This is a genomic window from Pelomonas sp. Root405 (assembly GCF_001425165.1).
Taxonomy (GTDB): Bacteria; Pseudomonadota; Gammaproteobacteria; order Burkholderiales; family Burkholderiaceae_C; genus Pelomonas.
In genome coordinates this window covers 166795-273658 of record NZ_LMDU01000012.1, presented here as the reverse complement: position 1 = coordinate 273658, position 106864 = coordinate 166795, and the positions used below count along the sequence as shown (strand labels likewise).

Genomic DNA, 106864 nt, shown 5'->3' with positions numbered 1-106864 from the left:
GGGGTCGCTGTCGAACTGGATAGTCACGCTCGGTTCGGCGAACTGCACGGTCGCGACGTGCATCAGGTCGCCCCAGAACATCATCTTCTGGCCCTTGCTTTCGGCGACGTAATTGCTGTGGCCGGGCGTATGGCCGTAGGCCGGGAAGGCCTTCACGCCGGGCACGATCTCGACGCCGGAGGTAGCGCCCTCGAAGGGCTTGAAGCGGCCCGCGTCCGCAAAGCCCTTGACCAGCGCCGCGATGGCCTTGGGCCCGTCACCCTTGGCGACCTGGTCGGCAGCCAGCCAGTGGTCGCTGTCGCGCTTGTCGATGCGCAGCGTGGCGTTCGGAAACACCGTGGCCGAGGCGCCGCCGATGTGGTCGCCGTGCATGTGGGTGATGACGATCTCGTCGACCTGCTCGGGCGTGTAGCCCGAGGCCTTGAGGCTGGCCAGCAGGCGGCCCAGCGTGGGGCCGAACATGCTGGCCGCGCCGGCGTCCACCAGCACCAGCTTCGCGCCAGTGTTGATGAGATAGGCGTTCACCGAGGTCTCCAGCGGCACGCCGAGGTAGGCGTGCTGCAGGGCCTTGAGCGTGTTGGGGACGGGCTGCTGCAGCAGCTTGTCGACGGGCAGGTCGAGGGTGCCGTCGTTCAGCGCCGTGACCTCGAAGTCACCCAGCTGCAGCCGGTACCAGCCGGGCGCCTGGCCCTTGAGCTGCGGGCCGGCGGCAAGGGCGGTCGTGGCGCTGAAGGCGAGGGCGAGGGCGGTGGGAAGCAGGCGCTTGAGCATCGTGGGTCTCCGGGGTTGGAAGAGAAGCGGCGCGCAGGATAGCGGCGGCCCGGCCGTCTTGCAGCCCCAGGGGTGTTGTCTGGCGTTGCCTCGCGTGGTCCGGCGCTGTCTGCTCGCTGGACAGCCCGGCCACAGGCCAATGCTCGGAATCCGGACAGTTCTGCCGTGCGGACCACTTAAATCGCGGGTTAGCTCGCAAGGGTTTTTCCGTAAACGCCCCGCTTTGGCGCGGGCATGGCTTTTGCGCTTTGTGACGGGTTCCGCAAAAAACTATCCAGGAGACAAGCCATGCCCCGACGCCATCCGGCGCCCGTCCGTCTGACGCGCCTGCAGTTCGCCATCCTTGCCGCCGTCGCCGGCGGTTGCGCGACGCTCGGCCTGCCCGCGGCCGCCCAGTCCACCCCCGCCACCGACGCGGCCGTGACGACGCTGGACGTCGTCAAGGTGACGGCGCGCAAGCGCGAGGAGTCGCTGCAGGACGTGCCCGTGGCCGTCACGGCGCTGACCGCCGAGCAGCTCGACAAGCTGGCCATCAAGGACCTGGGCGACCTGCAGGGCCAGGTGCCCAACCTGACCATCTATGCCGCACGCGGCAGCAACACGACGATCACGACCTTCATCCGCGGCGTCGGCCAGGCCGACCCGCTGTGGGGTGTGGACCCCGGCGTGGGCATCTATTTCGACGACGTCTACATCGCCCGCCCGCAGGGTGCGCTGCTGGACGTGTACGACGTGCAGCGCGTGGAGATCCTGCGCGGCCCGCAGGGCACGCTCTACGGCAAGAACACGGTGGGCGGCGCGGTGAAGTACGTCTCCAAGCCGCTGCCGCAGCAAACCGAAGGTTCGGTGACGCTGGCCATCGGCAACTACGGCCAGGTGACGGCCAAGGGCGGCGTGGGCACGGCCGTCAACGACGGGCAGCTGCGCTTTCGCGTGGCCGGCGCCAGCTTGACCCGCGACGGCTTCGGCAAGAACCTGACCGACGGCAGCGACGTCAGCAACCAGGCCACCACCAGCGGCCGCGTCTCAGTGGGCTGGTTCCCCTCCGGCTCCAGCTTCAACGCGCAGGTGTCGGTGGACCGCACGGTGGACAACTCCAACATGCGCGGCTTCCAGCGCCTGAACGTCAACCCGTCGGACCCCGCCAAGACGCCGCCCACCACCGGCCGCTACGACATTGCGTCGGGCATGCCCAACAAGAGCAAGACCAGCAGCGAGGGCGAGTCGCTGACGCTGAATTGGGGCTTGAGCAACGACTGGAGCCTGAAGTACATCCTGGCGCACCGCGCGTCGGACACCGACACGTCCATCGACTTCGACGGCCTGCCCAACAAGATTGCCGACGTGCGCGCCGAGTACCACGACAGCTCGACCAGCCACGAGCTGCAGGCGATCTACGAAGGTCAGAACCACTCCGGCGTCATCGGCGTGTACTGGTTCGACGGCCGCGCCGGCGGCACCGTGCGCAACAACTTCTTCAACCTGAGCTTCGGCACCACCAACGGCATCGTCTACACCGAGGGCAAGGCGATCTTCGGCGACTGGAGCTGGCGCCTGACGCCGCAGTTCAGCGTCAGCACCGGCCTGCGCTACACGGATGAGAGCAAGCGCGCCGTGGTGCTGAACCAGGCCTTCGCGAACGAGCAGTTCAGCGGCACGCCCATCGCCGTGCCGGCCAACTTCGACAACAGCCGCTCGGTGACCAACACCTCGCCGCGCGTGTCGCTCGAATACAAGGTCAGCAACGCGGTCAAGCTCTACACGACGGCCTCGCGCGGCTTCAAGAGTGGCGGCTACAACATTCGCGCCAACACGCTGGCCTTCCCGGGCTCGTCCAAGCCCTTCGAGGACGAGGTGCTGGACTCGCTGGAGCTGGGCGCCAAGATGGTGCTGGACGGCGGCCGCCTGGAGCTGAACACCGCCCTCTTCCACAACAAGTACAAGAACGTGCAGTTGTCGGTGTTCACAAGCTACACCCAGGCCAACGGCCAGCCGGGCTTCTTCGGCGACTTCACCAACGCCGGCAAAGCCACGGTGCAGGGCGCCGAGGTCGAGTTCGCGTACACGCCCAGCAGCGCCTGGCGCATCAGCGGCCACCTGGCCGCATTGGACGCCAAGTACGACGAGTACATCGACCGCGGCGTCAACGTGGCCGACCAGAAGAAGTTCACCAACACGCCCAAGTTCGCGGCCGGCCTGAACATCGAGCACAACGCCAAGCTGGCGGTCGGCACGCTGCGCTCGCGCCTGGGCCTGACCCACCGCAGCAAGGTCTACCCGACCACCGACCTGGCAGAGACGCTTGCACAGGACGGCTATGCGCTTGTGAACGCCGGCCTGATCTGGGAGAAGGACGCCAATCTGAGCTTCTTCCTGCAGGGCAGCAACCTGACCGACAAGGCCTACAAGACCGACGGCTACAACATCGCCGGCCTGGGCGTGTTGAACGCGTTCTACGGCGCGCCGCGAACGGTCAGCATCGGCGGGACGTACAAGTTCTAAGCGTGAGACTGAGCGGGCTCGGCTCGACCGACGGGGCAGGGCCGGCGCGGTACATTGCGCCGGTCATGCCCCTGTCCAAGTTCCAGACACCCGAGCCGCCCGCACAGCAGGGCATCCCGCAGGACGTCGACGGCCTGCTGCGCCTGGCCGCGCAGTCGATGTTCGACGTGCTGGCCCGGTCGACCGAAGGGATGATGGTGGTGGACCGCAACCACCGCGTGGTGTGGATCAGCGACGGCTACAAACGCTTCCTGCCGGCTCTCGGCTTTGACGACGAGCACCAGTTCGTCGGCAAGCGGGTCGAGGACGTCGTGCCCAACACGCAGATGCTGCAGGTGCTGGCGACGGGCAAGCCGGTGCTGGTCGACCTGCTGACCAACAAGGCGGGCACCTTCCTCGTCAGTCGGCTGCCGCTGCGCAACGACGCAGGCGAGGTCATCGGCGCGCTCGGGCTTGTGCTGCTCGACCACCCCGAGACGACCATGCAGCCGCTGATTCAGAAGTTCGCGCGGTTGCAGCAGGAACTGGAGGACACGCGGCGCCAGCTTGCCGCGCAGCGCCGGCCCAAGTACACGATTGCCAGCTTCATCGGTGCCAGCCCTGCGGCGCTGGAGGTCAAGCGCCAAGCTCGCCGCGTCGCGCAGACCGATTCCACCGTGCTGCTGCTCGGCGAGACCGGTACCGGCAAGGAACTGATGGCGCACGCCATCCACGCTGCCTCGCGTCGAACCCACCGACCGCTGGTCAGCGTCAACATCGCCGCCGTGCCCGAGACGCTGCTGGAAGCCGAGTTCTTCGGCGTCGCGCCGGGCGCCTACACGGGTGCGGACCGCAAGGGTCGCGACGGCAAATTCAAGCTCGCCGATGGCGGCACGCTGTTCCTGGACGAGATCGGCGACATGCCGCTGGCGCTGCAATCGAAGCTGCTGCGCGTGCTGCAGGAGCAGGAGGTCGAGCCGCTGGGCAGCAACACCGTGCTGCGCGTGGATGTGCGCGTCATTGCCGCCACCAGCCGTGACCTTGCCGCGATGGTCGCCGCAGGACAGTTCCGCGCTGACCTGTACTACCGCCTCAACGTGCTGCCCATCCGCGTGCCCGCCTTGCGCGAGCGCCTGGACGACATCGAGGCGCTGGCCGAGGCCCTCGGCGAGGACATCGCCCGCCGCAGCGGCATGCCGCAAAAGCTGCTCAGCCCCGACGCCATCGAATGGCTGATGCTGCAGGCCTGGCCCGGCAACATCCGCGAGCTGCGCAACACGCTGGAGCAGGTCAGTCTGATGAGCGACGACATGCAGCTGACGGCGGCGCACTTCCAGGGCGGTTCGGCCTTGCCGGCGATGCCTGCTGAGGCCATGCCGACAGCAGCACCGCAGCCTCCCACGCCCGCCATCACGGCGGCGCAAGCCGTCGCGCCGCTGCCCGAGCTGATCGAGGCGCTGGAGCGGGACGCCATCGCACGCGCGCTGCAAGCCACCGGCGGCAACCGCATGGCGGCGGCACGTCTGCTGCAGATTTCGCGGGCGTCGTTGTACGAGCGGCTGGCACGTTGGCCCGATCTGGAAGTCCAGGTTTCAGGCGGCGCCTGAATTTCGGACACTCACGTCGTCCCTAACGGCCAAAAACCTCGGGACAACCCGCAAGAAAACCGGCTCAGGCGCCCCTTCCCCGCCGGGCACGGCCCTTGCAAAAAGGGAAGTTGAACGTCTGCCGACAGAGCAGACCCAGACGAACTTTGGAGACAAGACCATGCGCCACCTCACGCGCCGCTTTGCCCTCGCCGCCGCGGCCACCTTCGCGGCTGGCGCCCCCGGCCTCACCCTGGCCCAAGGCAAGGACATCCGCATCGCCCACGTCTACAGCAAGACCGGCCCGCTGGAGGCCTACGGCAAGCAGACGCAGATCGGCTTCATGATGGGCCTGGACTACGCCACCGGCGGCACGATGACCGTCGCGGGCAAGAAGCTGGTCGTCATCGAGAAGGACGACCAGGGCAAGCCCGACGTGGGCAAGAGCCTGCTGGCCGCGGCCTATGGCGACGACAAGGCGGACATCGCCGTCGGGCCGTCGTCCAGCGGCGTGGCGCTGGCCATGTTGCCCGTCGCCGAGGAGTACAAGAAGATCCTGTTGGTGGAGCCCGCCGTGGCCGACTCCATCACCGGCGAGCGGTGGAACAAGTACATCTTCCGTACCGGCCGCAACTCGTCGCAGGACGCGCTGGCCAACGCCGTGGCTTCCGATATCGCCGGCCTGAACATCGGCGTGCTGGCACAGGACTACGCCTTCGGCCGCGACGCAGTAAAGGCCTACAAGGAAGCGCTGAAGAAGGCCAAGATCGTCCACGAGGAATACCTGCCCACCGCGACGACCGACTTCACCGCCGGCATCCAGCGCCTGGTGGATGCGCTGAAGGACAAGCCCGGTCCCAAGGTGATTGCCGTCGTGTGGGCCGGCGGCACGCCACCCTTCGGCGCCCTGGCCGCGCTGGACCTGCAAAAGCGCTACGGCATCGGCGTGGGCTCGGGAGGAAACATCCTGCCGGCCATGGCCGCGTACAAGCAGTTTCCCGGCATGGAAGGCGCGACGTACTACTACTTCGGCATCCCGAAGAACCCGGTCAACGAGTGGCTGGTGTCCAACCACTACAAACAGTACAAGCAACCGCCCGACTTCTTCACTGCCGGCGGCATGAGCGCGGCGATCGCCGTTGTCGAGGCGCTGAAGAAGACGGCCGGCGACACGACGACGAACAAGCTCATCAAGGCCATGGAAGGCATGAGCTTCGAGACGCCCAAGGGCAAGATGACCTTCCGCGCTGAAGACCACCAGGCGATGCAGTCCATGTATCACTTCAAGATCAAGGTGGACCCGGCCTTCCCTTGGGGTGTGCCGGAGCTGGTGCGGGAGATCAAGCCGGAAGAGATGAACGTGCCGATCCGCAACAAGCGTTGAACTTGAGCGGCACATGCTCGAAACCAGGAACCTGACGATCCGTTTCGGCGGCCATGTGGCCGTCGATACGGTGTCGTGCGCCTTCCAGCCCGGCACGCTGACGGCCATCGTCGGTCCCAACGGCGCGGGCAAGACGACCTACTTCAACCTGATCTCGGGCCAGCTGCCAGCGAGCAACGGCGAGGTGTGGCTGGACGGTGAGAACCTGACCAAGCTGCCTGCACCGGTGCGCACGCGACGCGGGTTGGGCCGGGCCTTCCAGCTGACACAGCTGTTCGCGCACCTGACGGTGCTGGAGAACGTTCGGCTGGCCGTGCAGGCGCGGCGCGGCTTTGGCCTGCGCATGCTGTCGGTGTGGCTGTCGCACAAGGAACTCATCGGCGAGGCACGCGCCATCCTCGACCGCGTGCGGCTAGGCTCGCGCGCCGACGACCTCGCCGCCAGCCTGCCGCATGGCGACCAGCGCAAGCTCGAAGTGGCCATGCTGATCGCGCTCGATCCGAAGGTCTATCTGTTCGACGAACCGACGGCCGGCATGAGCGTGGATGAGGTGCCCGTGGTGCTCGACCTGATCCGAGCACTGAAGGCTGAGAAGAAGCACACGTTGCTGCTGGTGGAGCACAAGATGGACGTCGTGCGCGAGTTGGCGGACCGCATCATTGTTTTGCACCAGGGCAAGCTGGTGGCCGACGGCGACCCGGCGACGGTGATCGCGTCACCCATCGTGCAAGAGGCGTACCTGGGAGTGGCTGCGGCATGAACTTGCTCGAACTGCGCGGTGTTCATACGCATGTCGGGGCGTATCACATCCTGCATGGCGTGGACCTTGAGGTGCCGTCGGGGCAGGTGACCATGCTGCTGGGCCGCAATGGCGCGGGCAAGACGAGCACGCTGCGCACGTTGATGGGGTTGTGGACGGCGAGTTCTGGAACGGTGACGTTCAAGGGTGAGGACATCACCAAGCTGGCAACGCCCGACATCGCGTCGCGCGGCATTGCCTACGTGCCGGAGACGATGGGCATCTTCGGCGAGCTGAGCGTGGCGGAGAACCTGCTGCTGGCGGCCCGCTCGGCCAAGCGGTTAGCGGATCTGGATGCGGCGCGGCTCGATTGGTTGTTCGGGTTGTTCCCGGCGTTGAAGACGTTCTGGACTCACCCGGCGGGCAAGCTGTCGGGCGGGCAGAAGCAGATGCTGGCGATTGCGCGTGCGATGGTGGAGCCGCGGGAGCTGCTGGTCATTGACGAACCGAGCAAGGGGCTGGCGCCGGCGATTGTTCAGAACTTGATCACGGCGTTGCGGGAGCTGAAGAAGACGTCGCAGACGACGGTGTTGCTGGTGGAGCAGAACTTTCGGGTGGCTGCTGAGCTGGGCGATTCAGTCGCGGTGATGGATGACGGGCGGGTTGTGCATCGGGGCTCGATGTCTGAGTTGATTGCGGATGCGGGGCTGCAGCAGCGGTTGTTGGGGTTGTCGCTGGGGGCGCATCAATGAGCGCTCCACGTTTTTGGGATGGCCGGGTAACTTTCTTCTGCGGGGCCAGAAGAAAGTCACCAAAGAAGAGGCCCTGAACCGCACACCAGCACCACATGCACGAGCTGCGCCGTGCAACGGCCGGTCGGTGAGTGGACAGACGCGAGCCGCTGCGCTCTCGCTGCTGTCCTTGTCACCAGCAGCGCTGATCGCACCACCTGCCCGCTTAACGCGCGGCTGCACGCCGGGCTCACGAGGAATACCGAATGCAGCGTCGCTCGGGCGACGCGATGGCTCGTTTCTCCTCGTAGGTCGGGGTGAGCGCAGCCAACCCCAACACTCCCCGAACCGCCCAGCGTTGGGATTAGCACCCCAACCTACGCGTCGCCCCAGCGACGCCGCGTTTGCATTCCCTGGTGAGCCCGGCATGCAGCCGGCGTTAACGGGCGTGAAGGGGCGAGCCATGGCACTCGTCATAGGGACAGCAGCGAGAGCGCAGCGGGTCGCGTCTAGGCGCCATGCAGGCGAGAGTTTTCGCGCGCCACTCGTGGCGCCGCGGTGCTCGTGTGCGGTTCAGGGCCTCTTCTTTGGTGACTTTCTTCTGGCCCCGCAGAAGAAAGTTACCCCGCCGCCGGGCGGGACTCCCGGCAATGCAGCGAGCCGTGACGCTCTCCGCAAGAGCACCCCACAAGCATGAAGCTCGACCCAAGACCCCTCGCGCTCCTCGCAGCCATCATGCTGCTCGCGCTGCCCCTCACCGGCAGCCCCAGCACCTGGCTCAACCTCACCCTGGCCGGCATCGCCATGGGCCTGATCATCTTCGTCATCGCCTCCGGCCTGACGCTGGTCTTCGGCCTGATGGACGTCCTCAATTTCGGCCACGGCGTCTTCATCGCGCTGGGCGCTTTCATGGCCACCACCGTGCTCGCCGCGATGGCGCCGTGGGCCAGCAGTCCTGACGTGCTATCCAACCTGACAGCACTCGCCGCCGCCTGCCTCGCCGGCATGGCGATCGCCGCCGCCGTTGGCGTCGTGTTCGAGCGCGTGCTCGTCCGCCCCGTCTACGGCCAGCATCTCAAGCAGATCCTCATCACCATGGGCGGCATGATCATTGGCGAGGAGCTGATCAAGGCCAGCTGGGGACCGCAGCTCATCCCGCTGCCAATGCCCGAGACGCTGCGCGGCATCTTCCTGTTCGGCGACGTCGCGGTTGAGAAGTTCCGCGTGCTATCGATGGTCGTCGGCCTGGTCGTGCTCGTCGGCCTGCTGCTCGTGCTGAACCGCACCAAGATCGGCCTGCTGATACGCGCCGGCGTGCAGGACCGCGAGATGGTCGAGGCGCTGGGCTACCGCGTGCGGCGCCTCTTCGTCGGCGTCTTCGTGGCCGGCGCTGCGCTCGCCGGCCTCGGCGGCGTGCTGTGGGGTCTCGTCCAGCAGGGGGTCACGCCGCAGATCGGCGCGCAGGTCAACCTGCTGCTCTTCATCGTCATCATCATCGGCGGCCTCGGCTCGACGGTGGGTTGCCTCGTCGGCGCGCTGCTCGTCGGCCTGGTGGCCAACTACGTCGGCTTCATCGCGCCCAAAGCCGCGCTGTTCTCCAACATCGGGCTGATGGTGGCCATCCTGCTGTGGCGCCCGCAGGGCCTCTACCCGGTGGGCGCCAAATGATCCGCGCACTGCTCTCCCACGACCTGCCACGCAGCCGCCTCCTGGCCGCGCTGCTGATCGCCTGCTTCGTCGGCCTGCTCGGCGCGCCTTTCATCTTCCCGGGCACACAGGCGCTCAACGTTGCCGCCAAGATCCTCGTCTTCATACTGCTCGTGGCCAGCTACGACCTGCTGCTGGGTTACACCGGCATCGTCAGCTTCGCGCACACGATGTTCGTTGGCATCGGCGCCTATGGCATCGCCATTGCGTCGGCGCGTCTCGGGCCGGACTGGACCTCGCTCGGCATGGGCTTCATCGCCGCCCTTGCGCTCAGCGCCGTGCTGGCACTTGCCATGGGCCTGGCCAGCCTGCGCGTGAAGGCCATCTTCTTCGCGATGATCACGCTCGCTGTCGCCTCGGCCTTCATGACACTGGCCTCCCAACTGAGCGAGTTCACCGGCGGCGAGGACGGCCTGAACTTCCAGCTGCCCGACGTGCTGCGGCCATCGACTGAGTTCATGGAGGAGCCGTTCCTCGGCGTCATGCTGGACGGCCGGCTGCTGACCTACTACCTGCTCTTCGTCGCCGTCGCGGCCCTCATCGTGCTGCTGCTGCGCATCGTCAACTCACCGTTCGGCCGCGTGCTGCAGGCAATTCGAGAGAACGAGTTCCGCGCCGAAGCCATCGGCTATCGCATCGTCGTCTATCGCACCGGCGCCAACGTCATCGCGGCCCTGCTGGCCTGCTGCGGCGGCGCGCTGCTGGCGCTGTGGCTGCGCTACACCGGCCCCGAGACGGCCATGAGCATGGAGATCATGCTGGACCTGCTGCTCATCGTCGTCATCGGCGGCATGGGCACGGTCTACGGTGCGGTCATCGGCAGCGTGCTCTTTATCGTCGCGCAGAACTATCTGCAGGCGTTGTTGAAGGGCGCCGGCTCGCTGGTCGACGGCGTGCCGGTGTTGAGCACGCTGGTGTCGCCCGACCGCTGGCTGCTGTGGCTGGGCCTGCTATTCGTGTTGGCGGTCTACCACTTCCCCGGCGGCATCGTCGGGCGGCTGCGGCTGGCGGCGTGGGCGCGCGGGAGAGCCAAGCCATGAGATCGCTCTACATCAACTGCCTGGGTCGCGAAATCCACGTCACCGCCTGGGGCGACGAGGCGTCGCCGGCTGTCATCGCCTGGCACGGCCTGGCTCGCAGCGGGCGCGATTTCGACGACTTCGCGGCCGCGCTGAGCACCCGGTGGCACGTCATTTGCCCGGACACGCCGGGTCGCGGCCTGTCGCAGTGGGCGACGGACCCGGCGCGCGAATACTGCCTGGACTTCTACGTGGACATCGCCGAGGCGCTGCTGGATGGACTCGGCCTGCAGAAGGTGCATTGGGTCGGCACGTCCATGGGCGGCGCCATCGGCACGCTGGGGGCCGCGACCAAGCTTCGCGGCCGCATCAAGCGCCTGGTGCTCAACGACAACGGCCCGGAGCTGGCTACGCCGGCGATGGCCCGCATCAAGGCCTATGCCGGCCAGCCGCCCAGCTTCGTGACCGTGACCGAGCTGGAGGCCTACTTCCGCGAGATCTATGCGAGCTTCGGTCACCTGAGTGACACGCAGTGGCGACACCTGACCGAGACCTCGCTGCGCCGCCTGCCCGATGGCCATGTGACGCCCCATTACGACCCGGCGCTGGTGCAGCAGTTCGAGCATCACCCGCACGACTACGAGCTGTGGGCCGCATGGGACCAGCTTGACCTGCCAGTGCTGTGCCTGCGCGGCGAGGACTCGACACTGCTGACCGCTGAGACGGCGCAGGCCATGCGGGAGCGCGGCCCGCGCGCGGCGGTGGCGCTGATCCCCGGCTGCGGCCACGCGCCGGCGCTGAACACGCCCGAGCAGATTGGCCTCATCGAACGCTTCCTTTCAGCGGGCCAGACCCCGTGAATGCCCGTAAGCCGACGCGATGCATGAAGGCCTAGAGTCGCGCAGCCAACAGCCAAGTCCATGAGCGAATTCATCCTCGAGACGCACGACCTGACGAAGGAGTTCAAAGGCTTCACCGCCGTAGACTCGGTGAACCTGCAGGTTCAGCGCGGACACATCCACGCGCTCCTCGGGCCCAACGGTGCCGGCAAGACGACCTGCTTCAACCTGCTGACCAAGTTCCTGGTGCCGACGCGTGGGCGCATCGTCCTTGCAGGCACCGACATCACTGGTGAGACCTCGGCGCAAATCGCGCGGCGTGGCGTGATCCGGTCGTTTCAGATCTCGGCGGTGTTTCCGCACCTGACCGTGTTGGAGAACGTGCGCATCGGGCTGCAGCGGTTCACGGGCACGAGCTTCCACTTCTGGAAGGGGCTCACGGGGCTGAAGACGCTGGACGCGAAGGTGTTGTCGCTGCTGGAGCTGGTCGACCTGCGGGACATGGCCTCGTTGAAAGCGGCGGACCTTCCCTATGGCCGCAAGCGCGCTCTGGAAATCGCCACGACCATGGCGATGGAGCCGCAGCTGATGCTGCTTGACGAGCCGACGCAGGGCATGGGGCATGAAGACGTGGACCGGGTCACTGCCTTGATCAAGCGCGTGGCCGAAGGGCGGACGGTGCTGATGGTGGAGCACAACATGAAGGTCGTCGCGAGCATCGCGGATCGGATCACGGTGTTGGCGCGGGGTGCGGTGCTGGCTGAGGGTGATTACGCGACGGTGTCGAAGCATCCGGCGGTGTTGGAGGCTTATATGGGCACCGAGGCGAGTGAGTTGGTGGGGGCGCATTGATGGTGCTGCTGCTCGGTGCTCTGGCTTGGCGCCACGTTGCCGGGAGTCCCGCCCGGCGGCGGGGTAACTTTCTTCTGCGGGGCCAGAAGAAAGTCACCAAAGAAGAGGCCCTTAACCGCACACCAGCACCACATGCACGAGCTGCGCCGTGCGACAGGCGAACGGCGAGTGGGCAGACGCGAACCGCTGCGCTCTCGCTGCTGTCCCTGTCACCAGCATCACTCACCGCACCACCTACCCGCTTAACGTCGGCTGCACGCCGGACTCACCAGGAATACCAAGACGGCGGCGCTCGGGCGCCGCGTTCAGCCGCACCGACTCCGTCGACGCGTCGCCCCAGCGAAGCCGCGTTCGCATTCCCTGGTGAGCCCGGCGTGCAGCCGGCGTTAACGGGCGTGAAGGTTCGATCCTTGGCTCTCGTCATAGGGACAGCAGCGAGAGCGCAGCGGTTCGCGTCTGCCCGAAACGCCAGCGGCTGTTTTCGCGCGCCGCTGATGGCGGCGCCGCACTCGTGTGCGGTTCAGGGCCTCTTCTTTGGTGACTTTCTTCTGGCCCCGCAGAAGAAAGTTACCCGGCTGCCGGGACGGACTCCCGGCAATGCAACGATGACACGCTCTCTTCGCCGAGCAAGCTGACCAAAGCCATGGCCACTCCAGCCCTCGAAATCCAGAACCTCCACGCCTGGTACGGCGAAAGCCACATCCTCCACGGCATCAACTTGTCCGTGCAGCCCGGCCAGGTCGTCACCCTGCTCGGCCGCAACGGCGCCGGCCGCACCACCACGCTGCGCGCCATCCTCGGCCTGACCGGCGCACGCAAGGGAAGCATCAAGGTCCACGGTGAAGAGACCATCCACCTCGCCACCCACCGCATCGCCCAGCTCGGCCTCGGCTACTGCCCTGAAGAGCGCGGCATCTTTGCCAGCCTCACCGCCGAAGAGAACCTGCGCCTGCCGCCACCGCTCAAATCCAAACGTGGCAAGGTGATGAGCGAGGCAGACATCTACGCCATGTTCCCCAACCTTGCCGAGCGCAAGAACAGCCCCGGCACGCGCCTCTCGGGCGGCGAACAGCAGATGCTGGCCGTCGCGCGCATCCTGCGCACCGGCGCCGACATCCTGCTGCTGGACGAGATCAGCGAAGGCCTCGCCCCCGTCATCGTCCAAGCCCTGGCGCGCATGATCCGCACGCTCAAGAGCCAGGGCTTCACCATCGTCATGGTGGAGCAGAACTTCCGTTTCGCCGCACCGCTGGCCGACCACTTCATCGTCATCGAGCACGGCGAAGTCGTGCTGTCCTTCCCCGCAGCCGAACTCCAGGCCCACCAGGCCCGGATGGACGAGCTGCTCAGCGTCTAACCCAACAACCCACTGGAGACAACACCATGAAGAAGACACTCATCGCCGCCACCCTCGCATGCTGCGGCCTGACCGCGCAGGCCCAGATTTCGGGTGACGTCATCCGCATCGGCATCATCACGGACATGTCCGGCCTGTACGCCGACATCGACGGCCAGGGCGGCGTGGAGGCCATCAAGATGGCCATCGCCGACATGAAGGGCATGGCCGCGGGCAAGAAGGTCGAGCTGATCTTTGCCGACCATCAGAACAAGGCCGACGTCGCCGCCAGCAAGGCGCGCGAGTGGATGGACACGCAGGGTCTGGACCTGCTGATCGGCGGCACCAACTCCGGCGCCAACCTGGCCATGGCCAAGATTGCGGCCGAGAAGAAGCGCCTCTTCATCTCCATCGGTGCTGCCTCGGCCCGCCTGACCAACGAAGACTGCACGCCCTACACCGTGCACTACGCCTACGACACCGTCGCGCTGGCCAACGGCACCGGCAACGCGGTCGTCAAGAGCGGCGGCAAGAACTGGTATTTCCTGACCGCCGACTACGCCTTCGGCGCCAGTCTGCAGGCCGACACGACGGCCGTTGTGCAGAAGGCCGGCGGCAAGGTCGTGGGCAGCGTCAAGCACCCGCTGTCGGCCAGCGACTTCTCCAGCTTCCTTCTGCAAGCGCAGGGGTCGGGCGCGCAGATCCTGGGCCTGGCCAACGCCGGTGGCGACACGATCAACTCGATCAAGGCCGCCAACGAGTTCGGCGTCACCAAGACGATGAAGCTGGCCGGCCTGCTGATGTTCATCAACGACGTGCATTCGCTGGGCCTGAAGGCCACCGAGGGCATGTACCTGACCGATGGCTGGTACTGGAACCAGAGCCCCGAGTCGCGCGCCTGGAGCCGCAACTTCTTCGCCAAGATGAAGCGCATGCCCTCCATGCTGCAGGCGGCGGACTACTCGGCCGTGACCCACTACCTGAAGGCCGTCGACGCGACCAAGACCGACGACGCCGACAAGGTCATGACCAAGATGAAGGCCACCAAGGTCAATGACTTCTTCGCCAAGAACGGCGAGATCGGCCCCGACGGCCGCATGCGCTACGACATGTACCTGATGCAGGTGAAGAAGCAATCCGAGTCCAAGGAGCCGTGGGACTACTACAACGTGGTGCAGACCATCCCCGCGAACGACGCGTACACCAAGCTGGCTGACAGCAAGTGCCCGCTGGTCAAGAAGTGATGGGCTGACCGGCATGGGGAAATGCAACCACAGAGGCACTGAGAACAGCCTTTGACTCCTTTGCATTTCCTCCGTGTCTCTGTGCCTCTGTGGCTGCCTTTGAACCTGACGCCCCATGACTGAGTTGTTTGGTATTCCACTGCCCGCGCTGCTCGGCCAGCTGCTGCTCGGCCTGGTGAACGGCTCGTTCTACGCGATGCTCTCGCTGGGCCTGGCGGTCATCTTCGGCATGCTCAACATCATCAACTTCGCCCACGGGGCGCTGTACATGATGGGCGCCTTTTTGGCGTGGATGGGCATGGACCTGCTGGGGCTGAACTACTGGGTCATGCTGGGCCTGGCGCCCCTCCTCGTCGGGCTGCTGGGTATCGTCATCGAACGCACGATGTTGCAGTGGCTCTACAAGCTCGACCATCTCTACGGCCTGCTGCTGACCTTCGGCCTCACGCTTGTCATCGAGGGCGTGTTCCGCAGCTTCTACGGCGTCTCGGGCCAGCCCTACTCGGTGCCCGAGCAGCTGCAGGGCGCCACCAACCTCGGCTTCATGATCCTGCCGAACTACCGGGCCTGGGTGGTCGTCGCGTCCATCACCGTCTGCCTGGCCGTGTGGGCGCTGATCGAGAAGACCTCGCTCGGTGCCAAGCTGCGTGCCGGCACCGAGAACCCCAAGCTCGTGCAGGCCTTCGGCATCAATGTGCCGCTGATGGTCACGCTGACCTATGCCGCCGGCGTGGCGCTGGCGGCGTTTGCCGGCGTGTTGGCAGCGCCCATCCTTCAGGTGTCGGCGCTGATGGGCAGCAACCTCATCATCGTGGTGTTTGCCGTGGTCGTCATCGGCGGCATGGGCTCCATCCTCGGCTCCATCGTCACGGGCCTGGGCCTGGGCGTCGTCGAAGGGCTGACCAAGGTCTTCTACCCCGAGGCGTCCAACACCGTCGTCTTCGTCGTCATGGCCATCGTGTTGCTCGTCCGCCCCGCCGGGCTCTTCGGCAAAGAGAAGTGATGAACAAGAAACTGCTCGGCTATGTCGCCTTGTTCGTCGGCATCGCGCTGCTGCCGGCGCTGGGCGTCTATCCCATCTTCGTGATGAAGGTGCTGTGCTACGCGCTGTTCGCCTGCGCCTTCAACCTGCTGGTGGGTTTCACCGGCCTGCTGTCCTTCGGCCATGCGGCCTTTCTCGGTACCGCTGCCTACGTGACCGGGCACGCGCTCAAGGTCTGGGCCCTGCCAGCGCCGCTGGGCCTGGCGGTGGGCGCCGGTGCGGCGGCGGCGGTGGGCCTGGTGTTCGGCCTGCTGGCCATCCGGCGCTCGGGTATCTATTTCTCGATGATCACGCTGGCGCTGTCGCAGATGCTGTATTTCGTCTTCCTGCAGGCGCCCTTCACCGGCGGCGAGGACGGCCTGCAGTCGGTGCCGCGTGGCAGCTTCTTCGGTCTGGATCTGGCCAACGACCTGACGCTGTTCTACGTCGTGCTGGGGATCTTCATCGCCGCCTTCTGGCTGATCTACCGCATCGTCCATTCGCCCTTCGGCCAGGTGCTGACGTCCATCCGCGAGAACGAGGCGCGCGCCACGTCCCTGGGCTACGACACCGCCCACTTCAAGCTGCTGGCCTTCGTGCTGTCCGCCGGCCTGGCTGGCCTGGCGGGTGCGACCAAAACGCTGGTGCTGGGCTTTGCCACGCTGACCGATGCGATCTGGACCACCTCCGGCCTGGTCATCCTGATGACGCTTGTGGGCGGCATGGGCACGCTGGTCGGCCCGATGGTCGGCGCGCTCGTCATCATTGCGCTGGAGAACAAGATCGGCGACTTCGGCAAGCTGCTGGCTGACACCACCGGCGTGGCCTGGTTCAACGGCCTGGGTGAATCGGTCAGCCTCGTCACCGGGCTGATCTTCATCGTCTGCGTGCTGGCCTTCAGGCGCGGGCTGGTGGGTGAGGCAATGGCGCTGCTGGAGAAGCGGCGGGCTGCTAACTGACCGCTTCTAGGGGATGCGAGGCGTTGCCCGAATGAGCGGCGCCCCGTAAAAACGGGGCCCCCGTTCTTGGAGGTTGCCGCCATGCGCCCATCCCTGTCTGCCGCTCTCGCGCTCGCACTGACCACCGCTTTGGCGGCGCCTGCAGCGCACGCCACCACTTGGGACGCTGCCGCGCTCGCGGCGATTCCGACCTCCACGGTGGGCGCTGCGCACTACTTTTCCGACGACGGCAGCGAACTCATTCTGAGCGTCATCCAGGATCGCACCGGCGACGGCAGCATGGGAAGCTCCAGCGCCCCCGGCCATCAAGGCTTGTGGCTGGGCCAGGACGGGCTGAGCTCGCGGTACTTGGTGCTGTTCAACCTGCCGATCACGCGGCTGAGCATGAGCTTCGTGGGGCTGACTGCGGCGGGCGGCCAAGCCGAGCGCCTCACGGCCTTCGACGTCATCGCCCCACCGCCGTTCACGATCAGTTTCGACAGTCCCGACGGCAGCGCCAGCTATGCCGGTGGCGATGTACTGGCTCTGGGCGCAGACGGCAAGGGCCGACTGGATTTCGTGCCGGCGACGCCAGTCACACTCAGTGGCATCGCCTTCACGCATGACCAGCCGGCCGCGCTCGGCGGCTTCGTTATCACCCGCGTGGAGGTTTCCCCGGTGCCCGAGCCCGCCGGCGCAGCCGCATGGTTGTGCGGGATCGCTTCCCTTGGCGCCAGCAGCCGATGGCGCCGTCGCTCCGTCGCGCGTTAGGCCCCGACGCGGGGCTGAGGCGACGGTGCCGCGGGCAAAGCGACCGGCTTCTTCCTGAAAACCAGCACATTGCCGGCCATCACCAGCACCAGCCCGGCCAGGGCCGGTGCCGTCCACTGGTAGCCCTCCACCCAGGCCGACACGTTCAGCGCGACGACCGGGAACAGCACCGTGCTGTAGGCAGCGCGCTCCGGGCCCAGCCGACCGACCAGCGTCAGATAGGCCGTGAAGCCGATGACCGAGCCCGGAATCGCCAGGTACAGCAGCGCCCAGACATAGCGCTCGCTGCTGTCGAACGTGAACGGTAAGCCGGCCACGAGCGCATAGCCCAGCAAGATGGCCGTGCCGACGGCCATGCCCCACGCATTCGTCTGCACCGGCTTGAGCCCCTGGCCCTGCAATGCGGCCGACAGCAGGTTGCCGGTCGAGAAGCACAGCGTGCCGGCCAGCGCCCAGGCCAGGCCGGTCAGCGTCGCCGCGCTCGCTTGCTGGCCGGCGATCTCGGGCCAGAACAGCAGCGTGAGTCCCGCCAAGCCGAGTGCGCCTCCGCCCAGCACTTGCGGCGCAATCGACCGGCCGTGCACCACACGCGCCAGCAGCGCATTCCACAGCGCCGAGCTGGAGAACACGACGGCCACCAGGCCGCTGGCCAGCGTCTGGCTGGCGTTCAGGAAGCAGACGAAATTCAGGCAGAACAGGCACAGGCCCTGGGCCAGCACCCAGGTGAGCGCTCGCCCACGTGGCACGACGAGCTGGCGCCGCCAGGCCAGCCAGGCGAACAGCACCAGCGCCGCCAGGCCAAAGCGGTAGGCGATGGACAGCGAAATAGGCACGGGGCCCAGCTGCCATTTCAAGGCGATCCACGTCGTGCCCCAGATCAGCACGACGAGTCCGTACAGCAATGCATTCATGCCGCCAGCATCGCGCGCCGGGGCGCCGCGCGATTGCAGATTCCTGCGCATCGTCTCCCCGGCCATCTGCTGGGAAAGGCCTGCGGCACTAGCATCGGGTCATGGCCTTCCTGACCGCCGGCGCAACCGACCAGCAACCCGTCTTCGAAGTGCTGGCCCGTTCCCGCGCGCGCCGCGAGCGTGAGCTGGCGCTGACCGACGGCCTGCGCCTAGTCCAGTGGCACAACGACGGCGGCCGCATGGACTACCAGCGGCCGGGCCACCACACGCTGTCGGTCTACCTGCAGGGCGGCCACGCTACCCACCTCATCGAGACGCCGCGCGAGACGGGCTCGCCCGGCTGCCACTGCATCCTGCCGGCCGAGCACGAATCGCGCTGGAACGTCGCCGGGCCGCTGCGCTTCGTGCACCTCTACCTGTCGGCCGACGCCTGGGCAGACCGCGTGGTGCGCCTGCTGGACGCCGAGCCGCGCGCCATCACGCTGGAGCAGCGCATCTTCGGCGCGGACGCGACGCTGGCCGCCTGGGGCCAGCGGGTCGCCACACTGGACTGGCGGGACCCGGCGGAGCGCCTGCGCATCGACGCTCTCAGCCAGGGCGCGCTGGACCATCTCGTGCTGCACGCCGCCCAGCCCCGGCAACGCCAGCGCGCCGAACGTTTGGCCGGCGGCCTGTCCGGACCGGCCCGGCGGCAAGTGCTGGGCTTCGTCGACGCCCACCTCGACAGCGCCGAGCTCAGCCTGCCGCGCCTGGCCGCGCAGGCCCACCTGTCCGAGTTCCACTTCGCGCGCATGTTCCGCGCTTCCATGGGCTGCAGCGTGCACGACTGGGTCGCCCGCCGGCGCCTGGACCGTGCTCGCGCGCTGCTGCGCGAAACGGCGTCGCCGCTGGCCGACATCGCCGCCGCCTGCGGCTATGCCGGCGCCAGCCATCTCAGCCAGCGCTTCAAGGCGGGCACCGGGACGACGCCCGGTCAGTACCGGCGCACATTGGCCGGCTGAGGCTGCTGCCAGTACGTCGTCAGCATTCACTGGTGAGTTAGGGGGCGCGCCAAACGCCACCGTGGCCCACTATCCAGGCCATGCTCAAGTCGGCCCGCGCCCTCTTCACCGCCACGCTCATCGTGTCGGTGCTGGGCTTCGCGCTGACGCTGTGCATCCCCGACGAAGGCGAGCCAGCCGACAGCCCGCTGGCGACCGCCCGCCTGATGCTGCCACCTCAGCGCTGAGGCACAGCCGCCCCCGGCGTGACAAACGACGCCCCCGGGGCCGGCCGCCGATGGGCCTGTTCGCGAACAAGACACTCGCCGGCGCGATGATGTGCGACCTGATCTAGCACTTTCGCCCCGACGATGAACGAGCTGTTGACCTGGACCCTGGCCGCCGCGGCGGCCGCCGTCGTGCTGCTGTTGCTGTGGCTGGGCTGGCGCCGCCAGCAGAGTTCGCGCGCCAATGCAGAGCGCCGCGAGGCTGAGCGGCTGATGCTGGAGCGTGCCGAGCACATCGCTCGCGCCTCCCGGACCGCAGAGACCCCCGCGCAGCAGGCCGACGCCCAGGCGCTGCGCGAGGTCGAAGCGGGCATGGCGCAGCGCCTGGCCCAACAGCGCGGCGAGGAAGAGCGCATCGAGGCCGACCGCGCACGCGCCGACCGCGAGGACGCGGCCCGCATCGAGGCCCAGGCCCTCGCGGCCCGCGAAGCCGCCGCCGCGGCCGAAGCGCAGCGGCAGGAGGAATTGCGCGTCGAGGCGCAGCGGCTGGACGTCGAACGCCTGGCCCGCGAAGCCGAGGAAGACGCGGCGCGCGAGGCGGCCGCCGCTGCCGAGGTGCAGCGCCTGGCCGAAGCGCGGGCCGAGGCCGAACGGCTTGAAACCGAACGACTTGCCCAGGAGCAGGCCGCACGCGAAGCTGAGGCCCACGCCGCCGCTGAAGCGCGGCGCGTGGCCGAGGAGCAAGCGGAAGCCCAACGGCAGCAAGCCGAGCGAGAAACCGCCGAGCGCTTGGCGCGAGAACAAGCGGCCCGCGAAGCCGCGCAAGCCGCCGAAGCCGCACGGCTGGTGGCCCAGCGACAAGCCGAAGAGGCTGCCCGCCTCGAAGCGGAACGCGCTGCCGCGGAAGCTGCTGCAGCGGCCGCCGCTGCAGCCGCAACCCGCGAGCTGCGCGCCGACGAGACCCTGGTGCTGGTGGCCGACGACTCCAAGATCGTGCGCGTCAAGATCAGCCGCCTGCTGGCCGGCCAGGGCTACCGCGTCGCGCTGGCCGAGAGCGGTGAGCAGGCGCTAGAACTGATGGCCGCCGAGCGCCCGCACCTGCTGATCACCGACGTCGAAATGCCCGGCATCGACGGCTTCGAGCTGACCCGCCAGGTACGCGCCGCGGCCGCGACGGCTGAACTGCCCGTCGTCATGATCACGTCCTCCGACGACAAGCAGGCCGAGGCCGAAGCGGCCGGTGTGACCCAGCTGCTCGGCAAGCCCTATTCGGAAGAAGCGCTGATCGCCGCGATCGAGAAGGCAAGGCTCGCCGTGCGCTTGCCGGCCTAGGGTTTCGCGGCGCGCTGCACGTCGCGCGCCCAACGCGGCGCCCATTTCAGCAGCGGCTCGATGGCCACCAGCAACGCGCGCCCCTGGGCGCTGAGCCCATAGCCGCTGCCCGCGTCATGCTCGACCAGCAGCGCCTCGCGCAGCTCGGCCAACCGCTGGTTCAGCACCGAGGCCGACACATCGCCGCAGGCCGCCTGCAACGCGCGGAAATTGAGGCGCACGGCCCCACCGCGCAGCTCCCACAGGATGCGCAGTGTCCAGCGGCGGTTGAACAGCTCCAGCGCGGCGTTGACCGCGTCCTTGCCTGAAGGCGGCTCGGTGGCCGCCGCCAGCTGCGCCAGGCGTTTGGTTGTCATGCTTTGATTTTAGAAGCAGATCCAGCTAGAGTCCGCTCACCGCGACGCTTCTGATTCCGAAGCATGAACACAACCTCTCCTCGCATCGCCCCTCGGACCCTGCCACTGCCGCCCGATCTGGCGGAGCGCATGGCCCGGCTGGTGCCGGCTGGCATGGCGCCGCCGCAGATCTTCCTGACCGTCGCCCGCCACGGCGAGTTGTTCAAGGAGATGGTGGACAGCGGCCTGCTCGGCCCCACCGGCCTGGCGGACCGCAGGCGCTTGGCGCCCCCGCTGCGCGAGGCCGTCATCCTGCGCACCTGTGCCGCGGCCCGTTGCGACTACGAATTCAACCTGCATGAGCAGACGATCTCGCGGCGCATGGGTTTGAGCGACGCGCAGATCACCGACCTGCGCGAGGCCGCGCCCGACACGACGCTGTGGTCCCGCGAGCTGCTGGCCGTGCTGCGCCTCGTCGACGGCCTAGTCCAACGCCTGGATGTCGACGACGCCACCTGGGCGGAGCTGCGCCGCCACTTCGACGAGGCCGCGCTGATCGAGATCACCCAGCTCGTCGGCCACTACACCGGCGTGGCCATGCTGGCGGCGCTGGTCAAGCCGGCTTTTGATTGCTACCGCTAGCGGCTATCGTCGGGCCGCAGGGACAACTTCGATGCGGGACATGGAATTTCAACGATTCACCGCGCCCGACGCGGCAGCACTCGATGTCAACATTGGCGAGCACCGAGTCAAACTGGCGCAGGCGCTGCAAGCAGGCGACGATCTCGACGTCATTGATGGCACCGCCGACCTGGCCGGCCTGTTGACGACGGCTCGCCGCGAGCCTGAGGCGCTGGCACTGCTGCAAAGCCAGCTCGACGGCGCCGAGCGTTTCCCGGCCTCCGAGATCTCCGGCTGGTTCTGGAACACCTATGCCACGGCGCTGCAGTACAACGGTCTGCGCGCCGAGGCCGAGCACGTCTTCGCGAAAGCGCTGGCGCTGGCCCGCGCCGGCGGCTGGGTCCGCCTGCAATCTTTCGTGCTGCAGCACTGGGGCCGCAGCCTGGTCGAGCAAGGCGAACTCAATGAGGCGCAGTCCAAGTTCGAGGAGGCACTCGCGATTCGCCGCCAGCTGAACGACCCACGCACCGCGTCCACCGAGCAGGCCCTGGCCGGCCTGGCCGAACTGCGGGAGCAGACATGAGCGCCGCCGAGAACGCCGCTCGCTTGCTGCATGGCAGCTGCCACTGCGGCGCCGTGCGCCTCACGCTGCCTTTTTCACCCGAGAAGGCGACGAAGTGCAACTGCTCGCTGTGCCGCCGCCTGGGCGGCCTGTGGGCCTATTACGAGTTCGGCACGGTCACGGTGGAAGGTCACCCCGAGCACACCGCGGAGTACATCTGGGGTGACAAGACGCTTCGCAATGTCCGCTGCGTCCATTGCGGCTGCGTCACCCATTGGGAGCCGCTGGCGCCCGAGGCGGGCGCGCGGCACGGCGTGAACCTGAACAACTTCGACCCGCAGCTGCAGGCATCCGTCCAGGTGCGGCGCTTCGACGGCGCCGACAGCTGGACCTTTCTGGACTGACGGACGGCTCAGCGGGGCGAAGTCCTTCTGCCACGCAGCCCAGCCAGCGCCGCGAGTGCGATGCCACCCAGCGCCAGCGTGCCCGGCTCCGGCACCGTGAAGGTGCCCTCGATGCGAAAAGCACGATCACGGGCCACGCTCTGGCCGCTGACAACGGCCATGCCGGCGCCCAGCGTCTGCTGGTAGGAAGCGTCGTCCCCGCCCGTCGCGCCGAGGATGGCGAAGGCAGGGTTGAAGTCGTCCGCAATCGCCGTCACGCTGATCCAGTACTCCGTGCCTGCCGCGAGGTTGAACACCGCCGGCAGATCGAGCACGTAGTCGTAGAGGCTGACGTTGTAGCTGCCGCCCGCGTTGAGCACGCCTGTGCCGGCGAAGGTGGCGCCCACGCTGGCGGGCGCGATGTTTTGCGACCAGAGCACGGCACCCGGCGCGCCGCCGCCGCTGGCATGGAAAGCGATTTCCCAGGTGTCGACCAGCGGCGCAGGTGCCGGCGCCGGCGTTGTGTTGCCGAACCACAGACCGCGCCAACTGACTCGCTCGACCGACGCGCCGCTGGCCGAGGTGAAGTTATCGAAGGTGCGAAAGCCGCCGCCCGAGACGGTGCCGTAGTCAGACGTGCGCGGTGACGCACCGATCGCGCTCGTGCCGTAGATCAGGGCCGCACTGGCCGACGGGGTCCAGGCGCCGAGGGCTGCGAGAGCCAGGGCAGCGGCTGAGATGGCGAACTTGTTCATCGCATCCATCCTCCGGTTGAGGCAAGCGCCGCGAGTCTAGGTTTGCGCGCCGCAGCGATGCAGCCCTCAAGCGTGGGGGTGTCGGCCGCCGCTCAGCGCTTCACCGCCGCCAGCAGCTTCGCGATGAATTCGTTCAACGCCGGCCCGTTGTCGATCCAGCGCACCACCGCCACGACATCGTTCTCCCAGTCGATGTAGATGATGTTCTGGCCATTGCCGCGGAAAGTCACGCTGCTCTCGGGTGCCGCCGGCAGCGCCTTGCGGCCGGTGTTCAGGAACCAGTTCGCGTAGCCGTACTCGGCATTGGCGGGTCCGGGCGCGCGGGCCTTGGCGAGCCAGTCCCGCGACACGATCTGGCGGCCGTCCCATTCACCCTGGCGCAGGTGCAGGTAGCCGAAGCGCGCCAGGTCCCAGGCGTCGATGAACATGCCGCCACCCCAGTGACCGCCGCCCGACACCGACTGCATGCGCTGCCCGTCCAGCTCCACCCAGCTGTTGTCATAGCCATGCCAGCGCCAGCGGCTGGACGCGCCGATGGGGTCCATCACCTGCTCGCGCAGCACCTCGGGCAGAGGCCGGCGCCAGACCTGCAACGCGGCCAGCGCCAGCACGTTGATGCGCACGTCGTTGTACTTGTAGTGAGAGCCCGGCACATGCAGCGCGCGATTGGGCCAGTCCGCGGGCGCCTTGCCGACAGGGCGGTCGGCCCAGTCGGGCTTGCCCCACAGCGTGCCTTGCCAATCACTCGTCTGGCGCAGCAGGTGCTCCCAGCTGATGGGCGCGTTATGCGGCGTGGTGAACAGGTCGACGCCGGGCGGCATCGCGTCGGCCACGCGCTCGTCGGTGCTCTTGATCAGCCCCTGCTGCCAGGCCAGGCCGACCACCGTGGACAGAAAGGTCTTGGTGATGCTGTGCGACATGTCCACGCGCCGCGTGTCGCCCCATTCGGCCACCACCTTGCTGCGGCGGATGACGATGCCGTTGATGGCGCCGCGCTCACGCGTGGGACCGATCTGCCCGCCGAAATAGGGCTCGGCCTTGCCAAAGGTCTGCGCCAGCGCCAGCGCCTGGTCGCGCGGCGCGGGGTTCTCATGCGCCTGCGCGTAGGCCACGGCCTCGGCCAGCTTGGCGCCGTCCAGGCCTGCGGCGGCCGGCTCGGCGCGCTGCCAGTCGCCACGGGGCGGGAAGTAGGCCGGTTCGGCGGCGGCCAGCGTCGAGGCGAGGGCGGTGAGGAGGAAGAGGCGGCGGGGGAGGGTCATCGAGGCATTGTGGCTAGTGGCGGTTGCACCGCGAACTTGTGCAGCCTGCTCGACGGCGTAAGCAGTCAGGACGACGGACCGTTCTGCGAGAGCGGACATACTTGCTTTGCCTTCAACTTCCGCTGAGTCAATGACGGCGTGGTGTCATGCAATCGTCGCTACGTGCCGTCGTCCTAGTCCTTGGCGTTTTGTTGATGCTGGCAGCGCTTGTGGCTTTTGGGCGCGTCGGGTTTGCCGGGTCCAGAGCCGGCGGTCCAGTGATCTTGGCCATCCTTGGCGGGTCGATACTTGCTGTCGGGTTAGCCATGCCGAAACGCGGGTTGTGGCGCCGCACTGGCGCCGAAGGCCAGGCCCCTTCAGAGAGCGATGATTTGCATCGCGCGTCGTTTCTGCAGGACGAGCGGTGCACATCGTCATCCGCCCCCGACCCAGACTGATCGACAACCGCAACCTGCATGAAGCTCCTCGTCACAGTCCACCTCGATGGCGCGCACGCCAATGTCGCAGCCGTAGCCTTCGACGCCTGGTATGCCGCGGAACCAACGAAGACGTATGTCTCGCGCATCGCCCATGTCGAGAAGCCGGTACGCGGCGAACTCGACCTGCGGGAGTTGCCGTGCGTGATGCAGTTGCTGCGCGAGCACGGCCTGGCGCCTGAACTCATCCTGTTTGAAGGCTTCGTCCATCTGGATGCCAACGAAACACCGGGGCTCGGCCAGCACCTGTTTCATGCGCTGGGCAGCACCGTGCCTGTCGTCGGCGTTTCCAAGAAAAGCCTGCCCGGCCTGTCGGCGCAGGTCGAGGTCATGCGCGAAGAAGAAGCGCCGCCGCTGTGGGTGACCTGCGCGGGCATCGACATCGGTGCCGCCAAGGCGCGACTGCGCGCGATGCATGGAAGGAAGCGCGTGCCCACGCTGATGAAGCTGGCGGCTCGCCTGGCAAAGAATACGGATTGATCGTGCGTCGGTAACAGCGACAGCGCTGCGCGTCATGACCCACCGCAAAGCACAAGCCGCTTGACCTTGCCATCATGGCAAGCTTGACGATGCCGGCATGAACACCATCACCGCCCCCGCTTCCGCCCCTGCTTCCGCGCTGAGCGACGTGACGCTGCAGGTCAGTGGCATGACCTGCGCCTCCTGCGTGCGCCGTGTCGAGAAGGCCTTGCAGGCCGTGCCCGGCGTGCAGGCTGCCAGCGTCAACCTGGCGACCGAGAAGGCCTCGGTGAAGACGCTGCCCAATGTGCAGGTGGCCACGCTGACGGCCGCGCTGGACAAAGCTGGCTATCCGGCCACACCTGTTGAGAGCGCCGCGCCCCCGGCACCAGCGGGCACCACGGGCCTGCCCGCCTGGTCGCCCGTGGCGGCCGGCACGGCGCTGACGCTGCCCCTCGTGCTGCCCATGCTGCTCGGCGTGTTCGGCAGCGCCTGGATGCTGCCGGGCTGGCTGCAGCTGCTGCTGGCCACCCCTGTGCAGTTCATCCTCGGCGCGCGCTTTTACCGCGCCGGCTGGGCTGCGCTGCGTGCCGGCAGCGGCAATATGGATCTGCTGGTGGCGCTGGGCACGTCGGCCGCCTATGGTCTGTCGGTCTATCTGCTGCTGCGCCACCCCGGCCACGAGCATCTCTACTTCGAGGCCTCGGCGGCGGTTATCACACTGGTGTTGTTAGGCAAGTGGCTGGAGCAGCGCGCCAAGCGCCAGACGACCGATGCCATCCGCGCGCTGAACGCCTTGCGGCCGACGACGGCGCGGGTGCTGCGTGCCATCGACGGCACCCCGGTGGAGGTCGACGTACCGGTGGCCGACGTGCGCGTGGGCGATGTCGTTGCCGTGCGCCCGGGCGACCGCATCCCCGTGGACGGCGAAATCGCCAGCGGCCGCAGCCACGTCGACGAGTCCCTCATCACGGGCGAGAGCCTGCCGGTGGCCAAGTCGCCCGGCGAGCGCGTGACCGGCGGGTCGATCAATGCCGAGGGCGCGCTGACCGTGCGCACGCTGGCCGTCGGCGCCGAGACGACGCTGGCGCGCGTGATCCGCATGGTGGAGTCGGCCCAGGCGGCCAAGGCGCCCATCCACCGTGTCGTCGACCGCGTCAGCGCCGTCTTCGTGCCGGTGGTGCTGGCCATCGCAGCCCTGACCTTTGGCGGCTGGTGGCTGCATGACGGCGACATGGAGGGGGCGCTGATCAATGCGGTGGCGGTGCTCGTCATCGCCTGCCCCTGCGCTTTGGGCCTGGCCACGCCGACGACGCTGATGGCCGGCACCGGCGTCGCGGCGCGCCAGGGAATTCTGATCAAGGACGCCGAGGCGCTGGAGCTGGCGCATGCGGTGTCGGTGGTCGCCTTCGACAAGACCGGCACGCTGACCGTGGGCCAGCCGAGCATCGTCGCCGTCGTGCCGGCCGAGGGGCAAAACCGCGCCGAGCTGCTGCAGCTGGCTGCCGCGCTGCAGCGCAGCAGCAGCCACCCGCTGGCCACGGCGGTGCTGGCCCAGGCCGAGCAGGAAGGCTTGGCCGCGCTGCCCGTGGACGAGGCGCGTGCGCTGCCGGGCCGCGGCGTGCAGGGCCGCGTGCAGGGCCGCACGCTGGCACTGGGCAGTGCCCGGATGGCGCAGGAGCTGGGCGTGCAAGAAGAGGAGGGAGGCGCGCTGGCCGGCGAGGCGGCGCGGCTGGAAGCCGAGGGCCACACGGTGTCGCGGCTGGTGGGCGACGGCCGGCTGCTGGGCCTGCTGGCCTTTGGCGACCGCATCAAGGACACGGCCGCGCAAGCCGTCGCGGGGCTGCACGCGCGCGGCATCCGCACGGTCATGTTGACGGGCGACAGCCGCGGCGCCGCGGCCGGCGTCGCCCGGTCGCTTGGCATCAGCGAGGTCCACGCCGAGGTGCTGCCGGGCGACAAGGCCGCCACGGTGCAGCAGCTGCGCGAAGGTGGCGCGGTCGTCGCCTTTGTCGGCGACGGCATCAACGATGGGCCGGCGCTGGCGGCCGCGTCGGTGGGCTTTGCGATGGCCGGCGGCGCCGACGTGGCCACCGAGGCGGCCGGCGTCACGCTGATGCGCGGCGACCTGCGCCTGGTGGCCGACGCGCTGGACGTGTCGCGCCGCACCTACGCCAAGATCCGCCAGGGCCTGTTCTGGGCCTTTGCCTACAACGTCGTCGGCATCCCGTTGGCGGCGGCGGGCCTGCTCAACCCAGTCATCGCCGGTGCCGCGATGGCCTTCAGCAGCGTCAGCGTCGTCGCCAATGCGCTGACGCTCAAGCGCTGGCGCGGCAGCGCAACGGAGACCCGACCATGAACATCGGTGCAGCAGCCCAGGCGGCCGGCGTGTCGGCCAAGATGATCCGTCACTACGAGAGCTTGGGACTGCTTGCGGCACCCGCGCGCACCGATGCGGGCTACCGCGTTTACGGCCCGCGCGAGGTCCACCAGCTGCGCTTCATCCGGCATTCACGCGACCTCGGCTTCTCGCTCGAACAGATCCGCGCGCTGCTCAGCCTGTGGCAAGACCGTGCCCGGCCCAGCCGCGAGGTGCGCGCGCTGGCCGCCACGCACCTGGCCGAGCTGGAGGCCAAGCTCGCCGAGCTGCAGGCGATGAAGGCGACGCTGGAGCAACTGGTGCACAGCTGCCACGGCGACGAGCGGCCCGACTGCCCCATCCTCGACTCGCTCGGGACCCAGCCGCCGCAGTAACAAAGCGCTGACACATCCGCGCTATCGTTGCCCGTCCTCATCAGCCCAGCGAGCCCACGATGCGCCTTGTCCTCATAGCCACCCTGGCCCTGCTCACTGCCAGCGCCGCCCAGGCCACCTCGTTCGCCTCCTCGGCCGCAGGCGCTGGTTCGGCGTCATCGGGCAGCGTGTCCGACTCCTTCAAGGCCTCGTCGGGCAGCAGCACCGGCGGCGACAAGCGCGCCGAGGGCCGCTACCGCGTCACCGAGGTGGCCCAGGCCGACGCCGGCAAGCTGCGACTGACACTGGCGCGGGACGGTGCAGCGCAACCCAACGACACCGTCGAGCTGACCCTGCCCCAGCAGGCGCTGGCCGCGCGCGCCGTCAACGTCGGCGACGCGGTGCAGGCCACGCCGCAGCCCTATGGCGTCGCGTTCGCGCATGCCGACACCGGCCAGGCTTTCTTCCTGGTGCTGGAAGACGCCTGGCATCGAGAGCTGGCCGCGCGCGTCGTCAAGCCTTGAGACGGTCGGTAGCGGCCCTGCTGCTGGCCGCCGCCGCCGGGGCGCAGGCCGGCTCGCTGCCGCAAGGCTGCGACCGCCCCGTCAGCATCACCGCCACGCAGCAGGACCGCCTGCTGCGCTTTGCGGCCGTCATCCGCGAGGCGCTGGCCGCCTCCGGCGCGCAGGCCGCGCTGATTGCCCGCTCAGGCACCGACCTGTCCCGCTTCGGCCTGCGCTACTCCCACTCTGCCGTGGCGTTGGCCGACGGGTTGGGCACGCCCTGGGCCGTGCGCCAGCTCTACTACGCCTGCGCCGAGGGCCAGGCGCGGCTGTTCGACCAGGGCCTGGCCGGCTTCGTGACCGGCAGCGACGACGCCGAAATCGGCTATGTCAGCCTGCTGCTGCTGCCCCCCGAGGCCGCCGGCCCGCTGGCCGCCGCTGCGCTGGACAAGAGCGTCGCGTTGGGCCTGCTGAACGCACGCTACAGCGCCAACGCCTACCCGTTCAGCACGCGGTACCAGAACTGCAACCAGTGGGTGGCCGAGCTGATCGCCGCGTCCGCCACCGGACTGGCCGCGCGCGCAGACACACAGGCCTGGCTTCAGCGCGAGGGCTACGCGCCCGTGCCCGTGCAGGCCTCGCCATGGCTGATGCTGGCCGGCCGCTTCGTGCCCTGGCTGCATTTCGACGACCACCCGCCGGAGCAGCTCGGCGCCGGCGCCGTGCAGACCAGCCTGCCGGCCAGCGTCGAGACTTTCGCGCTGCAGCGCTGGCCGACGGCCCGGCGCCTGGAGTTCTGCCACGGGCCGCAAGGCGTGGTGCAGCGCGAGGGCGGCGCACCGCTGGCCGCTGGCTGCCAGCCGCAACCCGGCGACCGGATAACCTCGCTCGACTGATCCAGCCGGAGGCGCAGAACGCCCCTCGTAGTCGCCGCCGCTCGACAGAAGTGCGGATGTCAGCCGGGCCGCCACTGCGCACAGTCCGCCCCCACAAGATGACTTTGTTGATTTGGGGGCTGATATGGAAGAACTGCTGGACCGGGTCGATGACACGATGCCGGAAATCACCATTGCCGCGAGCGATGGCGCCGAGCTTCAGGGCTCGTCGTTCGACTACCTGACAAGACCTGGCACCGACCTCGCCGCCAAGGCCCAGGCCTTCCACGCCTGGGCACAGACGCGGGTGTCGCACGGCGTCTTTCCCTATGCCAAGCGCCTGGGTGGCCGGCCGGGCGCAACGGCCGAGCTGATGCTGCTGGACGGCCAGCGCCATGCGGGGCTGAACTTCTCATCGCAGGAATACCTGTCGCTGGCCCGCCATCCCAAGGTCTGCGCGGCGGCCCAGGCAGCGATGGAGCGCTACGGCGTGCACAGCGCCGGCTCCACGGCGCTGGCCGGCAATGTCGAGGAGGCCACGGCGCTGGAGGCCGAGCTGGGCGAGCTGCTGCGCATGCCCGAGGTGCTGCTGTTCCCGACCGGCTGGGCGGCGGGCTTCGGCGCCATCAAGGGCCTGGTGCGCGAGACCGACCACATCATCATCGACCAGCTGGCCCACAACTGCCTGCACGAGGGCGCCCGCGCGGCCACGCCCAACATCCACCTGCACCGCCACCTGGACGTCGACCATGCCGAGCGCCTGCTCAGGCGCGTTCGCCAGCGCGACCCGCACAACGGCATCCTCGTCGTCACCGAGGGCTGCTTCTCGATGGACGCCGACGCGCCCGACATCGCCCGCCTGCAGGCCGTGGCGCGCGAGCACGGCGCGCTGCTGATGGTGGACGTGGCCCATGACCTCGGCAGCCTGGGGCCGGGCGGCGGCGGCCAGCTGGAGCTGCAGGGCCTGCTGGGCCAGGTGGACCTGGTGATGGGCTCGTTCTCCAAGACCTTCGCATCCAACGGCGGCTTCGTCGCCAGCCACGACCGCGCCATCAAGGAATACCTGCGCTTCTATGCGGCGCCCAACACCTTCTCGAATGCGCTGTCGCCGGTCCAGGTGGCCATCATCCGGGCCTGCCTGGCCATCGTGCGCTCGGCCGAGGGCGTCGACCGCCGCGGCCGCCTGATGCGCGCCATCCTCGCGCTGCGCGGCGCGTTGACCGAGCAGGGCATCAGCGTTCTGGGACAGCCCTCACCCATCGTGCCGGTCATGCTCGGGCCCGACGCACTGGCCCGCGTGGCCAGCCGCGAGATGAGTCAGGCCGGCCTGCTGGCCAACCTGGTGGAGTACCCGGCCGTGTCTATGAACAGCGCGCGGCTGCGCATGCAGGTGATGGCCGACCACACGCCGGCGCTGTGCCAGACGGCGGCGCGCATCGTGGCCGATGCGCTGCAACGTGCACGAGACCTGACGGGCGGCGTGCACTGACCCTAGTCGCGGGCGGGGATCTTGAGGCCGCGCTGGACCGCCGGCCGCGCCAGGAAGGCCTGGAGCACGCGGTCGACTTCCGCGAAGTCGCCATAACCGACCAACTCCCCGGCGCCATAGAAGCCGACCAGGTTGTTGACCCAAGGCCAGGTCGCGATGTCGGCGATGCTGTACTCGTCGCCCATGATCCAGGCCTTACCCTTCAGGTGGCCATCCAGCACGCCGAGCAGGCGACGCGCCTCTGCCGCGTAGCGGTCGCGCGGCCGCTTGTCTTCATAGTCCTTGCCGGCAAACTTGTGGAAGAAGCCGAGCTGGCCAAACATCGGCCCGACGCCGCCCATCTGGAACATCAGCCACTGGATGGTCTCGTAGCGGCGAGCGCCGTCCGGGGGCAGCAGCCGGCCGGTCTTGTCGGCAAGGTAGATCAGGATGGCGCCGCTCTCGAACAGCGGCAGCGGCACGCCGCCCGGGCCGCGCGGGTCGATGATGGCGGGGATCTTGTTGTTCGGATTCAGCGACATGAACTCAGGTGTGAGCTGGTCGTTGGTGTCGAACTTGACGAGGTGGGGCTCGTACTCCAGGCCCAGTTCCTCCAGCGCAATGGCCACCTTGACGCCGTTGGGCGTGGGCAGCGAGTAGAGCTGCAGACGCTCGGGGTGGGTCGCGGGCCATTTCTTCGTGATGGGAAAGTCGTCGAGGGCTGACATGGTGGCGCAGGTGAACACAAGGTTGGGCGACTTTAGGGGCGCCCTGCATGGCCGTGCGCCAGCCAGGGAATAACTACTGCCGCGTCGCCCGCAGGCGCCGGACGCCGATGACCAGCAGCGCCAGCGCGCCGGCCGCGATGCAGCCCCAGTGCAGCGCCGACAGCGACACGATGCGGTACAGGCCGTTTGCCGCCGACAAGGGCTGCAGTGGCTGGATGTCGGCATGCATCACGCTGTCCAGCAGCACATGTGTCCACGCACCCAGCGTCGCGCCGATGACGACCTGCCGCAGCCCGAGCCCGCCGCTGAACCGCCCGCGCATCAGCCGCAGCCAGGCCCGGAACAGCGCTGCTATGCCCAGCGCCACCAGGCTTGCACCGACATAGGTGTGAAAGAAGGCATGCACCGGCTGGCGCCCATGCACGAGGTTGTAGAGCGACTCGACATCGATCAGCCCATTGGCCGCGCAGAAAGCCAGGAAGCTGACATGGCGCGGCGCCAGCGCATGCAGCGCGGCGCCGGGACCGAAGTGGAAGGGCGTGATGGGCATGCTGGCGACTATGCCAACACCCCGGCGCCCCGCGCCGCGTGAAAATGCCCGCATGACGACCGCCGCTCCCGCTGCCGCGCCGCCCTCGCGGCTTGCGCTCTATCTGCAGCTGATCCGCTGGGACCGCCCCGCCGGCTGGCTGCTGCTGCTGTGGCCGACGCTGTCGGCGCTGTGGATCGCGGCGGACGGCTGGCCGGGCTGGCATCTGCTGGCCGTCTTCACGCTGGGCACCGTGCTGATGCGCTCGGCCGGCTGCTGCGTCAACGATGTGGCCGACCGCGATTTCGACCGCCATGTGGCGCGCACCGCCCAGCGGCCGGTGACGACCGGCGCGGTGTCGGTGAAGGAGGCGCTGATCCTTGGCGCGGCCTTGTCCCTGTTGTCTTTCGCCCTGGTGCTGACCACCAACCCGCCGGCCATTCTGCTGAGCTTCGCGGCCCTGGCGGTGGCCATCGCCTACCCCTTCGCCAAGCGCGTGCTGGCCATGCCGCAGGCCGTCCTGGGCGTGGCTTTCTCGTTCGGCATCCCGATGGCGTTTGCGGCGGCGCTGGGCGGCATTGAGTGGAACCTGCGCGCCGTGCCGCTGTCGGCCTGGGCGCTGCTGGTGGCCAACCTGTTCTGGGTGCTGGCCTATGACACCGAATACGCTATGGTCGACCGCGACGATGACCTGAAGATCGGCGTGCGCTCCTCGGCCATCGCCTTGGGCCGCTGGGACGTGCCGGCCATCATGATCTTCTACACGGCCTATCTGGCCATGTGGGCCGGGCTGGGCCTTCGCCTGGGCCTCGGGCGCTGGTTCCTGCTCGGCATCGCGGTGGCCGCGGCTCAGGCGGCCTGGCATTACCGGCTCATCCACCGGCGCAGCCGGGCGGGCTGCTTCACAGCCTTTCGTGCCAACCATTGGCTGGGCTTTGCGGTGTTCGCCGGCACGGTCGTTGACCTGGCCTTGCGCTGACGTCGATCAGGCAGCGGGCCATGTAACGGCGCCACCGAGCGCAGCACGGGCCGCAAGCTGAGCTAAATTGCGCCCGCAGCGGCATCAGACCGCCTTGCGCTTGATCAGGGAGTTTTGTCATGTCTTTTTCAACCCGCCGCGCGGCCACGCTGGCCGTGCTGCTGCCGCTGCTCTTGTCGCTGCCCTTGGCCGGCTGCGGCGGTGGTGGCGGCCCGGCCGGCACGCCGCTGCTGGGCGGCTCGTCGCCCAACCCCGGCGGCGCCACCCCGCCGCCGGTCGTCGGCCCGTCGGCCGACCCAGCCGGCCCGTCCGCCAGCTTTGCCCAGCAATGCGCAGCCGGCAATACGCTGGCCGCGGCCAGCCAGCGCAACTCGACGCTGGAGACCGAAAAGAAGTGGTTGCGTGCCTATGTCGACGAGGCCTATCTGTGGCGCGACGAAGTGCCGCGCGTGGACCCGGCCCGCGCCGACTTCAGCGGCAGCGACAGCTATGCCGCGATGGACGCCTATTTCGAAGCGCTGAAGTCGCCGCAGACCACCGACTCCGGCGCACGCCGCGACCGCTTCAGCTTCACCTACCCGACCGATGAGTGGAAGGCGCTCAGCGAGAGCGGCGTCGAGGCCGGCTACGGCATCGAGTGGAAGCTGGGCAATGCGACCCCGCCGCGCCGCATCCGCGTGGCCTATGTGGAGCCCGGCAGCCCGGCCGCCTCTGCCGGGTTGATGCGCGGTGACGAGCTGGTCAGCGTGGACGGCACCAGCGCCGATGTCGGCGACAACGCCGGCGTCGACCGGCTGTATGACGGTCTGTACCCCGGCTCAGCCGGCAGCCAGCACGCCTTCGTCTTCCAGCGCGGCGGCAGCACGCTGACGCGCAGCCTGAGCAGCGCCAGCATCACCAAGAACCCGGTGCCGCAGGCACGCGTGCTGACGCTGCCGAGCGGTGCCCGCGCCGGTTACCTTGTCTTCAACGACCATGTGCTGACGGCCGAGGCTCAGTTGATTGCCGCCGTCAGCGACTTCCGCGCACGCGGCGTGAGCGAGCTGGTGCTGGACCTGCGCTACAACGGCGGCGGCTATCTGTTCCTCGCCAGCGAACTGGCGACGATGATCGCCGGCACCACACGCACGGCCGGTCAGGCCTTCGAGACGCTGAAGTTCAGCGCCCGGCGCAGCGCCGAGAACGAGGTGACTCCCTTCTACGCCGAGTCGTGCATCGCCGTGGGCGGCCGCTGCAGCAGCGTGCAGCCGCTGCCGACGCTCAACCTGAGCCGCGTCTATGTGCTGGCCCAGTCGGGCACCTGCTCGGCCAGCGAGGCCGTCATCAACGGCCTGCGCGGCGTCAACGTCGACGTGGTACTGATCGGCGGCAAGACCTGCGGCAAGCCCTATGGCTTCACGGCCAAGGACAACTGCGGCATCAGCTACTTCCCCATCGAGTTCGCCGGCGTCAACGCCAAGGGCTTCGGCGAGTACTCCGATGGCTTCGAGCCCGGCAGCGGGCCGACGCAGCGCTTCGTGGCGGGCTGCAAGGTCGAGGACGACCTCGGCCGCGCCCTGGGCGACACGCAGGAAGGCATGCTGGCCGCGGCGCTGAACCACGCCGCCACGGGCCAGTGCCCCGCGCAGCCGAGCGCGCTGGCGACGGCGCGCGCACAGAGCGCGGTCGACGCGGCGCCGCTGGCGCTGCAGCGCCACCCGGCGCGCAGCAACCGCCTGCTGTTGCCGCGTTAGGCGGCCTGCGGGAAACGGGCTCGGATCGCGTCCATCCAGCCGAGCAGTGCCAGCGTCTCGGCGTGCGGCATGCGCGGGCTCTCGACAAGGCCCGCGCGGATGCAGGCCTGCGCCTCGGCGATCTCGCCTTCGAAGCCGTTGATGACATAGGGCGCGGCCATGCGTTCGGCCGGCTCCTTGCGCGTGACCAGCTCGACGGCCTCCGAGCCCCAGAAGTCCATTGGAAAACGCAGGCTGGCCTTGGAACCCAGTGCCTCGAAGGCATTCACCGAGGCCGCATCGAAACCGCAGCGGAACTGCGACGTGACGCCGCCAGGGAAGTGCAGCGTCACGTTGACTGCTGCATCCACGCCGGTCGGTGCCATCTTGGCCTGCACATCCATCGCGATGGGCTCGGGGCAGACGCCGTCGTTCATCTGCTGCAGCACCCAGCGCGTCACGGCGAGGTTGTAGATGCCGATGTCCCACAACGAGCCGCCGGCCAGCGCCGGGTTCCACTGGCGGTGCAGCGGGTCGAACACCGAGGCGAAGCAGAAGGTCGAGTTCATCGCACGCAGCTCGCCGATCGCGCCGTCGCGCAGCATGCGGCCGGCCAGGTCGTAGGCGGGCAGGAAGCGCGTCCACAGCGCTTCCATCAAGAAGACGCCCTTCTCGCGCGCCAGGTCCACCAGCACCTGGCCTTCGGCGCGCGTCGTCACCAGCGGCTTCTCACACAGCACCGGCTTGCCGGCCTCCAGCGCGGCGCGGATGTATTCGCCGTGGTTGGAGTGCGGCGTGGCGATGTAGACGGCGTCAATGGACGCGTCGCCGAGCAGGTCTGCGAGCGTTGTCGTCACGCGCGCCGTTGCGCCGTCGCGCTGCCACTGCGCCGCATAGGCCTCGCCCTTGGCGGCGTCGCGCGCGAACACCGCTGCCAGGCGCGCGCCAGGCACGGCCGGCAGGGCGCCGGCAAAGCGGTTGGCGATGCCGCCCGGGCCGATGACGCCCCAGTTGAAGATGGTTTCAGTGGTCATGGCTGCTTAAAGCTTTCACGAGATCGGACTGGGTAAGGATGCCGACGAGCCGGGCTTGCTCGCCGACGATGGGAATGTGGTGGTGGCCGGTGGTGGAAAACAGCGGCACCAGCTCGGCAATCGGTCGGTCGGCGCTGGCCACGCGCACCTGGCGGCTCATGATCTGGCCGACGACTTCGGGCTTGGTCGAGTGCGTCGAAGGCGATGGCCTCAGCAGGGTTTGCAGCCGTCCGGCCAAGCCCTCGCGCTGCTCCGCTTCCGCTGCCCGCATGAAGTCAGCGCGCGTGACGATGCCGACGATGCGCTGCACGCGATCCACCACCGGCAGGGCCTTGATGCGGTGCTGCTGCAGCAGCGCCCAGGCCTCGGCCAGTGGCGTGCCGAACTCGACGGTGATGACGGGGCTGGACATGATGTCCGCGCAGCGCAACCCGCCCAGGCGGTTGCGATAGCTCAGCAGTTCGGCCTCGTGCAGCAGGTCGGCGAGGTCGTCGCGCGGCACGTCCAGCACCTGGTTGTAGCGGGCCAGCACGGCGTCCAGCTCGGCCTCGCCGAAGCGCGGTGGCGCCACGGTGGCCCCGGCGCTGGGCGCTGGCGCCGACACATGCTGGGCATGCGGGTAGCGGCGGCCCGTCAGGCTGTTGTAGACCATGCCGGCCAGCACCAGCAGCAGGGAGTTCAGCGCCACCGGCACAAAGGCGAAATGCCAGTCGGTCGTTGCCGTCATCACCATCAGCAGCGCCGCCGCGCCGCCGGGTGGGTGCAGGCAGCGCAGCAGAAACATCAGGCCGATGGCCAGGCCGACGGCGGCGGCCGCGATCACCAGCGGTGGCAGCGGCAGCCAGTTCAGGCAGGCGATGCCGACCAGGGCCGACACGGTGTTGCCGCCGACGACGGCCCAGGGCTGGGCCAACGGGCTGGACGGGAGGCCGAACACGAGCACGGCGCTGGCGCCCAGCGGCGCCACGAGCCAGGGCAGGCCGGGCGCCATGGCGCCCTGGCTGAGCGCACCGGCCAGCAGGATGCCCAGGCCCGCGCCAAACAGCACGCGCAGGCGCTCACGTGCGTTGACCGCCTGCGGCGCGGGCCGCAGCGCATTCAGCAGCGCGAGAAACCGGTCGGGCAAAGAGGCAGAGGACATGGACGGCAGCAGGCCAGAAAGCCGAGCCGCCGATTGTGTGCGCTACCAGCGCCCACGCCGGTTCAAACCGGTTTCATGCGGCGCACGCGCCGGTCGCGATGACCGACGCGATATGACCCGATCAGCCCTTGCCGAGCAGGCCGCTCATCTGCACCTTGAGCACCTGGGCCTGGGCGCGGCGCTCCTTGGTCGCGGCGCGCTGGTAGGCGGCCTCGGCCTTCTCGCGCAGCAGGACCGCGCGTTGCAACGCCTCGGTGTAGCGCTCGACCGTGTAGGTGTTCTCTGTGCCGATGTAGACGCTGCGCGCCAGCGGTGTCTCGCCGAAGCGAGGCAGGGTTACCGCGAAGCTGCAATCACGGACACGACTGCCGGCCCGCTGACGAACTATGGGGCCGGAGATGCCCGAGGGCAGGTCGCTCTGCTTCTTGCGGCTCGGCGTGCGGCGCAGGCGCGAAGGCGCGGGCATCGTCGCGATGCGTTTGAGCAGCTCTTTGGTCGCCATTGCCAGCGCACGCCTGGCGCCGCTGCCGTCCTGGCTGTGGTCGGAATACAGCTTGGTGCCGCCGTAGCGCAGCTGCCAGCCATGGGTCGACAAATGGTCGATTCTTTGTATGCATTGCGGCACGACAAAGCGCTCGCCGCTGAAGATCACCACATCACGTGTGTTCATTTCGCCCCCAGTGATTCAGCCCACCTTGCGTCATTGCCGGCGGGTCTACTAACGCCCCTCTGGTACTGACTGAGTTTATGGGGGCTTATGGGCGAGCCGCTAATTTATGACGCCGTGAAAACAGTTTCATTGAAAACCGGTCAGCTCCGGGACAGGTAGCGACCCCGCCGATCAAGGGTTCACCCGGGTTTCTTGCCGGCCAGGGCGGGTGCGAACAGCTCCATCACGCGCAATTGCGCGCCGCCGCGGCTGAACACCGAATGCCGCGACCACAGCATCTGCGGCGACGCTGCCGCGCCGGTGGCTGCCAGCCATTGGCGTTCGGCATGCCGGCGCGTGTGGCCGTGGCGCGAGAGTCGGCGCGGCTGCAGCTCGCTGCGGCTGATGGCCGGGTCGTCATAAAGCAGATGTGCCAGGGGCTTGGTGCCCAGGCCCTTGAGCGCCCGCCACGGCCCAGTGGTGGCGCGCTGATGCACGGCGGAACGTGCCCAGACCAGCGGCTCACCGTCCACGCGCAGGATGACCTCGCGCACCACCGTCAGGCCGCGCGGCGGCAGGCCGAGTGCCGCACGCTCCAGCGCCCGGAACGGCGCCACGCCCTGGCGCAGCACCTGCACCTCGAAGCGCTCGCCCAGGCGGGCCAGGCGGCGGCTCAGCGAGCCCGGTGCGCGCAGCCAGTCGCGCAGGCTGTCACGGGTGGCGATGCCCACGTTCAGCCGAACTCTTTGCCCAGTTCGGCGGCGCGCTGCTGCGCTGCTAGCACGGCACGGCGGATGGCGGCATCGACCGCATCCGCCTGCATCGAGGTGATGGCGGCATGCGTCGTGCCGCCCTTGCTGGTCACGCGCTCGCGCAAGGTGGTGGGCGACTCGTCCGACGCCAGGCCCAGCGCCGCCGCGCCGCCGCAGGTGGCCAGCGCCAGGCGCCGGCCCTGCTCGGCCGTCAGGCCCATGTCGACGGCCGCGGCCATCATGGCCTCGACGAAGAAGAAGAAATAGGCCGGCCCCGAACCCGACAGCGCCGTCACGGCGTCAAGGTCGTCCTCGGCATCGACCCACAGCGTCTGGCCGGTCGGCGCCAGCAGGCGCTCGACGCGCGTGCGCTCGTCGGCCGACACGGCGGGCCGCCCATACAGGCCGGCAATGCCCTTGCCGATCAACGCGGGCGTATTCGGCATGGCGCGCACGATGCGCTCGCTGCCGGTGGCCGCGACGATGGCGTCCGAGCGGATGCCCGCCATGACCGACAACTGCAGCGCGCCACCGACCCAGGCCTTGACCGGCTCGGCGGCCGCACCGAAGAGCTGCGGCTTGACGGCCCAGACGACGGTGCCGGCACCGGCCAGCACGGCATCGCCCGCGGCGAGTGCGGCGATGCCGAACTCGCCGACCAGCTTGTCGCGCTGCGGCGCATGGGGTTCGACGACCACCAGGCGCGAAGCCGCCATGCCGGCGCGCAGCAGGCCACCGATGATGGCGCTGGCCATGTTGCCGCCGCCGATGAAAGCGATCAGTTCTGCACTCATGGGCGCGAGTCTAAGCGGGTGTTTTCACGCGCCCGAGGCGGCTATCGTCCTGCCCATGACCCACCCCTGCCCTGATCGCCGCCAGCTCCTGCTCGGCACGCTGGCCCTCCTCGGCGGCTGCGCCAGTCCGCCCGCGCCTTCCCGGGCCTGGGCGGAGACGGCTGCGCGCGAGCTGCAACTGGCGGTCAGCGAGTTCGAGCTGCAGGGCCGGCGCGTGACGCTGACGCGCCGCAACGTGGCGGCGGGGCCGCTGCCGGTCGTCGTCTACCTGCCCGGCATCGGCCAGGACGGCGACGCGGGCCAGCGCTGGGCGGCCGCCTGGGCCCTGGCTGGTCATGCGATGCTGGCCGTGCAGCCGCTGGAGGACGACGCCGCCGCCTGGCGCTCACCGCTGGCGCGCACGGGAGAGTTCCGCGCTTTGGGCGAGCTGCACTATGGCGAGGCGATGCGCGCAGCACGCCTGGCGGCGCTGCGCCGCCTCGTCCCCGCGCTGCAGGCCCACGCCGGCGCGGCGCTGGACTGGCAGCGCGGCGCGATCGCCGGCTACGAGATCGGCGCGCAGACCGCGCTGGACCTCGGCGCCGAAGCCGCCGGCTGGCAACCCCGGGCCGCCATCGCGATCAGCCCGCCGCCGATGGACGCGGCCGCGGCGACGCCACCCGCGCTGCTGATCACCAGCGACATCGACGGCGATGCCCTTGGCCTGGTCACCCGCCCCGCCGAGCGCCGCCGCGCCTTCGACGCGATGCAGCCGGGCGCCGGCTGGCTGCTGAGCCTGGCCGGCGTGTCGCACGCGGCGCTGTCCGGCACGCTGGCGCCAGAGGGCTGGCAGGAACAGGACCAGCATCGCGGTCACGCGGTCCAGCGCGCCCCCATGGGCGTGCGCGCCGGCCCGATGCCGGCAGGGGGTGTCCCACGCGGCCCGCGCAGCGGCAGCGCGACCGAGGCCGCCCTGGCCGACCTGAACGAGGCGCTGCGCGTCAGCGCGGCCTTCCTGGACGCCCGGCTGCGCGGCGCGGCAATGCCGGTGAGCCCCCTGCTGACGACTCGCTGAGACCGCGCGGCGGCTTGCCTACACTGCGCGCGAAATGACTCCCGGGGAGGGCTAGAACATGAACACGACAACCGCCGGCGACCTGGATGCACTGCTGCTTCGCGACGAGCAGCTCAAGGCGCTGGCGCTGCCGGTGTGGATCCTGTTCGGCGTGACGGTGGCGGCCGTGCTCGGCATGCTGGTGCAGAAGCCGGTACTGGGTGTCGTGGGCTGGGTCGGCGGCTGGTTCATCGGCCCCTGGGTCATCAGCCGCGCCGCGCCGCTTCTGGGCACGCCGGCCGTCGTCAAGTACCCGCTGTTCCTGGCCTGCGCCTTGCCCGTGCTGAGCCTGGCAGCGCCGACCTATGTCTGGCTGAACATGCGCCCGGCGCGTGCCGAGCTGGAGACGAAGATCCGCCAGGCCGAGGTGCGTGAGCGCCGCCGCGCCGCCGCGCCCGCCGGGGCCGCCGCCACGCCTGCCACGCCGCGTGCGCCCACGCTGGAGGCCCTGCCCGTGCTGCGCGGCGTGGCCCACGGCAGCTGGGCGGAGGGCGATGAGGTCAAGCTGCAGATTTCCGGCCCGCTGCCGCCGGGCATGACGGCCGACGCTGAAATGCCGCCAACGCGGGCGACGGGCGGCGTGTTCGCCGTGGGCTATCACGTCGATGCGGGCTCGCACTGGACGTCGGTGAACCGCGACGACCTGCGCGACGCCGGGCTGAGCCTGAATGCCTTGCACCGCCAGGCGCTGGCCAACCTGATGAAGCGGGTCAAGGGCCAGCCGGGCATGCGCCTGGTTGAGCATCCGCCCTATTACGGCCTGCTGCTGGACGGCGACCACGAGGCCTGCCTGGTGTTGCTGGACGGGCTGTGGGATCACCTCTTCATGGACAAGACGCCCAACGGCGCTGTCGTCGCCATTCCGTCGCGCGACGTGCTGGCTTTCTGCGATGCCAACTCGCACGAAGGCCTCGCGGCCCTTCGAGAGGTCTGTGCGCGCATCGGGCCGGATGCCCAGGGCGCCGTGTTCCAGGGCCTGCTGCGGCGCCGCGACGGGCGCTGGACGGTGATGGACTGAGCGAACTCAGTCGTCCAGGCCCAGGAAGCCGCCGCTCTGGTGCGACCAGAGCCGCGCATAGATGCCGCCCTGAGCCAGCAGTTCGGCATGCGTGCCCTGCTCGACGATGCGGCCGGCGTCCATGACGACAAGGCGGTCGAGCGCGGCAATGGTCGACAGGCGGTGCGCGATGGCCACGACGGTCTTGCCTTCCATCAGCGTGTAGAGCGACTGCTGGATAGCGGCCTCGACCTCGCTGTCGAGGGCGCTGGTCGCCTCGTCCAATAGCAGGATGGGTGCGTCCTTCAGCATCACGCGGGCGATGGCGATGCGCTGGCGCTGGCCGCCACTGAGCTTGACGCCGCGCTCGCCCACATGGGCTTCGAAGCCGGTGCGGCCCTTGGCGTCGGACAGGCTGCCGATGAACTCATCGGCATGGGCGCGCTCGGCCGCGCGCTCCAGTTCGGCCTGGCTGGCGCCGGGCCGGCCGTAGAGGATGTTGTCGGCCACCGAGCGGTGCAGCAACGAGGTGTCCTGCGTGACCATGCCGATGTGGCGGCGCAGCGAGTCCTGGGTGACATCGCGGATGTCCTGACCGTCGATGAGGATGCGGCCGCCGCCTTCCGGGATGTCGTACAGGCGCAGCAGCAGGTTGACCAGCGTGCTCTTGCCCGCGCCGCTGCGGCCGACCAGGCCGATCTTCTCGCCGGGCCTGATCTTCAGGTCCAGGTGGTCGACGACGACCTTGCCGTTGGGGTAGGCAAAGCGCAGGTTCTCGAAATGCACCTCGCCTTTCGGCACGGTCAGCTCGGTGGCACCGTTCGCATCGGCAATCGCCTGCGGCTTGGCCAGCGTGGCCAGGCCGTCCTGCACGGTGCCGATGTGCTCGAACAGCGAGGCCATCTCCCACATGACCCAGTGCGAGATGCCGTTCAGCCGCATCGCCATCGCGGTGGCCGCAGCGACCGCCCCGACGCCGATGGCCGACACGCCCCACAGCCACAGCGCCAGCAGCGCCGTGCTGCCCACCAGCAACGCCGACAGGAAGGTGTTGACGATCTCGAAGCCGGTCACCAGGCGCATCTGGGCGTAGGCCGTGACCATGAAGTCCTGCATCGCCGACTTGGCATAGCCGGCCTCGCGGCGGCCGTGGGCGAACAGCTTGACGGTGGCGATGTTGGTATAGGCGTCGGTGATGCGGCCGGTCATCAGGCTGCGCGCGTCGGCCTGGGCCTGGGCCACCTTGCCCAGGCGCGGCACGAAGAAGCGCAGCGCGACGATGTAGAGGGCCAGCCAGACCGCGAAGGGCGCCATCAGCCAGGCATCGAAACTGGCGACGATGGCCACCAGCGTGCCGAAGTAGACGGCCACGTAGACGAGGATGTCGACGACGATGAGCCAGGTGTCGCGCACGGCCAGCGCGGTCTGCATGACCTTGGTGGCGATGCGGCCGGCGAACTCGTCGCCGAAGAAGGTCAGGCTCTGCGCCAGCATGCGGCGGTGGAAGAGCCAGCGCAGCCGCATCGGGAAGTTGCCGAACACGCCCTGGTACTTCATCAGCGCCTGCACCGTCGCCAGCAAGATACTCACGCCCAGCACGGCCAGCAGCATGACGACGACGGGCTGCGGCTTGTCCCACAGCTCGGCCGGCTTGACGGTGGCCAGCCAGTCCACCAGCGAGGCCATCAGGCTGAACAGCAGCGCCTCGGCTGCGGCGATGCCAGCCGTGAACAGCGTGACCGCCAGCAGATGCGGCCGCACACCGTCAGCGCAGCGCCACAGGAAAGGGAAGAAACCTGTCGGTGGCGCGGCACCGGCGGTATCGGGATAAGGGTCGACGAGGCGCTCAAAGCGCGTGGACACGGACTGGAAAAGCGACATCCAGCTAGTGTCGCCGGACACCGTTGTCAGAGCGTGGCAACAGGTAGGTTGCTTGCGGCCTATTGAACCTTCAGCACCTCAAACTGCTGTCGAACTGGAGCGACTTGTATCGACACCTCATCGCCCTCGCATTTACCCAGCATGGCCCGGCCCAACGGGGATTCGCCGCTGATGACCTGAATGGGCTGAGCGTCGCTGACCAACTTCATGCTGCCCCCAGCCGGGCCGAGAAAGAGCTGGTGCTGCTGGTCGTCGGAATCGATGAGGCAAACCAGGGCGCCTAGCTGTATGCCTTGGCTGGCGTCATAAGGGCGCGGGCGGAACTGGCGCCAATTCGTCATCGCCTGACGAACGGCTTCGGCGCGACGAGCATGGCCAGTGGCCAGGTAGGCCGCTTCGAGACCCAATGTGTCGTACTTGTTCTCGGCGATATTTTCTTCGTGGGTTGCCGCTTCATGCGCCGCCCGCGCTGCCTGTTCGGCCTGCAGCAGGTCTTCGGCGAGCCGTTCCAACACCTGCTGCTGCAGGAAGAATTTATCCATGATGAAAGCCAGAGACCTCGAAAACGAGCAGGGTCCGATCGATTATCGAGGGCCCACCTACCCATGCAGACATCGACCTTGACACCGCACGCGCCACTCGCCACCGCAGGTCCACGGTTGCCGCGGCTCTACACCTTTCGCCGCTGCCCCTACGCGATGCGCGCAAGGATGGCGCTGCTGCAGGCCGGGCAGGCCTTCGAGGCGGTGGAGATCAGCTTGCGCGACAAGCCAGCAAGCTTGCTGGCCCTCTCACCCAAGGCAACGGTGCCGGTGCTGCAGTTGCCCGATGGCTGCGTGATCGAGGAAAGCTGGGACATCATGCGCTGGGCACTGGCTGCACCCGATGCGCAGGGCTGGTGGGCGCGGTCGCAGTCGCCTGAGAACCTTGACTTGGTCCACCGAAACGACGGTGACTTCAAGCATCACCTGGACCGCTGGAAGTACGCCCAGCGCTACGTGAGCGAGACGGTCACGCCAGACGCACACCGCGGCAGGGCACTGGACGTGCTGCTGCGACCGCTGGAGGCGAGGCTGCACAGCGCACCCTGGCTGGGCGGCACCTCGCCATGCGCTACCGACTTGGCAGTGTTTCCCTTCGTCCGCCAGTTCGCCGCAGTGGCGCCGGGATGGTTCGCAACCCTGGACTTGCCATCGGTAAGGACGTGGTTGAACGGCTGGCTCGCCAGCCCACTCTTCGTTGCGTGCATGTACAAGTTGCCTGCGGAAGGCGCGATTCGCTTTCCGCCGCTCTAAGTCCGTGAGTTGACGGCGAAAATCACCGGCTCGACTGCCCCTGGTCGGCTGGACAGCCTGCCCTATTCACAGCTGGTGCTGTCAAAACGCTCATGACCGACGCTCAATACACGACCTTGCCGCAGTGGCCCAATGCTTATCCGGCCAGCGGCGCCAGCGCCACGCTGAAATTCCTCAACGAAGATTTCATCGTGACCGAATTGCCGCTGCAGCTCCCCTCCGGTGAGGGCGAACACATCTGGCTGGACGTCGAGAAGAACGGGGCCAACACCGCCTTCGTCGCCGAGCAGCTGGCTGAGGCGGCCGGTGTGCAGGAAAGGGACGTTGGCTATGCCGGCCTCAAGGACCGCTACGCCATCACCCGTCAATGGTTCAGCATCTATCTGCCGAAGGGAGAGACGCCCGACCTGACCCTGCTCCAGCACCCGGAGTTCAAAGTCCTGAGCCAGGGCCGCCACGTGAAGAAGCTGCGCCGCGGGGATCTGCAGGGCAACCGATTCCGCATCGTGCTGCGTGATGTGACCGGCGACCGCGAGGCCATCGAGGCCAATCTCAAAGCCGTGGCGTCACAGGGCGTGCCCAACTACTTCGGCGCCCAGCGCTTCGGCCATGACGGCGGCAACGTCGAGCAAGGCCGAGCCATGCTGGCGCGCGAGATCCGCGTGCGCAACCCGAAGAAGAAGGGCATCTACCTGTCGGCGGTGCGCTCCTTCGTCTTCAATGAAGTGCTGGCGCTGCGAATTCAGCAGGGCCTCTGGGGCAAAACGGTGCCCGGTGATGTGGTGGACGAGGCGGGCCGGCCCACCGGGCCGCTGTGGGGACGGGGCCGCGTCGGCACCGCCGATCAAGCGCAGGCCCTGGAGAACGCCGTGGCTGAGCGTCACGCCAGCTTGTGCGACGGCATGGAGCACGCGGGCCTGGACCAAGAGCGCCGCGCCCTCGTGGCGAGCCCGCTGGACATGTCATGGGAATGGCCGCAGGGCGATCAACTGGTGCTGACGTTCTCCTTGCCCGCCGGAACCTACGCCACGTCCGTGCTGAGCGAAATCCTCCGCACCACGGAGCCTGAGCGGCGCACGGAGAACGAGCCTGCGGCTGTCGAGTGACCGTGCCGCACCTCGGCACCCCGCCACACAGCAGCGCCGAAGCGCTTACTGGCTCGCCGCTGATGCCGGCAGTTGCGGCGGCACCGGCACCACGACGCCGGGCGACAGCGAGATCTCGTCGACCAGCGTGACACCGGTGACGAAGTAGCGCGTCTCGCCGAAGCAGGAGCCGGGCAGGCCGACCTTCTCTTCGTAATGCAGGTTGACGCGCCGGCCCATGACCTTGTTGATGGCCTGGGCGGTGGCCTCGTCGTGCACGGTGAAATAGAACTTCTCGACGCTGGCCGTGCCGGGCAGCGAGACGAGGGCCTGCTCGCCCTCCCAGGTCTTGCAGACCCAGCCCTTGCGCGAGAACTTCTGCACCCAGCCGGCGCGCTCGCCGTCGGAGTAGCTCCAGCGCCAGGCGAAGACGAACCAGGCCGCGACGAGCAGCAGCAGGGCGACGAAGGACAGGGCGAGCTTCAGGCGCATGGGGTGTCTACGAGAGCCAGGGCGCGCGATTGTGCGTCAGCCGTCCTGACGGCCGAAGCGTTCGGCCGAACGCGCCTTGGCTTTGGCCGCCTCGATCTCGCGGTTCTTCGGCTCGGCCGTCGTCACGAGAGATGCGATCAGCGTGCGCGCCTCGTCGGCGATGGCCGCCACCGCATGGTCGAAGGCCGCCGCGTTGGCCTGCGACGGCACGTTGAAGCCACTGAGCTTGCGCACGAACTGCAGCGCGGCGTCGCGGATCTCGACCTCGGTGGCGGGCGGCTCGAAGTTGAAGAGGGTGCGGATGTTGCGGCACATGGCAAGGCCCTTGGTTCAGCTGACGTCGGGATGCCGCTCGCGCCAGGCCTTCAGCGCCCGGCGATAGTCGTCCTTGGCCAGGTCGTAGAGGTCGAAGATGCAGGGGTCGCAGCCATTGCCGCAGCAGGCGTCGAGATCGGGCTCGGGCGGCGGCTGAGGCATCGGATCGGGGTCGGGAGCGGCGGGAGCGGTCATCGACACCGATTTTGAAGCAGCGAAGATGGCGCCATGTTCGCCATCAAGGCCGAGATCGCCGACCCCGCCGCCGAGCGGTTCGAGTTCATCGCGCAAAAGACGATGTACGGCGGCAAGCGCATCGCGGTGGGCGATGTCATCTACCTGTTCGCAAGCGAGAACGAGGGCGGTGCCGGCCTGATCGCGCGAGGCGTCGTCACGACGGCGCACGCCACGGCCCGGCGAGCCGGCGTCCAACGGCAGACCCCGCGCGTCAACATCACGGTCCAGCGCACGGCGACGGCCACACGCCACCTCGGCCGCGTCGAGCTCAAGCCTTTTGCCGACTGGGGCGACAGTCGCCCCGAGACCGAGCTGAACTTCAAGTTCTACCGGCAGGCGACGAACAAAATCGTCGGCCTCAGCCCGCAGACGGCGGCCTGGCTGGCGGGCTGCTTCTGACTAGGCGATCGCGCCGCGCTTGCGCAGGCGCTGGATGCGTGCCTCCAGGTCGACCAGCTCACGGTCGTACTCGGCGTCCTTGACCGACTCGATGCGGTCCCGGATCACGCGCAGGGCCTTCAGCGGCTCCGAACCCGCCACCACATCCGCAGGCAGGCGTTCGGCCAAGTCGATCAGCGCGTCGGTGATGGCGCCGAGCTGGCGGCCGTAGCTGGCCACGTCGAAGACACGCGCCTCGATGCGGGCGGCGCCGGCCTCGGGCCTGATGCCGTTGAAGAACCAGTCGAGCCGCGGCTCGATGTCCTGCGCGACATCGCCGCTGAAGGGCAGGTGCAGCTGCGGCGCCCAGAGCCAGAACCATGGATACATCGCCATCTCCCTTGCACGCCGTGACAGCGGGCGCGTGGCCCGATGGTGGCGCAGGCGCGTGGCAGCGGCAAGGCCATCGGGTTCGCGGGCTTCCTCTGATGACAAGCACTGCCTGCACGTCGACAACACCGGCTTCGCCACCAGCCGCCGCGCCATGCTGCCGAACCTGAACAACCCCGACCAGCGCGCCCGCCTGGGCTGGCTGCTGCTGCGCCTGACGCTGGCAGGCCTGATCGCCGCGCACGGCTGGGCGCGCTGGTGGGCGGGCGGCGTGGTGCCGTTCGGCGGCTTTCTCGACGCGCAGGGCATTCCGGCCGGCGCGGCCGTGGCATGGGCCATCACCGCGCTGGAGATCGTCGGCTCGCTGCTGCTGGCGACCGGGCGCCTGGTCGCGCCGCTGGCCGTGCTGTTCGCGGCCATCTACGCGACCGGCATCGCGCTGGTACACGCCAAGGCCGGCTGGTTCGTCGTCGGCCTGGGGCGCAATGGCTCGGAATACAGCGTGCTGCTGATCGTCTGCCTGCTGGTGGTCGGCTTGCAGCACCTTGGCCGAGGACCGCGACGTTAGTGAACGCCGGCCAGCAGCGCTGCATTCCCTCCGGCCGCCGCCGTGTTGACCGTCAGCGTCTGCTCGGCCGTGAAGCGGTAGAGCTGGCGCACATGGCCGGCCGCGGTGACCAGCGGCAGGATGGCGCCCGGGCGTGCGGCCAGGGCCTTGGCCAGCACGTGGGCGGCCGCCGCGTCTGACGAAGCAAGGGCGACGCCGGCCAGTTGTGGCGCGGCCAGCAGACCGGCCAGGGTGGAGTCGGGCAGCAGCGTCAGCGCATTGACCGGCAGGCCGGCGCGCAGCAGCGCCTGGCGGGCGCGTTCGTCGCCGCCCAGCCAGATGGCGCTGTTGCCGGCCAGCAGTGCGCTGACCGCGGCGGCCAGGGCCGCCTCACCACGTCCGAGCACGGCGAAGACGCCGCGGGCGTGGTGGCGCAGCGTGTTGCTCTCGCCGGTGGGGCCGGGCAGCACCACGTCGGCGAACAGCGACTGCGCCGCCGTGAACAGGCCGCGCAAGGCCAGCGCCGTCGGCGCGTCGAGCGTGTCGGCGGCGCGGCGCAGCGTGGCGATGCGCTCGGCCAGCGGCGTGTCGCGCCAGCTCACGTCGGTCGCGACGGCGAGGGCGTCGGCGGGACCGTCCAGCGCCAGCAGCGGGGCGGGTGCGTCAAGGTGGGGCTCGGCGCAGAAGCGGCGCAGGTAATCCGGGCCGCCGGCCTTGGGACCGGTGCCCGACAGGCCTTCGCCACCAAAGGGCTGCACGCCCACCACGGCGCCGATGATGTTGCGGTTAACGTAAACGTTGCCGATGCGTGCCGCGTCGGCCAGGCGCTGGGCGCGGCTGTCGATGCGGGTCTGGATGCCCAGCGTCAGGCCATAGCCCAGCGCGTTGATCTCGTCGATGACGTCGTCGACCGAGCCGTCGAAGCGCACGACATGCAGCACCGGGCCGAAAATCTCTTCGCCAAGGTGGGCGATGCGCGGCAGTTCGAACGCGACCGGGCGGATCTGGCGCGGCATGGCATCGGCGACGGGGGCTTCGCCAATCAGTTTGGCGTCGCGCTTGAGGCGCTCGACATGCTTGCTGATGCCGGCATGGGCCTCGTCGTCGATGACGGGGCCGACATCGGTGGCGAGGTGGGCCGGCTGGCCGACATGCAGTTGCTGCAGTGCGCCCTTGAGCATCTCGATGACGCCGTCGGCGATGCTGGACTGCACGCTCAGCAGGCGCAGCGCCGAGCAGCGCTGGCCCGCTGAGCGGAAGGCGCTCTGCACGACGGCGTCGATGACCTGCTCGGGCAGCGCCGTGGAGTCGACAACCATCGCGTTGAGGCCGCCCGTTTCGGCGATCAGTGGGATGGGCGAGTCGGGCTTGGCAGCCAGCGCCTTGTTGATGATCTGCGCGACGGCCGTGGAGCCGGTGAAGCAGACACCGGCCGTGTGCGGGTGCGCCACCAAGCCCGCACCGACGGTCTCGCCGGGGCCGTGCAGCAGCGCCAGCGCATCGGCGGGCACGCCGGCGGCATGCAGCAGCTCGACGAACTTCAGCGCGACGTATGGCGTCTGCTCGGCGGGCTTGGCGGCGACCGTGTTGCCGGCCACCAGCGCGGCGACGACCTGGCCGGCAAAGATGGCGAGTGGGAAGTTCCACGGGCTGATGCAGACGAACACGCCGCGGCCTTGCATCAGGTCGGCGTCGGCTTCGGCTTGGTCAGCGTAGTAACGCAGGAAGTCCACGGCCTCGCGCACCTCAGCCACGCAGTCGGCCTGGGTCTTGAAGGCCTCCTTGACGAGCAGCGCGCAGAACTCGGCCAGGCGGGCGTCGAGGTCGTCTGCGGCTCGGCGCAGGATGGCCGCACGCTGGGCGACGGCCGTGCCGTTCCAGGCGGTGAAGCCGACGCGCAGGCGCTGCATGGCGCGGTCCACCTCCCCGGCCGAGGCCTCGGGCACGACATGCACGCCGCAAGCCTCCAGCGCCGTCTGCAGGGGCAGGCGTTGATCCGGCGCGGTCAGGTCGGCGCCGGTGGAGTTGGCGCGGCCGCGGCCTTGTTCGTCCAGGTAGAGCGCTGGCGGCAGTGGCAACGCGCTGTGACTGCGTACTTCGGCCAGCGGTGAGCCCAGCAGTTCAGGCACCTGCACGCTCGGGTCAGCGAGCTGGTGGACGAAGGAGGAGTTGGCGCCGTTCTCCAGCAGGCGGCGCACGAGGTAGGCCAGCAGGTCGCGGTGCTCGCCGACCGGCGCGTAGACGCGGCAGGGGATCGTCTCGTCTTTCAGCACCTCGCGGTAAACGCCCTCGCCCATGCCGTGCAGGCGCTGCATCTCGAACGGCGCGCCGGTCGCGCGCGCCATCTGCACGATGGCGCGATGGTGCCCGCGTTGTGGCTGGCGAACTGGGGGTAGATGACGTCGGCATGCTGGATCAGCGCGCGGGCGCAGGCCAGGTACGACACATCGGTGTGCTGCTTGTGCGTGAACACGGGATAGGCCGCCAGGCCCAGCTCCTGCGCGCGCTTGATCTCGCCGTCCCAGTAAGCGCCCTTGACCAGCCGCACCATGAAGCGCAGCCCATGCTTGCGCGCGATGGCCGCCACCTCGTCCACGACAGCGAGCGCCCGCGTCTGATAGGCCTGCACGGCCAGGCCGAAGCCACGCCATTGCGGGTAAATCAGCGCGATGCGCGCCGCCAGCGCGTCCAGCACGTCCAGCGACAGCTCCAGGCGATCGACCTCCTCGGCGTCGATGGTCAGGTTGATGTTGGCGTTGGCGGCCAGCTCGATCAGCTCCCACACGCGCGGCAGCAGTTCGACGAAGACGCGCTCGCGCTGCAGCACCTCGTAGCGGCTGAACAGGGCGCTGAGCTTGATGGAGATGCCGTCGGAGGCCTCCGGGGAATCCGCCCGCGCGCCGGCCGCAATGGCTTTGATGGCACCGACATAGGCCGCCTGATAGCGGCGCGCGTCGTCCTCGGTGCGGGCGCCTTCGCCCAGCATGTCGTAGCTGAAGCGAAGCTGCTTTTGCTGCTTGCGGGCGTCGTCCGCCTCGCCCATCGCCTCCCGGATGTTGCGGCCCAGCACGAACTGCCGACCCAGCAGCTGGATGGCGCGCACGGTGGCGGCCACCACCGTCTGCGCGCCCAGGCGCTTGAACAGCCCTCCGTCGTCCTCGGCACCCGGCAGGAAGCGCTTGGACATGGAAATGGCCGAGGCGGACAGCGCGGCCAGCATCTTGTGCGGGCTGCCCTCGCTGGCGCCGTCAAAGTCCGCGCGGCCGAGCTGGTCGGCCGTCAGTGCGATGGCCGTGGGCGCGTCCGGCACGCGCAGCAGCGCCTCGGCCAGGCGCATCAGGGCCAGGCCCTCGGCGCTGGTGATCGGGTACTCGCGCAGCAGCGACTCCATCGCCCAGAACGGCGCCGGGTTCTTGCGCACCTGCTCCACCCAGGGTGCGGCCATGGCGATGACGCCAGGCCAGCCCAGCGCGCCGCCGACGCGCTCGGCCAGGGCCTGCACGACGCCGTGCTCCGCCACATAGGCGTCAGGCAGGCGAGGCTGTTCGGACGGGGCGACGAAAGGCGTGGGCATGGCGGGCTCCTGGTGAGATGCAGCAATGTATCCACGGTGTTCTTGGATTAAATTCGAAGGATCGCAAGAATCGCCGAGAAAAATCCAGATGAACGACGACGCCAGCGCTCTCGACAAGATCGACGCCCGCATCTTGCGCGTGCTGCAGGCCGATGGGCGCATTTCCAACCTCAAGCTGGCCGAGACGGTGCACCTGTCGCCCACCGCCGTGCTGGAGCGCGTCAAGCGCCTGACGCGCGACGGCTTCATCCTCGGCTACGAGGCGCGGCTCAACCCGGCCAAGCTGGGCGCGGCCATGCTCGTCTTCATCGAGGTGCTGCTGGACCGCACGGTGCAGGACGTCATGGACAACTTCAAGGCCGCCGTCCAGGCCCGGCCCGAGATCCTGGAATGCCACCTGGTGGCAGGCGGCTTCGACTATCTGCTGAAGACGCGGGTGCGCGACATGGGCGCCTACCGCGAGTTCATCGGCAGCGTGATCTGGACGCTGCCGGGGGTGCGGGAGACCCGGACGTACGCGGTGATGGAGGAGGTGAAGGCGACGAATGCGTTGGCGTTTTGAGGTCGCCGGAAGCTCAAGGCAACCAGCCCATCTCTGATAGCGCTTCACATACTCGAATTGCAATCCAACTCCATAAGCAAACACCTGCCGAGTTGGATGCGTGGCGCCCAAAACTCGAGTGGTAGTAGGCCCGCGCAAGAAAGGAGGGCCTATGGAGCCCCTCGGATAAGAAAGCGCCGCGGATGCCGACCGCACCAATCAACAGCATTCCCAATCCAAGTAGCGCTACTTTGGTCGCTGCGAGCGCATGCCAATCACCGGCGATCCAACTTTTGGTCGCCGAGACCGCTAGCCCCCCGCCAAGCTGCAGGAAAGCGAGGAAGAGCAGTATCTGAACGATCTTGTCGCGTCGAGACATTGCTGGCGAATTTCGTGAATGTCTGGGTTGATCAAAAAATCCACGGGTTTGCAACTGGCTTCGACGTTTCAGCGGCTATCAATCCGATGACTTTGCGCAGCGCTTGTAGTTGGTTCCCTTACAGCGGCATTCTGCTGCGGCTTGACTGTTTACAGGCCGGGTAAACCGGGCGCGAAAAGCGCCGCCTGGCTCGGACAATGCGCGCTTTCAAGACCGCGCCTCCCATGCTTCACCGCTCTCTGACGCTGGCGATCTGCCTGCTGACCGTGCTGCCCGGGCTGGCCTTGCCGCAGCCGGCACAGTCCGCAGCCAGCGCGCTGGAGCCCCAATTCGCCACCATCCCCGTCCCACGCGACGTGGTCGGCAGCCTGGCGCAGGACAAGCAGGGCCTGATCTGGGTCGGCACGAGCGACGGCCTGGCGCGTTTCGACGGCTACCGCTTGCGGCCCATCGAACGCGAGGGCGCGACGCCCGTGCAGCGCAACCTTGGCTGGGTGCGCTCGCTCGCACCCGCCGCCGACGGCGGCATGTGGATAGGCACCGAGGTCAACGGCTTGGCGCGATACGAGCCGGCCTTCGACCGTGTGCGCATGCTGGGCAGCGGCGAAGGCCGCACCACGCCGATCCGCGCGCTGGCCGAGGACGGTAGCGGCCAGGTCTGGGTGGGCACGCTGGGCCAGGGCCTGCTGCGCTACGACACCAAGGCCGGGCGCTTCGGCAGCGAAGCCCTGCTGGTGGACGGCCAGCCGGAGCGCCGCGTCCTGGCGCTGGCGGTGGGTCCCGGTGGCACCTTGTGGGCCGGCCATTGGCGCGGCCTGGCGCAACGTAGCAAGGCGGGCAGCTGGACGCCGCTGGACCTGCCCGGCGGCGCCATCGGCATCAGCGCCCTGCTGGAGGACGGCACGGGCCGGCTGTGGTTCGGCAGCGTGGACGGCCGCATCGGCCGCATCGAGGCCGGCCAGCCGCGCTGGCTGGCGGCGCGCTTCAAGGGCAGCGTGCAGGCACTGGCGCAGGGTGCGGACGGCACGGTCTGGGCCGGGCTGACTGATGGCATCGCTTGGCTGCATGCCGACAGCGGGGCGCTGCTGCGCCAGCTGCGCCACAACCCGCACCTGCCGGGCGGCCTGGCCGGCAATGATGTCAACGTGCTGCTGCGCGACCAGACCGGCGCCATGTGGTTGGGCGGTTATGGCGTGGGCCTTCAGAGACACCGCCTGCACCCGGCTCTGGCTGTGCGCGGCCCCGACGCCGACCCCGGCAGCCCGCTGGCCAGCAGCGACCTGCGCGGGCTGCTGGCCCGCCGCGACGGCCTGCTGATGGTGGCCACGCACAGCGGCCCGGTGGCGCTGCTGGATGCGCAGCTGCACACCGTCGGCCGCTGGCCGCGCGAGGCCGACACGCCGGTGGACAGCCTGGCCGAGGGGCCGGACGGCAGCGTCTGGCTGGTGGCCAACGGCCGCCTGGAGCGCCGCGAGCCGGGCAGCGCCCGCCTGCTGGCCAGCTGGGCGCTGGAGGGCGGGCGCGCGCACCGCGTGCTGGTGCTGCCCAGCGATGAGGTCTGGGTCGGCATGCAGGACGGCCTCTACCGCCTGACGCCCGCGCAGGCGGGGCAGGCCCGGCGGGTGGAACGAGTGCGCGGCGCCGACGGCGAGCCACTGCGCGGCGGCGTGCACGCGCTGTGCGTGGAGCCCGCGGGTTCGCGCCATGGCCGGCTGTGGGTGGGCGCGCTGGCGGGGCTGTTCCGCTGGGATGGGCAGCGCCTGGCCGAGGTCAAACATGCGCCCGGCGAGGCCCTCGGCTTTCCCGCCGTGCTGGGACTGCTGCATGCGCGAGACGGCAGCCTGTACGTGGACACGGCCGTCAGTGGCCTGCACCGGTTGAAGGCCTTTGACGCCGAGGGTCGCGCGCGCTTCGAGCGCATCAGCGAGCGCCTGGGCGCGCCGGGTCGGCCCTTCGGCGTGAACCTGCACGAGGATGCCAGGGGCCGCGTCTGGAGCCAGCAGTCGGTCTACGACCCGGCCAACGACCGCCTCGACGAACTCAGCGGCGCCGAGGGCCCGCCGATGGGCACGCCGCGCTTCTTCGCCGACGCCGCCCTGCCCGACGGCCGGCTGCTATTCAGCGGCAGCCGCGGCCTGCTGGTCGTGGAGCCGCTGGCCTTCATGCCCTCGCGCTATGCGCCTCCGGTGGTCGTCAGCAGCCTGCGCCGCAATGGCCAGCCCTACCAGCCCGAGCAGGACCTGGCGCAGGGCCTGAAGCTGCCGGCGGGCACGCGCAGCTTCGCCGTCGAGTTTGCCGCGCTGGACTACACCGACCCGGCCAAGCTGCGCTACTCGGTGCGCCTGGACGGCTGGGACCATGAATGGACGCCCACCGACGCCAGTGCCCGCTTTGCGTCATATGGCGGCCTGCCGCCGGGCCGCTACCGGCTGGAGGTGCGCGCCACCAACCACCACGGCCTGTGGAGTGACCGGCCGCTGGGGCTGGACATCGAGCTGCTGCCGGCCTGGTGGCAGACCCGCTGGGCCGAGGCCGGCGCGCTGCTGGCGCTGGCGGGGCTGGCCTGGGCACTGCTGCGCTGGGGCGTGGCGCGGCGCACGGCGCAGCTGCGGCGCCGCGAGGCCGCGCTGCAGGCCTTGGTGGACCAGCGCACCACGGAGCTGCGTGAGGCCAGCACGACCGACCCACTGACAGGCCTGCGCAACCGTCGCTACCTGGACTCGCGCGTCAAGTCCGACCTGCAGCTCAGCCTGCGCCACTACACCGAGCCACGCCACCGCAGCCCTGGCCGCCACCCCGACGAGGAGGCTGACCTGCTCGTCATGCTGATGGACCTGGACCACTTCAAGCGCATCAACGACCGCCACGGCCATGCCGCGGGCGACCAGGTGCTGGTGGAGTTTGCGCGCCGGCTGCGCCTGGTCTTCCGCGAGAGCGATGTGCTGGTGCGCTGGGGCGGCGAGGAGTTCCTGGCGCTGGCCCGCGGCGGCGCGCGCAGCGGCGCGGCCGAGCTGGCGGCGCGCTTTTGCGCCACCGTGGGCGAGCAGCCCTTCACGCTGCCCGACGGGCGCGCGCTGCCCGTCACGGTGTCCATCGGCTTCGCGGTCTTTCCGCTCGACCCCGAGGCGCCCCGTGCCTGGGACTGGGACGCCACGTTGAGCCTGGCAGACGCCGCCCTCTACGCGGCCAAGGCCCAGGGCCGCGACGGTTACGTGGGCGCGCTGCGCGCCGATGGCCTGCGGCCCGACGAGCTGGGGCCCGACACCGACACCTGGATGAACGAGCCGCGGCTGCAGGTGCAGCGCAGCGCCGCCATCAAGGCAATGGGCGAGCTGTCGGCCTGAGGATATCGGCCACCGCCTCGCGCAAGGCCGGCAGCACCTCGGCCTCGAACCAGGGCCGCTGCCGCAACCAGCGCTGGTTGCGCGGGCTGGGGTGAGGCAGGGGCAGCAGGCCCCTGGCCAGCCCGACGCGCCACGCCGACACCAGCTCATCGACCGACGCCTTGCTGGCCAGGTGCCAGCCCAGCGCATGCTGGCCAATGGCCAGGGTCAGCCGGACCCGGGGCAGGGCGCCCAGCAGCCGCGGGCGCCAGCGCACGGCGCATTCGGGGCGCGGCGGCAGGTCGCCCCCGGCGCGCGTGCCCGGGAAGCACAGGCCCATCGGCAGGATGGCAAAGCAGCGCGGGTCGTAGAAGGTCTCGCACGACACGCCCAGCCAGGCGCGCAGGCGGTCGCCGCTGATGTCGTCGAAGGGCCGTCCCTTGGCATGCGTGACGCGGCCCGGCGCCTGGCTGGCGATGAGGATGGGGGCGCGGCCGTCGAGCTGGAAGATGGGCCGGGCGCCCAGCGGCAGCGCCGGCTCGCAGTGCGTGCAGGCGCGCAGTTCGGGCAGCAGCTTCTGCAGCGCCGTGGCCACGCGCTCAGGCCAGATGGCGGCCGAAGAAGCGCATGCTCCGGTCCCAGGCCTGCTGCGCCCAGGCGGCGTCGTACTGCGTCTTGGCAATGCGCCCCGGGCCCTGGGCTGTCTCATTGGCAAAGGCGTGGTGGGCCAGGTAGCGGTGGCCTTCGTAGCGCACGCCGGCCTCGGTCAACCTGGCCTCCAGGTCGTCCACGCCGGCAATCGGGAACGACTCGTCCTGCGTGGCCCAGTGGGCCTGCAGCGGCAGCTTGATCTTGCCGGCGTCCACATATTGCAGCGGCGGCATGCCGTACCAGACAACGGCGGCGTCGGCCTCGGGTACCGCGGTGGCGGCCAGTACCGTCAACGCGCCGCCCATGCAGTAGCCGGTCACGCCGACCTTGCCGCTGCCGATCTTCAATCCCTTGAGGTGCTGCACCGCGCCGCGCACATCCTGCGAGGCGGCGTCGCCGAAGTTCAGCTCGCCCATCAGGTGGCTGGCTTCCTCGGCCTCGACCGTGCTCTTGCCGCGGTACAGGTCCGGCACCAGCGCCGTGAAGCCGGCCTGCGCGAAGCGCTCGGCCACGCCGCGGATCTGGTCGTTCAGGCCCCACCACTCCTGGATGACGACGACGGCGCCGAGCGGCTTGGCCGCCTCGGCGAGGTAGCCGGACACGGTGGCGCCATCGGGACGCTGGAACTGCAGGGTGTGGGCCATGGGGGATCTCCTGAAAACCGGCTAAGGGCAAAAGCCTAACTTGGGCGACACGGGCTTTCGGCCCGGCAGCGAGAATGCCCCCTTGACGCCTCCTGCCATGAAGATAGAACGCATCGTTTCAACCCGCCTGCCAACGCCCTATGGCGACTTCGCCATCCACGGCTTCCGTGAAGGCGACAGCGGGCAGGAACATGTCGTGCTGAGCCTGGGCGACCTGACGGGCGACGACCCGCCGCTGGTGCGCGTGCATTCCGAATGCATGACCGGCGAGGTCTTCGGTTCGCTGCGCTGCGACTGCCGGCCGCAGCTCGAAGGCGCCATGAAGCGCATCGCCGCCGTGGGCCGCGGCGCCATCGTCTACATGCGCGGCCACGAGGGACGCGGCATCGGCCTGGTGCAGAAGCTGCGCGCCTATGCCGAGCAGGATGCCGGCGCCGACACCATCCAGGCCAACGCCCAGCTCGGCCTGCCCATCGACTCGCGCCGCTACGACGCGGCAGCCTGCATGCTGCGGGCGCTGGGGGTGCACCGCATCAAGCTGCTGACCAACAACCCGCTGAAGATGGCGGCGCTGGCCGAGTTCGGCATCGAGATCGCCGAGCGCGAGGCGTCGCTGACCGAGCCGGGGCCGAACAACGAGAAATACCTGCGCACCAAGGCCGAGTCGATGGGCCACCACGACCTCGGCCACCTGTTCGATCAGGCGTGAACGTCATGCCGTCGGTTTGACGGCATGACGTGCAGCGCGCCTCAGCGGTTCTTGGAACCCTGCTGGCCCTTGCCGCCTTGCTGGCGATCGACGTTCTCGCGGCTGGCGGAACCGCCGCCCTGCTGCCCGCCCTTGCTGCCCGAGCCGGACTGCTGCTGCTGGCCGGGGCTGTCGTCACGGTCGTGACCGCCCTGCTGGAGGTTGTCGTCACTTTGGGGTTGCAGCTTGTCCTTGGATTGACGTTGGTTAGGCATGGCACTTCCTTCGTTCAGGTTCCGGGCGACGCACCCATTGCGCCGCCACGACTGCAACCTTAGGCCGCGCCCGGCGAAGTCATGTAGGAGGACAGGCCGCTTACGACCTGGAATCGCAACACAGCACGTCGAGTTGTCGCGTTAGCGCGCGCAGGCCTTAGGCCGCACTCAGGCCGCCGCGCATTTGGTGACGGTCTCCCAGGTGCGCGTCGTGATGGTCTTGCCGAAGGTCTTCTCCAGCAGGTGCATGAAGACGGGTCCCTTGGCCTCGGGCACATAGCTGCAGAACACCTCGCCACCGTCCAGTCCCAGGATGCAGGCCTCGCCATGCGTCAGCGGCAGCTCGACGGGACTGGCTGCCAGCGGCTCGCGCAAAAAGGTGACGACGCGCTTGGCGCCGGCGCGCAGCTTGAAGCCGGCGAACGGGTCGGCTGCCAGCAGCTGCTGCAGGTGGGTGGTCGGGCGCACGATGGTCAAGAAGCCGTAGCCCGCGCCGCGTTGCATGGCCTTCTCGACGCGCTTTTGCAGGGCGGACACCGACGCCGCGCGGGGCGTGGAGAAGGCAACGTTGCCGCTGCTGAGCAGCGTTTTCACGTCGGTGAAGCCGGCGTCCTCCAGGCAGTGTTTGAGCACCGGCATCTGGCAGTTCATCGGGCTCACTCCGCGGAGCAGGGCGACATAGCGGGGCATGGCAAGCAGGTTCGGGCGGGCCGCAACGATAGCGCCGCGTGCGCCTCCGGTGTTCCCGCGCTGAGGGTGGGCCCTTCAGCGTGGCTTCAGATTGAGGCCATTGAATGGCTCCGTCGCAATCACCCTGAACGGGATCTCATGAAGTTTCGTCTTGCCGCCGCCTGCTCTGCCCTGCTTGCGGCCCTGGCCCCGCATGCCGCCTTTGCCGCCGGCCCGCACTGGGAATACCGCGGCGCCCACGGCCCGACCCACTGGGCCGCGCTGGACAGCGGCTTTGAAACCTGCGCCAAGGGCGCGCAGCAGTCGCCCATCGACATCCGCAACGCCGTGGTCACGCCGCTGCCGCCGCTGGAGTTCTCTTATGGCAGCGTGCCGCCCGCCATCATCAACAACGGCCACACGGTGCAGGTCAACCTGCCCGCCGGCAACGCCCTGACGCTCGACGGCCACCGCTACGAACTGCTGCAGTTCCACTTCCACACGCCCAGCGAAGAGCGCATCCAGGGCAAATCCGCCGCGATGGTGGCGCACTTCGTCCACCGCGATGCTGAAGGCCACCTGGCGGTGGTGGCCGCGCTGATCCAGCCGGGCCGGGCCAACCCCGGCTTCGAGTCCGTACTGGCGCACATGCCGGCGCACGCCGGCGAAACGCTCACGGTCGACGGCCTGGCACTCGACCTCGCCGGGCTGCTGCCCGCCGACCGCGGCTACTACGACTTCGACGGCTCACTGACCACGCCGCCCTGCTCCGAGCATGTCCACTGGCTGGTGCTGAAGCAATCGGTCACGGTATCGGCGGCCTCGATCCGCCAGTTCCGCGCCCTTTATGCCGCCAATGCCCGCCCGGTGCAGCCGCTGAACGGCCGGGTGGTGCGGGTCTCGCCCTAGGGAAGCGCAAGGGGCAGACTGGACGGCGGGCGCCGCGTCATGCGGGGATGCGGTAGCCGAGGCCGCGGACGGTCTCGATCAACTCGCGTCCCAGCTTGCGGCGTAGCGCCGAGACGTGGACTTCCAGCGCATTGCTGGCCACCTCGGCGTCGAAGCCCAGCACCAGCTGCTCCAGTTCGGCCTTCAGCACGATGCGCCCGGCGCGCAGCACCAGCGCCTCCAGCACCGACCATTCGCGCGCGGTGAGTTCGGCCGCCGCCCCGCGGGACCAGGCGGCGCGCGCCGCGATGTCCACCTCCACCTCGCCAAAGCGGCAACGCGAAGCCGCGCTGCCGGCGCTGCGGCGCACCACGGCGCGCAGCCGGGCGACCAGCTCCTCCGGCGCGAACGGCTTGACCAGGTAGTCATCGGCGCCCTGATCCAACCCCTTGATGCGGTCGCTGAGCAGGTCGCGGGCGGTGAGCATCAGTGCCGGCGTGCGGTCGCCGCGCTGGCGGCGCTGCTGCAGCCAGTCCAGCCCGGAGCCGTCGGGGAGCTGCCAGTCCACCAGCAGCGCGTCGTAACTCTCGCCGCGCAAGACCTGGGCATCGGCCAGGCGCCGGCACCAGTCGACGCCGTGGCCGTCGGCGCGCAGGAAGTCGCGCAGGGCCTCGCCCAGGATGTCGTCGTCCTCGATCAGCAGCAGTCGCATGGCGCCCATTCTCGGGCGGCGGCGCTACCGGTGCCGGGCCGGCACGCCGCTTGCCCAGCATCCGCATGCGCGCGATGTCCGCGCGTCGGAAGGATTGCCATGCAGGTACAAGTCGAGACCGACAACCATGTCGAGGGCCGCGAGAAGCTGATCGAGCATGTCGAGGGCGTGATCCGCGACGCGGTAGACCGATACGCGAGTCAGGTCACGCACGTCGAGGCACATCTGGGTGACGTCAACAGCGGCGAGAAATCGGGCGCCGACGACATGCGCTGCATGCTGGAGGCGCGTGTGGCGGGTCTGAAGAACATCGCCGTCAAGCATCAGGCCGACAGCATGCACCTCGCGATCGAGGGGGCGGCGGACAAGCTGACGAGCGCGCTTGAATCAGCGCTCGGCAAGCTGCAGGATCGGCAGCGACGTCATCTGGGAACCGGTGAATTGAGCGCGGACATGGCGCGTGCGTCCGACGACGAGGAACCGCCGCTTCAGCCGTAATCCGCCTCCGCCAACGCCTGCCGCGTCACCTCGTCCGTCGGGAAGAGGTGCTCGACCTTCAGCGACGCCAGCGTGATGTCCAGCGGCGTGCCGAAGCTGGTGATGGTGGAGAAGAAGCTCAGGATGCGCCCGTCTGCCGCGCGCAGCCGGAAGGCCAGCACGGGCAGGTGGCTGCTGGCCTCGGCCGCCGTCCACGGCTGCAGCGTGGGCCGCAGCTCGTCCAGCAAGGCGCGCAGGCGCGGCAGGTGCTCGGCCTCGCGCGTGGCGCGCGCCCACATCTCGTTGCACAGCCAGGACTCGTCCTCGCACAGGGATCGCAGGCCGCCCGGGCCGAACATGGCCCGCAGCAGGTTCAGCGGCTGGCTCAACATCGCTTCGGCGGGCAAGCCCAGCAGCTCGATGACGCGGGCCAGCCCGGCGTTGGCCATGACGACGTTGTAGTCGCCGTCCAGCACTAGGGCCGGTGCCGCGCCGCTGGCGTGGATCAGCTGCTCCAGCGCGGCGCGCACCGGCGCCATCTCCGGCGCGTCGAGCGCGCGCTCGGCGTGTGCCGGCGCAAAGCCCGCAGCCAGCAGGGCCTGGTTGCGCTCCTCCAGCGTGGCGCCGAGGGCGTCGAGCAGCGCGATCAGGGTCTCGCGGCCGGCGCGCGAGCGGCCGGTCTCGATGCAGCTGAGGTGGCGTTGCGAAACGCCAGTACGCAGCGACAGTTCGAGCTGGCTGACGCGGCGCGATTTGCGCAGGGCGGCGAAGGTGGCGGTCATGGAGCGGCGGGTTGCACGAGATGAACGATGCCGGCGGCGAGTAGCAGTATCAGCGCCGCGATGTCCAGGCGCACGACGGTGAGCACTGCGGCATTGAGCGGGCCCTCCAGCAGCGCCAGCAGCAGGAAGGCACCCACGCTCGCCAGGCCTGCCATCAAGCCCGCGCCATGCAGCGCCGGCCGCAGCGCTGCCGTGGCAAGCAAGGCGGCCAGCAGGCCGAAGAGCACCGCGCGATGGCGCAGCAGCAGCGCGAGATTGGGCTCGGCTACGTCGATACCGTAGAGGCTGGACAAGCGCGCCGCGCCCAGCACGCCGGCGAGAGGCAGCGCATGCAGCAGTGCGACGAGCAACAGGGTGGCGGCAACGACGTGTTTCATGACCGCGACCATAGGCGCCGCCGGTCAAGCCGGCGATGACCTCCGAGGTCATTGCGGCGCTGCGGGCCGCTGCCGACGATGGCGCCACCCAATCGCAACCACCACCGGAGATCACCATGCGCCCCCTCCTCTTCCTCGTCTTCGCAGCCTTCGGCGCCTTCTCGCTGTATGCGATGTGGCAGATCGGCTACTTCGGCATCTGGCAGGCCGCGATGGCCAACGTGGGCAGCTGGCAGCTGCTGCTGGACTTCATCATCATGTCCCTCCTGGCGCTGGGCTACATGGCGCGCGACGCCCGTCGCACCGGGCGCAAGCTCTGGCCCTATGCGCTGATCACGGTGGCGGCCGGCTCGTTCGGGCCCTTGCTGTATCTGCTGCTCAGGCCGTCGGGCCGCAGCGATTTCACGGCGGCGTCGGCCGCGCCCAGCCACTGAGAGCAGTCTGGGGCCAGGCCCGCATGCGGCTGCTCCGACAATCGGCGCATGTCCCATGCGGTGTCTCTCCTGCGCGCAGCGCGCCTGGCCAACGCCACCAAGCCCTTCACCGCTCGCGGTGGCTTCAAGCGCGAGCGCTGCGAGGGCTGCCGGCTGGTCGCCACGCATTGCATGTGCGCCTTGCGGCCGTCAGTGAACACGCGTGCGGCGGTGTGCCTGCTGATGGCCGACATCGAGCCGCTGAAGCCGACCAACACCGGTTGGCTGATCGCGGACCTGGTCGCCGACACCTTCGCTTTCCGCTGGTCGCGGACCGAGGTCGATCCCGCGCTCATCGCACTGTTGAGCGACCCCGCCTGGGACTGCTACGTCGTGTTCCCGGGCGAGTACGCCGCGGCTGAACGCGTGGTGCAGTCCATCCGGCCGAGCGCGGCCGGCCAGGACGGTGCGCTCAGGCGGCCGCTGTTCATCCTGCTGGACGGCACCTGGTCCGAGGCGCGCAAGATGTTCAGCCGCAGCTCCTACCTGAACCACATGCCGGTGCTCAGCCTGGCGCCCACCGAAGCCTCGCAGTACAAGCTGCGTCGGTCTCGCTGCGACGAGCATTTCTGCACCAGTGAGGTGGCCGCATGGTGCCTGGGCCTTGCCGGCGACGAGGCCGCGCGCGATGCGCTTCAGGCCTATCTGGGCGTCTTCACACATCACTACCTGCAGGCGAAGAACCAGCTGCCCGTTGTGTGGGACGGCGCGGCGCACCAGCGCTTGGCAGAAGCGCTGGCGCAGCAAATGGAGACTGCGGCGTGAGCGTGTGAAAAAGGGGCTTGCGTGCTGCCGTTCACACAACGTAGCAAGCGCGCCGTCAACGCCAGGGGCGCGCGGGCGTTCAATGAAGGCCGATGGCATCAACCCATCAGACTTTCGAAGGAAGAACGCCCATGACCACGCTGACCCTGACCTTCAACGGCCTGCCGGGCGAAGCCCGCAGAGCGCTTGGCGGGCTGCTGCGGCGCTACCGCTCGGCCTATTTCGTGGAGCGCAGCAGCAACGAGTTTGCAGTCACCGCCGACGAGGCCACTGCGGCGGAATTGGCCAGGCAGCCCCATTGGTCCACCCGGCCGGCGCCCGCACCGGCGCGCTGATTCAGCCGCGCTCGCGCTCCTGCAGCGCCCGCCACATCACCTTGCCCGTGCCACTCTTGGGCAGGTTATCGACGAACTCGATGCGCGCCGGCACCTTGTAGGCCGCCATGTTGGCGCGGCACCAGTCGCGCAACTGCGCTTCGGTCAGCGCCTCATGCCCTGCGCGCCGGACGACCACCGCCTTGACGGTCTCGCCGCGGTAGGTGTCGGGGGCCGCGATGACGCAGGCCTCGGCGATGCCCGGGTGGGCGTGCATGAGGTTCTCGACCTCGCTGGGCCAGACCTTGAAGCCGCTCGCATTGATCATGCGCTTTAGGCGGTCGGTCATGAAGAAGTAGCCGTCCGCGTCCACATAGCCGATGTCGCCGGTGCGGAAGAACCGCCGGCCCTCGAACTGACAGAACGCCGCCTCGGTCGCATCGGGGCGACGCCAGTAACCGTCGAACACCATGGGGCCGTGGACGATGATCTCGCCGCTCTCGCCCACCGGAAGTTCGCGCAGCGTGTCGGGGTCGACGACGCGGGCATCGCAGCTCAGATACGGCACACCCAGGCATTGCTGCTTGGGTGCGTCATAGGGATTGGTGTGGCTGGGCGCGGCCGTTTCGGTCAGGCCATAGCCCTCCATGTAGCGCAGGCCCCAGCGTTGCCACAGGCGCTCGGCCACGGCCTGCGGCATGGCGGCGCCGCCGCCGCCGATGTAGACCATGCTGCTCAGGTCGAAGCTGTCGACCTGCGGGCTGGCGAGCAGGTCGATGACCATCGTGGGGATGTTGGTCCAGCGTGTGACGCGGTGGTCCTTGATGAGGCGGGCGGCGTACTCGCGCTGCCAGCGCGGCATCAGCACCAGGGCCGCGCCGCCGGCGAGCGTGCCATGCATGACGACGACCATGCCGGTGATGTGGAACATCGGCACCACGCCGAGCACCACGTCCTCATGGCTGCCGCTGCCCCACAGCCCGCCGGCAAAGACGTTGTGCTGCAGGCTGCGGTGGCGGTGCATGCAGCCCTTGGGGTGACCGGTGGTGCCGCTGGTGTAGGGCAGCAGCGCGAGGTCGTCGGCGCCGACGGTCGTGACCGGCGGCGCAGCGATGCAGGCCAGCGCGTCGGCCCAGGCCGTGGCGCCGGCGGGCAAGGCGATGTCGGCGCTGAGCCAGTCGGCCCAGCCTGCCGGCAGCCCGGCGCCATCGGTCCGGCCGCCGGGCAGCACCTCGGCAAGCCGTGTGATCAGGAGGTCAGCGGCCGCCATGCCGCCAGCCAGCCACTCGGCACTGAGGTCGGCGCTGGTGATGGCCAGCACGGCCCCGCTGTCCTCGATGAGGTGCTTGAGCTCGGCCGCCTTGTTCATCGGGTTGACGGGCACGACGACGGCGTTGGCGCTGAGGATGGCGTAATGCGCGACGACCAGCTGCGGGCAGTTCTGCAGACCGACCAGCACGCGGTCGCCCTTGCCCACGCCGCGCTCGGCCAGCCAGGCGGCCAGGCGCTCGACTTGCACGGCCAGCTCGGCATAGGTTGTCGTGTGGCCCAGGTAGACCAGGGCCGGCCGGTGTGGGAACCGGCGTGCGCTGACCAGCAGGTTGTCGGGCAGGGCCGTGGCCGGGGGCTCGATGGCATGCGGCACGCGGGCCGGCCAGAACTGGTGGTGGGCTCGGGGGGTCATGGCGTCGTCTCCGGCTTTCTCTGCCCGACGACAAGGTAGACGCCGAGCAGCGTCACCACCATGCCGGCGATGGCTTGTGCGCCCAGTGTCTCGCCGAACAGCAACCACGCCATCACCGAGGTGACAGAGGGCACCAGATACATGGTGCTTGACACGGCGGTCACGCGGCCGTGGCGCAGCATGTAGAACATCAGGCTGATGCCGCCGGCCGTCAGCACCAGGATGCTCCAGGCCATGGCAACCAGCACCGGCGCGTTCCACTCGATGCGCATCGGCTCCAGCCACCACGCCAGCGGCAGCGTGACGGCGAGCGAAGCCACGAACTGCACCACCTGGCCCGTGCGCAGATCGAACTGCGGCACGAAGCGCTTCTGGTAGAGCGTGCCGCCGGTGATGGCGAGCAGGGCCATTACGCAGAGCAAGAGCGGCGCGCCGAAGCTGCTGCCGAGGTTGAGCTTGTGCCAGATGACGAGCACCACACCGGCCAGCCCGAGCGCCACACCCAGCCACTGGCGCGGCGTGACGCGTTCACCGATCAGCGGCGCCAGCGCGGCCACGAGCACCGGCTGCAGGTTGACGATGAGCGCCGCCGTGCCGGCCGGCAAGCCCTGGCGGATGGCGACCCAGACACCGCTCAGATAGAGCGCCTGAATGCCGATGCCGGCCACCGCCAGGTGGAGCATGTCGCGCCGCGACGGCCAGGCCGCACGCGCGGCCAGCGCCAGGCCCAGCATCAGCACGACCACGCCGGCATAGCGCCAGCTCAGGAAGGTCAACGGGTCGGCATAGGGTGCCGCCAGCTTGGCGACGATGTAGCCGGTTGCCCAGATGAAGATGAAGAGGGGCGGCGCGAGGCGGTCGAGGGTGGTCGTGACAGGCATCAGGCGACCATCATGCCCTCACACCGCTCGACGGCGGCGTCAGTACGGGGGCGGCGCCCAGCTCCCTCAGGCAGGTCATGCAGAGGCAGCGCCCGGGCCACTGGGCGGCGATCTCGGCGCGCTGCGCGTCGCTCAGGCGGATGCTGAAGCAGACGCAATGGCCCGCGTTCACGCCGCAGTTGAAGCCGCCGCCGCAGCGCGGGCAGGTTGTTGCGACCAGCGCTTCTTTCATCGCCGCACTTCTTGCAGCGCGGCTTCGCACAGTTCGGCCAGCACGCCCGCATCCACGTCGGCCATGCGCTTGATGTAGATGCAGCCTTTGCCGGCGCGGTGCTTGCCGAGCCTGGTGAGCAAGGCGGCGTGGGCGCCGGCGTCGCACGTCAGGTAGAGGCTGATGTCGCCCTTGCCGCCTGCGCCGCTAGCGAAGCCGATCTCGAAGATGTCGCCTTCGCGGCCGCTCTCGTAGACATAGTGGTGGTCGCCGAAGCCGACCATTTTTCCCCACATGCGCGGCGGGTGGCCGCTGACGCGCTGCATCAGCGCGGCCAGCGCCCGGCAGTCGGCCGCGCGGGCTTCGGGCTGGGCGGCGAAGAAAGCCTCGACATCAGCGTCGGTCGGCACGGTCTTGCTGGCTGTGGCCATGGCGGGCTCCGTTCAGAGCGGCCATTGTGGATCGTCGTCGGGGGGGGGCAGCGGCGTTGCGCGGGCCAACGCCATCCAGGTGGCGAAGTCCGGTTTGCAGGCGCGCTTGGGCGCGGGCCGTGCGAGTTCCAGATGGGTGGGGTGGCCGATCAACACACCGTACTCCGCGGGAATTTCGTCGGGCTCGGCGATACCCGCCTTGATGACGAACCAGCACTGGCCGCACAGCGCGCGGTAGGCGGCGGACTTGGTCGGCCGGCGCAGTTCGCCGAGGAGGTCGGCGCGGCTGACCTTGATCTCGTGGACGGCGGGTTCGAGGTAGTCCTCGACGGTGCTGTGGCGGATGGAGTAGACATCCGGCATGGCGTTGACCCAGAGCGTCTTGCCGTCCTCCTGCGGCAGCCCGGCGCGCAACACCAGGCCGCGCCACGCGATGCGGCCGGCGCGCTGCATCTCGGTGGCGACGCGCTCGACCAGCCCTTCGTGCGCATCCCTCGCGGCGCGGTTGCGGCTCAGCGAGGCGGCGATGAGGGCGACGCCGGCATCGGTCACTCGCAGGCGCTCGCGGCCGTCGGCTTCCTGCATGCGCTCGATCCAACCGGCCGCCAGCATCTCGACCTCGACGAGGTCCTGACAGGGCCAGCCGGCGCTGCGCCAGAGCTGACGCAGGCGCTGCAGGTGGAAGCGGGTGGGCTGGGACACAGGGGCGATCTTGCCGCCAGAAAGGACAAGGCCCCCGGGCCGGAGGGCACGGGGGCCTTGCTGAGGGGCGTGAAGCTTACGGGCGTTCGCGCTTGGGCAGGGCGGTGAGGCCGGCGATCGGCGCGTTCGTCGTGACGCCCGACGTGGTCGGCACCGCGAAGAAGGTCCACACGCTGTTGGCCGGGAAGACCAGCGCGCTGTTCGTGTAGATGGTACCGGCCGGTACGGTCAGGTCCACCTGCACGCCAGTCGCCGAGGACGACGTGGTGCTGAACGTCGAAGCACTGCCGGCTGCGATGTTGGAGGCGATCGAGCCGAACGCCACGTTCAAGCCGGCGCCCGACGTGGGCAGGGCGTTGACGAGGCGGATCTTGACTTCACCCGACACGGTGGGCAGGCGGTTGTCGTCGTCCAGCACGGTCAGCTGCGGATTGGCCGGGTCACCCCAGACCAGCAACGTCGAGTCCTTGCCGACGCCGAGCGTCGGCGCCGCGAACGTCCGGTTCACGCCATTGACTGCGACATTGAGCGTGCTCGCGCCCGAAGCCGTGGTGACGTATTCGCTGATCAGCGGGCTGATGGCGCTGTTGAACATCGTCTGGCCGTTGAGCGACGAGGTGACGGCACCGCCGCCGCTGAGTGCCGCCACGGTACGCACACGGCTTTGCGTGTTGGCAAAGTTCTTGGCGGCGCCCTTCTGGACCAAGGTGATGCCGTTGACCAGAACGCCACCGTCGGTGGCGGTCAGGATCAGCGTGTTGACGCTGGCGGAATCCAGCGTGATGGCCGGGATGTCCAGGCGCAGGTCGCTGCGCTTGTTGTAGCCCGTCACGCGCACGCGGAAGGTGCCCGAGTTGATTTCACCGTAGCCGCTGCCGGAGCCGCCTTGCAGATTGGTGGTGTGCGGGGTGGCCGACTCGAGCGGATCGGTCGCGCCCGTGACGTACACATCCATCGGGCCAGCATCGAGCGCAAGGTTCAGCACCAGCAGCTTGGCCTTGTTGGCCGGGGGTGCTGCTTCCGATTCCTGCAGCAGCGTGGTGCGGATGGCACCGGCAAAGCCGTAGGTGATGTAGGTGTAGTTCGTGCCGCCGGTCAGCGTGGGCGTGGTCGCCGAGATGCTGGTGCCGACGGGGTTGGTCGTGACCCTGCTGGCTGTGGCGCCGGTGTTCACGCCGCCGTATTCACCCACGCTGGCGTAGGCGACCGCGCTGTTGATCTTCTTCGTGTCGACTTCGAGGTCGAGCGAGTTGTAAGACCGCGTGGCGTTGAGCAGGCGCACCTGCGTGTTGCTGTCGCCGTCATCGCCGCCGCCGCCGCAGGCGGTCAGGAATGCAGTGGCCGACAGGCTCAGCGTCAGGACCAGCCGGGTGGCCCAGGGGGTGAATCGCATCGAGAACTCTCCGAAAAAACCAAACCGCCGGGCCTATCCCTGGAATGCGGACTCGCGATTAGAACTCAAGCGGAGGATGTCACGGTTTCCACCCCACAGCGGCGGGTGAAGAACTGTTGCTGAGGGAGAGGGTCTGCCCTAGATCCGGGTGAGGAGAACACTCCAATTCCGACGCGGGCGCGTCGGTAGCATCCGCCGCCATGAACTATCCCCACCTCCTCGCGCCCCTGGACCTCGGCTTCACGACGCTGAAGAACCGCGTGCTGATGGGCAGCATGCACACCGGCCTGGAGGACGGGCGCAAGCACTTCGAGCGCATGGCGGTGTTCTTCGCCGAGCGCGCGCGCGGCGAGGTCGGGCTGATCGTGACGGGCGGCTTCGCGCCCAACATCGAGGGCTGGGCCAAGCCGTTTGCCGGCACGCTGGCGACCTCGGGCTCGGCCCGGCGCCACAAGATCATCACGGATGCCGTGCATGCCGAGGGCGGCAAGATCGCGCTGCAGATTCTGCACACGGGCCGCTATGGCTATTCGCCGCTGTGCGTGGCGCCGTCGCGCATCCAGAGCCCGATCACGCCGTTCACGCCTCGCGAGCTGAGCGCGCGGGGCATCGAACGGCAGATTCGCGCTTTCATCCGCTGCGCGAAGCTGGCGCGCGAGGCGGGCTACGACGGCGTGGAGGTGATGGGCAGCGAGGGTTACTTCATCAACCAGTTCCTCGTCACCCACACCAACCAGCGCACCGACGACTGGGGCGGGTCGTACGAGAACCGCATGCGCCTGCCGCTGGAGATCCTGGCGCGCATGCGCGAAGCGGTGGGGCCGGACTTCATCATCATCTACCGCCTGTCCATGCTGGACCTGGTGCCCAACGGCAGCAGCTGGGACGAGGTGCTGGAACTCGCACGGCGTGTGGCACGGGGTGGGGCGACCATCATCAACACCGGCATCGGCTGGCACGAGGCGCGCATCCCGACCATCGCGACCAGCGTGCCGCGCGCGGGCTTCGCGTGGGTCACGGCCAAACTTCGCGCCAAGCTGCGGGAAGAGGGCATCACGACCCCGCTGATCACCAGCAACCGCATCAACACGCCCGAGGTCGCCGAGGAGGTGCTTGCCGACGGCAGCGCCGACATGGTGTCGATGGCCCGGCCGTTCCTGGCCGATTCGGAGTTCGTCAAGAAGGCACGCCAGGGCAGGGCCGACGAGATCAACACCTGCATCGCCTGCAACCAGGCATGCCTGGATCACACCTTCGCGCAGAAGATCTCGACTTGCCTGGTCAACCCGAGGGCGGCCTACGAGCAGGAGATCGTCTTACGACCAGTGCAAGGCGCGAAGAAGCGCGTCGCTGTCGTCGGCGCCGGCCCGGCGGGACTGGCCGCGGCGACGACGCTGGCCGAGCGCGGCCACGCGGTGACGCTGTTCGACGGCGCGGCGGAGATCGGCGGGCAGTTCAACATGGCCAGGCGCATCCCGGGCAAGGAAGAGTTCGGCGAGACGCTGCGCTATTTCCGCCGCCGCATCGAGATCACCGGCGTGGACCTGAGGCTGAATTGCCGCGTCGACGCTGAGGGCCTGAAGGACTTCGACGAGGTGCTGCTGGCCACCGGCGTCAGTGCCCGCGACCCGCGCATCAAGGGCCAGAACGAAGGCCAGGCGCGCGGCCAGGTGCTGAGCTATGTCGACGTGCTCAGGCACGACAGGCCGGTCGGCGGCCGCGTGGCCATCGTCGGCGCCGGCGGCATCGGCTTCGATGTCGCCGAGTACCTGCTGGAGGCTGGCCATTCGCTGACGCTGGATCCGGCGGCCTGGCGCAAGCATTGGGGCGTGGGCGACCCGGAGCAGGTGCGGGCCGGCCTGCTGCGGCCGGCACCGGATGCGCCGACGCGCCAGATCACACTGCTGCAGCGCAAGGCCGGCAAGCCAGGCGCAGGCTTGGGCAAGACGACCGGCTGGATCCACCGAGCAGCGCTGAAGATGAAAAACGTCGACATGCTGGCCAGCGTCAACTACGAGCAGATCACACCCGAGGGCTTGTGGGTCAGCTATGGCGAAAAGCGGGCGGACGCGCAGTTGATCGAGGCCGACACCATCGTGCTGTGCGCCGGCCAGGAGCCGCTGCGCGAGCTGGAGGCGCCGCTCAAGGCGGCCGGCGTCAACGTTCACCTGATCGGCGGCGCGCTGGAGGCGGGCGAGTTGGACGCCAAGCGCGCGATCCTGCAGGGGACGAAGCTGGCCTGCGCCCTCTGAGCGGCTTAGCTCTGGGACAGTTCCCAGAGTTGGTAAAGAGTGTCGTTGTCCTGCTCCGAGACTTCCAGGCCGGTGGCCAGATCGAAGCTCGAGTCGAACCAGCCGCCGACCGCGGCCTTGCCCTTGGCGCCATTGCCGCCGTTTGCGCGGGGCCGCTGCAGCGGCGTCAGCGGCAGCTTGGAAGTGGACCAGGCTTGTTGCGAAGAGCTGAAGAATTGCATGGTGGGCTCCGGGGTTTGAGGCGTTCGACACCGTGGAAAACGGCACAACGTCAGCATCGGCGCCAGCCCTCTTGCCGGCCATCACCCGGAAGGTGGAACGAAGGGGGAGTGCGGGGGATGGCCCCCCCCGAACTCACCCAAAAGGGGGATTCAAAATGGGGTCAGCATCAATTGATGCCCTCGATATCCCGCGGAACCGCAAACTGCCGCCGCGGATACGCTGGCGCCTGCCTCAGCCCAACGCCTGCACAACGACATGAAGCAACTCACCACGGCCGTCAGTCCGATCGACATCGCCGCCAGCCTGACCGAACTCTGGTCGCCGCGCGTCGTCGGCGCCTTTGACGACAACTACGTCAAGGTCGCCAAGGTGCAGGGGACCTTCGGCTGGCACCGCCACCCGGACGAGGACGAGCTTTTCCACATCCTGCGCGGCCAGCTGCGCATCGAGCTGCGCGACGGCCCCGTGACGCTGGAGGCCGGTCAGATGTTCGTCGTGCCGCGCGGCGTGGAGCACTGCCCGGTCGCCGAGGAGGAGTGCCTGCTGATGCTGATCGAGCGCAAGACCACGCTGCACAGCGGCGACTCGCCCAATGAAAAGACGCGCTCCATTGATGAGCAGCTGCGCGGCTAGCCGCGGGCCCGGCTCAGCTCGCGGCGGGCGTCCGCGCCGATCCAGCGCGCTGACTTCTCGGGACGGCCGCACAGCCGCTCCGCCAAAGTGAGCGCCGGCTCACGCAAACCGGTACTGCGCTTGCCGATCTGACGCAGCGCCCAGTTCACGGCTTTCTTGACGAAGTTGCGCTCGTCGTCGGCTGCGGCTTCGATAAGGGGCAGCCGGGCGAGGAAATCGGCATCCGGTCGCGTCTTTTGGTGCACCGCGGCCACGGCCAGCAGCGTGAAACCGGCGCGCTTCTCGAACTCCGGCTGGCGCCCCGACCAGCGTGGAATGGCGTCCCAGGCCAGCGGGCTTTTGACAAACGCGTTCGTGCAGGCCTGGTCGCAGACATCCCAGGCGCGCATGCCGGCCACCCAGTGGTCCATCTGCTCGACCGTCAGCTTCGCGGACTCGGCCACCATGCTGGCCAGGATCTGGGCGTCGGGGATGCCGGTGTCCCACAGCGCCAGCGCCAGCTCGTGGTCGCGCTTGAACTCGCGCGCCAACGCTCGCAAAGTCGGCACGGCCAGGCCCAGGCGGCCCTCGCCGGTAAGGCCGAAGCGGGCCATGTCGGCCAGTGCCTCCGGGCGGGCCGCCGCACGCAGGCGGCTCAGAGCGTGATGAAGGCGGTCGCTGCTGTTCATGGCAAGGGTGCTTGACTTAGAGCGCACTCTAGGTCGTCCAATGCCTGCATGGCATCCCGAGACGACCCACCCCTGCTGCTGATCGGCACGTTGGCCCAGCGTTGCGGCAAGTCTGTTCATGCGATCCGCTGGTACGAGGCACAAGGCCTGGTGCCCGGCGTGGCGCGCGACGCCGGCGGCCGGCGGCGCTATAGCGAGCAACACGTCGCCTGGCTCGAACTGATGGAAAGACTGCGCACGACCGGCATGTCCATCGCCGAGATGCGCCGCTACACGGCCTTGGTCAGCCAGGGCCGCAAGAGTCTGGCCGCGCGGCGCGACATGCTCGCCGCTCACCGCGCCGACGTGCTGGCGACCATCGCCCGCTGGCAGGACGCCCTGGGCGCGCTGGACCAGAAGCTCGATTTCTATGACGACTGGATCGCAACCGGCGAGCGCCCGGCACGTGATCCGCTGAACCCCAGGAGCACGCCATGACTTCCGTTGACACCCCGGTCGCCAACAAGGCCCTGCTGCAGTCCATCTACGCCGCCTTGGCGGAGGGCGACGGCGGCCCCTTCGTTGCTGCCATGGACGAAGACTTCAGCTGGACGATTGCCGGCGTCTCGCGCTGGTCGCGCCGCTGGGCCGGCCGTGACGCGGTGCGCGGCCAGCTGCTGCAGCCGTTGTTCCAGCGCTTTGCGACGCGCTATCGCAGCCGCGCGCAGCGCTTTATCGCTGATGGCGAGCACGTGGTCGTTCAGTGCCGGGGCGAGGTGCAGACCCACGCGGGCGAGGCCTACAACAACCACTACTGCATGGTGTTCCGCCTGCGGGCCGGCCGGCTCTTGGAGGTCACCGAGTACATGGACACCGACCTGGCCTGCCGCGTGCTCGGTGCGCCCGATCCCGGCCCTCATGCGGCCAGCTCATGAGTGGCCTCGGTAAACGCGCCAGGGCTGCCGCAAAGCCAAGGACAATCGGCGCACCCCCTTATCGCCGCCCGCCATGAAGCTGCTACCCCTCTTCTCGACGCTTGCGCTTTCCCTGACCCTGAGCTGTGCCCCCGCCCATGCCACCACCGGCCCCGGCGTGTCCTGGCAGGCCGCCGCGGCCGACGCCGACATCGACCGCTACTTCGTCCAGGCCAAGACCGAGAAGAAGCCGGTGCTGCTCTACTGGGGAGCCAAGTGGTGCCCGCCTTGCAACCAGCTCAAGGCCACGCTATTCAACCGCGCGGACTTCATCGAGCAGAGCAAGGCCTTCGTGGCGGTCGGCATCGATGGCGATGCGCCCGGCGCCCAGAAGCTGGGCACGCGCTTCAAGGTGCGCGGCTATCCGACGCTGATCCTGTTCAACGCCAATGGCAGCGAAGTCACACGGCTGCCCGGCGAGGCCGATGCGGCCCAGGTCATGAAGGTGCTGCAACTCGGCCTGTCCAGCGGCCGCCCGGTCAAGGCGGTGCTCGCCGACGCCCGGGCTGGCAAGAAGCTGTCGGCAAACGAATGGCGGCTGCTCGGCTTCTACGGCTGGGAGACAGACGAACAGCAACTGCTGCCCGTGACCGAGCGCGCCGCGACGTTGACCCAGCTGGCCAAGGCCAGCGAAGCTGCCAATCATGGTGACGGGGAGACGACGACGCGGCTATGGCTGAAGTCCATCGGCGCGCTGGCAGAGGGCAAGGCGGCCGACGCAGCCCAGCTGCCGCGGCTGCGGGCCGTGCTGGCCGACGCGGCGCAGGCGCGTGCGCAGATGGACGTGCTGGCCAACGAGGCGACCGATCTGGTCAAGGCGCTGGCGCCCGCCCAGGGCGAGGCGCGCGCGGCGCTCGTCGCCGAGTTCGACACGGCCCTCCGGCGCCTGAACCAGGACGCGACGCTGTCCCGCGCCGACCGCCTGAACGCGCTGCAGGCACGCATCGACCTGGCCCGCATCGACACGGCCAAGGATGAGCCGAACCCGAAGAACTTGCCCGCAGCGCTGCTGGCCGAGGCTCGCGAGCAGACCAGCCGCGCCAATCGCGAGGTCACCGACGGCTTCGAACGCCAGGCCGTCGTCACTCAGGCCGCCCATCTGCTGGGCCGCGCCGGCCTGTGGAAGGAGAGCGACGAGCTGCTGAAGTCGGCCCTGGCGCGCAGCCACTCGCCCTACTACCTGATGAGCCAGCTGGGCGGCAACGCCAAGAAGCAGGGCCGCAAGGCCGACGCGCTGCGCTGGTACGAGGAAGCCTTCAACAAGAGCGAGGGGCCGGCGACGCGCCTGCAGTGGGGCTCGGGCTATCTTGCGGCGCTGGTGGAGCTGTCGCCCGAAGACACGCCGCGCATCGAGAAGGCCGCCGCCCAGCTGTTTGCGGAGGCCGAAAAGGACCCCGGCGCGTTCTATGAGCGCAGCGAACGGTCGCTCAAGCGCGTGGCCAGCCTGCTCGGCACCTGGAACCAGGGGCCGGCACAGGCGGCCGCGGTCGGCCGGCTCAAGGCCCAGCTCGACGGCGTCTGCGGCAAGCTTGACGGTGCAGACGTCAAGGCCCGTTCGGCCTGCCAGGGACTGATGAAACCGGCCAGCAAGGCCGCCTGATCAGACCCCGTCCGACAGCAGCGGCTCGCGCCGCAGGTCGGCGTCCACATCCATCAGCACGCTGGCCAGTTCCAGCGTGCGCCACAGGCCCTCGGGCATGGCCATGATGGCCTCGGGGGTGCGCGCCTGGCTGACCCAGGCACCAATCTCGGCATGCTGCTCGTGGGTCAGCAGGCAACGATCACGCATCTCGTCGAGTGTCTGCACGCACTGCCTTTCTTCGCGGCTGGGCCGCTGTCGGGATGTTGAGGTGGGCAGGCGCATCCAGTAGCGCCACGGCATTGCAAAAGTAGCACATGCCCCGCCATTCATCACGCATTTGGGGCCATTCAACCGACCACGCCGCCAGCCGACCCCGGCCCGGTGGCAGCCCGCGCAGGGGCCTGGATACTCGCGGCCAACCCGTCCCCGGAGCTTTCCTCATGCCCCTGCCCGCCCGGCGCGCCTGTGCGCTCGCCGCTCTCATCTCGGCCGCGCTGTGCGGCCCGTCGCTGGCCCACGCGGCCACGGCGCTCAAACCCTGCCGCGTCGACAGCATTCCGAACGAGCTGCTGTGCGGCAGCCTGCAACGCCCGCTCGACCCCGCACGGCCGGACGGCGCGAAGGTGGACATCCAGTTCCTTGTCGTGCCCGCGATGGCGCGCAACAAGCAGCCCGACGCCGTGCTGATGCTGGCGGGCGGGCCCGGCCAGAGCGCCATCAACGTGGCGCCCCGCGTGCTGCAGCGGCTCGGCCGGCTGAACAACCGGCGCGACCTGGTCTTCATCGACCAGCGCGGCACCGGCAAGTCGGCACCGCTGGACTGCGCGGACGACAGCAAGCTGCCGGTCACCGAGCAGCTCGACACGGCCGCGCAGATGCGCCGCCTGGACGAATGCCGCGCGGCGCTGGAGAAGCTGCCGTACGGGCTGGACGGCGGCCTGCGCTTCTTTACGACGACCATCGCCATGCAGGACATGGATGCCGTTCGCGAGGCGCTGGGCGTGCCGCAGTGGAACCTCATCGGCGGCAGCTACGGCACACGCGCGGCACTGGAGTACCTGCGCCAGTTTCCAACCAAGGTGCGCCGCACGATCATCGACGGCGTGGCGCCGCCCGACATGGTGCTGCCGGCCAGCTTCTCGCCCGATACCCAGGCGGCGCTGGACAAGCTCATCGCAGCCCATGCCAAGACACACCCCGAGCTGCGCGCCGACTGGCAGAAGCTGCTGGCCTCGCTGCCGCGCCAGGTCAGCGTGGCTCACCCGCTGACCGGCGTGCCGGAGCAATTCGCCGTTGACCGCGAGCTGCTGCTGCGCGCGGTGCGGCCGCCGCTCTACCAGCCCGCGCTGGCCGCCGCCCTGCCCGCTGCCATCCACGCGGCCGCGGCCGACGGCCGCTTCGAAGGTCTGTTCGGGCTGACCACTGCCTTCGGCACAGGCAAGGGCATGAAGCTGGCGATGGGCATGCATTTCTCGGTCATCTGCGCAGAAGACGTGCCGCGGCTGGCGCAGGCGGCCGACGCACCGGCGGCGGACTTCGGCCGTGTCGATGCCGACATGTACGCCCGCGTCTGCAAGACCTGGCCCCGCGGCGAGGTGCCGGCCGATTTCTACAAGATCCCGCCAGCGCCCAGCCCCGTGCTGCTCATGAGCGGCGGCGCCGATCCGGCCACGCCGGCCCGACACGGCGAGCGCGTGGCCAAGGCGCTCGCCGCAGGCAACCCGGCGCGCGTGCAGCATCTCGTCGTGCCCGAGGCCGGCCATGGCGTCATGGCCGTGGGCTGCGTGCGCGATGTCATGTTCCGCTTCATCGACGCAAAGACGGACGAGGCCGCGCTGCCCGAGGGCTTCTTGAAGGACGCCGCCTGCGCGACACGCGTTCCGCGGCCGCCGGCCTTCCAACCCGTCCAGCCGGTTCAGGCAAAGGCGCTGAAATGATCGACATCCAAGACGTCCACAAGCATTTTGTCGCCCAGACCGGCGGCGGCCTGTTCAAGCGTGGCGCAAAGCGCGTCGTGCACGCGGTTCAAGGCGTCAGCGTGACGGCGGCCAATGGCCGTATCACCGGCCTGCTCGGCGCCAACGGCGCGGGCAAGACGACGACGCTGCGCATGCTGGCCGGCCTGATCAAGCCCGATGCGGGTCATATCGCCTGCGACGGCATCGCGGTGCAGGATGCACCGCTGAAAGCATTGGCGCGCATGGGCATCCTGGGCGACGCGCATGGCCTGTACCCGCGTCTGAGCGCGCGCGAGAACATCGCCTACTTCGGCCGCCTGCAGGGCATGGCCCCCGAGGCCGCGAACGCGCGCGCCGAGGAGCTGGCCCGGCTGCTGGACATGCAGGCCATCCTCGACCGCCGCGCCGACGGCTTCAGCCAGGGCGAGCGCATGAAGACGGCGCTGGCCCGCGCGCTCGTGCACGACCCTGCCAACATCGTGCTCGACGAGCCGACCAACGGCCTGGACGTGCTGGCCACCCGCGCGCTGCGCGAAGCCTTGCGCTGGCTGCGCAGCGCCGAGGGTGGCGGCAAGTGCATCGTGCTGTCGACGCACATCATGCAAGAGGTGGAGCTGCTCTGCGATGAGGTCGTCATCGTCTCCCATGGGCGCAGCGTGGCGCGCGGCAGCGTGCCAGAGCTGCTCGACCAGGCGGGTGAACCGCGCTTCGAGGACGCCTTCGTCAAGCTCGCATTTCCGGAAGAGGTGGCTGCATGAAGCAGGCCTGGATCGTCTTTGCCAAAGAGTTGTCCGACGCGCTGCGTGACCGTCGCACGCTGCTGCGCCTGCTCATACCCGCCCTGCTGATGGGGCCGCTGCTGTTGATGGCGCTGTCAGGCTTGATCGCCTCGTTCGAGGAGCGCGCCGAGCGGCGCGAGCTGATGGCAGTGGGCATCGAGCATGCGCCGACGCTGAAGAACTTCATCGAACGCCAGACCTACACGGTCAAGACCGCACCGGCGGACTACGAAGCGCAGTTGCGCGCCACCACGCTGCTGGAGCCGGTGATGGTCGTGCCGGCGGACTTCGAGGCCAAGCTGCTGATCGGCGAGGCGCCGACGGTCGAGGTGGTCAGCGACAGCGCCAACCAGCGCGCCAGCGGCGGCGTGGGCGCCATCAAGGGCCTACTCTGGGGCTTCAACCGCGAGCGGGCCTCGCTGAACCTGGCAATCCGCGGCGTTTCCACCGAGCTGCTGGAGCCGGTCGACATCGAGGACCGCGACCTCGCCAGCGTGCAGGCCCGCGCCGCGCGGCTGACCAGCATCATCCCGATGTTCATCATCATGGCCGTGCTCTATGGCGCGCTGACCGCGGCGCTGGACAGCACCGCGGGCGAGCGCGAGCGCGGCTCGCTGGAGCCGCTGCTGATGAACCCCGCGCCGCATGGCGCCATCGTGGCCGGCAAGTGGGGCGCCGTCGCGCTGCTGGGCATGGCGGTGGCGCTGTTGTCGTCCTTGAGCTTTGTGCCAGCGCAGTGGCTGCTGAAGAGCGACAGCCTGCAGGCCATGTTCCAGTTCGGCATGCAGGAGGTGGTGGCCTTCTGGCTGCTGCAGATCCCGCTTGCGGCCGGCCTGTCCGCCCTGCTGATGGCTCTGGCCATCCGATCCAAGACGTTCAAGGAGGCGCAGGCCAGCAGCACCCTCGTCATCACCGCCGTCAGCCTGGCGCCGATGGTCGGCCTGCTCAATCCCGGCGGCGACGCGCCCTGGTACCTCTGGGTGCCGGGTCTTGCGCAGAATACGCTGATGCTGGCCGTGCTGAAGGGCGAGACGCTGCGTTGGGCTCAGGTCATGCCGGGCGTCGTCATCGGCTTGGCGCTGACGGTGGTGGCGCTGCTCTACGTGGCGCGGTCGATGCGCGCGGCGGTGGCACGATGAGGGCCGTTGCCGCTTTGGCAGGCTTGGCGCTCGCCGGCTGCGCCAGCATCGAGCCCGCCACGCCGCCCGACTACACCGGCCCAACGGCCAATGTGGCGGACCAGGCCGTGCAGGTCAGCGGCCAGCTGCTGCACGTGTTCGAGATGACGCAGGTCGACGGGCGGCGCCTGGCGACCACCAGCATGGCGACCGTGCGGGCCAACCAGGGCCGCGGTTTTGCGGTGGCGCCGGTTGCCCTGACGAACGAGCTGCCGCTGCGCCCGGCGCGCGTGCATCTGCAGGCCACCACGCAATACGCAGCGCCCATCCTTGCGATGACCAACCCGACCTGCAGGGTGCAGGGAGACGTCGCCTTCACGCCGCAGGCCGGCAACGCCTACCGCGTGGCAGGCCGCATTGCGGCCGAGGCTTGCGAGGTCTGGATCGAGGATCTGGCCAGCCGGCAGCCGGTGACGGACAAGGTCAGCGGCAAGGGCACAGGGCCTTAAAGCCGCCGCGCCGCCGCGGCCAGCAGCGCGCGCGAATACCAGCGGTGAAAGCCCAGTAGCGCGTGGAAGACCCAGCCCATTCGCGCCTCGCCGCCTGCCGCGGGGCGACGCGGCACGACGGCCGAGCCGAACCACAACGTCGTGCCGCCCTCACTCGCCTCGGCCTTGAACCAAGAGCGGGTGGCGCCGCTATCTTCGTGCATCAGCAGCTCGTCGCCACTGCGCGCTTCGATCGTCCAGGCCGCCAGCCGCTGGCCGTCACCGCGCGCCAGGGCCCGGGCCATGGCGTCGCTGGAGGGCTTGCCTAACAGCGCAAGCAGCGCACGCTCGACCTTGAACAGGCGCGTCGTGTAGAAGGCCTCGACGAGTTCGGCCAACGTGACCACACGCGGCATGCGCAGCGTGTAGGCATCGGCAAAGGCGCTGCGTTCGCTTGCGAGGCGGGCGAGCAGGCTGTCGGGTGGTGGCGGGGTGTCGGTCGGCGTCATGGCGCCGGAGCGTAAATGGCGATGAGCGGGATAGCCGCAACTGATTGGCCGGCCGAGCTGAGAATCATTAGCATTTGCTATTCGATTCAAACCAGCGATAGACACCATGGCCAAGACCGTCAGCTTCGGCATCCTGCATCTCGGCACTTCTTTCGGCATCACTTACGCGCTGACCGGCAGCGTCGCCATCGCCGGCGCGGTGACCTTCATCGAGCCGCTGGCCAACACGGTGCTGCACTACTTCTTCGACGAGTATTGGGACCATCCGCGTGCGCAAGGCTGGCGGGCGCGTTTCGGCCGCGTTCGCGGCGCCCAGCCTCAGCCGGCCTGAACGGGCGCGGTCTCGTTCTCCATCCACCCCAGCCAGCGCATCGCCTGCTCGCGGTTGTCGCCGCACATCAGCTCTTCGGGTTGCAGGGAGCCGCACACGGCCGGCCGCTCAGGACGGCCGAATATCCGGCAGCGCAGTTCATCGTCCAGCTGCACGCAGCGCACGCCAGCCGGCTTGCCATTCGGGTGGCCGGGGATGGGCGAGCTGATCGACGGGGCGATGCAGCAGGCGGCGCAATGGGGGCGGCAGTCCATGGCGCAATTGTCATGGCAGGCTTAAAATGTGCAATTCCCAAGTTTTGTACAAAATCACAATGCACAGCCTGCCGTTGAGCGAGTTCCGCGCGAATGTGTCCGCCATGCTGGACTTGGTCGAGAAGGGCGAGACTGTGCGCATCCTGCGCCATGGCAAGCCGGTGGCGGAGCTGGTGCCGGTGGTGGAAAAGACCGCTGACCCTGAACATGTGCCCAGCTGGAAACGCCCCTTCACTCCGCTGGTGTGCCTGAAGCCGGGGGCCAAAACCGGCTCGCAGATGATCATCGAAGAGCGCGAAGAATCGCCGTGGTGAGCCCATGAAAATGTTGTTGGACTCATCGGCGCTATTCAAGCGCTTCGTGGACGAACCGGGCCGCGCGGCGGTGCTGGCCTGCATGGGCAACGCCCGCAGCCTGGTGGCCGCACCGCATTGCCGGGTCGAACTCCACTCGGCGTTGACGCGCCTGGGCCGGGAAGGCCGCTACGACATCGAAGCGCTGCGGCAAACACGCGCGGAGATCGACAGCAGTTTCGAGCAGGTCGACGTGATGCCCTTCACGTCCGGCCTGGAACGCGCTGCCATACAGGCGCTGGACGCGACCCCTCTGCGGACCATGGACGCGCTGCACGTGGCGGCCGCGCTGCTCGGCCGCGTGGACTTGTTCGTCACGGCCGACCGCCGCCAGGCCGCCGCCGCAGAGGCTGCGGGCCTGCGCACACACTTGATTTCGGAATGACGACCATGCTGTACCCCAAGGAATTCGACGTCATCGTCGTCGGTGGCGGCCATGCCGGCACCGAGGCCGCGCTGGCCGCCGCGCGCATGGGCGCGCAGACGCTGCTGCTGACCCACAACATCGAGACGCTGGGCCAGATGAGCTGCAACCCCAGCATCGGCGGCATCGGCAAGGGCCACCTCGTCAAGGAGGTGGACGCCCTGGGCGGCGCGATGGCGCTGGCCACCGATGAAGGCGGCATCCAGTTCCGAATCCTGAACGGCAGCAAGGGCCCAGCCGTGCGCGCCACCCGCGCGCAGGCCGACCGCATCCTCTACAAGGCCGCCATCCGCCGCATGCTGGAGAACCAACCCAACCTGCAGCTGTTCCAGCAGGCGGTGGACGACCTCATGGTGGAAGGCGACCGCGTCGTCGGCGCCGTCACGCAGGCCGGCATCCAGTTCCGGGCCCGCGCCGTCGTGCTGACGGCCGGCACCTTCCTGGACGGCCGCATCCACGTCGGCCTGCAGAACTACTCCGCCGGCCGCGCGGGCGACCCGCCGGCCGTCTCGCTGTCGGCTCGGCTCAAGGAGCTGAAACTGCCTCAGGGGCGCCTGAAGACCGGCACCCCGCCGCGCCTGGACGGCCGCACCATCGACTTCAGCAAGTGCGAGGCGCAACCGGGCGATCTCGACCCCGTGCCGGTATTCAGCTTCATCGGCAACAAGGCCATGCACCCGCAGCAGGTGCCCTGCTGGATCACTCACACCAACCTGCGCACGCACGAAATCATCCGCAGCGGCTTCAACCGCAGCCCCATGTTCACCGGCGTCATCGAGGGCGTGGGGCCGCGCTACTGCCCGAGCATCGAGGACAAGGTCAACCGCTTCGCCGACAAGGACTCGCACCAGATCTTCCTGGAGCCCGAGGGCCTGACGACGCACGAGGTCTACCCCAACGGCATTTCCACCTCCCTGCCCTTCGACATTCAGCTCGCCGCCGTGCGCAGCATCCCGGGCCTGGAGAACGCCGACATCCTGCGTCCCGGCTACGCCATCGAGTACGACTACTTTGACCCGCGCGGTTTGAAGGCTTCGTTCGAGACCAGGGTGATCCAGGGTCTGTTCTTCGCCGGGCAGATCAACGGCACCACGGGCTACGAGGAGGCCGCCGCCCAAGGTTTGTTTGCTGGCCTGAACGCGGCCCTGCAGGTACGCGGAGACGGTCCCTGGACGCCAGCGCGCGACCAGGCCTATCTCGGCGTGTTGGTCGACGACCTGATCACCAAGGGCGTCACCGAGCCCTACCGCATGTTCACCAGCCGCGCCGAGTTCCGCCTCCAGCTGCGTGAAGACAACGCCGATGCGCGCCTGACGGAGACTGGCCGCCAACTGGGCTTGGTGGACGACGCTCGATGGACTGCATTCAACCGCAAGCGCGACGCCGTTTCACGTGAAACAGAACGGCTGAAGAGCACGTGGGTGCATGCAGGCATCCTGCCGGCGGCGGACGCGGAGCGCCTCGTCGGCAAAGCGCTCGAGCGGGAGTACACGCTGGTTGATCTGCTACGTCGCCCGGGCGTCGTTTTTGACACCGTTGCCGAAGTCGCTTCGATTGCGCGACCCGAGGCCGGTGTTTCACGTGAAACGTTGAACGCCGAGTTGGGCTCCGAGCTGGCCGCTCTTGTGACCGAGCAAGTCGAGATCAGCACCAAGTACGCCGGCTACATCAACAAGCAGGTAGACGACGTGGCCCGCGCCGCGCACTCTGAGCACCTGAAGCTGCCGGACGACTTGGATTACGGCCTCGTCCACGCCCTCTCCTTCGAGGCACGGCAAAAGCTGAATACCCATCGCCCCGGGACGCTGGGCCAGGCATCGCGCATCTCCGGCATCACGCCAGCGGCGATATCGCTGCTGCTGGTGCACCTGAAGAAGGGCAAGTTCAAGGGCTTCACCGCCGAGGCGGAAGCTGCATGAAGGACGCGCTCGAAGCGGCAGCACGCGAACTCGGCCTGGACCTCAGCGAGAACCAACTCGGCCAGCTGCTGGCCTACCTGGCCCTGCTGCAAAAGTGGAACAAGGTCTACAACTTGACCGCCGTGCGCGACCCCGAGCAGATGCTGACGCACCATTTGGTGGACAGCCTTTCGGTCATTGCCCCGCTGCAGCGGCACGGCGCGCCGGCCAGACTCATGGATGTGGGCGCTGGCGGTGGCCTGCCAGGTGTCGTCATCGCGGTCTGCTGCCCTCGGACCGACGTCAGCTGCGTGGATGCCGTTGCCAAGAAAGCCACTTTTATCCAGCAGGTCGCGGCCGAACTGCGCCTGCCCAACTTGCACGGCGTCCACAGTCGCGTGGAAATGCTGGAAACCGAACCATTTGGCGTGATCACATCACGAGCCTTCGCGTCGCTGGTCGACTTCACCAGCCTGACGCGGCGGCACGTGGCTGAAGGCGCCATCTGGATGGCGATGAAGGGCCACCACCCGACCGACGAAATCGCGGCCCTGCCCACCGACGTGGACGTGTTTCACGTGGAACAACTGGCTGTCCCGGGCCTGGACGCCCGGCGCTGCATCGTTTGGATGCGCCCCCGCTGAACTACCATCCCGCCCTCTGAGGGCAGGACCGCAATGGCCAAAATTTTCTGCATCGCCAACCAGAAGGGCGGCGTCGGCAAGACCACCACCACCGTCAACCTAGCCGCCGGCCTTGCCCAGATCGGCCAGCGCGTATTGGTTGTTGACCTGGACCCGCAGGGCAACGCGACCATGGGTTCCGGCATCGACAAGCGCAAGCTGGAGATGACGGTCTACGACGTCCTGCTGGAGTCCGCGTCCGTCGCCGAGGCGCGCACCCGGGCCGAGAAGTCCGGCTATGACGTGCTCGGCGCCAACCGCGAACTGGCCGGCGCCGAGGTCGACCTGGTGGCACTGGAGCGCCGCGAGAAGCGCATCAAGACGGCCATCGCCGAGGTCGCCGCCGACTACGACTTCATCCTGATCGATTGCCCGCCGTCGCTGTCCATGCTGACACTGAATGGCCTTTGCAGCGCCCATGGTGTCATCGTGCCGATGCAGTGCGAGTACTTTGCGCTGGAAGGCCTGACCGACCTGGTCAACACCATCAAGCAGATCCACGCCAATCTCAACCCCGACCTGCAGATCATCGGCCTGCTACGCGTCATGTTCGACCCGCGCATCACGCTCCAGCAGCAGGTCAGCGACCAGCTCAAGGCTCACTTCGGCAACAAGGTCTTCGACACCGTCATCCCGCGCAATGTGCGGCTGGCCGAGGCACCGAGCTACGGCCTCCCGGGTGTCGTGTTCGACCCCAGCTCCAAGGGCGCTCAGGCGTTTGTCGAGTTCGCCAAGGAGATGGTGAGGCGCATCGAGACGATGCGATGAGAGCGCTGGTGTTGCGCGCCATGCGCGCGGACGACGCGGACGCAGTCGCTGACCTCCACGCCATCAGCTGGCGCAGTGCCTACCGCGGCATCGTGCCCGACGACTTTCTTGACCACGACGTCTTCGCCGACCGCCAGGCCGTCTGGCGCGAACGGCTGCGGACGTCGCCGGTCCCGTCGGCTTTCGGCATCGTGGCCGAAGACGCCGCCGACCAGATGATCGGCTTCGCCTATGTGTTGCCCGGCCACGACCCGGTCTGCGGCACGCTGGTCGACAACCTGCACGTCCACCCCGACCTCAAGGGCGGTGGCATCGGCCGCCAGCTGCTGCAGGCCGTCGTGCACGAGTTGGGGCCGGCGCACACCCAGCCGCTGCACCTTTGGGTGTTGGATCAGAACGAGCCCGCCAAGCGCTTCTATGCCCGCATGGGCGCCCAGTTCATCGACCCTGGCACGACACCGCCTTTTGGCGGCGTCTGCCTGCCCGAGTGGCGCTGCATCTGGCGCGACCCTTCAGTGCTGCTCGCCCATGCTTGAAACCCACCTCCAGGCCCTCGCCCATCGCGCCGAACTCGCAGGTCTCGACGCTAGCGCCCCGCCCCAGCAGGCCGACATCGACGGCTGGCTGCTCCGCCTGTCGCCGGGCAAGGCCAAGCGCTCTCGCTGCATCAATGCGCTGCGCGAAGGCACGCTGCCGCTGGACGACTTGCTGGCGCGCTGCCAGCAGGCCTACGACGCCGCTGGCCTGCCCCTGGCCGTGCGCGTGACGCCATGGAGCCAGCCGGCCGACCTGGACGCCCTGCTGGCCGCCAGGGGCTGGGGCAGCTTTGACGCGGCCGACGTCATGCTGCTGGGCACCCTCGCGCCGGAGCCTGCAGCAACTGCCCTGCAAGCGCTCGACGCCGCCCCGTATGCGCGTTTGGTCGGCGCGCTGCGCGGCTCATCCCAAACCGCGATTGCGGCCCATGCCGAGCGCATCGCTAACGCCCCAGTCACTTACCAGGGCTTTGCGCTGCACGACGATGTCGGAGCACTGCTGGCCTGTGGCCAGATGGTCGTGGACGGCGACATCGTCGGGCTGTATGACATCGCCTCGGCCGCACCGCGTCAGGGCCATGGCGAGCGGCTGTGCCGCGCCTTGCTGACGCTCGCCCACGCGCAAGGCGCACGCCAGGCCTACCTGCAGGTGGGCAGCGACAACGACGTCGCCAAGCGCCTCTATGCGCGCATGGGTTTCGTCTTCGCCTACCGCTACCACTACCGCAGCCCCGAGCGCGAGCTGACCTGATCAGGCAAACCGGCCTGCGGATTGCCCCGTGCGTCGCATGAAGCACTTCCGGCTTGTGCTGCTCGTGACCATCATGGCGGTGGCCGCGCTCGGCTGGCAGCAAGGCTGGTGGCGGCTGCCCGACCGTCACAACCCCTTCGCGCCGCTGGTGGTCGACGAGGTGCCGAACTGGCTCACCGGCTTCAAGCTCGCACGCGCGCAGCGCGACCCCGAACGCTGCGCACAACTGGTGGGCGTGCTGCCCTGGCGCGTCGAGCCGCTGCCCGACCGGCGCACCGGCGAAGGCTGCGGCTTCACGCAGGCGTGGCGGGTCTCGACCATGGGCGAGGTCGGCGTGGGCGAGGCGTTCTCGCTGTCCTGCCCGTCGGTGCTGGCGCTGGCGATGTGGCAGCGGCACACGCTGGCCCCCGCCGCGCAGCGCCATTTCGGTGACTCGCTGCAGCGCGTCCAGCACGTCGGCAGCTATGCCTGCCGCAACGTCTACGGGCGCGAAGGCGCGGCACGCAGCCGGCACGCCACCGCCGAGGCACTGGACGTGATCGGCTTCATGCTGCGCAGCGGCCGGCGCGTTGGGGTAAAGCGCGACTGGGGTAACTTAGACAGCGCCAGCGTGGAAGCCGCCTTCCTGCGCGACGCGCACGACGGCGCCTGCCGCTGGTTCCATGGCGTGCTCGGGCCCGACTACAACGCCGCGCACCGCGACCATTTCCACCTGGAGACTGGCGGTTGGCGCACTTGCCGCTGACGACGACGCGCCTCGCACCTGCGCTGTCGGAACCGTCCGACATGCAGATGCGGCCCGGCGGTGCAGGCGGCGCGCATCCGCTGCCGCAGCATCAAGGTCATGAATGTGCCTGTTCCCGCGCCCGGCCGTCGATTCAGTGAACACCGCCCGCTGGTGTGGCTGCCGGCCTGCCACCGCAACCTCGACCTGTCCGACCCCGGCGGCTACACCGTGCTGGCGGACCGCTATGCCGCTGCCGTCTGCGAGCTGGGCCTGCAGCCGGTGCTTTTCCCGATGGCCGGCGCCGGCGACGTGCACGACCTGCTGCCGCTGGTCGACGGCGTGCTGCTGACCGGCTCGCCGTCCAACGTCGAGGCCACGCATTTCGGCGCGGCGGCGCTGCCTACCGACGTGCTCGACCCGCGCCGCGACCGCCTCACGATGGCCCTGGTGCGCGAGGCCATCGCGGCCGCCACGCCTCTGTTCGGCGTGTGCCGCGGCATGCAGGAGATGAATGTCGCCCTGGGCGGCAGTCTCTACCAGCAGGTGCATGCCGAGCATGGCCTGCTGGATCACCGCGAACCGCAGGATGTCGACCTAGAGGCGCAGTTCGCCGAACGCCACGAGGTGCTGCTGGAGCCCGGCAGCGCCTTTGCGGAGTGGGCGGGCGGCAGCACGCGCGTCTTGGTCAACTCGCTGCACGGCCAGGGCATCAAGCGCCTGGGTGACGGCATGGTGGCCGAGGCCCGCGCGCCCGATGGCCTGGTGGAAGGCGTGCGCGTCGCCAGCGCCGAGGCATTTGCCTACGGCGTGCAATGGCACCCGGAGTGGCGCTATGACCGCATCGCCTTTTACGGCCGCACCTTGGAAGCTTTCGCGTCGGCCTGCCGCGCGCATGCGCAGCAGCGCTTGGAGACCTGTCAATGAGTGCGCGTGAACCCGCCTTTCGCACCGAGCCCGTGAACGGGGATTTCCGCGTGCCGACCGTCTGGGTGGTGGCCAGCCACCGCGAGCTGGGCAACGAGCACGGGCACCCGCAGCAGTACACCGTGATGGACGAGGTCGGCACGCGCACCTTGCTCAACCTCGGCCTGCAACCGGTGTGCTTTCCGCGCGTGCCGGTGGCCCGGCTGCCCTCGCTGCTGGCCGGCGTGCAGGGCGTGCTGCTGGGTGGCTCGGCCACCAATGTCAACCCACGGCTGTACGGCGAGGAGCCGGCTCACGGCGACCTGGCCTACGACAGCGAGCGTGAGGCGGTGTCCCTGCCCCTCATCCGGTTGTGCATCGAACAGCGGGTGCCGCTGATCGGCATCTGCCGCGGCTCGCAGGAATTCAACGTCGCGATGGGCGGCAGCCTGCACCAGGACCTGAAGGCGCTCGGCGGCCCCGTGGCGCATTGGGAAGACCCCGATGAGCCGCTGGACGCGCAGTACCGCGAGCGCCACCACGTCAACCTGCAACCGGGCGGCCTGCTCGAACACATCACAGGCTGCAGCCGCATCGCCGTCAGCTCCCTGCATTCGCAGGGCGTCAAGCGTCTGGCGCCGGGGTTGGTGGCTGAGGCGGTCGCCGACGACGGCATCGTCGAGGCCTTCCGCTGGCACGACGCGTCGCAATTTGCCTGGGGTTTCCAGTTCCACCCTGAGTGGGGCCATCAGCAGCACCCGCGCTACGCCCGCATCATGGCGGCCTATGTCGATGCCTGTTGGGCGCGGCTGGCGTCGCAGACGCCACTTCCTGTGCTGATGCCGCAGCCGGCGTGAGCCGCTCCCCGCGCACGTCCCACGTTTGCAGTCAGCAGCCGCTGCGGGCCGGCGCATTGCTGCGGCAACATGCGGCCGCCCTCAACTCAACCGCCGACATGCTGACCCGCCTGCTTTCCGTCCCTCTGTCCCTTGGTCTGGCCCTGGCTTTCATGACCGCCGCGCACGCCGAGACGCCGAAGGCGGACGCGCCCCAAAGCGCCGACCACCCGCTCATCAAACGCTTTGCCGGCTCCTGGCTGGCCGGGCAGCGCGTGGCCGAATGGGACGCCGCCGCCGTGCCCGCCTCGCCCAAGGTCCAGAAGGCCGACAAGTACAAGTTCGAGGAGTTGGTGGAGCTGGAAGGCAAGGTCACCCAGACCCTCTACATCGCGCCGCGCGGCAAGGCGGCGCTGGAGGTCTGGCGCAACTACCAGCAGGCGCTGACGGCCGCCGGGCTCAAGCCGCGCTTCGTCTGCGAGCGCGACTGCTACGACCTCTACTTCGCCTGGGTGCGCCAGCTCCAGCCCACCAAGGGCTTCGTCTGGGCCAAGGGCGACGTCGACACGCCCACAGGCAGCCGCTACAGCCTGACGTCCGCGCTGGCCAACGACGAAGGCCGCATGCTGGTCGGCACGCTCGGCAAGCCGGGCCAGGAAGCCACGGTGCTGCTCTACACCTCGCTGGCCGCGAACGCAACGACCGGGCTGGTGGCCACCTATGTGCAGGTCGTCGAGCCCAAGGCGATGGCCACCGGCCAGGTGACGGTGGACCCCGCCGCGCTGCAGGCCGGCCTGGCGGCGGAAGGCCGCGTCACGCTGACGGGCCTGTTCTTCGACACCGGGAAGACCGAGCTCAAACCCGAGTCCAAGGCCCAGCTCGATGCGATGGCCGAATTGCTGAAGAGCCAGCCGGCGTTGAAGGCCTGGGTCGTCGGCCACACCGACAACGTCGGCAGCTTCGACGCCAACCAGGTGCTGAGCACGGAGCGGGCGCGTGCCGTCGTCATGGCCCTCGCCGCGCCGCCATACAAGGTGGATGCCAAGCGCCTGAGCCCCAAAGGCCTGGCCAGCCTGGCGCCGGTTGCGGGCAATGGCGATGAGGCAGGGCGGGCCCGGAACCGGCGCGTCGAGCTGGTCGCGCAATAGCGCTTGCCCGCAGGGCTCAGACCAGGCACGGGACACCGCTATCCAGGTAGAGTCCGGCGGCCCGCTTTCGTTGATCTTGAAAGCGCCTCCACGCCAAGCTGGGAAGCGCCACCCGCCATGAAAACATTGAACGCTTCCCTGTTGGTCACCGCCGTCGCTATGGCGATTTGCGCCAGCGCTCCGACGGCGCATGCGGCCTCGACCCAGCCCTGGACGGACAGCAACAAGGCCTCCGTGCAGCGCACCGAGCTGCTGCTCAAGGCCATGACGCTGGAGGAGAAGCTGCTGCTGCTGTTCGGCTACGCGTCGGGCGACCAGCTCGCGCAGGTGGACAGCACCATCATTCCCGGCGTCAACGCCAAGGAAGTCGCCGCCAAGGTCATCCCAGGCTCGGCCGGCTATATCCCGGGCATCCCGCGGCTGGGCATCCCGGCCCAGTACCAGGCCGACGCCTCCATCGGCGTGCGCAACCCCTACCTGGAGCGCACCTCCCTGCCCTCGTCGCTGGCCACGGCCGCCAGCTGGGACCCGCGCGTGACCGAGGCCGGCGGCAAGATGATCGGCCTGGAGGCGCGGCTGTCGGGCTTCAACGTCATGCTCGCGGGTGGCATCAACCTGGCGCGCGAGCCGCTGAACGGCCGCAACTTCGAATACACCGGCGAGGACCCGCTGCTCGCCGCCGAGATGGGCGCCGGGCTGATCCGCGGCGTGCAGTCAAACAACATCATCTCGACCGTCAAGCACTACCTGATCAACGCGCAGGAGACCGGCCGCACGCTGGTGAGCGCCCAGATCTCGGAGCCCGCGCTGCGCATGAGTGATGCGTTAGCTTTTGAGCTGGCCATCGAGAAGTCCAGCCCCGGCTCGGTGATGTGCTCGTACAACCGCATCAACGACGTCTACGCCTGCCAGAACGACAAGTGGCAGAACCAGGTGCTCAAACGCGACTGGGGCTACAAGGGCTATGTCATGTCCGACTGGGGCGCCGTGCACTCGACGGTGCAGGACGCCAACGGCGGGCTGGACCAGCAGTCCGGCTTCCCGTTCGACAAGGTGCCCTATTTCGCCAAGCCGCTGCGGGACGCTGTCGATGACGGCTCGGTGCCGCTGGCCCGCATCGACGACATGGCCCGGCGCATCCTGTGGGCGATGTTCGACAAGGGCGTGGTGGACCACCCGGTCAAGACCGGTCCCATCGACTACGCCGCCCATGCGCAGGTCTCGCAGGCGGCTGCGGAGCAGTCGCTGGTGCTGCTGAAGAACGACGCAGGTGTGCTGCCGCTGTCCCCGACTGCCGCGCCCAAGCGCGTCGCCATCATCGGCAGCTACGCCGACAAGGCCGTGCTCGCCGGCGGCGGCTCCGCCGTCGTCACGCCCATCGGCGGCAACGCCGTCCCGGGCCTGGGCCCCGGCGGCTGGCTCACGCAGGTGTGGCAACCGTCGTCGCCGATGAAGGCCTTGCAGAAGCAGCTGCCAGCGACGCAGTTCGCCTTCGACGCCGGCACCCATGTCGACGCAGCAGCCAAAGCCGCCGCAGCGGCCGATGTCGCCATCGTCTTCGTCCACCAGTGGACGGCCGAGTCGCTGGATGCGCCGTCGCTCAGCCTGGACGGCAACCAGGACGCCATCGTCAGCGCGGTGGCCAAGGCCAACCCGAACACGGTCGTCGTCGTCGAGAGCGGCGGCGCGGTGCTGATGCCGTGGCACAAGGACGTGAAGGGCATCCTGGCGGCCTTCTACCCGGGCGCGGCCGGCGGCGAGGCCATCGCCCGGCTGCTCACGGGTGCGGTCAACCCGTCGGGCCGCCTGCCCCTCACCTTCCCCGCCAGCACGGATCAACTTGTCCGCCCAAAGATCGGCGGCAAGTCGGAAGGCCCGCTGTTCACGGTTCGCTACACCGAGGGCGCGGCGGTCGGCTACAAGTGGTTCGACCTGCATGGCCACAAGCCGCTGTATGCCTTCGGCCACGGCCTGTCGTACACGAGCTTCGAGCTGGGGGGCCTCCAAGCCAGCCAAGCCAAGGCGCAGATGACGGTCAAGTTCTCCGTCAAGAACACCGGCCACCGCGAGGGCGCCTCGGTCGGCCAGGTCTACATCCGCGCGCCGCAGAGCGCCCGCTGGGAAGCACCTCGTCGCCTGGTCGGCTTCGGCAAGCTGGCGTTGAAGCCGGGCCAGACCGGCACGAGCGCGGTCAATGTCGACCCCCGGCTGCTGGCCACGTTCGACGAGTCGACCGGCGAATGGGTCATCGCGCCCGGCATGTATGAAGTGCAGCTCGGCGCGGGGTCGGATGACATCCGCGCCACCGCCAAGCTGGCGCTGGTCGGCCGCAGATTCACGTCGGCGCAGCTGCGGCGCTGAACCCTTCGGTGAGCGCTCGGCACGTGGCAAACCGACTCAATGTTGTGCCCCTCCCGGCGGGCGACCCCTGTCGGTCAGCCAACCCGCCTCACCGCAACCGTCCATCCAACCAATTCAACACCCTCAAATCCTGGAAGTAGTTCGTGTGATGCGTCTGCGCGCTCACACCCAGGTCCTCCCAGTGCGGCGCAGCCAGCGTCAGGTCGCCAAGGCGGCTCATTGACGTGCTATCCACGACCAGGTCGTTGGGCTGGTCGAAGATCAGGTCGGCGCCGTAGTACATCGCCTGGCCTTTCAGGTTGTTGATGCGCTTCCACAGCTTCCAAAGTGGCTCATGGGTCTCGCTGGGCTTGAAGCTGCCGCCAATGGCGCGCACATCCACGCCGGTCGCTGGACCCTGCAGTGGCCACAGCTGGGCCAGCTCCAGGTTGTTGGCGATCCGGCCCTGGGCCAGCAGGCCCGGCACCAGTCCCACGGCCGCGTCGGCCAGCGGGGTGCGCGAGCCCAGCGCCAGCACCTTGCCCAGCACGCAGGCCAGACCCGCGACGCCCAGCGACAGCGACTCCAGCCCAGGCATGAGCCGGCCGGCCCTGACCGCGCCCTCTGCCAGCGCATCGGCGATGCTGGCCAGCGTGTCCAGCGCCTGGCCGATCTTGTCCGGCGCGGCCAGAGAGGTGCCAGCCAGCGGGGAACCGACGAACAACGCCTGGCGCACGGGCAGCGTCGGCGCCAGACGCAGCAGCCAGGCGATGACGAGACCGCCGCGGCTATGACCGACAAAGTCCAGTTCGGCCGTGCAACCGGCCAGGGCATCCCGCAGCGCCAGCGCGTTCAGCCAGGGCGCGACGGAAAGCGTCGGGTGGTCGAAGGCCAGCACGGCCGCATAGCGGTCGCCCGCGCGCGTCAGACGCTCGAACAACGCCTCGCCGTCGGCCGTCGCGGCGAATTCCTTGGCGTACATCGCGCTGGCGCTGAAGGTGCCGTGCACCAACACCAGCACGCGGCCCTGCACGGTGTCCATGAAGCCCGCCGGCAGCGGCGCCCAGGCTTGGCCGTCCCAGCGACGCAAGCCTTGCGCCGGCGCGCCGAGATTCCCGAGCACGGGATTGAGGCGGTGGTCCAGTTTGACCAGGCCGGCCGTGACGGCGTTCTCGCCGAGTTCCGGGAAGGCGATGCGCTCGACCGTCTCGCGCGGGTCCAGCCCGACGGCGCGCCAGCTGCGCCGCCCGCCGCCAGCGCCGCGCGGCCGGGCCGGGGGCTCGTAGACCCAGCGCAGCATGCCGTCGTCGCGCACCAGGCGCACGGCTGCGCGGCCATCGTCGCGGCCGGCCTCGTAGCTGCGGCGGCGGCGCTGCTGGATGGACGCGCGCAAGTCCTCCGCGCGAGCAAACGCAGGCTCGCCGAGCTGCTCACGCGCGTTGCGCCAGAGGGCGTGGCTCATGGCGCGTCCTTCAGCAAAGGCAGCGGTGTGACTTGCGCTTGGCGGGCGGTGACGACGTCCAGCATGGAGTCGTAGTCAGCGCGTTCGGCCAGCGCCTGCACGCCGGCCTCGATGGCCTCGATGAAGCCGCAGTGCTCGGTCAGCCGCACGGTCTCGATGGGCACCAGCTTGCGCTCGCGTATCCAGCGCCTCACCTCGGCCCAGCTGGCCTTGCCGGCATGCCAGCTCACGACCTGCGCATTGGCCGCGGAGCTGCCGCCGGCATCGGCCTGCACGACCTCGCTGTAATTGGCCGAGCCCATGCGCTGGTACTCCTCCTGGAAGCTGCGATGGCGCCACCAGCCGGGCAGCGCATGGCCTTCGAGCAGGATGACGACCGGGTAGATGTCGATCAGCTCCAGGCAGGCGGCGAACAGCAGCGCCAGGTCGATGCAGGTGCCGGCACGCTCGGCACGCACCATCGACGGCACGCGCAGGCGCTGTGAGTCCAGCTCGCCGCTGTAGCTCGGTGGCGGGTTGATGTAGCCCAGCCGCCAGTCGTGCAGCAGCGTGGCCCATAACGCCTCGACCTGGCGGTCGACGCCGCGCAGGGCGTCCTCGTTGATGGCGTCGTCGCGAACACACTGGTAGCCGTCGAAGCCGGCCGTCGGGTCATCGCGCAGCACGCGGTTGTAGCGGCGCGCCATGGCCACGGCGTCCAGCACCGCCGGGTCGCGCGGCAGCACGAAGGACGGCAGCCAGCGGCCGTCGCGGCGGTTGTCGCGCCACTGGTCCACCGGCAGCAGGCGCAGGCGGTGGCTGTCGTGGTACAGCAGCTCATCGCCCTGCCGCACGCTGACGACCACGCTGGTGTTGATGGCCTCGTGAACGCTGCGCGCCACCTCGGCGGTCAGTGGCACGTGGATCTTGTCGGTCAGCTTTTCGCGTACCTGGCGCATGCGCACGCGGCGCTGGAAGCGCGCCACCTCGGCGCCCATGTGCACTGCCACCTCAACGTCCAGCGGCGCGGCCTGCTGAGGGTTGTCGCAGCTCAGCACGAAGCGCCTGAACAGCGGCTGGGCGTTGTGCAGCACGGCGTAGTTCAGCTCGGGGAAGGGCTCGATCTCGCAACGCACCACGGCCGACCGCGACGCCGGCGCCGCGACGTCGGCCGCCGCCATCACCAGCGCACGGGCGCGTGCCTCGTGGGCCAGGCGCACCGCCGGGTCGACGAAGACGGGGCCGTCCACCCACAGCGTCACCCCGGTGGCATCCACCGATTCGGGCAGGGCCCTGACCTCTTCCCACACGCTGGTGAACGCAGCGGGCAGGTCGAAGCCGCTGGCGAAGAGACGACGCAGCAGCTGGGTCAGCGCGTACTCGGCCAGCGAGTCGTCGAAGGCATCCTGAAAGCCCAGCGCAGCCCGCGTCGCGCCTTCAGCGATCAACATGGGCGCCAGCCGCCCGGCGCTGTTCCACACGTTCAGCGTCGTCAGATAAGGCGGTGTCTTGCCAACCGCGTCGCCCACCGCCTGGGCCAGCGCCTGCGCATGCACCAGGCGCGGACAGCCTTCAGCGCCGCGCAGCAGCAGGCCGTCCAGCACGCGGCGCGAATCGGCCAACAGCTCGTCGATGGGTTGCACGCGGCGTGGCGCGGCCGCCTGGTCCGACTCCGGTGCCTCGACCAGCGCGGACTTGCCAACGATGGTGCCCAGCTCGCGCAGGCCCTGATGGCTGTCCATGCCGGCAAAGTGCAGCAGGTGCGGTGGCCGCGCCCGCAGCTCGGCGCACAGCTCATCGAGGCTGGGGTAGTTCAGCACCCGCGGCGCCGGCACCTCTTTGGGCAACGCCGCGGCCAGATTTGCGAGCTCGGCGTCGACGGTCCAGCGCTCGCACAACTCCAATGGCAGCGCATTGACGAAGAGCACGCGCAGGTCCTTCCAGGCCGGAAAGACAACGGCCTCGCGCGGCACCGGCTGCCAGTCGCCCTCGACCTCGTGCTGCACCTGCAGTTCGCGGATGATGGTCAGCGCCTTGCGCTTGCCAATCGCTGCGCGGCGCTGCTCGCGCGTCGCGGCGGCCAGCACGTACTCCCACGGAAAGATGCGGCCTTCCCACAGGATGGCTTCGTGCTGGTAGGGCACGCGCACCACCAGCGTCGACACCTCGCTGAGCGCCTGCAGCTGGAACGCATCCAGCCCCAGCGCCTTCAGTGTCTCGGCGGCCTGCAGCTGGTGCTGCTCGCGCACCTTGGCCTCGCGCACCCAGCGCTGGCGGGAGCGCAGCACATAGGTCCAGCGCAGCGCCTGCTGGGCCATGCTCTGGCGCGAGCGGTCGTCCACCGCGGCCAGCGGCATACCGAGCGCATCGCCCGCGCTGGCGATGCGTACGCTGTCCAGCAGCACCTCCTCCGGTCGTGTGGTGTCGTCCATCCTCGGTCTTGCTCCCTTCGCTGCCGGTCGGCGCAGCGGGCGGCCAGTATCGCGAGCGGCGTGCCGGCGACAAGGCCCCTGTTCTACAGCCGCCTAGAAGCGGTGGGCCAGCGGCTTGTCCGCCTCGTCACGCCGCCGGAACTCGCGCGGCGACACGCCCACCTCGCGCTTGAAGGCCTTGGAGAAGCTGAAGGCGTCCTGATAGCCCACCTCCTGGGCCACCTGCTCCAGCGTGCGGTCGCTCTCGCTGAGCCAGCGCATGGCGGCCTGCAGGCGCACGGTGCGCAAGTAGCTCAGCGGCGTGTCGCCCATCGCGTCGCGAAAGCGCTCGGCCAGGCCGGTGCGCGACAGGCCGGCGGTGCGCGCCAGCTCGTCCAGCGTCCAGGCCCGCTCGGGCGCCTGGTGCATGCAGGCGATGACCTTGCGGATCTGCGGGTCGCGCACGGCGTGCGACCAGCCGGCCACTTCCGGCGCCTGCCGCGCCACCATCTCGCGCAGCAGGTAGGTGAAGACGACGTCCAGCAGCCCGTGGGTCACCGTCTCGGCGCCCAGCGCCTGTTGGCGAACTTCCTCGCTGAGCAGGTCCATCGTCAGGGCCAGGGGCCGGAGCGCGGCCAGTTCCTCGGCGCGCAGCACGAACCAGGCGGGCAGCTGGCGAAAAAACGGATGCACCGGCGTGTTCCACAGCTGGTAGGCGCCGCTGATGACCGACGACCCGGCTGCACCGTCCACCACTGGATCATCATCAGCAGCCACACCGATGGTGCTGAGCGGCAGGCCCTCCAGGCCGGGGCCGACCGTCAGCACATGCTCGCAGCCCCGCGCCATGACGGCGATGTCTCCCGCCTGCAGCGTCAGCGGCGCGTCCAGCCCTGGCGCGTGCACATGCACTGGGCCCTGCGTCACCACGTGCAGCCCGATGCTGCGCTCACATGGGAAGCGCAAGCCCCGGGCGGGTGACAGCGCGCTCGCATCCATCAGGCGGCGGCGCAGGCCGGCTTGCTGCAGCAGGTCGGTCAGCAGGTCCAGCGGCGCGGCAGACATGGCGGTTCCCAGTACGGACAGACATGCATTGTGTATTCCAAGCCATTTCCCGTACAGGTCAGCGGCCAAACAATGCCTTCACTCCCACCCGCTCCCAAGGCTCGAACCCATGTCCATCTTCCTCGTTGTCGGCGCCAGCGGCACTGTCGGTACCGAACTCTCACGCTTGCTGGCCCAGGCCGGCCACACCGTGCGAAAGGCCACCAGCCGCGCGCCCACGCAGCCCGATCAGGTGCTGTTCGACTTGACCACCGGCCAGGGCCGCGAGGCCGCCCTGGCCGGCGCGGACGCCGCCTTCCTGCTGTCGCCGCCCGGGCACACCCGGCAGCACGAACTGCTCAACCCGCTGATCGATGCCGCGCGGGCCCAGGGCCTGCGCAAGCTGGTGCTGATGACCGCCATGGGCGCCAATGCTGACGAGGCGTCACCGCTGCGCCAGGCGGAACGCCATCTCGAGCAGTCGGGCCTGGCCTTCAACATCATCCGGCCCAACTGGTTCATGCAGAACTTCAACAGCTACTGGCTGCCGGGCATCCAGGCACAGGGCCAGATCCTGCTGCCTACAGGCAACGCCAAGGGCAGCTTCATCGATGCGCGCGACATCGCCGCCGTGGCGGCAGCGCTGCTGGTCAGCAACCGCTTCGACGGCCAGGACTTCGACCTCACCGGCCCCGAGGCGCTGGACCACGACCAGGTGGCGGCCCTGCTCAGCCAGGCCGCCGGCAAGCCCATCGGCTACCAGGACATTGCCCCCGAGGCCCTGCGCGGCACGTTGCTGGGCGCCGGCCTGCCGGCGGACTATGTCGAATTTCTGCTGCTGATCCTGGGCTTCTTCAAGGCCGGCCATGCCGAGCGCGTGACCGACGCGGTGCAGGCCATCACCGGCCAGGCGCCCCGCACGGTGGCGCAGTACGCAGCCGACTACCGGGCCGCCTGGGCCTGAGCGCCCAGGCTCAAACGAGGCCGAGGCTTTCCTCCAGCCCCAGGTGCACGTTCATCGACTGCACGGCCGCGCCGCTGGCGCCCTTGCCGAGGTTGTCCAGGCGAGCGACCAGCAGCAGCTGCGTGTCTGACGCGAACACGAAGAGGTCGACGCGGTTGGTGTCGTTGCAGGCCTGCACGTTGAATGCGCCGGCGTCGACCGTGGGCGCATCGCGCAGAGGCAGTACGTTGATGAAGCGCTCACCCTCGTAATGCGCCACCAGCGCAGCGTGCACGGCCTCGGGTGTCGTGCCTGCCTTGAGCTGGCTCAGGTGCAGCGGCACGCTGACGGCCAGGCCCTTGTAGAAGCTGCCGACGATGGGCATGAAGACCGGCGGCGTGGCCAGGCCGGTGTGGGCCATCATCTCGGGCAGGTGCTTGTGCTTGAGGCTGAGGGCATAGGGCCGCGGCGCCTGCAGCTGGGCCGGCAGCGGCTGCTGCTCGTAGTCGGCAATCATGGACTTGCCGCCGCCCGAATAGCCGGTGATCGACGTCGCGCTGACGGCGGCATCAGGTGGCAGCAGGCCGGCGTCCACCAGCGGACGCACCGCCAGGATGAACGCGCTGGAATGGCAGCCGGGGTTGGAGATGCGCTTGCCGTTGCGGATGGCCGCGCGCTGGCCGCGGTTCAGCTCCGGCAAACCGAAGGCCCAACCCGGCGTCGTGCGGTGGGCCGTGCTGGCGTCGATGAGGCAGGTGTTGGGGTTGTTGACCATGAAGGCCGCCTCGCGAGAGGCCACGTCGGGCAGGCACAGGAAGGCCACGTCGGCGGCGTTCAGCAGACGCGAGCGCTCGGCCGGGTCCTTGCGCTTGTCGGGGGCAATCTTCAGCACCTCGACGTCCGTGCGCGCTGCGAGGTAGTCGTGGATGCGCAAGCCGGTCGTGCCTTCCTGGCCGTCAACAAAAACCTTGTACGTCATGCCTCGATCTCCATGGGCAGGAATAATGGAATCCGTCATTGTCATGCGCCGGAGCTTCCTCGAATGAAACCCCTTGTTGACCGCTGGGCCTTGGTCACCGGCGCCAGCCGGGGCATCGGCCAGCAAGTCGCCCTGGCGCTGGCCGACGAGGGCTGCCGGCTGATCCTTCACAGCCGCAGCGTCGAGGCCACCGCCTCGCTCGCTAGCCGCCTGCGCGAGCAAGGCGCCACCGTGCATTCGGTGGCGGCGGAGTTGAGCGACAGCGCTGCAGTGCTGCGCCTGGCCGACGAGGTCAGCGCCCTGTGCGGCAGCCTCGACATCCTCCACAACAACGCCGCGGTGATGACGCCATACCGCGAGGACTATCTGACGGTGGTACCGGCCGACTACGAGCTGAGCTTTCGCGTCAACACCATCGCGCCCATCCTGCTGTGCAACCACGTCCTGCCCCAGATGACGGCGCGGGGCTGGGGCCGCATCGTCAACGTGACGTCCGGCATCAAGGACCAGCCCGAACTGATGGCCTATGCCGCCTCCAAGGCGGCGCTGGACAAGTTCGTCTACGACACCGCGCCCAAGCTCCAGGGCACCGGCGTGACGATGAACCTGCTCGACCCGGGCTGGCTGCGGACCGACCTGGGCGGCCCCAACGCGCCCGGCGCGGTGGAAAGCGTGCTGCCTGGGGCGCTGGTGCCCGTGCTGGCGACCGACGGGGTGAGCGGCCGCTGGATCAGCGCCCAGGACTTCGCGGCACTCTGAGCGTGATGCGCATCCTGCTGCTCCCCGGCTGGCAGAACTCCGGCCCCGACCACTGGCAAAGCCGCTGGGAGACGCTGCACGGCGACCGCCGCGTGGAGCAGCACGACTGGGACTGGCCCCGGCGCGGCGACTGGATGGCGCGGTTGGACGAGGTGCTGCTGGAAAACGACCGGCCGGTGTTGCTGGCGGCGCATTCACTGGGCTGCCAGCTGGTGGCGGCTTGGAGCGAGCATTCGCAGCACACCGCCCGCGTCGCCGGCGCGCTGCTCGTCGCACCGCCCGACACCGAGCGCGAGGACATGCCACCGCAGCTTCACACCTGGCGCCCCATCCGGCGCTCGCGCCTGCCCTTTCCGAGCATGGCCGTCATCAGCAGCGACGACCCCTACTGCGCCGCCGAGCGCAGCACGCAGATGGCGGTGGACTGGGGCAGCAGCGTCGTCATGGCCGGCCCGCGCGGTCATCTGAATGCCGAGTCAGGCCTGGGCGACTGGCCGGAGGGCCGGGCGCTGCTGTTGAGGCTGTGACAATCCCGCCCATGGTTACCAAGAAACCCAAAGGCCTCGGCCTCGGCCTGGAAGCGCTGCTCGGCCCCAAGGTCAGCGAGGCGCCCGTCACCGAACTGCCCTCCACGTTGAAGCTGGAGCAGCTGCAGGCCGGCAAGTACCAGCCGCGCACGCGCATGGACGAGGGCTCGCTGTACGAACTGGCCGAGAGCATCAAGGCCCAGGGGATCATGCAGCCGATCCTCGTGCGGCCGATCACTGCCAACGGGGCGGCAAGCTACGAAATCATTGCGGGCGAACGCCGCTTCCGTGCGGCAAAGCTTGCCGGTTTGCGAGAGGTGCCGGTGCTGGTCAAGGCGGTGCCGGACGAATCGGCCGCCGCGATGGCGCTGATCGAGAACATCCAGCGCGAAGACCTGAACCCGCTCGAAGAAGCGCAGGGCCTCAAGCGCCTGACCGACGAGTTCGGCCTGACGCATGAGCAGGCGGCCCAGGCCGTGGGCCGTTCACGCAGCGCGGCCAGCAATCTGCTGCGCCTGTTGAACCTGGCCGCACCGGTGCAGAACATGCTGATGGCGGGCGACCTCGACATGGGCCATGCCCGCGCGCTGCTGCCGCTGGACGGCGCCGCGCAGATCACCACCGCCAGCGAGATCGCAGCCAAGAAGCTCAGCGTGCGCGAGGCAGAGAAGCTGGTCGCCAGGCACCAGGGCGCCGCGCGCCAGACGCCGCTGCTGCGTGTGAAGACCGACAAGAGCCGCGACGTGCTGCGGCTCGAAGAAGAGCTGGCCGACGCCCTGGGCGCCACCGTCGAAGTGCGTGTCAAGAAGCGCAGCAAGCGCGGCCAGAGCGGCGAGCTGGCCATCCAGTTCGACTCGCTGGACGCGCTGTCGGGCATCCTCGAAAAGCTGCGCGGCGCCTGAGAAGGCACGCCCCGGATGCAATGCGGCGGCGTCCGACAAGGCGCCGTCGGGAAGCGTTCAACACTAGCTTGAGCGTCGTGATTTGTGACGCTCACGACGCCGCAACAGTTCTTCACTGACGCGCTGTCGGCGGGCCGCCACATCGCCCCCGGGTTCGTGTGGTTTGCCCGAAAAGTGCCAGGTCTTGCCTAAATGGCGGGCGTATGCTGGCCCGGCATCCTGTCAACGAAAAGACCCGTCGGTTTGTTGGTAGTCCTGCCGCGGCTTATTCTTGTGATCGCCGAGTGTTTGGCAGCTGCAAGCTGCTGATCGGTCGAATGGAGAGTTCTGATGACGCCTTGCAGTTGAGGCGCGATCAGAACCCCCCAGTCCCTCGGGCACGCATCGTGCCTGTGGCCCTGTGGAGTTCAAACCGCAGGAGGTCGGCATGGACGTCATCAACCATTTCGCGAAGCGCTACGAGCGCAGCAAGGTCGAGGAGCTCTCGCTGGAGGACTACCTCGCAGAGTGCAAGAAGAACCCACTGGCCTACGCCACGGCTGCCGAGCGCATGCTGCAGGCCATCGGCGAGCCGCAGATGCTCGACACGCGCAATGACCCGCGGCTGTCGCGGCTCTTTGCCAACAAAACCATCAAGATCTATCCGGCCTTCGCCGAGTTCTATGGCCTCGAAGAAGCCATCGAGCAGGTCGTCTCCTATTTCCGGCACGCCGCGCAAGGCCTGGAGGAGAAGAAGCAGATTCTTTACCTGCTCGGCCCCGTCGGCGGCGGCAAGAGCTCGATTGCCGAGCGGCTCAAGCAGTTGATGGAGCACGTGCCCTTCTATGCGCTGGCGGGCTCGCCGGTGAACGAAAGCCCGCTTGGCCTGTTCGACCCTGTCGAGGACGGCCCGCTGCTGGAACGCGACTACGGCATCCCGCGCCGCTACCTGAATCGCGTCCTCAGCCCCTGGGCCGTGAAGCGCCTGGATGAGTTCGGCGGTGACATCCGCAAGTTCAAGGTCATCAAGCGCTACCCCAGCGTGCTCAAGCAACTGGGCGTGGCCAAGACCGAGCCGGGCGACGAGAACAACCAGGACATCAGCTCGCTGGTCGGCAAGGTCGACATCCGCAAGCTCGAGACCTACGCGCAGGACGACCCCGACGCCTACAGCTACTCCGGCGGCCTGTGCCTGGCCAACCAGGGCCTGCTGGAATTTGTGGAAATGTTCAAGGCGCCCATCAAGGTGCTGCACCCGCTGCTGACGGCCACGCAGGAGGGCAACTACAAGGGCACCGAGGGCTTCGGCGCCATTCCCTTCGACGGCATCGTGCTGGCGCACAGCAACGAGAGCGAATGGAAGACCTTCCGCAACAACAAGAACAACGAGGCCTTCCTCGACCGCGTCTACATCGTCAAGGTGCCCTACTGCCTGCGCGTCAGCGAAGAGGTCAAGATCTACGAGAAGCTCATCCGCGGCTCGTCGCTGGCCGAGGCCAAGTGCGCACCCGGTACGTTGAAGATGATGAGCCAGTTCGCAGTGCTGACCCGTTTGAAGGAGCCGGAGAACTCGTCGCTGTATTCCAAGATGCAGATCTACGACGGTGAGAACCTGAAGGACACCGATCCGCGCGCCAAGAGCTACCAGGAGTACCGCGACTACGCCGGCGTCGACGAAGGCATGAGCGGCATCAGCACGCGGTTTGCCTACAAGATCATCTCCAAGGTCTTCAATTTCGATTCGGCGGAAGTGGCCGCCAATCCAGTGCACCTGATGTATGTGCTGGAGCAGCAGATCGAGCGCGAGCAGTTCCCCAAGGAGCTCGAAGAGAAGTACGTCAGCTACATCAAGGAGCAGCTGTCGCCGCGCTATGCCGAGTTCATCGGCAAGGAGATACAGACCGCCTATCTGGAGAGTTACAGCGAATACGGCCAGAACATCTTCGACCGCTATGTGACCTATGCCGACTACTGGATCCAGGACCAGGAGTACCGCGACACCGACACCGGTGAGGTCTTCGACCGCGTGGCGCTGAACGCCGAGCTGGAGAAGATCGAGAAGCCGGCCGGCATCTCCAACCCCAAGGACTTCCGCAACGAGATCGTCAACTTCGTGCTGCGTGCGCGTGCCAACAACGCGGGCAAGAACCCGCTGTGGACCAGCTACGAGAAGCTGCGCACCGTCATCGAGAAGAAGATGTTTTCCAACACCGAGGAGCTGCTGCCCGTCATCAGCTTCAACGCCAAGGCCAGCGCCGAGGACGCCAAGAAGCACGAGAACTTCGTGCAGCGCATGGTGGACAAGGGCTACACGGCCAAGCAGGTCAGGCTGTTGTGCGAGTGGTACTTGAGGGTGCGCAAGTCCAGTTAAGAAAGCAGGCCGTTTGATGTCCCTGCAACAGATCATCGACAGACGCCTTTCCGGCAAGAACAAGTCGATCGGCAACCGAGAGCGCTTCCTGCGCCGCCACAAAGAGCAGATCCGCGAGGCGGTGAAGCGCGCGGTCGACGGCCGTGGCATCCGCGACATGGAGCGCGGCGAGGATGTGCACATCCCGAAGAAGGACCTCAGTGAGCCCGTCTTCGGCCATGGCGACGGCGGCGTGCGGGAGGTCGTGCGGCCCGGCAACCAGGAGTACGTGAAAGGCGACCGCATCGCCAAGCCCAAAGGCGGGCAAGGCGGGCAGGGCAGTGGCGGCGGCGAAGCCAGTGATCAGGGCGAGGGTGAGGACGACTTCGTCTTCCACCTCACCAAGGAAGAGTTCATGCAGGTCTTCTTCGACGACCTGGCCCTGCCCAACCTCGCCCGCACCACGCTGGCCGACACGCCGGAGTGGCGCAGCCAGCGCGCCGGCTTCGTCTCCGACGGTACGCCGACCAACCTGCATGTCGTGCGCTCGATGCGCGGCGCCCTTGGCCGGCGCATCGCGCTGGGCATGGACAAGCGGCGGGAGCTGCACGAGCTCGAAGCCCGCGAGCAGGAGCTGCTCAAAGAAGACCGCCCCGAGACACCGCGCCTGCTGGCCGAGACGCGCGAGCGCATCCAGCACCTGCGTGAGCGCCTCAAGGCCATCCCCTTCCTCGACCCCATCGACCTGCGCTTTCGCGCCCGCACGCGCATCCCGGTGCCCACGACGCGCGCCGTCATGTTCTGCCTGATGGATGTGTCCGGTTCGATGGACGAAGGCCGCAAAGACCTCGCCAAGCGCTTCTTCATCCTGCTCTACTTGTTCCTGACTCGGCACTACGAGAAGATCGACGTCGTCTTCATCCGCCACCACACCCAGGCGCAGGAGGTGGACGAACAGAACTTCTTCCACGCGACGGAGACCGGCGGCACCGTCGTGTCCAGCGCCCTCGTGCTGATGGAGCAGATCATCAAGGAGCGCTACTCGCCGACCGAGTGGAACATCTACGGCGCCCAGGCCAGCGACGGTGACAACTGGCACCACGACAGCGGCCGCTGCCGCGAGCTGCTGGCCGACAAGCTGCTGCCGCTGTGCCGCTACTTCGCCTATGTGCAGGTGGCCGAGCCCGAGCAGAACCTCTGGGAGGAATACCAAAAGCTGACCGAGGACGCCCGCCACTTCGCGATGCGCAAGGCGGTCGAGGCCTCGCAGATCTATCCGGTCTTCCGTGAGCTGTTCAAGAAGGAAGGAGCGGTCGCATGAGTTCGCTGGAGAACCGCCGCCAGCCCGGGCGCGTCGCCAAGCCGCCGCCGGGCATGCCCGAACGCCGCCAGCACGATCCGTTGCGCCAGATGCGCCCGCTGGAGCGCCGGCCCACGCAGCCCCTGCCCTCGCCGAACGACTGGACCTTCGACCTGATCGACGAGTACCACACCGTCATCAAGGACACCGCCGCGCGCTTCGGCCTGGACACCTATGCCAACCAGCTCGAGGTCATCACCGCCGAGCAGATGATGGACGCCTATGCCTCCGTGGGCATGCCGGTCAACTACCGGCACTGGAGCTACGGCAAGGAGTTCATCAGCACCGAGCGCAACTACAAGCGCGGCCAGATGGGCCTGGCCTACGAGATCGTCATCAACTCCGACCCCTGCATCGCCTACCTGATGGAGGAGAACACGCTGGCGATGCAGGCTCTGGTCATCGCCCACGCCTGCTACGGGCACAACAGCTTCTTCAAGGGCAACTATCTCTTCCGCATGTGGACGGATGCCTCGTCCATCATCGACTACCTCGTCTACGCCAAGAACTACGTCGCCGAGTGCGAGGAGCGCCACGGCCTGGACGCCGTCGAAACGCTGCTCGACAGTTGCCACGCGCTGATGAACCACGGCGTGGACCGCTACCGCCGCCCCGCCAAGCTGTCGCTCGCCGAAGAGCGCGCACGGCTGAAGGACCGCGAGCAGCACGCGCAGTCGCAGATCAACGACCTCTGGCGCACGCTGCCCAAGCGGCCCGACCGCCCCGACGAAGCCGCCGAGAGCCGCCGCTTCCCCGATGAACCGCAGGAGAACCTGCTGTACTTCATCGAGAAGAACGCGCCGCTGCTGGAGCCCTGGCAGCGCGAGGTCGTGCGCATCGTGCGCAAGATCGCGCAGTACTTCTACCCGCAGCGCCAGACGCAGGTGATGAACGAGGGCTGGGCCACCTTCTGGCACCACCGCCTGCTCAACCAGATGTATGACGACGGCTACCTGAGCGACGGCATGATGATCGAGTGGCTCAAGTCCCACACCAACGTCGTCTACCAGCACCCGGGCGCCAACCTCAACCCGTATGCGCTGGGCTTCGCGATGTACACCGATATCCGGCGCATCTGCGAGAACCCGACCGACGAGGACCGCGACTGGTTCCCCGACATCGCCGGCAGCGACTGGCTGCCCACGCTCGACCACGCGATGCGCAACTTCAAGGACGAGAGCTTCATCGGCCAGTACCTGAGCCCGAAGATCATGCGCGACTTCCGGCTCTTCTCCATCCTCGACGACGAGGCCAAGACCGAGTACGAGATCTCCGCCATCCACGACGAAGGCGGCTATCGCCACGTCCGCCAGGCGCTGTCGCGCCAGTACGACCTGTCCACGCGCGAGCCCAACATCCAGGTCTGGAACGTCAACCTGCGCGGCGACCGGTCACTGACGCTGCGCCACGTGCAGCACCTCAACCGCCCGCTGCACGACAGCGCCCAGGACGTGCTCAAGCACGTGGGCCGGCTGTGGGGCTTTGCGGTCAATCTGGAGAGCGTCAACACGCGCGGCGATGTGACGCGGCGCTGGAACGTGCCGGCGCAGGCGCTTTGAAGCGCTGCCGGCCTGCCGGTCAGGACGCCAGCTTCAGCCCCACGATGCCCCCCACGATCAGGCCCAGGCTGACCAGCCGGCCGGGGCTGGCAAGTTCGCCGAACAGCACGATGCCCAGGATCGCCGTGCCGACTGCACCCACGCCCACCCAGACGGCATAGGCGGTGCCGACGGGGAGCGTCTTCATCGCGATGCCGAGCAGGCCGACGCTGAGGACCATGGCGGTCACGGTCAGCGCCGTGGCCACAGGGCGGGTGAAGCCTTCGGTGTATTTGAGGCCGATGGCCCAGCCGACTTCCAGCAGGCCGGCAATGAGGAGCAGCAACCAGGCCATGG

General features: G+C 68.7%; 112 protein-coding genes and 1 pseudogene (1 of these 113 cut by a window edge). 71 read left to right on the top strand and 42 right to left on the bottom strand.

Annotated elements, in window-relative coordinates; genetic code table 11:
- Positions 1–771 carry the 5' portion of an MBL fold metallo-hydrolase gene (locus tag ASC81_RS14180; protein WP_056268248.1) on the bottom strand. It extends 159 nt beyond the left edge of the window, so the window shows 771 of its 930 coding nt (coding positions 1–771); its start codon is at positions 769–771; its stop codon lies off the left edge, out of view.
- 288 nt (positions 772–1059) lie between these two features.
- On the opposite strand from ASC81_RS14180, the gene ASC81_RS14175 reads away from it, so the two are divergent.
- The 14 genes from ASC81_RS14175 to ASC81_RS14110 all read left to right on the top strand — a co-directional run bounded on the left by ASC81_RS14175 (position 1060) and on the right by ASC81_RS14110 (position 17419).
- Entirely contained in the window at positions 1060–3273 is a 2214-nt protein-coding gene (locus tag ASC81_RS14175; RefSeq protein WP_082536519.1) for a TonB-dependent receptor, read from the top strand.
- Between the two features lie 65 nt (positions 3274–3338).
- Positions 3339–4859: a sigma-54-dependent Fis family transcriptional regulator gene (locus ASC81_RS14170; protein WP_056268245.1), complete on the top strand. Its 1521-nt coding sequence runs from the start codon at positions 3339–3341 to the stop codon at positions 4857–4859.
- Positions 4860–5019: 160 nt separating this feature from the next.
- Positions 5020–6222: a substrate-binding domain-containing protein gene (locus ASC81_RS14165; protein ID WP_056268242.1), complete on the top strand. Its 1203-nt coding sequence runs from the start codon at positions 5020–5022 to the stop codon at positions 6220–6222.
- Between the two features lie 13 nt (positions 6223–6235).
- Positions 6236–6982: an ABC transporter ATP-binding protein gene (locus ASC81_RS14160; RefSeq protein ID WP_056268241.1), complete on the top strand. Its 747-nt coding sequence runs from the start codon at positions 6236–6238 to the stop codon at positions 6980–6982.
- Positions 6979–7713 carry an ABC transporter ATP-binding protein gene (locus tag ASC81_RS14155; RefSeq protein ID WP_056268238.1) on the top strand — a complete coding sequence of 245 codons (735 nt, stop codon included), beginning with the start codon at positions 6979–6981 and terminating at the stop codon, positions 7711–7713. The genes ASC81_RS14160 and ASC81_RS14155 overlap by 4 nt, the downstream gene beginning before the upstream one ends.
- A 672-nt stretch (positions 7714–8385) precedes the next feature.
- Positions 8386–9360 carry a branched-chain amino acid ABC transporter permease gene (locus ASC81_RS14150; protein WP_056268236.1) on the top strand — a complete coding sequence of 325 codons (975 nt, stop codon included), beginning with the start codon at positions 8386–8388 and terminating at the stop codon, positions 9358–9360.
- A complete protein-coding gene (locus ASC81_RS14145) occupies positions 9357–10439 on the top strand; it encodes a branched-chain amino acid ABC transporter permease (protein ID WP_056268233.1) in 1083 nt (360 codons plus the stop codon). The genes ASC81_RS14150 and ASC81_RS14145 overlap by 4 nt, the downstream gene beginning before the upstream one ends.
- Positions 10436–11278, top strand: coding sequence for an alpha/beta fold hydrolase (locus ASC81_RS14140; RefSeq protein ID WP_056269034.1), 843 nt, complete (start codon positions 10436–10438; stop codon positions 11276–11278). Before ASC81_RS14145 ends, ASC81_RS14140 begins: the two co-directional genes overlap by 4 nt.
- Positions 11279–11338: 60 nt before the next feature.
- Positions 11339–12109, top strand: a complete 771-nt coding sequence (locus ASC81_RS14135) for an ABC transporter ATP-binding protein (RefSeq protein WP_056268232.1) — start codon at positions 11339–11341, stop codon at positions 12107–12109.
- Between the two features lie 643 nt (positions 12110–12752).
- Entirely contained in the window at positions 12753–13466 is a 714-nt protein-coding gene (locus tag ASC81_RS14130) for an ABC transporter ATP-binding protein (protein ID WP_056268230.1), read from the top strand.
- Positions 13467–13492: 26 nt separating this feature from the next.
- Entirely contained in the window at positions 13493–14689 is a 1197-nt protein-coding gene (locus ASC81_RS14125) for an ABC transporter substrate-binding protein (RefSeq protein ID WP_056268228.1), read from the top strand.
- Between the two features lie 115 nt (positions 14690–14804).
- Positions 14805–15692, top strand: coding sequence for a branched-chain amino acid ABC transporter permease (locus tag ASC81_RS14120; RefSeq protein ID WP_056268226.1), 888 nt, complete (start codon positions 14805–14807; stop codon positions 15690–15692).
- Entirely contained in the window at positions 15692–16669 is a 978-nt protein-coding gene (locus tag ASC81_RS14115) for a branched-chain amino acid ABC transporter permease (RefSeq protein WP_056268223.1), read from the top strand. Before ASC81_RS14120 ends, ASC81_RS14115 begins: the two co-directional genes overlap by 1 nt.
- 66 nt (positions 16670–16735) lie before the next feature.
- The gene (locus tag ASC81_RS14110; RefSeq protein WP_056268220.1) at positions 16736–17419 is read left to right on the top strand and encodes a hypothetical protein; all 684 of its coding nucleotides are present in this window, start codon (positions 16736–16738) and stop codon (positions 17417–17419) included.
- On the opposite strand, the gene ASC81_RS14105 is transcribed toward ASC81_RS14110, so the two are convergent.
- Entirely contained in the window at positions 17416–18330 is a 915-nt protein-coding gene (locus ASC81_RS14105; RefSeq protein ID WP_056269032.1) for a DMT family transporter, read from the bottom strand. The genes ASC81_RS14110 and ASC81_RS14105 overlap by 4 nt on opposite strands.
- A 101-nt stretch (positions 18331–18431) precedes the next feature.
- On the opposite strand from ASC81_RS14105, the gene ASC81_RS14100 reads away from it, so the two are divergent.
- From ASC81_RS14100 to ASC81_RS14095, 3 genes are all read left to right on the top strand, one after another.
- Positions 18432–19331, top strand: a complete 900-nt coding sequence (locus tag ASC81_RS14100) for a helix-turn-helix domain-containing protein (RefSeq protein WP_056268218.1) — start codon at positions 18432–18434, stop codon at positions 19329–19331.
- Positions 19332–19411: 80 nt separating this feature from the next.
- On the top strand, positions 19412–19558 hold the full coding sequence (locus ASC81_RS27070) for a hypothetical protein (protein WP_156392117.1): 147 nt from the start codon (positions 19412–19414) through the stop codon (positions 19556–19558).
- 123 nt (positions 19559–19681) lie between these two features.
- On the top strand, positions 19682–20869 hold the full coding sequence (locus ASC81_RS14095) for a response regulator (protein WP_056268216.1): 1188 nt from the start codon (positions 19682–19684) through the stop codon (positions 20867–20869).
- On the opposite strand, the gene ASC81_RS14090 is transcribed toward ASC81_RS14095, so the two are convergent.
- On the bottom strand, positions 20866–21225 hold the full coding sequence (locus ASC81_RS14090) for a helix-turn-helix domain-containing protein (RefSeq protein ID WP_082536518.1): 360 nt from the start codon (positions 21223–21225) through the stop codon (positions 20866–20868). The two genes, ASC81_RS14095 and ASC81_RS14090, sit on opposite strands and share 4 nt — an antisense overlap.
- 63 nt (positions 21226–21288) lie before the next feature.
- On the opposite strand from ASC81_RS14090, the gene ASC81_RS14085 reads away from it, so the two are divergent.
- Genes ASC81_RS14085 through ASC81_RS14075 form a run of 3 tightly spaced genes read left to right on the top strand, consistent with a single transcriptional unit; the run spans position 21289 to position 22791 of the window.
- Positions 21289–21846 (top strand): carboxymuconolactone decarboxylase family protein, encoded by a 558-nt coding sequence (locus tag ASC81_RS14085; protein WP_082536517.1) that lies wholly within the window; start codon positions 21289–21291, stop codon positions 21844–21846.
- Positions 21847–21886: 40 nt separating this feature from the next.
- Positions 21887–22408: a tetratricopeptide repeat protein gene (locus ASC81_RS14080; protein ID WP_056268210.1), complete on the top strand. Its 522-nt coding sequence runs from the start codon at positions 21887–21889 to the stop codon at positions 22406–22408.
- Positions 22405–22791: a GFA family protein gene (locus ASC81_RS14075; RefSeq protein ID WP_056268208.1), complete on the top strand. Its 387-nt coding sequence runs from the start codon at positions 22405–22407 to the stop codon at positions 22789–22791. The genes ASC81_RS14080 and ASC81_RS14075 overlap by 4 nt, the downstream gene beginning before the upstream one ends.
- 8 nt (positions 22792–22799) lie before the next feature.
- Here the strand turns inward: ASC81_RS14075 and ASC81_RS14070 are convergent, their stop codons facing one another.
- Together ASC81_RS14070 and ASC81_RS14065 are read right to left on the bottom strand one after the other, a co-directional pair.
- Complete coding sequence (locus ASC81_RS14070; RefSeq protein WP_162245902.1) at positions 22800–23525, bottom strand: PEP-CTERM sorting domain-containing protein; 726 nt, start codon at positions 23523–23525, stop codon at positions 22800–22802.
- Between the two features lie 92 nt (positions 23526–23617).
- A complete protein-coding gene (locus tag ASC81_RS14065) occupies positions 23618–24784 on the bottom strand; it encodes a serine hydrolase (RefSeq protein WP_056268204.1) in 1167 nt (388 codons plus the stop codon).
- A 455-nt stretch (positions 24785–25239) separates the two neighbouring features.
- Between ASC81_RS14065 and ASC81_RS14060 the strand changes: the two genes are divergently transcribed.
- The 6 genes from ASC81_RS14060 (at position 25240) to ASC81_RS14035 (ending at position 31319) form a co-directional block, all read left to right on the top strand.
- Complete coding sequence (locus ASC81_RS14060; protein WP_056268201.1) at positions 25240–25740, top strand: hypothetical protein; 501 nt, start codon at positions 25240–25242, stop codon at positions 25738–25740.
- Between the two features lie 97 nt (positions 25741–25837).
- Complete coding sequence (locus tag ASC81_RS14055; protein ID WP_056268198.1) at positions 25838–28078, top strand: cation-translocating P-type ATPase; 2241 nt, start codon at positions 25838–25840, stop codon at positions 28076–28078.
- Positions 28075–28473 (top strand): Cu(I)-responsive transcriptional regulator, encoded by a 399-nt coding sequence (gene cueR, locus ASC81_RS14050; RefSeq protein WP_056268196.1) that lies wholly within the window; start codon positions 28075–28077, stop codon positions 28471–28473. The genes ASC81_RS14055 and cueR overlap by 4 nt, the downstream gene beginning before the upstream one ends.
- Before the next feature lie 59 nt (positions 28474–28532).
- Positions 28533–28976 (top strand): hypothetical protein, encoded by a 444-nt coding sequence (locus tag ASC81_RS14045; protein ID WP_056268193.1) that lies wholly within the window; start codon positions 28533–28535, stop codon positions 28974–28976.
- Positions 28973–29851 (top strand): DUF2145 domain-containing protein, encoded by an 879-nt coding sequence (locus ASC81_RS14040; RefSeq protein ID WP_056268190.1) that lies wholly within the window; start codon positions 28973–28975, stop codon positions 29849–29851. The genes ASC81_RS14045 and ASC81_RS14040 overlap by 4 nt, the downstream gene beginning before the upstream one ends.
- 124 nt (positions 29852–29975) lie before the next feature.
- Positions 29976–31319 carry an aminotransferase class I/II-fold pyridoxal phosphate-dependent enzyme gene (locus tag ASC81_RS14035; RefSeq protein WP_056268187.1) on the top strand — a complete coding sequence of 448 codons (1344 nt, stop codon included), beginning with the start codon at positions 29976–29978 and terminating at the stop codon, positions 31317–31319.
- A 2-nt stretch (positions 31320–31321) separates the two neighbouring features.
- Here ASC81_RS14035 and ASC81_RS14030 read toward each other — a convergent pair whose 3' ends face one another.
- Both ASC81_RS14030 and ASC81_RS14025 read right to left on the bottom strand, forming a co-directional pair.
- Complete coding sequence (locus tag ASC81_RS14030) at positions 31322–32026, bottom strand: glutathione S-transferase N-terminal domain-containing protein (protein WP_056269029.1); 705 nt, start codon at positions 32024–32026, stop codon at positions 31322–31324.
- A gap of 73 nt (positions 32027–32099) precedes the next feature.
- Complete coding sequence (locus ASC81_RS14025; protein WP_056268183.1) at positions 32100–32576, bottom strand: hypothetical protein; 477 nt, start codon at positions 32574–32576, stop codon at positions 32100–32102.
- A gap of 52 nt (positions 32577–32628) precedes the next feature.
- Here ASC81_RS14025 and ubiA point away from each other — a divergent pair, with 52 nt between their 5' ends.
- Both ubiA and ASC81_RS14015 read left to right on the top strand, forming a co-directional pair.
- Positions 32629–33534 carry a 4-hydroxybenzoate octaprenyltransferase gene (ubiA, locus tag ASC81_RS14020; RefSeq protein ID WP_056268180.1) on the top strand — a complete coding sequence of 302 codons (906 nt, stop codon included), beginning with the start codon at positions 32629–32631 and terminating at the stop codon, positions 33532–33534.
- A 119-nt stretch (positions 33535–33653) separates the two neighbouring features.
- The gene (locus ASC81_RS14015) at positions 33654–35267 is read left to right on the top strand and encodes a S41 family peptidase (RefSeq protein WP_056268176.1); all 1614 of its coding nucleotides are present in this window, start codon (positions 33654–33656) and stop codon (positions 35265–35267) included.
- On the opposite strand, the gene ASC81_RS14010 is transcribed toward ASC81_RS14015, so the two are convergent.
- The 5 genes from ASC81_RS14010 to proC form a co-directional block, all read right to left on the bottom strand.
- Entirely contained in the window at positions 35264–36280 is a 1017-nt protein-coding gene (locus ASC81_RS14010; RefSeq protein ID WP_056268172.1) for a Gfo/Idh/MocA family protein, read from the bottom strand. The genes ASC81_RS14015 and ASC81_RS14010 overlap by 4 nt on opposite strands.
- Complete coding sequence (locus tag ASC81_RS14005) at positions 36270–37421, bottom strand: HPP family protein (RefSeq protein ID WP_156392114.1); 1152 nt, start codon at positions 37419–37421, stop codon at positions 36270–36272. Before ASC81_RS14005 ends, ASC81_RS14010 begins: the two co-directional genes overlap by 11 nt.
- Positions 37422–37542: 121 nt before the next feature.
- Positions 37543–38091: a hypothetical protein gene (locus tag ASC81_RS14000; protein WP_056268166.1), complete on the bottom strand. Its 549-nt coding sequence runs from the start codon at positions 38089–38091 to the stop codon at positions 37543–37545.
- A 179-nt stretch (positions 38092–38270) separates the two neighbouring features.
- Entirely contained in the window at positions 38271–38801 is a 531-nt protein-coding gene (locus ASC81_RS13995; RefSeq protein ID WP_056268162.1) for a chorismate lyase, read from the bottom strand.
- Positions 38802–38803: 2 nt separating this feature from the next.
- A complete protein-coding gene (gene proC / locus ASC81_RS13990; RefSeq protein WP_056268159.1) occupies positions 38804–39616 on the bottom strand; it encodes a pyrroline-5-carboxylate reductase in 813 nt (270 codons plus the stop codon).
- Between the two features lie 55 nt (positions 39617–39671).
- Here proC and ASC81_RS13985 point away from each other — a divergent pair, with 55 nt between their 5' ends.
- Positions 39672–40670 (top strand): hypothetical protein, encoded by a 999-nt coding sequence (locus ASC81_RS13985; RefSeq protein WP_056268156.1) that lies wholly within the window; start codon positions 39672–39674, stop codon positions 40668–40670.
- 58 nt (positions 40671–40728) lie between these two features.
- Positions 40729–41727, top strand: a complete 999-nt coding sequence (locus ASC81_RS13980) for a hypothetical protein (protein WP_056268153.1) — start codon at positions 40729–40731, stop codon at positions 41725–41727.
- Positions 41728–41733: 6 nt separating this feature from the next.
- On the opposite strand, the gene ASC81_RS13975 is transcribed toward ASC81_RS13980, so the two are convergent.
- Together ASC81_RS13975 and ASC81_RS13970 are read right to left on the bottom strand one after the other, a co-directional pair.
- A complete protein-coding gene (locus ASC81_RS13975) occupies positions 41734–43587 on the bottom strand; it encodes an ABC transporter ATP-binding protein (RefSeq protein ID WP_056268150.1) in 1854 nt (617 codons plus the stop codon).
- A gap of 59 nt (positions 43588–43646) precedes the next feature.
- Positions 43647–44129, bottom strand: coding sequence for a GreA/GreB family elongation factor (locus tag ASC81_RS13970; RefSeq protein ID WP_056268146.1), 483 nt, complete (start codon positions 44127–44129; stop codon positions 43647–43649).
- A gap of 63 nt (positions 44130–44192) precedes the next feature.
- Between ASC81_RS13970 and ASC81_RS13965 the strand changes: the two genes are divergently transcribed.
- Together ASC81_RS13965 and truD are read left to right on the top strand one after the other, a co-directional pair.
- Positions 44193–44882 carry a glutathione S-transferase gene (locus tag ASC81_RS13965; protein ID WP_056268143.1) on the top strand — a complete coding sequence of 230 codons (690 nt, stop codon included), beginning with the start codon at positions 44193–44195 and terminating at the stop codon, positions 44880–44882.
- Positions 44883–44974: 92 nt separating this feature from the next.
- Positions 44975–45988 (top strand): tRNA pseudouridine(13) synthase TruD, encoded by a 1014-nt coding sequence (gene truD, locus ASC81_RS13960; RefSeq protein ID WP_056268141.1) that lies wholly within the window; start codon positions 44975–44977, stop codon positions 45986–45988.
- Positions 45989–46033: 45 nt separating this feature from the next.
- On the opposite strand, the gene ASC81_RS13955 is transcribed toward truD, so the two are convergent.
- From ASC81_RS13955 to ASC81_RS13945, 3 genes are read right to left on the bottom strand one after another with little or no spacing between them, the layout of a single operon-like run.
- The gene (locus ASC81_RS13955) at positions 46034–46459 is read right to left on the bottom strand and encodes a hypothetical protein (RefSeq protein ID WP_056268138.1); all 426 of its coding nucleotides are present in this window, start codon (positions 46457–46459) and stop codon (positions 46034–46036) included.
- 36 nt (positions 46460–46495) lie between these two features.
- Positions 46496–46774: a DUF2277 domain-containing protein gene (locus tag ASC81_RS13950; protein WP_056268135.1), complete on the bottom strand. Its 279-nt coding sequence runs from the start codon at positions 46772–46774 to the stop codon at positions 46496–46498.
- 15 nt (positions 46775–46789) lie between these two features.
- Positions 46790–46969 (bottom strand): oxidoreductase-like domain-containing protein, encoded by a 180-nt coding sequence (locus ASC81_RS13945; RefSeq protein ID WP_056268134.1) that lies wholly within the window; start codon positions 46967–46969, stop codon positions 46790–46792.
- A 33-nt stretch (positions 46970–47002) separates the two neighbouring features.
- Between ASC81_RS13945 and ASC81_RS13940 the strand changes: the two genes are divergently transcribed.
- Positions 47003–47410 (top strand): hypothetical protein, encoded by a 408-nt coding sequence (locus ASC81_RS13940; RefSeq protein WP_056268131.1) that lies wholly within the window; start codon positions 47003–47005, stop codon positions 47408–47410.
- Here ASC81_RS13940 and ASC81_RS27540 read toward each other — a convergent pair whose 3' ends face one another.
- Positions 47411–47779 carry a hypothetical protein gene (locus ASC81_RS27540; RefSeq protein ID WP_200946849.1) on the bottom strand — a complete coding sequence of 123 codons (369 nt, stop codon included), beginning with the start codon at positions 47777–47779 and terminating at the stop codon, positions 47411–47413.
- A gap of 154 nt (positions 47780–47933) precedes the next feature.
- Between ASC81_RS27540 and ASC81_RS13930 the strand changes: the two genes are divergently transcribed.
- A complete protein-coding gene (locus ASC81_RS13930) occupies positions 47934–48347 on the top strand; it encodes a DoxX family protein (protein WP_200946847.1) in 414 nt (137 codons plus the stop codon).
- A 653-nt stretch (positions 48348–49000) separates the two neighbouring features.
- Here the strand turns inward: ASC81_RS13930 and ASC81_RS13925 are convergent.
- Positions 49001–51900 (bottom strand): annotated as a pseudogene (locus tag ASC81_RS13925) (L-glutamate gamma-semialdehyde dehydrogenase); the annotation flags it as partial.
- 88 nt (positions 51901–51988) lie between these two features.
- Between ASC81_RS13925 and ASC81_RS13920 the strand changes: the two are divergent.
- Both ASC81_RS13920 and ASC81_RS13915 read left to right on the top strand, forming a co-directional pair.
- The gene (locus ASC81_RS13920; RefSeq protein ID WP_056268126.1) at positions 51989–52462 is read left to right on the top strand and encodes an Lrp/AsnC ligand binding domain-containing protein; all 474 of its coding nucleotides are present in this window, start codon (positions 51989–51991) and stop codon (positions 52460–52462) included.
- A gap of 582 nt (positions 52463–53044) precedes the next feature.
- Positions 53045–56164 carry a ligand-binding sensor domain-containing diguanylate cyclase gene (locus ASC81_RS13915; RefSeq protein ID WP_056268123.1) on the top strand — a complete coding sequence of 1040 codons (3120 nt, stop codon included), beginning with the start codon at positions 53045–53047 and terminating at the stop codon, positions 56162–56164.
- On the opposite strand, the gene ASC81_RS13910 is transcribed toward ASC81_RS13915, so the two are convergent.
- Together ASC81_RS13910 and ASC81_RS13905 are read right to left on the bottom strand one after the other, a co-directional pair.
- Positions 56136–56852, bottom strand: coding sequence for a uracil-DNA glycosylase family protein (locus ASC81_RS13910; RefSeq protein ID WP_082536514.1), 717 nt, complete (start codon positions 56850–56852; stop codon positions 56136–56138). The genes ASC81_RS13915 and ASC81_RS13910 overlap by 29 nt on opposite strands.
- A complete protein-coding gene (locus tag ASC81_RS13905; protein ID WP_056268116.1) occupies positions 56743–57438 on the bottom strand; it encodes a dienelactone hydrolase family protein in 696 nt (231 codons plus the stop codon). Before ASC81_RS13905 ends, ASC81_RS13910 begins: the two co-directional genes overlap by 110 nt.
- A 97-nt stretch (positions 57439–57535) precedes the next feature.
- Between ASC81_RS13905 and ribA the strand changes: the two genes are divergently transcribed.
- Positions 57536–58147, top strand: coding sequence for a GTP cyclohydrolase II (ribA, locus tag ASC81_RS13900; RefSeq protein ID WP_056268114.1), 612 nt, complete (start codon positions 57536–57538; stop codon positions 58145–58147).
- A gap of 41 nt (positions 58148–58188) precedes the next feature.
- Here ribA and ASC81_RS13895 read toward each other — a convergent pair whose 3' ends face one another.
- Entirely contained in the window at positions 58189–58401 is a 213-nt protein-coding gene (locus ASC81_RS13895; RefSeq protein WP_056268110.1) for a hypothetical protein, read from the bottom strand.
- Between the two features lie 168 nt (positions 58402–58569).
- Positions 58570–59091 (bottom strand): DUF1697 domain-containing protein, encoded by a 522-nt coding sequence (locus tag ASC81_RS13890; RefSeq protein WP_056268107.1) that lies wholly within the window; start codon positions 59089–59091, stop codon positions 58570–58572.
- 138 nt (positions 59092–59229) lie between these two features.
- On the opposite strand from ASC81_RS13890, the gene ASC81_RS13885 reads away from it, so the two are divergent.
- A complete protein-coding gene (locus ASC81_RS13885; protein ID WP_056268104.1) occupies positions 59230–59979 on the top strand; it encodes a carbonic anhydrase in 750 nt (249 codons plus the stop codon).
- 37 nt (positions 59980–60016) lie between these two features.
- Here ASC81_RS13885 and ASC81_RS13880 read toward each other — a convergent pair whose 3' ends face one another.
- The gene (locus tag ASC81_RS13880) at positions 60017–60670 is read right to left on the bottom strand and encodes a response regulator transcription factor (RefSeq protein ID WP_056268102.1); all 654 of its coding nucleotides are present in this window, start codon (positions 60668–60670) and stop codon (positions 60017–60019) included.
- A 99-nt stretch (positions 60671–60769) separates the two neighbouring features.
- Between ASC81_RS13880 and ASC81_RS13875 the strand changes: the two genes are divergently transcribed.
- Positions 60770–61168 (top strand): HPF/RaiA family ribosome-associated protein, encoded by a 399-nt coding sequence (locus ASC81_RS13875; RefSeq protein ID WP_056268100.1) that lies wholly within the window; start codon positions 60770–60772, stop codon positions 61166–61168.
- On the opposite strand, the gene ASC81_RS13870 is transcribed toward ASC81_RS13875, so the two are convergent.
- Together ASC81_RS13870 and ASC81_RS13865 are read right to left on the bottom strand one after the other, a co-directional pair.
- A complete protein-coding gene (locus tag ASC81_RS13870) occupies positions 61159–61929 on the bottom strand; it encodes a helix-turn-helix domain-containing protein (protein ID WP_056268096.1) in 771 nt (256 codons plus the stop codon). The genes ASC81_RS13875 and ASC81_RS13870 overlap by 10 nt on opposite strands.
- The gene (locus tag ASC81_RS13865) at positions 61926–62306 is read right to left on the bottom strand and encodes a hypothetical protein (RefSeq protein ID WP_056269024.1); all 381 of its coding nucleotides are present in this window, start codon (positions 62304–62306) and stop codon (positions 61926–61928) included. Before ASC81_RS13865 ends, ASC81_RS13870 begins: the two co-directional genes overlap by 4 nt.
- 116 nt (positions 62307–62422) lie before the next feature.
- On the opposite strand from ASC81_RS13865, the gene ASC81_RS13860 reads away from it, so the two are divergent.
- From ASC81_RS13860 to ASC81_RS13850, 3 genes are all read left to right on the top strand, one after another.
- A complete protein-coding gene (locus tag ASC81_RS13860) occupies positions 62423–62740 on the top strand; it encodes a DUF2834 domain-containing protein (protein WP_056269022.1) in 318 nt (105 codons plus the stop codon).
- Between the two features lie 48 nt (positions 62741–62788).
- Positions 62789–63544, top strand: a complete 756-nt coding sequence (locus tag ASC81_RS13855; protein ID WP_056268094.1) for a tRNA-uridine aminocarboxypropyltransferase — start codon at positions 62789–62791, stop codon at positions 63542–63544.
- A 131-nt stretch (positions 63545–63675) separates the two neighbouring features.
- On the top strand, positions 63676–63879 hold the full coding sequence (locus tag ASC81_RS13850; RefSeq protein ID WP_056268089.1) for a hypothetical protein: 204 nt from the start codon (positions 63676–63678) through the stop codon (positions 63877–63879).
- 1 nt (position 63880) lies between these two features.
- Here the strand turns inward: ASC81_RS13850 and ASC81_RS13845 are convergent, their stop codons facing one another.
- From ASC81_RS13845 to ASC81_RS13820, 6 genes are all read right to left on the bottom strand, one after another.
- Positions 63881–65542 (bottom strand): long-chain-fatty-acid--CoA ligase, encoded by a 1662-nt coding sequence (locus ASC81_RS13845; protein ID WP_056268087.1) that lies wholly within the window; start codon positions 65540–65542, stop codon positions 63881–63883.
- The gene (locus ASC81_RS13840) at positions 65539–66423 is read right to left on the bottom strand and encodes a DMT family transporter (RefSeq protein WP_056268083.1); all 885 of its coding nucleotides are present in this window, start codon (positions 66421–66423) and stop codon (positions 65539–65541) included. Before ASC81_RS13840 ends, ASC81_RS13845 begins: the two co-directional genes overlap by 4 nt.
- A gap of 10 nt (positions 66424–66433) precedes the next feature.
- Positions 66434–66655, bottom strand: coding sequence for a cysteine-rich CWC family protein (locus ASC81_RS13835; protein ID WP_056268081.1), 222 nt, complete (start codon positions 66653–66655; stop codon positions 66434–66436).
- Positions 66652–67065, bottom strand: coding sequence for a DUF1801 domain-containing protein (locus ASC81_RS13830; RefSeq protein ID WP_056268078.1), 414 nt, complete (start codon positions 67063–67065; stop codon positions 66652–66654). The genes ASC81_RS13835 and ASC81_RS13830 overlap by 4 nt, the downstream gene beginning before the upstream one ends.
- A 12-nt stretch (positions 67066–67077) precedes the next feature.
- On the bottom strand, positions 67078–67767 hold the full coding sequence (locus ASC81_RS13825; protein WP_235533659.1) for a hypothetical protein: 690 nt from the start codon (positions 67765–67767) through the stop codon (positions 67078–67080).
- Between the two features lie 76 nt (positions 67768–67843).
- Positions 67844–69160, bottom strand: a complete 1317-nt coding sequence (locus tag ASC81_RS13820) for a DUF4397 domain-containing protein (protein ID WP_056268072.1) — start codon at positions 69158–69160, stop codon at positions 67844–67846.
- A gap of 200 nt (positions 69161–69360) precedes the next feature.
- Between ASC81_RS13820 and ASC81_RS13815 the strand changes: the two genes are divergently transcribed.
- Complete coding sequence (locus tag ASC81_RS13815; RefSeq protein WP_056268068.1) at positions 69361–71412, top strand: NADPH-dependent 2,4-dienoyl-CoA reductase; 2052 nt, start codon at positions 69361–69363, stop codon at positions 71410–71412.
- 5 nt (positions 71413–71417) lie between these two features.
- Here the strand turns inward: ASC81_RS13815 and ASC81_RS13810 are convergent, their stop codons facing one another.
- Positions 71418–71633: a hypothetical protein gene (locus ASC81_RS13810; protein ID WP_056268065.1), complete on the bottom strand. Its 216-nt coding sequence runs from the start codon at positions 71631–71633 to the stop codon at positions 71418–71420.
- A gap of 256 nt (positions 71634–71889) precedes the next feature.
- Between ASC81_RS13810 and ASC81_RS13805 the strand changes: the two genes are divergently transcribed.
- Complete coding sequence (locus tag ASC81_RS13805) at positions 71890–72267, top strand: cupin domain-containing protein (protein ID WP_056268062.1); 378 nt, start codon at positions 71890–71892, stop codon at positions 72265–72267.
- Here ASC81_RS13805 and ASC81_RS13800 read toward each other — a convergent pair.
- On the bottom strand, positions 72264–72935 hold the full coding sequence (locus ASC81_RS13800) for a DNA alkylation repair protein (RefSeq protein ID WP_056268059.1): 672 nt from the start codon (positions 72933–72935) through the stop codon (positions 72264–72266). The two genes, ASC81_RS13805 and ASC81_RS13800, sit on opposite strands and share 4 nt — an antisense overlap.
- Positions 72936–72983: 48 nt before the next feature.
- On the opposite strand from ASC81_RS13800, the gene ASC81_RS13795 reads away from it, so the two are divergent.
- From ASC81_RS13795 to ASC81_RS13785, 3 genes are all read left to right on the top strand, one after another.
- Positions 72984–73412 (top strand): MerR family transcriptional regulator, encoded by a 429-nt coding sequence (locus ASC81_RS13795; RefSeq protein ID WP_056268055.1) that lies wholly within the window; start codon positions 72984–72986, stop codon positions 73410–73412.
- Entirely contained in the window at positions 73409–73849 is a 441-nt protein-coding gene (locus ASC81_RS13790; protein WP_056268052.1) for a nuclear transport factor 2 family protein, read from the top strand. The genes ASC81_RS13795 and ASC81_RS13790 overlap by 4 nt, the downstream gene beginning before the upstream one ends.
- 73 nt (positions 73850–73922) lie before the next feature.
- The gene (locus ASC81_RS13785) at positions 73923–75488 is read left to right on the top strand and encodes a thioredoxin fold domain-containing protein (RefSeq protein WP_056268049.1); all 1566 of its coding nucleotides are present in this window, start codon (positions 73923–73925) and stop codon (positions 75486–75488) included.
- On the opposite strand, the gene ASC81_RS13780 is transcribed toward ASC81_RS13785, so the two are convergent.
- Entirely contained in the window at positions 75489–75695 is a 207-nt protein-coding gene (locus ASC81_RS13780; RefSeq protein ID WP_056269021.1) for a hypothetical protein, read from the bottom strand.
- Positions 75696–75910: 215 nt separating this feature from the next.
- Here ASC81_RS13780 and ASC81_RS13775 point away from each other — a divergent pair, with 215 nt between their 5' ends.
- From ASC81_RS13775 to ASC81_RS13760, 4 genes are read left to right on the top strand one after another with little or no spacing between them, the layout of a single operon-like run.
- The gene (locus tag ASC81_RS13775) at positions 75911–77407 is read left to right on the top strand and encodes an alpha/beta hydrolase (protein ID WP_056268047.1); all 1497 of its coding nucleotides are present in this window, start codon (positions 75911–75913) and stop codon (positions 77405–77407) included.
- Positions 77404–78186 carry an ATP-binding cassette domain-containing protein gene (locus ASC81_RS13770; protein ID WP_056268044.1) on the top strand — a complete coding sequence of 261 codons (783 nt, stop codon included), beginning with the start codon at positions 77404–77406 and terminating at the stop codon, positions 78184–78186. Before ASC81_RS13775 ends, ASC81_RS13770 begins: the two co-directional genes overlap by 4 nt.
- Positions 78183–79346, top strand: a complete 1164-nt coding sequence (locus ASC81_RS13765) for an ABC transporter permease (RefSeq protein WP_056268041.1) — start codon at positions 78183–78185, stop codon at positions 79344–79346. The genes ASC81_RS13770 and ASC81_RS13765 overlap by 4 nt, the downstream gene beginning before the upstream one ends.
- Complete coding sequence (locus ASC81_RS13760; RefSeq protein WP_156392107.1) at positions 79343–79834, top strand: hypothetical protein; 492 nt, start codon at positions 79343–79345, stop codon at positions 79832–79834. Before ASC81_RS13765 ends, ASC81_RS13760 begins: the two co-directional genes overlap by 4 nt.
- On the opposite strand, the gene ASC81_RS13755 is transcribed toward ASC81_RS13760, so the two are convergent.
- On the bottom strand, positions 79831–80322 hold the full coding sequence (locus ASC81_RS13755; protein ID WP_056268036.1) for a hypothetical protein: 492 nt from the start codon (positions 80320–80322) through the stop codon (positions 79831–79833). The two genes, ASC81_RS13760 and ASC81_RS13755, sit on opposite strands and share 4 nt — an antisense overlap.
- A gap of 106 nt (positions 80323–80428) precedes the next feature.
- Between ASC81_RS13755 and ASC81_RS13750 the strand changes: the two genes are divergently transcribed.
- On the top strand, positions 80429–80653 hold the full coding sequence (locus ASC81_RS13750; protein WP_056268033.1) for a DUF2061 domain-containing protein: 225 nt from the start codon (positions 80429–80431) through the stop codon (positions 80651–80653).
- Here the strand turns inward: ASC81_RS13750 and ASC81_RS13745 are convergent.
- Positions 80641–80907 (bottom strand): zinc/iron-chelating domain-containing protein, encoded by a 267-nt coding sequence (locus ASC81_RS13745; protein ID WP_056268032.1) that lies wholly within the window; start codon positions 80905–80907, stop codon positions 80641–80643. The genes ASC81_RS13750 and ASC81_RS13745 overlap by 13 nt on opposite strands.
- Before the next feature lie 59 nt (positions 80908–80966).
- On the opposite strand from ASC81_RS13745, the gene ASC81_RS13740 reads away from it, so the two are divergent.
- The 12 genes from ASC81_RS13740 to ASC81_RS13685 all read left to right on the top strand — a co-directional run bounded on the left by ASC81_RS13740 (position 80967) and on the right by ASC81_RS13685 (position 92295).
- The gene (locus tag ASC81_RS13740) at positions 80967–81221 is read left to right on the top strand and encodes a type II toxin-antitoxin system Phd/YefM family antitoxin (RefSeq protein ID WP_082536512.1); all 255 of its coding nucleotides are present in this window, start codon (positions 80967–80969) and stop codon (positions 81219–81221) included.
- A gap of 4 nt (positions 81222–81225) precedes the next feature.
- Positions 81226–81645: a type II toxin-antitoxin system VapC family toxin gene (locus ASC81_RS13735; RefSeq protein WP_082536511.1), complete on the top strand. Its 420-nt coding sequence runs from the start codon at positions 81226–81228 to the stop codon at positions 81643–81645.
- A 5-nt stretch (positions 81646–81650) separates the two neighbouring features.
- Complete coding sequence (mnmG, locus tag ASC81_RS13730; protein ID WP_056269019.1) at positions 81651–83603, top strand: tRNA uridine-5-carboxymethylaminomethyl(34) synthesis enzyme MnmG; 1953 nt, start codon at positions 81651–81653, stop codon at positions 83601–83603.
- Positions 83600–84226, top strand: coding sequence for a 16S rRNA (guanine(527)-N(7))-methyltransferase RsmG (rsmG, locus tag ASC81_RS13725; RefSeq protein ID WP_056268024.1), 627 nt, complete (start codon positions 83600–83602; stop codon positions 84224–84226). Before mnmG ends, rsmG begins: the two co-directional genes overlap by 4 nt.
- Positions 84227–84259: 33 nt before the next feature.
- The gene (locus ASC81_RS13720; protein ID WP_056268021.1) at positions 84260–85033 is read left to right on the top strand and encodes a ParA family protein; all 774 of its coding nucleotides are present in this window, start codon (positions 84260–84262) and stop codon (positions 85031–85033) included.
- Entirely contained in the window at positions 85030–85569 is a 540-nt protein-coding gene (locus tag ASC81_RS13715; RefSeq protein WP_056268018.1) for a GNAT family N-acetyltransferase, read from the top strand. The genes ASC81_RS13720 and ASC81_RS13715 overlap by 4 nt, the downstream gene beginning before the upstream one ends.
- On the top strand, positions 85562–86320 hold the full coding sequence (locus tag ASC81_RS13710; protein WP_056268014.1) for an N-acetyltransferase: 759 nt from the start codon (positions 85562–85564) through the stop codon (positions 86318–86320). Before ASC81_RS13715 ends, ASC81_RS13710 begins: the two co-directional genes overlap by 8 nt.
- A 37-nt stretch (positions 86321–86357) precedes the next feature.
- The gene (locus ASC81_RS13705; RefSeq protein ID WP_082536510.1) at positions 86358–87065 is read left to right on the top strand and encodes an extensin family protein; all 708 of its coding nucleotides are present in this window, start codon (positions 86358–86360) and stop codon (positions 87063–87065) included.
- Between the two features lie 99 nt (positions 87066–87164).
- Positions 87165–87971: a gamma-glutamyl-gamma-aminobutyrate hydrolase family protein gene (locus ASC81_RS13700; RefSeq protein ID WP_056269015.1), complete on the top strand. Its 807-nt coding sequence runs from the start codon at positions 87165–87167 to the stop codon at positions 87969–87971.
- Complete coding sequence (locus tag ASC81_RS13695; protein ID WP_056268011.1) at positions 87968–88807, top strand: gamma-glutamyl-gamma-aminobutyrate hydrolase family protein; 840 nt, start codon at positions 87968–87970, stop codon at positions 88805–88807. The genes ASC81_RS13700 and ASC81_RS13695 overlap by 4 nt, the downstream gene beginning before the upstream one ends.
- A 98-nt stretch (positions 88808–88905) precedes the next feature.
- Positions 88906–89934, top strand: a complete 1029-nt coding sequence (locus ASC81_RS13690) for an OmpA family protein (protein ID WP_156392104.1) — start codon at positions 88906–88908, stop codon at positions 89932–89934.
- Between the two features lie 117 nt (positions 89935–90051).
- A complete protein-coding gene (locus ASC81_RS13685; protein WP_056268006.1) occupies positions 90052–92295 on the top strand; it encodes a beta-glucosidase in 2244 nt (747 codons plus the stop codon).
- An 88-nt stretch (positions 92296–92383) separates the two neighbouring features.
- Here ASC81_RS13685 and ASC81_RS13680 read toward each other — a convergent pair whose 3' ends face one another.
- From ASC81_RS13680 to ASC81_RS13670, 3 genes are all read right to left on the bottom strand, one after another.
- Positions 92384–93736: a triacylglycerol lipase gene (locus ASC81_RS13680; protein WP_056268003.1), complete on the bottom strand. Its 1353-nt coding sequence runs from the start codon at positions 93734–93736 to the stop codon at positions 92384–92386.
- Positions 93733–96147 carry a hypothetical protein gene (locus tag ASC81_RS13675; protein ID WP_056268000.1) on the bottom strand — a complete coding sequence of 805 codons (2415 nt, stop codon included), beginning with the start codon at positions 96145–96147 and terminating at the stop codon, positions 93733–93735. Before ASC81_RS13675 ends, ASC81_RS13680 begins: the two co-directional genes overlap by 4 nt.
- A 93-nt stretch (positions 96148–96240) precedes the next feature.
- Entirely contained in the window at positions 96241–97191 is a 951-nt protein-coding gene (locus ASC81_RS13670; RefSeq protein WP_056267996.1) for an AraC family transcriptional regulator, read from the bottom strand.
- A gap of 109 nt (positions 97192–97300) precedes the next feature.
- Here ASC81_RS13670 and ASC81_RS13665 point away from each other — a divergent pair, with 109 nt between their 5' ends.
- Positions 97301–98134, top strand: coding sequence for an NAD(P)H-binding protein (locus tag ASC81_RS13665; RefSeq protein ID WP_056267994.1), 834 nt, complete (start codon positions 97301–97303; stop codon positions 98132–98134).
- Between the two features lie 10 nt (positions 98135–98144).
- Here ASC81_RS13665 and argC read toward each other — a convergent pair whose 3' ends face one another.
- Positions 98145–99092 (bottom strand): N-acetyl-gamma-glutamyl-phosphate reductase, encoded by a 948-nt coding sequence (gene argC / locus ASC81_RS13660; RefSeq protein ID WP_056267990.1) that lies wholly within the window; start codon positions 99090–99092, stop codon positions 98145–98147.
- A 63-nt stretch (positions 99093–99155) separates the two neighbouring features.
- On the opposite strand from argC, the gene ASC81_RS13655 reads away from it, so the two are divergent.
- The 6 genes from ASC81_RS13655 to ASC81_RS13630 all read left to right on the top strand — a co-directional run bounded on the left by ASC81_RS13655 (position 99156) and on the right by ASC81_RS13630 (position 106528).
- Complete coding sequence (locus tag ASC81_RS13655) at positions 99156–99851, top strand: SDR family NAD(P)-dependent oxidoreductase (RefSeq protein ID WP_056267987.1); 696 nt, start codon at positions 99156–99158, stop codon at positions 99849–99851.
- A gap of 5 nt (positions 99852–99856) precedes the next feature.
- Positions 99857–100378, top strand: a complete 522-nt coding sequence (locus ASC81_RS13650; protein WP_056267984.1) for an alpha/beta hydrolase — start codon at positions 99857–99859, stop codon at positions 100376–100378.
- 11 nt (positions 100379–100389) lie between these two features.
- Positions 100390–101280 (top strand): ParB/RepB/Spo0J family partition protein, encoded by an 891-nt coding sequence (locus ASC81_RS13645; RefSeq protein ID WP_056267982.1) that lies wholly within the window; start codon positions 100390–100392, stop codon positions 101278–101280.
- Positions 101281–101707: 427 nt separating this feature from the next.
- Positions 101708–103630 (top strand): PrkA family serine protein kinase, encoded by a 1923-nt coding sequence (locus tag ASC81_RS13640; RefSeq protein ID WP_056269013.1) that lies wholly within the window; start codon positions 101708–101710, stop codon positions 103628–103630.
- Between the two features lie 16 nt (positions 103631–103646).
- A complete protein-coding gene (locus ASC81_RS13635) occupies positions 103647–104930 on the top strand; it encodes a YeaH/YhbH family protein (protein WP_056269012.1) in 1284 nt (427 codons plus the stop codon).
- A gap of 53 nt (positions 104931–104983) precedes the next feature.
- Positions 104984–106528, top strand: coding sequence for a SpoVR family protein (locus ASC81_RS13630; RefSeq protein WP_369820860.1), 1545 nt, complete (start codon positions 104984–104986; stop codon positions 106526–106528).
- A 19-nt stretch (positions 106529–106547) separates the two neighbouring features.
- Here ASC81_RS13630 and sugE read toward each other — a convergent pair whose 3' ends face one another.
- On the bottom strand, positions 106548–106862 hold the full coding sequence (gene sugE, locus ASC81_RS13625) for a quaternary ammonium compound efflux SMR transporter SugE (RefSeq protein WP_056269010.1): 315 nt from the start codon (positions 106860–106862) through the stop codon (positions 106548–106550).
- Between the last annotated feature and the right edge of the window lie 2 nt (positions 106863–106864).

What these genes read in the sequence shown, in the direction of transcription:
- ASC81_RS13795 (WP_056268055.1), top strand. Translation starts at nt 72,984, where the DNA reads ATGGCATCCCGAGACGACCCACCCCTGCTGCTGATCGGCACGTTGGCC.
- ASC81_RS13705 (WP_082536510.1), top strand. Translation starts at nt 86,358, where the DNA reads ATGAAGCACTTCCGGCTTGTGCTGCTCGTGACCATCATGGCGGTGGCC.
- ASC81_RS14075 (WP_056268208.1), top strand. Translation starts at nt 22,405, where the DNA reads ATGAGCGCCGCCGAGAACGCCGCTCGCTTGCTGCATGGCAGCTGCCAC.
- ASC81_RS13855 (WP_056268094.1), top strand. Translation starts at nt 62,789, where the DNA reads ATGTCCCATGCGGTGTCTCTCCTGCGCGCAGCGCGCCTGGCCAACGCC.
- ASC81_RS14100 (WP_056268218.1), top strand. Translation starts at nt 18,432, where the DNA reads ATGGCCTTCCTGACCGCCGGCGCAACCGACCAGCAACCCGTCTTCGAA.
- ASC81_RS13830 (WP_056268078.1), bottom strand. Translation starts at nt 67,065, where the DNA reads ATGGCCACAGCCAGCAAGACCGTGCCGACCGACGCTGATGTCGAGGCT.
- ASC81_RS13675 (WP_056268000.1), bottom strand. Translation starts at nt 96,147, where the DNA reads ATGGACGACACCACACGACCGGAGGAGGTGCTGCTGGACAGCGTACGC.
- ASC81_RS14140 (WP_056269034.1), top strand. Translation starts at nt 10,436, where the DNA reads ATGAGATCGCTCTACATCAACTGCCTGGGTCGCGAAATCCACGTCACC.
- ASC81_RS14045 (WP_056268193.1), top strand. Translation starts at nt 28,533, where the DNA reads ATGCGCCTTGTCCTCATAGCCACCCTGGCCCTGCTCACTGCCAGCGCC.
- ASC81_RS13665 (WP_056267994.1), top strand. Translation starts at nt 97,301, where the DNA reads ATGTCCATCTTCCTCGTTGTCGGCGCCAGCGGCACTGTCGGTACCGAA.
- ASC81_RS13860 (WP_056269022.1), top strand. Translation starts at nt 62,423, where the DNA reads ATGCGCCCCCTCCTCTTCCTCGTCTTCGCAGCCTTCGGCGCCTTCTCG.
- ASC81_RS13845 (WP_056268087.1), bottom strand. Translation starts at nt 65,542, where the DNA reads ATGACCCCCCGAGCCCACCACCAGTTCTGGCCGGCCCGCGTGCCGCAT.
- ASC81_RS27070 (WP_156392117.1), top strand. Translation starts at nt 19,412, where the DNA reads ATGCTCAAGTCGGCCCGCGCCCTCTTCACCGCCACGCTCATCGTGTCG.
- ASC81_RS14130 (WP_056268230.1), top strand. Translation starts at nt 12,753, where the DNA reads ATGGCCACTCCAGCCCTCGAAATCCAGAACCTCCACGCCTGGTACGGC.
- ASC81_RS14005 (WP_156392114.1), bottom strand. Translation starts at nt 37,421, where the DNA reads ATGTCCTCTGCCTCTTTGCCCGACCGGTTTCTCGCGCTGCTGAATGCG.
- ASC81_RS13750 (WP_056268033.1), top strand. Translation starts at nt 80,429, where the DNA reads ATGGCCAAGACCGTCAGCTTCGGCATCCTGCATCTCGGCACTTCTTTC.
- ASC81_RS13840 (WP_056268083.1), bottom strand. Translation starts at nt 66,423, where the DNA reads ATGCCTGTCACGACCACCCTCGACCGCCTCGCGCCGCCCCTCTTCATC.
- proC (WP_056268159.1), bottom strand. Translation starts at nt 39,616, where the DNA reads ATGAGTGCAGAACTGATCGCTTTCATCGGCGGCGGCAACATGGCCAGC.
- ASC81_RS14125 (WP_056268228.1), top strand. Translation starts at nt 13,493, where the DNA reads ATGAAGAAGACACTCATCGCCGCCACCCTCGCATGCTGCGGCCTGACC.
- ASC81_RS14000 (WP_056268166.1), bottom strand. Translation starts at nt 38,091, where the DNA reads ATGAACACACGTGATGTGGTGATCTTCAGCGGCGAGCGCTTTGTCGTG.
- ASC81_RS13985 (WP_056268156.1), top strand. Translation starts at nt 39,672, where the DNA reads ATGACCCACCCCTGCCCTGATCGCCGCCAGCTCCTGCTCGGCACGCTG.
- ASC81_RS13975 (WP_056268150.1), bottom strand. Translation starts at nt 43,587, where the DNA reads ATGTCGCTTTTCCAGTCCGTGTCCACGCGCTTTGAGCGCCTCGTCGAC.
- ASC81_RS13890 (WP_056268107.1), bottom strand. Translation starts at nt 59,091, where the DNA reads ATGCCCCGCTATGTCGCCCTGCTCCGCGGAGTGAGCCCGATGAACTGC.
- ASC81_RS13850 (WP_056268089.1), top strand. Translation starts at nt 63,676, where the DNA reads ATGACCACGCTGACCCTGACCTTCAACGGCCTGCCGGGCGAAGCCCGC.
- ASC81_RS13880 (WP_056268102.1), bottom strand. Translation starts at nt 60,670, where the DNA reads ATGCGACTGCTGCTGATCGAGGACGACGACATCCTGGGCGAGGCCCTG.
- ASC81_RS13690 (WP_156392104.1), top strand. Translation starts at nt 88,906, where the DNA reads ATGCTGACCCGCCTGCTTTCCGTCCCTCTGTCCCTTGGTCTGGCCCTG.
- truD (WP_056268141.1), top strand. Translation starts at nt 44,975, where the DNA reads ATGACCGACGCTCAATACACGACCTTGCCGCAGTGGCCCAATGCTTAT.
- ASC81_RS14095 (WP_056268216.1), top strand. Translation starts at nt 19,682, where the DNA reads ATGAACGAGCTGTTGACCTGGACCCTGGCCGCCGCGGCGGCCGCCGTC.
- ASC81_RS13755 (WP_056268036.1), bottom strand. Translation starts at nt 80,322, where the DNA reads ATGACGCCGACCGACACCCCGCCACCACCCGACAGCCTGCTCGCCCGC.
- ASC81_RS14010 (WP_056268172.1), bottom strand. Translation starts at nt 36,280, where the DNA reads ATGACCACTGAAACCATCTTCAACTGGGGCGTCATCGGCCCGGGCGGC.
- ASC81_RS13810 (WP_056268065.1), bottom strand. Translation starts at nt 71,633, where the DNA reads ATGCAATTCTTCAGCTCTTCGCAACAAGCCTGGTCCACTTCCAAGCTG.
- ASC81_RS13640 (WP_056269013.1), top strand. Translation starts at nt 101,708, where the DNA reads ATGGACGTCATCAACCATTTCGCGAAGCGCTACGAGCGCAGCAAGGTC.
- mnmG (WP_056269019.1), top strand. Translation starts at nt 81,651, where the DNA reads ATGCTGTACCCCAAGGAATTCGACGTCATCGTCGTCGGTGGCGGCCAT.
- ASC81_RS13940 (WP_056268131.1), top strand. Translation starts at nt 47,003, where the DNA reads ATGTTCGCCATCAAGGCCGAGATCGCCGACCCCGCCGCCGAGCGGTTC.
- ASC81_RS13865 (WP_056269024.1), bottom strand. Translation starts at nt 62,306, where the DNA reads ATGAAACACGTCGTTGCCGCCACCCTGTTGCTCGTCGCACTGCTGCAT.
- ASC81_RS13920 (WP_056268126.1), top strand. Translation starts at nt 51,989, where the DNA reads ATGAACGACGACGCCAGCGCTCTCGACAAGATCGACGCCCGCATCTTG.
- ASC81_RS14065 (WP_056268204.1), bottom strand. Translation starts at nt 24,784, where the DNA reads ATGACCCTCCCCCGCCGCCTCTTCCTCCTCACCGCCCTCGCCTCGACG.
- ASC81_RS14015 (WP_056268176.1), top strand. Translation starts at nt 33,654, where the DNA reads ATGTCTTTTTCAACCCGCCGCGCGGCCACGCTGGCCGTGCTGCTGCCG.
- ASC81_RS13760 (WP_156392107.1), top strand. Translation starts at nt 79,343, where the DNA reads ATGAGGGCCGTTGCCGCTTTGGCAGGCTTGGCGCTCGCCGGCTGCGCC.
- ASC81_RS13785 (WP_056268049.1), top strand. Translation starts at nt 73,923, where the DNA reads ATGAAGCTGCTACCCCTCTTCTCGACGCTTGCGCTTTCCCTGACCCTG.
- ASC81_RS14090 (WP_082536518.1), bottom strand. Translation starts at nt 21,225, where the DNA reads ATGACAACCAAACGCCTGGCGCAGCTGGCGGCGGCCACCGAGCCGCCT.
- ASC81_RS13835 (WP_056268081.1), bottom strand. Translation starts at nt 66,655, where the DNA reads ATGAAAGAAGCGCTGGTCGCAACAACCTGCCCGCGCTGCGGCGGCGGC.
- ASC81_RS13685 (WP_056268006.1), top strand. Translation starts at nt 90,052, where the DNA reads ATGAAAACATTGAACGCTTCCCTGTTGGTCACCGCCGTCGCTATGGCG.
- ASC81_RS13805 (WP_056268062.1), top strand. Translation starts at nt 71,890, where the DNA reads ATGAAGCAACTCACCACGGCCGTCAGTCCGATCGACATCGCCGCCAGC.
- ribA (WP_056268114.1), top strand. Translation starts at nt 57,536, where the DNA reads ATGAAGATAGAACGCATCGTTTCAACCCGCCTGCCAACGCCCTATGGC.
- ASC81_RS13720 (WP_056268021.1), top strand. Translation starts at nt 84,260, where the DNA reads ATGGCCAAAATTTTCTGCATCGCCAACCAGAAGGGCGGCGTCGGCAAG.
- ASC81_RS13870 (WP_056268096.1), bottom strand. Translation starts at nt 61,929, where the DNA reads ATGACCGCCACCTTCGCCGCCCTGCGCAAATCGCGCCGCGTCAGCCAG.
- ASC81_RS14160 (WP_056268241.1), top strand. Translation starts at nt 6,236, where the DNA reads ATGCTCGAAACCAGGAACCTGACGATCCGTTTCGGCGGCCATGTGGCC.
- ASC81_RS13800 (WP_056268059.1), bottom strand. Translation starts at nt 72,935, where the DNA reads ATGAACAGCAGCGACCGCCTTCATCACGCTCTGAGCCGCCTGCGTGCG.
- ASC81_RS14115 (WP_056268223.1), top strand. Translation starts at nt 15,692, where the DNA reads ATGAACAAGAAACTGCTCGGCTATGTCGCCTTGTTCGTCGGCATCGCG.
- ASC81_RS13715 (WP_056268018.1), top strand. Translation starts at nt 85,030, where the DNA reads ATGAGAGCGCTGGTGTTGCGCGCCATGCGCGCGGACGACGCGGACGCA.
- ASC81_RS13775 (WP_056268047.1), top strand. Translation starts at nt 75,911, where the DNA reads ATGCCCCTGCCCGCCCGGCGCGCCTGTGCGCTCGCCGCTCTCATCTCG.
- sugE (WP_056269010.1), bottom strand. Translation starts at nt 106,862, where the DNA reads ATGGCCTGGTTGCTGCTCCTCATTGCCGGCCTGCTGGAAGTCGGCTGG.
- ASC81_RS13655 (WP_056267987.1), top strand. Translation starts at nt 99,156, where the DNA reads ATGAAACCCCTTGTTGACCGCTGGGCCTTGGTCACCGGCGCCAGCCGG.
- ASC81_RS13875 (WP_056268100.1), top strand. Translation starts at nt 60,770, where the DNA reads ATGCAGGTACAAGTCGAGACCGACAACCATGTCGAGGGCCGCGAGAAG.
- ASC81_RS14055 (WP_056268198.1), top strand. Translation starts at nt 25,838, where the DNA reads ATGAACACCATCACCGCCCCCGCTTCCGCCCCTGCTTCCGCGCTGAGC.
- ASC81_RS13885 (WP_056268104.1), top strand. Translation starts at nt 59,230, where the DNA reads ATGAAGTTTCGTCTTGCCGCCGCCTGCTCTGCCCTGCTTGCGGCCCTG.
- ASC81_RS13740 (WP_082536512.1), top strand. Translation starts at nt 80,967, where the DNA reads ATGCACAGCCTGCCGTTGAGCGAGTTCCGCGCGAATGTGTCCGCCATG.
- ASC81_RS14175 (WP_082536519.1), top strand. Translation starts at nt 1,060, where the DNA reads ATGCCCCGACGCCATCCGGCGCCCGTCCGTCTGACGCGCCTGCAGTTC.
- ASC81_RS14155 (WP_056268238.1), top strand. Translation starts at nt 6,979, where the DNA reads ATGAACTTGCTCGAACTGCGCGGTGTTCATACGCATGTCGGGGCGTAT.
- ubiA (WP_056268180.1), top strand. Translation starts at nt 32,629, where the DNA reads ATGACGACCGCCGCTCCCGCTGCCGCGCCGCCCTCGCGGCTTGCGCTC.
- ASC81_RS14135 (WP_056268232.1), top strand. Translation starts at nt 11,339, where the DNA reads ATGAGCGAATTCATCCTCGAGACGCACGACCTGACGAAGGAGTTCAAA.
- ASC81_RS13820 (WP_056268072.1), bottom strand. Translation starts at nt 69,160, where the DNA reads ATGCGATTCACCCCCTGGGCCACCCGGCTGGTCCTGACGCTGAGCCTG.
- ASC81_RS13670 (WP_056267996.1), bottom strand. Translation starts at nt 97,191, where the DNA reads ATGTCTGCCGCGCCGCTGGACCTGCTGACCGACCTGCTGCAGCAAGCC.
- ASC81_RS14080 (WP_056268210.1), top strand. Translation starts at nt 21,887, where the DNA reads ATGGAATTTCAACGATTCACCGCGCCCGACGCGGCAGCACTCGATGTC.
- ASC81_RS13630 (WP_369820860.1), top strand. Translation starts at nt 104,984, where the DNA reads ATGCCCGAACGCCGCCAGCACGATCCGTTGCGCCAGATGCGCCCGCTG.
- ASC81_RS13945 (WP_056268134.1), bottom strand. Translation starts at nt 46,969, where the DNA reads ATGACCGCTCCCGCCGCTCCCGACCCCGATCCGATGCCTCAGCCGCCG.
- ASC81_RS13635 (WP_056269012.1), top strand. Translation starts at nt 103,647, where the DNA reads ATGTCCCTGCAACAGATCATCGACAGACGCCTTTCCGGCAAGAACAAG.
- ASC81_RS13710 (WP_056268014.1), top strand. Translation starts at nt 85,562, where the DNA reads ATGCTTGAAACCCACCTCCAGGCCCTCGCCCATCGCGCCGAACTCGCA.
- ASC81_RS13735 (WP_082536511.1), top strand. Translation starts at nt 81,226, where the DNA reads ATGAAAATGTTGTTGGACTCATCGGCGCTATTCAAGCGCTTCGTGGAC.
- ASC81_RS14070 (WP_162245902.1), bottom strand. Translation starts at nt 23,525, where the DNA reads ATGAACAAGTTCGCCATCTCAGCCGCTGCCCTGGCTCTCGCAGCCCTC.
- cueR (WP_056268196.1), top strand. Translation starts at nt 28,075, where the DNA reads ATGAACATCGGTGCAGCAGCCCAGGCGGCCGGCGTGTCGGCCAAGATG.
- ASC81_RS13765 (WP_056268041.1), top strand. Translation starts at nt 78,183, where the DNA reads ATGAAGCAGGCCTGGATCGTCTTTGCCAAAGAGTTGTCCGACGCGCTG.
- ASC81_RS13950 (WP_056268135.1), bottom strand. Translation starts at nt 46,774, where the DNA reads ATGTGCCGCAACATCCGCACCCTCTTCAACTTCGAGCCGCCCGCCACC.
- ASC81_RS14165 (WP_056268242.1), top strand. Translation starts at nt 5,020, where the DNA reads ATGCGCCACCTCACGCGCCGCTTTGCCCTCGCCGCCGCGGCCACCTTC.
- ASC81_RS13895 (WP_056268110.1), bottom strand. Translation starts at nt 58,401, where the DNA reads ATGCCTAACCAACGTCAATCCAAGGACAAGCTGCAACCCCAAAGTGAC.
- ASC81_RS13910 (WP_082536514.1), bottom strand. Translation starts at nt 56,852, where the DNA reads ATGAGACAGCCCAGGGCCCGGGGCGCATTGCCAAGACGCAGTACGACG.
- ASC81_RS13790 (WP_056268052.1), top strand. Translation starts at nt 73,409, where the DNA reads ATGACTTCCGTTGACACCCCGGTCGCCAACAAGGCCCTGCTGCAGTCC.
- ASC81_RS14085 (WP_082536517.1), top strand. Translation starts at nt 21,289, where the DNA reads ATGAACACAACCTCTCCTCGCATCGCCCCTCGGACCCTGCCACTGCCG.
- ASC81_RS14025 (WP_056268183.1), bottom strand. Translation starts at nt 32,576, where the DNA reads ATGCCCATCACGCCCTTCCACTTCGGTCCCGGCGCCGCGCTGCATGCG.
- rsmG (WP_056268024.1), top strand. Translation starts at nt 83,600, where the DNA reads ATGAAGGACGCGCTCGAAGCGGCAGCACGCGAACTCGGCCTGGACCTC.
- ASC81_RS14150 (WP_056268236.1), top strand. Translation starts at nt 8,386, where the DNA reads ATGAAGCTCGACCCAAGACCCCTCGCGCTCCTCGCAGCCATCATGCTG.
- ASC81_RS13650 (WP_056267984.1), top strand. Translation starts at nt 99,857, where the DNA reads ATGCGCATCCTGCTGCTCCCCGGCTGGCAGAACTCCGGCCCCGACCAC.
- ASC81_RS13970 (WP_056268146.1), bottom strand. Translation starts at nt 44,129, where the DNA reads ATGGATAAATTCTTCCTGCAGCAGCAGGTGTTGGAACGGCTCGCCGAA.
- ASC81_RS13700 (WP_056269015.1), top strand. Translation starts at nt 87,165, where the DNA reads ATGAATGTGCCTGTTCCCGCGCCCGGCCGTCGATTCAGTGAACACCGC.
- ASC81_RS13980 (WP_056268153.1), top strand. Translation starts at nt 40,729, where the DNA reads ATGAACACGACAACCGCCGGCGACCTGGATGCACTGCTGCTTCGCGAC.
- ASC81_RS13930 (WP_200946847.1), top strand. Translation starts at nt 47,934, where the DNA reads ATGCTGCCGAACCTGAACAACCCCGACCAGCGCGCCCGCCTGGGCTGG.
- ASC81_RS13955 (WP_056268138.1), bottom strand. Translation starts at nt 46,459, where the DNA reads ATGCGCCTGAAGCTCGCCCTGTCCTTCGTCGCCCTGCTGCTGCTCGTC.
- ASC81_RS13680 (WP_056268003.1), bottom strand. Translation starts at nt 93,736, where the DNA reads ATGAGCCACGCCCTCTGGCGCAACGCGCGTGAGCAGCTCGGCGAGCCT.
- ASC81_RS13745 (WP_056268032.1), bottom strand. Translation starts at nt 80,907, where the DNA reads ATGGACTGCCGCCCCCATTGCGCCGCCTGCTGCATCGCCCCGTCGATC.
- ASC81_RS27540 (WP_200946849.1), bottom strand. Translation starts at nt 47,779, where the DNA reads ATGTATCCATGGTTCTGGCTCTGGGCGCCGCAGCTGCACCTGCCCTTC.
- ASC81_RS14145 (WP_056268233.1), top strand. Translation starts at nt 9,357, where the DNA reads ATGATCCGCGCACTGCTCTCCCACGACCTGCCACGCAGCCGCCTCCTG.
- ASC81_RS13965 (WP_056268143.1), top strand. Translation starts at nt 44,193, where the DNA reads ATGCAGACATCGACCTTGACACCGCACGCGCCACTCGCCACCGCAGGT.
- ASC81_RS14120 (WP_056268226.1), top strand. Translation starts at nt 14,805, where the DNA reads ATGACTGAGTTGTTTGGTATTCCACTGCCCGCGCTGCTCGGCCAGCTG.
- ASC81_RS14105 (WP_056269032.1), bottom strand. Translation starts at nt 18,330, where the DNA reads ATGAATGCATTGCTGTACGGACTCGTCGTGCTGATCTGGGGCACGACG.
- ASC81_RS14060 (WP_056268201.1), top strand. Translation starts at nt 25,240, where the DNA reads ATGAAGCTCCTCGTCACAGTCCACCTCGATGGCGCGCACGCCAATGTC.
- ASC81_RS13915 (WP_056268123.1), top strand. Translation starts at nt 53,045, where the DNA reads ATGCTTCACCGCTCTCTGACGCTGGCGATCTGCCTGCTGACCGTGCTG.
- ASC81_RS13905 (WP_056268116.1), bottom strand. Translation starts at nt 57,438, where the DNA reads ATGGCCCACACCCTGCAGTTCCAGCGTCCCGATGGCGCCACCGTGTCC.
- ASC81_RS13645 (WP_056267982.1), top strand. Translation starts at nt 100,390, where the DNA reads ATGGTTACCAAGAAACCCAAAGGCCTCGGCCTCGGCCTGGAAGCGCTG.
- ASC81_RS13695 (WP_056268011.1), top strand. Translation starts at nt 87,968, where the DNA reads ATGAGTGCGCGTGAACCCGCCTTTCGCACCGAGCCCGTGAACGGGGAT.
- ASC81_RS13815 (WP_056268068.1), top strand. Translation starts at nt 69,361, where the DNA reads ATGAACTATCCCCACCTCCTCGCGCCCCTGGACCTCGGCTTCACGACG.
- ASC81_RS13770 (WP_056268044.1), top strand. Translation starts at nt 77,404, where the DNA reads ATGATCGACATCCAAGACGTCCACAAGCATTTTGTCGCCCAGACCGGC.
- ASC81_RS14030 (WP_056269029.1), bottom strand. Translation starts at nt 32,026, where the DNA reads ATGTCAGCCCTCGACGACTTTCCCATCACGAAGAAATGGCCCGCGACC.
- argC (WP_056267990.1), bottom strand. Translation starts at nt 99,092, where the DNA reads ATGACGTACAAGGTTTTTGTTGACGGCCAGGAAGGCACGACCGGCTTG.
- ASC81_RS14035 (WP_056268187.1), top strand. Translation starts at nt 29,976, where the DNA reads ATGGAAGAACTGCTGGACCGGGTCGATGACACGATGCCGGAAATCACC.
- ASC81_RS14170 (WP_056268245.1), top strand. Translation starts at nt 3,339, where the DNA reads ATGCCCCTGTCCAAGTTCCAGACACCCGAGCCGCCCGCACAGCAGGGC.